The 113,233-nt window shown below is 53.1% G+C and carries 113 protein-coding genes, 1 tRNA gene, 1 pseudogene and 3 riboswitches; of the genes and pseudogenes, 44 read left to right on the top strand and 71 right to left on the bottom strand.

The features are described 5' to 3' along the window. A partial coding sequence (locus tag Q8W32_RS14765) for a YifB family Mg chelatase-like AAA ATPase (protein ID WP_305415492.1) occupies nucleotides 1–750 on the top strand: 750 nt, incomplete at its 5' end. 70 nt (nucleotides 751–820) lie between these two features. On the opposite strand, the gene Q8W32_RS14760 is transcribed toward Q8W32_RS14765, so the two are convergent. Next, complete coding sequence (locus Q8W32_RS14760; protein WP_305415491.1) at nucleotides 821–970, bottom strand: hypothetical protein; 150 nt, start codon at nucleotides 968–970, stop codon at nucleotides 821–823. Between Q8W32_RS14760 and Q8W32_RS14755 the strand changes: the two genes are divergently transcribed. Further along, nucleotides 961–2,178, top strand: a complete 1,218-nt coding sequence (locus Q8W32_RS14755) for a YbfB/YjiJ family MFS transporter (protein ID WP_305415490.1) — start codon at nucleotides 961–963, stop codon at nucleotides 2,176–2,178. The genes Q8W32_RS14760 and Q8W32_RS14755 overlap by 10 nt on opposite strands. A 137-nt stretch (nucleotides 2,179–2,315) precedes the next feature. Then, nucleotides 2,316–4,343, top strand: coding sequence for a DNA helicase Rep (gene rep, locus Q8W32_RS14750; RefSeq protein WP_305415489.1), 2,028 nt, complete (start codon nucleotides 2,316–2,318; stop codon nucleotides 4,341–4,343). A 94-nt stretch (nucleotides 4,344–4,437) separates the two neighbouring features. Here the strand turns inward: rep and Q8W32_RS14745 are convergent, their stop codons facing one another. From Q8W32_RS14745 to Q8W32_RS14690, 12 genes are all read right to left on the bottom strand, one after another. Continuing rightward, nucleotides 4,438–5,778 (bottom strand): NAD(P)/FAD-dependent oxidoreductase, encoded by a 1,341-nt coding sequence (locus tag Q8W32_RS14745; RefSeq protein ID WP_305415488.1) that lies wholly within the window; start codon nucleotides 5,776–5,778, stop codon nucleotides 4,438–4,440. Between the two features lie 697 nt (nucleotides 5,779–6,475). Further along, a complete protein-coding gene (locus Q8W32_RS14740) occupies nucleotides 6,476–7,453 on the bottom strand; it encodes a formamidase (RefSeq protein ID WP_305415487.1) in 978 nt (325 codons plus the stop codon). A 213-nt stretch (nucleotides 7,454–7,666) separates the two neighbouring features. Then, entirely contained in the window at nucleotides 7,667–8,263 is a 597-nt protein-coding gene (locus tag Q8W32_RS14735) for a HupE/UreJ family protein (protein WP_305415486.1), read from the bottom strand. Next, nucleotides 8,260–8,988 (bottom strand): cysteine hydrolase family protein, encoded by a 729-nt coding sequence (locus Q8W32_RS14730; RefSeq protein WP_303431055.1) that lies wholly within the window; start codon nucleotides 8,986–8,988, stop codon nucleotides 8,260–8,262. The genes Q8W32_RS14735 and Q8W32_RS14730 overlap by 4 nt, the downstream gene beginning before the upstream one ends. Beyond that, nucleotides 8,985–9,374, bottom strand: coding sequence for a nitrile hydratase accessory protein (locus Q8W32_RS14725; RefSeq protein ID WP_303431054.1), 390 nt, complete (start codon nucleotides 9,372–9,374; stop codon nucleotides 8,985–8,987). Before Q8W32_RS14725 ends, Q8W32_RS14730 begins: the two co-directional genes overlap by 4 nt. Nucleotide 9,375: 1 nt before the next feature. Beyond that, a complete protein-coding gene (gene nthA, locus Q8W32_RS14720; protein WP_303431053.1) occupies nucleotides 9,376–9,996 on the bottom strand; it encodes a nitrile hydratase subunit alpha in 621 nt (206 codons plus the stop codon). Next, on the bottom strand, nucleotides 9,993–10,691 hold the full coding sequence (gene nthB, locus Q8W32_RS14715) for a nitrile hydratase subunit beta (protein WP_303431052.1): 699 nt from the start codon (nucleotides 10,689–10,691) through the stop codon (nucleotides 9,993–9,995). Before nthB ends, nthA begins: the two co-directional genes overlap by 4 nt. Before the next feature lie 12 nt (nucleotides 10,692–10,703). Next, the gene (locus Q8W32_RS14710; RefSeq protein WP_305415484.1) at nucleotides 10,704–11,474 is read right to left on the bottom strand and encodes an ABC transporter ATP-binding protein; all 771 of its coding nucleotides are present in this window, start codon (nucleotides 11,472–11,474) and stop codon (nucleotides 10,704–10,706) included. Next, a complete protein-coding gene (locus Q8W32_RS14705) occupies nucleotides 11,474–12,262 on the bottom strand; it encodes an ABC transporter permease (protein ID WP_303431050.1) in 789 nt (262 codons plus the stop codon). The genes Q8W32_RS14710 and Q8W32_RS14705 overlap by 1 nt, the downstream gene beginning before the upstream one ends. Before the next feature lie 2 nt (nucleotides 12,263–12,264). After that, the gene (locus Q8W32_RS14700; protein ID WP_305415483.1) at nucleotides 12,265–13,254 is read right to left on the bottom strand and encodes an ABC transporter substrate-binding protein; all 990 of its coding nucleotides are present in this window, start codon (nucleotides 13,252–13,254) and stop codon (nucleotides 12,265–12,267) included. Nucleotides 13,255–13,390: 136 nt separating this feature from the next. Beyond that, nucleotides 13,391–14,329, bottom strand: coding sequence for a LysR family transcriptional regulator (locus tag Q8W32_RS14695; RefSeq protein ID WP_303431048.1), 939 nt, complete (start codon nucleotides 14,327–14,329; stop codon nucleotides 13,391–13,393). 230 nt (nucleotides 14,330–14,559) lie between these two features. Then, nucleotides 14,560–15,045, bottom strand: coding sequence for a nucleoside deaminase (locus Q8W32_RS14690; RefSeq protein ID WP_303431046.1), 486 nt, complete (start codon nucleotides 15,043–15,045; stop codon nucleotides 14,560–14,562). A 387-nt stretch (nucleotides 15,046–15,432) separates the two neighbouring features. On the opposite strand from Q8W32_RS14690, the gene Q8W32_RS14685 reads away from it, so the two are divergent. Next, the gene (locus Q8W32_RS14685) at nucleotides 15,433–17,214 is read left to right on the top strand and encodes a DEAD/DEAH box helicase (protein ID WP_305415482.1); all 1,782 of its coding nucleotides are present in this window, start codon (nucleotides 15,433–15,435) and stop codon (nucleotides 17,212–17,214) included. Nucleotides 17,215–17,352: 138 nt separating this feature from the next. Here the strand turns inward: Q8W32_RS14685 and Q8W32_RS14680 are convergent, their stop codons facing one another. Then, nucleotides 17,353–17,811, bottom strand: coding sequence for a MarR family winged helix-turn-helix transcriptional regulator (locus tag Q8W32_RS14680; protein WP_305415481.1), 459 nt, complete (start codon nucleotides 17,809–17,811; stop codon nucleotides 17,353–17,355). A 388-nt stretch (nucleotides 17,812–18,199) separates the two neighbouring features. Between Q8W32_RS14680 and Q8W32_RS14675 the strand changes: the two genes are divergently transcribed. After that, nucleotides 18,200–19,264 carry an efflux RND transporter periplasmic adaptor subunit gene (locus Q8W32_RS14675; protein ID WP_303431042.1) on the top strand — a complete coding sequence of 355 codons (1,065 nt, stop codon included), beginning with the start codon at nucleotides 18,200–18,202 and terminating at the stop codon, nucleotides 19,262–19,264. Beyond that, nucleotides 19,264–22,317, top strand: a complete 3,054-nt coding sequence (locus tag Q8W32_RS14670) for an efflux RND transporter permease subunit (protein WP_305415480.1) — start codon at nucleotides 19,264–19,266, stop codon at nucleotides 22,315–22,317. Before Q8W32_RS14675 ends, Q8W32_RS14670 begins: the two co-directional genes overlap by 1 nt. A gap of 763 nt (nucleotides 22,318–23,080) precedes the next feature. Here Q8W32_RS14670 and Q8W32_RS14665 read toward each other — a convergent pair. Both Q8W32_RS14665 and Q8W32_RS14660 read right to left on the bottom strand, forming a co-directional pair. Further along, on the bottom strand, nucleotides 23,081–24,004 hold the full coding sequence (locus tag Q8W32_RS14665) for a restriction endonuclease (protein ID WP_305415479.1): 924 nt from the start codon (nucleotides 24,002–24,004) through the stop codon (nucleotides 23,081–23,083). A 115-nt stretch (nucleotides 24,005–24,119) separates the two neighbouring features. Next, a complete protein-coding gene (locus Q8W32_RS14660; protein ID WP_305415478.1) occupies nucleotides 24,120–24,524 on the bottom strand; it encodes a hypothetical protein in 405 nt (134 codons plus the stop codon). A 242-nt stretch (nucleotides 24,525–24,766) separates the two neighbouring features. Here Q8W32_RS14660 and Q8W32_RS14655 point away from each other — a divergent pair, with 242 nt between their 5' ends. The 4 genes from Q8W32_RS14655 to Q8W32_RS14640 all read left to right on the top strand — a co-directional run bounded on the left by Q8W32_RS14655 (nucleotide 24,767) and on the right by Q8W32_RS14640 (nucleotide 31,520). Then, nucleotides 24,767–24,877: a phage integrase N-terminal SAM-like domain-containing protein gene (locus Q8W32_RS14655; RefSeq protein WP_305415477.1), complete on the top strand. Its 111-nt coding sequence runs from the start codon at nucleotides 24,767–24,769 to the stop codon at nucleotides 24,875–24,877. A gap of 140 nt (nucleotides 24,878–25,017) precedes the next feature. Continuing rightward, a riboswitch (glycine riboswitch) is annotated at nucleotides 25,018–25,110 on the top strand. Further along, a riboswitch (glycine riboswitch) is annotated at nucleotides 25,111–25,216 on the top strand. 22 nt (nucleotides 25,217–25,238) lie between these two features. Beyond that, complete coding sequence (locus Q8W32_RS14650; RefSeq protein WP_305415476.1) at nucleotides 25,239–25,853, top strand: trimeric intracellular cation channel family protein; 615 nt, start codon at nucleotides 25,239–25,241, stop codon at nucleotides 25,851–25,853. Nucleotides 25,854–26,285: 432 nt separating this feature from the next. Further along, nucleotides 26,286–29,057, top strand: coding sequence for an archaeal ATPase (locus Q8W32_RS14645; RefSeq protein WP_305415475.1), 2,772 nt, complete (start codon nucleotides 26,286–26,288; stop codon nucleotides 29,055–29,057). A gap of 48 nt (nucleotides 29,058–29,105) precedes the next feature. Beyond that, nucleotides 29,106–31,520, top strand: coding sequence for an adenosine deaminase (locus tag Q8W32_RS14640; protein ID WP_305415474.1), 2,415 nt, complete (start codon nucleotides 29,106–29,108; stop codon nucleotides 31,518–31,520). 217 nt (nucleotides 31,521–31,737) lie between these two features. Here the strand turns inward: Q8W32_RS14640 and Q8W32_RS14635 are convergent, their stop codons facing one another. The 10 genes from Q8W32_RS14635 to rutR all read right to left on the bottom strand — a co-directional run bounded on the left by Q8W32_RS14635 (nucleotide 31,738) and on the right by rutR (nucleotide 43,808). Next, the gene (locus tag Q8W32_RS14635; protein WP_305415473.1) at nucleotides 31,738–33,282 is read right to left on the bottom strand and encodes an esterase-like activity of phytase family protein; all 1,545 of its coding nucleotides are present in this window, start codon (nucleotides 33,280–33,282) and stop codon (nucleotides 31,738–31,740) included. 443 nt (nucleotides 33,283–33,725) lie between these two features. After that, nucleotides 33,726–34,658: a helix-turn-helix domain-containing protein gene (locus tag Q8W32_RS14630; protein WP_305415472.1), complete on the bottom strand. Its 933-nt coding sequence runs from the start codon at nucleotides 34,656–34,658 to the stop codon at nucleotides 33,726–33,728. Between the two features lie 955 nt (nucleotides 34,659–35,613). Beyond that, the gene (locus tag Q8W32_RS14625) at nucleotides 35,614–36,381 is read right to left on the bottom strand and encodes an SDR family NAD(P)-dependent oxidoreductase (RefSeq protein ID WP_303434709.1); all 768 of its coding nucleotides are present in this window, start codon (nucleotides 36,379–36,381) and stop codon (nucleotides 35,614–35,616) included. 51 nt (nucleotides 36,382–36,432) lie between these two features. Next, the gene (locus tag Q8W32_RS14620; protein ID WP_303434708.1) at nucleotides 36,433–37,362 is read right to left on the bottom strand and encodes an ABC transporter permease; all 930 of its coding nucleotides are present in this window, start codon (nucleotides 37,360–37,362) and stop codon (nucleotides 36,433–36,435) included. Then, entirely contained in the window at nucleotides 37,362–38,456 is a 1,095-nt protein-coding gene (locus Q8W32_RS14615) for an ABC transporter permease (protein ID WP_303434707.1), read from the bottom strand. The genes Q8W32_RS14620 and Q8W32_RS14615 overlap by 1 nt, the downstream gene beginning before the upstream one ends. Next, nucleotides 38,449–39,969, bottom strand: a complete 1,521-nt coding sequence (locus Q8W32_RS14610) for an ABC transporter ATP-binding protein (protein WP_303434706.1) — start codon at nucleotides 39,967–39,969, stop codon at nucleotides 38,449–38,451. Before Q8W32_RS14610 ends, Q8W32_RS14615 begins: the two co-directional genes overlap by 8 nt. Then, a complete protein-coding gene (locus tag Q8W32_RS14605) occupies nucleotides 39,966–41,060 on the bottom strand; it encodes a BMP family ABC transporter substrate-binding protein (protein ID WP_303434705.1) in 1,095 nt (364 codons plus the stop codon). The genes Q8W32_RS14610 and Q8W32_RS14605 overlap by 4 nt, the downstream gene beginning before the upstream one ends. Nucleotides 41,061–41,117: 57 nt before the next feature. Further along, a complete protein-coding gene (locus tag Q8W32_RS14600; protein WP_303434704.1) occupies nucleotides 41,118–41,504 on the bottom strand; it encodes a VOC family protein in 387 nt (128 codons plus the stop codon). A gap of 1 nt (nucleotide 41,505) precedes the next feature. Beyond that, the gene (locus Q8W32_RS14595; protein WP_303434703.1) at nucleotides 41,506–42,513 is read right to left on the bottom strand and encodes an isopenicillin N synthase family oxygenase; all 1,008 of its coding nucleotides are present in this window, start codon (nucleotides 42,511–42,513) and stop codon (nucleotides 41,506–41,508) included. 599 nt (nucleotides 42,514–43,112) lie between these two features. Then, on the bottom strand, nucleotides 43,113–43,808 hold the full coding sequence (gene rutR, locus Q8W32_RS14590; RefSeq protein ID WP_303434702.1) for an HTH-type transcriptional regulator RutR: 696 nt from the start codon (nucleotides 43,806–43,808) through the stop codon (nucleotides 43,113–43,115). Between the two features lie 281 nt (nucleotides 43,809–44,089). Here rutR and rutA point away from each other — a divergent pair, with 281 nt between their 5' ends. The 6 genes from rutA to Q8W32_RS14560 are packed head-to-tail and all read left to right on the top strand — an operon-like array spanning nucleotide 44,090 to nucleotide 48,261. Beyond that, nucleotides 44,090–45,181 (top strand): pyrimidine utilization protein A, encoded by a 1,092-nt coding sequence (gene rutA / locus Q8W32_RS14585; protein WP_303434701.1) that lies wholly within the window; start codon nucleotides 44,090–44,092, stop codon nucleotides 45,179–45,181. Further along, nucleotides 45,178–45,933 carry a pyrimidine utilization protein B gene (gene rutB / locus Q8W32_RS14580; protein WP_305415471.1) on the top strand — a complete coding sequence of 252 codons (756 nt, stop codon included), beginning with the start codon at nucleotides 45,178–45,180 and terminating at the stop codon, nucleotides 45,931–45,933. The genes rutA and rutB overlap by 4 nt, the downstream gene beginning before the upstream one ends. Beyond that, nucleotides 45,930–46,313 (top strand): pyrimidine utilization protein C, encoded by a 384-nt coding sequence (gene rutC / locus Q8W32_RS14575; RefSeq protein ID WP_303434699.1) that lies wholly within the window; start codon nucleotides 45,930–45,932, stop codon nucleotides 46,311–46,313. Before rutB ends, rutC begins: the two co-directional genes overlap by 4 nt. 15 nt (nucleotides 46,314–46,328) lie before the next feature. Next, a complete protein-coding gene (gene rutD, locus Q8W32_RS14570; protein ID WP_305415470.1) occupies nucleotides 46,329–47,126 on the top strand; it encodes a pyrimidine utilization protein D in 798 nt (265 codons plus the stop codon). An 11-nt stretch (nucleotides 47,127–47,137) separates the two neighbouring features. Continuing rightward, nucleotides 47,138–47,728, top strand: a complete 591-nt coding sequence (locus Q8W32_RS14565; protein ID WP_303434697.1) for a malonic semialdehyde reductase — start codon at nucleotides 47,138–47,140, stop codon at nucleotides 47,726–47,728. 11 nt (nucleotides 47,729–47,739) lie between these two features. Further along, a complete protein-coding gene (locus Q8W32_RS14560; protein ID WP_303434696.1) occupies nucleotides 47,740–48,261 on the top strand; it encodes a flavin reductase in 522 nt (173 codons plus the stop codon). Nucleotides 48,262–48,345: 84 nt separating this feature from the next. On the opposite strand, the gene hemW is transcribed toward Q8W32_RS14560, so the two are convergent. From hemW to Q8W32_RS14470, 18 genes are all read right to left on the bottom strand, one after another. Then, nucleotides 48,346–49,491 (bottom strand): radical SAM family heme chaperone HemW, encoded by a 1,146-nt coding sequence (gene hemW / locus Q8W32_RS14555; protein WP_305415469.1) that lies wholly within the window; start codon nucleotides 49,489–49,491, stop codon nucleotides 48,346–48,348. Between the two features lie 2 nt (nucleotides 49,492–49,493). Continuing rightward, a complete protein-coding gene (locus tag Q8W32_RS14550; RefSeq protein ID WP_305415468.1) occupies nucleotides 49,494–49,976 on the bottom strand; it encodes a hypothetical protein in 483 nt (160 codons plus the stop codon). A gap of 96 nt (nucleotides 49,977–50,072) precedes the next feature. Continuing rightward, nucleotides 50,073–50,681 carry an RdgB/HAM1 family non-canonical purine NTP pyrophosphatase gene (gene rdgB / locus Q8W32_RS14545; protein WP_303434693.1) on the bottom strand — a complete coding sequence of 203 codons (609 nt, stop codon included), beginning with the start codon at nucleotides 50,679–50,681 and terminating at the stop codon, nucleotides 50,073–50,075. A gap of 87 nt (nucleotides 50,682–50,768) precedes the next feature. Further along, a complete protein-coding gene (locus Q8W32_RS14540; protein WP_303434692.1) occupies nucleotides 50,769–51,215 on the bottom strand; it encodes a DUF4426 domain-containing protein in 447 nt (148 codons plus the stop codon). Beyond that, entirely contained in the window at nucleotides 51,215–51,811 is a 597-nt protein-coding gene (gene metW / locus Q8W32_RS14535) for a methionine biosynthesis protein MetW (protein WP_305415494.1), read from the bottom strand. The genes Q8W32_RS14540 and metW overlap by 1 nt, the downstream gene beginning before the upstream one ends. Before the next feature lie 20 nt (nucleotides 51,812–51,831). Beyond that, complete coding sequence (locus Q8W32_RS14530) at nucleotides 51,832–52,986, bottom strand: homoserine O-acetyltransferase (RefSeq protein WP_303434691.1); 1,155 nt, start codon at nucleotides 52,984–52,986, stop codon at nucleotides 51,832–51,834. A 64-nt stretch (nucleotides 52,987–53,050) separates the two neighbouring features. Next, on the bottom strand, nucleotides 53,051–53,812 hold the full coding sequence (gene tatC, locus Q8W32_RS14525) for a twin-arginine translocase subunit TatC (RefSeq protein ID WP_305415467.1): 762 nt from the start codon (nucleotides 53,810–53,812) through the stop codon (nucleotides 53,051–53,053). Then, a complete protein-coding gene (tatB, locus tag Q8W32_RS14520) occupies nucleotides 53,809–54,264 on the bottom strand; it encodes a Sec-independent protein translocase protein TatB (protein ID WP_305415466.1) in 456 nt (151 codons plus the stop codon). Before tatB ends, tatC begins: the two co-directional genes overlap by 4 nt. Beyond that, a complete protein-coding gene (gene tatA / locus Q8W32_RS14515; RefSeq protein WP_305415465.1) occupies nucleotides 54,264–54,518 on the bottom strand; it encodes a Sec-independent protein translocase subunit TatA in 255 nt (84 codons plus the stop codon). The genes tatB and tatA overlap by 1 nt, the downstream gene beginning before the upstream one ends. Before the next feature lie 21 nt (nucleotides 54,519–54,539). Beyond that, nucleotides 54,540–54,872 (bottom strand): histidine triad nucleotide-binding protein, encoded by a 333-nt coding sequence (locus tag Q8W32_RS14510; protein WP_303434687.1) that lies wholly within the window; start codon nucleotides 54,870–54,872, stop codon nucleotides 54,540–54,542. Nucleotides 54,873–54,908: 36 nt separating this feature from the next. After that, nucleotides 54,909–55,241, bottom strand: coding sequence for a phosphoribosyl-ATP diphosphatase (locus Q8W32_RS14505; RefSeq protein ID WP_303434686.1), 333 nt, complete (start codon nucleotides 55,239–55,241; stop codon nucleotides 54,909–54,911). Between the two features lie 41 nt (nucleotides 55,242–55,282). Then, nucleotides 55,283–55,666 (bottom strand): phosphoribosyl-AMP cyclohydrolase, encoded by a 384-nt coding sequence (hisI, locus tag Q8W32_RS14500; protein WP_303434685.1) that lies wholly within the window; start codon nucleotides 55,664–55,666, stop codon nucleotides 55,283–55,285. Nucleotides 55,667–55,793: 127 nt separating this feature from the next. Continuing rightward, nucleotides 55,794–57,431 (bottom strand): ubiquinone biosynthesis regulatory protein kinase UbiB, encoded by a 1,638-nt coding sequence (ubiB, locus tag Q8W32_RS14495; protein WP_303434684.1) that lies wholly within the window; start codon nucleotides 57,429–57,431, stop codon nucleotides 55,794–55,796. Between the two features lie 3 nt (nucleotides 57,432–57,434). Continuing rightward, on the bottom strand, nucleotides 57,435–58,097 hold the full coding sequence (locus Q8W32_RS14490) for an SCP2 domain-containing protein (protein WP_303434683.1): 663 nt from the start codon (nucleotides 58,095–58,097) through the stop codon (nucleotides 57,435–57,437). Continuing rightward, nucleotides 58,097–58,858 carry a bifunctional demethylmenaquinone methyltransferase/2-methoxy-6-polyprenyl-1,4-benzoquinol methylase UbiE gene (gene ubiE / locus Q8W32_RS14485; protein WP_303434682.1) on the bottom strand — a complete coding sequence of 254 codons (762 nt, stop codon included), beginning with the start codon at nucleotides 58,856–58,858 and terminating at the stop codon, nucleotides 58,097–58,099. The genes Q8W32_RS14490 and ubiE overlap by 1 nt, the downstream gene beginning before the upstream one ends. Nucleotides 58,859–59,050: 192 nt before the next feature. Continuing rightward, nucleotides 59,051–59,641 (bottom strand): YggT family protein, encoded by a 591-nt coding sequence (locus tag Q8W32_RS14480; RefSeq protein ID WP_303434681.1) that lies wholly within the window; start codon nucleotides 59,639–59,641, stop codon nucleotides 59,051–59,053. Nucleotides 59,642–59,729: 88 nt separating this feature from the next. Beyond that, on the bottom strand, nucleotides 59,730–60,548 hold the full coding sequence (proC, locus tag Q8W32_RS14475; protein WP_305415464.1) for a pyrroline-5-carboxylate reductase: 819 nt from the start codon (nucleotides 60,546–60,548) through the stop codon (nucleotides 59,730–59,732). Next, nucleotides 60,545–61,288: a YggS family pyridoxal phosphate-dependent enzyme gene (locus Q8W32_RS14470; RefSeq protein WP_305415463.1), complete on the bottom strand. Its 744-nt coding sequence runs from the start codon at nucleotides 61,286–61,288 to the stop codon at nucleotides 60,545–60,547. The genes proC and Q8W32_RS14470 overlap by 4 nt, the downstream gene beginning before the upstream one ends. A gap of 149 nt (nucleotides 61,289–61,437) precedes the next feature. Here Q8W32_RS14470 and Q8W32_RS14465 point away from each other — a divergent pair, with 149 nt between their 5' ends. Continuing rightward, nucleotides 61,438–62,472: a type IV pilus twitching motility protein PilT gene (locus Q8W32_RS14465; protein ID WP_303434678.1), complete on the top strand. Its 1,035-nt coding sequence runs from the start codon at nucleotides 61,438–61,440 to the stop codon at nucleotides 62,470–62,472. Nucleotides 62,473–62,506: 34 nt separating this feature from the next. After that, the gene (locus tag Q8W32_RS14460) at nucleotides 62,507–63,622 is read left to right on the top strand and encodes a PilT/PilU family type 4a pilus ATPase (protein ID WP_303434677.1); all 1,116 of its coding nucleotides are present in this window, start codon (nucleotides 62,507–62,509) and stop codon (nucleotides 63,620–63,622) included. A gap of 6 nt (nucleotides 63,623–63,628) precedes the next feature. On the opposite strand, the gene Q8W32_RS14455 is transcribed toward Q8W32_RS14460, so the two are convergent. The 9 genes from Q8W32_RS14455 to pyk form a co-directional block, all read right to left on the bottom strand. Continuing rightward, nucleotides 63,629–64,447 carry a class III extradiol ring-cleavage dioxygenase gene (locus Q8W32_RS14455; protein ID WP_303434676.1) on the bottom strand — a complete coding sequence of 273 codons (819 nt, stop codon included), beginning with the start codon at nucleotides 64,445–64,447 and terminating at the stop codon, nucleotides 63,629–63,631. Nucleotides 64,448–64,522: 75 nt separating this feature from the next. After that, nucleotides 64,523–64,984, bottom strand: a complete 462-nt coding sequence (locus Q8W32_RS14450) for an isoprenylcysteine carboxylmethyltransferase family protein (RefSeq protein WP_303434675.1) — start codon at nucleotides 64,982–64,984, stop codon at nucleotides 64,523–64,525. 75 nt (nucleotides 64,985–65,059) lie between these two features. After that, nucleotides 65,060–65,557 (bottom strand): molybdopterin synthase catalytic subunit MoaE, encoded by a 498-nt coding sequence (gene moaE / locus Q8W32_RS14445; protein ID WP_303434674.1) that lies wholly within the window; start codon nucleotides 65,555–65,557, stop codon nucleotides 65,060–65,062. Between the two features lies 1 nt (nucleotide 65,558). Continuing rightward, entirely contained in the window at nucleotides 65,559–65,810 is a 252-nt protein-coding gene (locus Q8W32_RS14440) for a MoaD/ThiS family protein (protein ID WP_303434673.1), read from the bottom strand. Then, the gene (gene moaC / locus Q8W32_RS14435; protein WP_370693692.1) at nucleotides 65,807–66,322 is read right to left on the bottom strand and encodes a cyclic pyranopterin monophosphate synthase MoaC; all 516 of its coding nucleotides are present in this window, start codon (nucleotides 66,320–66,322) and stop codon (nucleotides 65,807–65,809) included. The genes Q8W32_RS14440 and moaC overlap by 4 nt, the downstream gene beginning before the upstream one ends. A 21-nt stretch (nucleotides 66,323–66,343) precedes the next feature. After that, nucleotides 66,344–66,889, bottom strand: coding sequence for a molybdenum cofactor biosynthesis protein B (gene moaB / locus Q8W32_RS14430; RefSeq protein ID WP_303434671.1), 546 nt, complete (start codon nucleotides 66,887–66,889; stop codon nucleotides 66,344–66,346). 5 nt (nucleotides 66,890–66,894) lie between these two features. Next, nucleotides 66,895–67,521, bottom strand: coding sequence for a molybdenum cofactor guanylyltransferase (locus Q8W32_RS14425; protein ID WP_303434670.1), 627 nt, complete (start codon nucleotides 67,519–67,521; stop codon nucleotides 66,895–66,897). Between the two features lie 30 nt (nucleotides 67,522–67,551). Beyond that, the gene (moaA, locus tag Q8W32_RS14420; RefSeq protein ID WP_305415462.1) at nucleotides 67,552–68,541 is read right to left on the bottom strand and encodes a GTP 3',8-cyclase MoaA; all 990 of its coding nucleotides are present in this window, start codon (nucleotides 68,539–68,541) and stop codon (nucleotides 67,552–67,554) included. Further along, a riboswitch (molybdenum cofactor riboswitch) is annotated at nucleotides 68,529–68,702 on the bottom strand. (Overlaps the previous gene by 13 nt.) A 206-nt stretch (nucleotides 68,703–68,908) precedes the next feature. After that, a complete protein-coding gene (gene pyk, locus Q8W32_RS14415; RefSeq protein WP_303434520.1) occupies nucleotides 68,909–70,345 on the bottom strand; it encodes a pyruvate kinase in 1,437 nt (478 codons plus the stop codon). A 519-nt stretch (nucleotides 70,346–70,864) separates the two neighbouring features. On the opposite strand from pyk, the gene Q8W32_RS14410 reads away from it, so the two are divergent. The 5 genes from Q8W32_RS14410 (at nucleotide 70,865) to Q8W32_RS14390 (ending at nucleotide 75,116) form a co-directional block, all read left to right on the top strand. Further along, nucleotides 70,865–72,223 carry an ammonium transporter gene (locus Q8W32_RS14410; RefSeq protein ID WP_303434519.1) on the top strand — a complete coding sequence of 453 codons (1,359 nt, stop codon included), beginning with the start codon at nucleotides 70,865–70,867 and terminating at the stop codon, nucleotides 72,221–72,223. Between the two features lie 79 nt (nucleotides 72,224–72,302). Then, nucleotides 72,303–72,473: a hypothetical protein gene (locus Q8W32_RS14405; RefSeq protein WP_303434518.1), complete on the top strand. Its 171-nt coding sequence runs from the start codon at nucleotides 72,303–72,305 to the stop codon at nucleotides 72,471–72,473. Nucleotides 72,474–72,644: 171 nt separating this feature from the next. Beyond that, complete coding sequence (locus tag Q8W32_RS14400; protein WP_305415461.1) at nucleotides 72,645–74,036, top strand: ethanolamine ammonia-lyase subunit EutB; 1,392 nt, start codon at nucleotides 72,645–72,647, stop codon at nucleotides 74,034–74,036. Nucleotide 74,037: 1 nt separating this feature from the next. After that, nucleotides 74,038–74,880, top strand: coding sequence for an ethanolamine ammonia-lyase subunit EutC (eutC, locus tag Q8W32_RS14395; RefSeq protein ID WP_305415460.1), 843 nt, complete (start codon nucleotides 74,038–74,040; stop codon nucleotides 74,878–74,880). A 35-nt stretch (nucleotides 74,881–74,915) separates the two neighbouring features. Next, complete coding sequence (locus tag Q8W32_RS14390) at nucleotides 74,916–75,116, top strand: hypothetical protein (RefSeq protein ID WP_303434515.1); 201 nt, start codon at nucleotides 74,916–74,918, stop codon at nucleotides 75,114–75,116. On the opposite strand, the gene Q8W32_RS14385 is transcribed toward Q8W32_RS14390, so the two are convergent. After that, nucleotides 75,089–75,340 (bottom strand): accessory factor UbiK family protein, encoded by a 252-nt coding sequence (locus tag Q8W32_RS14385; RefSeq protein WP_303434514.1) that lies wholly within the window; start codon nucleotides 75,338–75,340, stop codon nucleotides 75,089–75,091. The genes Q8W32_RS14390 and Q8W32_RS14385 overlap by 28 nt on opposite strands. Nucleotides 75,341–75,666: 326 nt before the next feature. On the opposite strand from Q8W32_RS14385, the gene Q8W32_RS14380 reads away from it, so the two are divergent. The 3 genes from Q8W32_RS14380 to Q8W32_RS14370 all read left to right on the top strand — a co-directional run bounded on the left by Q8W32_RS14380 (nucleotide 75,667) and on the right by Q8W32_RS14370 (nucleotide 78,059). Further along, a complete protein-coding gene (locus tag Q8W32_RS14380; RefSeq protein ID WP_305415459.1) occupies nucleotides 75,667–76,329 on the top strand; it encodes a TorF family putative porin in 663 nt (220 codons plus the stop codon). A gap of 68 nt (nucleotides 76,330–76,397) precedes the next feature. Continuing rightward, complete coding sequence (gene glnK, locus Q8W32_RS14375) at nucleotides 76,398–76,736, top strand: P-II family nitrogen regulator (RefSeq protein ID WP_303434512.1); 339 nt, start codon at nucleotides 76,398–76,400, stop codon at nucleotides 76,734–76,736. 54 nt (nucleotides 76,737–76,790) lie between these two features. Further along, the gene (locus tag Q8W32_RS14370; protein WP_305415458.1) at nucleotides 76,791–78,059 is read left to right on the top strand and encodes an ammonium transporter; all 1,269 of its coding nucleotides are present in this window, start codon (nucleotides 76,791–76,793) and stop codon (nucleotides 78,057–78,059) included. A gap of 146 nt (nucleotides 78,060–78,205) precedes the next feature. On the opposite strand, the gene Q8W32_RS14365 is transcribed toward Q8W32_RS14370, so the two are convergent. Together Q8W32_RS14365 and Q8W32_RS14360 are read right to left on the bottom strand one after the other, a co-directional pair. Beyond that, nucleotides 78,206–78,397: a PA3496 family putative envelope integrity protein gene (locus Q8W32_RS14365; RefSeq protein WP_303434510.1), complete on the bottom strand. Its 192-nt coding sequence runs from the start codon at nucleotides 78,395–78,397 to the stop codon at nucleotides 78,206–78,208. Between the two features lie 123 nt (nucleotides 78,398–78,520). After that, nucleotides 78,521–79,408, bottom strand: coding sequence for a MurR/RpiR family transcriptional regulator (locus tag Q8W32_RS14360; protein ID WP_303434509.1), 888 nt, complete (start codon nucleotides 79,406–79,408; stop codon nucleotides 78,521–78,523). 147 nt (nucleotides 79,409–79,555) lie between these two features. Here Q8W32_RS14360 and uvrD point away from each other — a divergent pair, with 147 nt between their 5' ends. After that, nucleotides 79,556–81,733, top strand: a complete 2,178-nt coding sequence (gene uvrD, locus Q8W32_RS14355; protein ID WP_305415457.1) for a DNA helicase II — start codon at nucleotides 79,556–79,558, stop codon at nucleotides 81,731–81,733. A gap of 85 nt (nucleotides 81,734–81,818) precedes the next feature. Here the strand turns inward: uvrD and Q8W32_RS14350 are convergent, their stop codons facing one another. Then, complete coding sequence (locus Q8W32_RS14350; protein WP_303434507.1) at nucleotides 81,819–82,220, bottom strand: acyl-CoA thioesterase; 402 nt, start codon at nucleotides 82,218–82,220, stop codon at nucleotides 81,819–81,821. Between the two features lie 300 nt (nucleotides 82,221–82,520). Between Q8W32_RS14350 and Q8W32_RS14345 the strand changes: the two genes are divergently transcribed. The 7 genes from Q8W32_RS14345 to Q8W32_RS14315 all read left to right on the top strand — a co-directional run bounded on the left by Q8W32_RS14345 (nucleotide 82,521) and on the right by Q8W32_RS14315 (nucleotide 88,333). Further along, complete coding sequence (locus Q8W32_RS14345; protein ID WP_303434506.1) at nucleotides 82,521–83,561, top strand: substrate-binding domain-containing protein; 1,041 nt, start codon at nucleotides 82,521–82,523, stop codon at nucleotides 83,559–83,561. A gap of 100 nt (nucleotides 83,562–83,661) precedes the next feature. Further along, nucleotides 83,662–85,035 carry a phosphate ABC transporter permease subunit PstC gene (pstC, locus tag Q8W32_RS14340; protein ID WP_303434505.1) on the top strand — a complete coding sequence of 458 codons (1,374 nt, stop codon included), beginning with the start codon at nucleotides 83,662–83,664 and terminating at the stop codon, nucleotides 85,033–85,035. Continuing rightward, complete coding sequence (gene pstA, locus Q8W32_RS14335; protein WP_305415456.1) at nucleotides 85,028–86,305, top strand: phosphate ABC transporter permease PstA; 1,278 nt, start codon at nucleotides 85,028–85,030, stop codon at nucleotides 86,303–86,305. Before pstC ends, pstA begins: the two co-directional genes overlap by 8 nt. 26 nt (nucleotides 86,306–86,331) lie before the next feature. Further along, nucleotides 86,332–87,135 carry a phosphate ABC transporter ATP-binding protein PstB gene (gene pstB, locus Q8W32_RS14330; RefSeq protein WP_303434503.1) on the top strand — a complete coding sequence of 268 codons (804 nt, stop codon included), beginning with the start codon at nucleotides 86,332–86,334 and terminating at the stop codon, nucleotides 87,133–87,135. A gap of 13 nt (nucleotides 87,136–87,148) precedes the next feature. Beyond that, nucleotides 87,149–87,910: a phosphate signaling complex protein PhoU gene (gene phoU / locus Q8W32_RS14325; RefSeq protein WP_368501403.1), complete on the top strand. Its 762-nt coding sequence runs from the start codon at nucleotides 87,149–87,151 to the stop codon at nucleotides 87,908–87,910. Between the two features lie 105 nt (nucleotides 87,911–88,015). After that, nucleotides 88,016–88,091: transfer RNA gene (locus Q8W32_RS14320), tRNA-Thr, on the top strand. A 5-nt stretch (nucleotides 88,092–88,096) separates the two neighbouring features. Next, nucleotides 88,097–88,333, top strand: coding sequence for a hypothetical protein (locus Q8W32_RS14315; protein ID WP_305415455.1), 237 nt, complete (start codon nucleotides 88,097–88,099; stop codon nucleotides 88,331–88,333). Between the two features lie 615 nt (nucleotides 88,334–88,948). Here Q8W32_RS14315 and Q8W32_RS14310 read toward each other — a convergent pair. Then, nucleotides 88,949–89,599 (bottom strand): annotated as a pseudogene (locus Q8W32_RS14310) (helix-turn-helix domain-containing protein); the annotation flags it as partial. Nucleotides 89,600–89,726: 127 nt separating this feature from the next. After that, the gene (locus Q8W32_RS14305) at nucleotides 89,727–90,683 is read right to left on the bottom strand and encodes a hypothetical protein (RefSeq protein WP_305415454.1); all 957 of its coding nucleotides are present in this window, start codon (nucleotides 90,681–90,683) and stop codon (nucleotides 89,727–89,729) included. A 245-nt stretch (nucleotides 90,684–90,928) separates the two neighbouring features. On the opposite strand from Q8W32_RS14305, the gene Q8W32_RS14300 reads away from it, so the two are divergent. Continuing rightward, nucleotides 90,929–91,249 (top strand): DUF3392 family protein, encoded by a 321-nt coding sequence (locus tag Q8W32_RS14300; protein WP_303434502.1) that lies wholly within the window; start codon nucleotides 90,929–90,931, stop codon nucleotides 91,247–91,249. A gap of 738 nt (nucleotides 91,250–91,987) precedes the next feature. Here Q8W32_RS14300 and trmH read toward each other — a convergent pair. Then, on the bottom strand, nucleotides 91,988–92,695 hold the full coding sequence (gene trmH, locus Q8W32_RS14295; RefSeq protein WP_303434501.1) for a tRNA (guanosine(18)-2'-O)-methyltransferase TrmH: 708 nt from the start codon (nucleotides 92,693–92,695) through the stop codon (nucleotides 91,988–91,990). Nucleotides 92,696–92,769: 74 nt separating this feature from the next. Here trmH and cysZ point away from each other — a divergent pair, with 74 nt between their 5' ends. Continuing rightward, the gene (gene cysZ / locus Q8W32_RS14290; protein WP_305415452.1) at nucleotides 92,770–93,489 is read left to right on the top strand and encodes a sulfate transporter CysZ; all 720 of its coding nucleotides are present in this window, start codon (nucleotides 92,770–92,772) and stop codon (nucleotides 93,487–93,489) included. A gap of 1 nt (nucleotide 93,490) precedes the next feature. On the opposite strand, the gene phoR is transcribed toward cysZ, so the two are convergent. From phoR to Q8W32_RS14270, 4 genes are all read right to left on the bottom strand, one after another. After that, nucleotides 93,491–94,801, bottom strand: coding sequence for a phosphate regulon sensor histidine kinase PhoR (phoR, locus tag Q8W32_RS14285; protein WP_305415451.1), 1,311 nt, complete (start codon nucleotides 94,799–94,801; stop codon nucleotides 93,491–93,493). 6 nt (nucleotides 94,802–94,807) lie between these two features. Continuing rightward, nucleotides 94,808–95,506 carry a phosphate regulon transcriptional regulator PhoB gene (phoB, locus tag Q8W32_RS14280; RefSeq protein WP_303434498.1) on the bottom strand — a complete coding sequence of 233 codons (699 nt, stop codon included), beginning with the start codon at nucleotides 95,504–95,506 and terminating at the stop codon, nucleotides 94,808–94,810. Between the two features lie 107 nt (nucleotides 95,507–95,613). After that, entirely contained in the window at nucleotides 95,614–96,510 is an 897-nt protein-coding gene (gene ubiA, locus Q8W32_RS14275) for a 4-hydroxybenzoate octaprenyltransferase (protein ID WP_303434497.1), read from the bottom strand. A gap of 2 nt (nucleotides 96,511–96,512) precedes the next feature. Further along, complete coding sequence (locus Q8W32_RS14270) at nucleotides 96,513–97,097, bottom strand: chorismate lyase (protein WP_305415450.1); 585 nt, start codon at nucleotides 97,095–97,097, stop codon at nucleotides 96,513–96,515. A 149-nt stretch (nucleotides 97,098–97,246) separates the two neighbouring features. Here Q8W32_RS14270 and Q8W32_RS14265 point away from each other — a divergent pair, with 149 nt between their 5' ends. The 4 genes from Q8W32_RS14265 to Q8W32_RS14250 all read left to right on the top strand — a co-directional run bounded on the left by Q8W32_RS14265 (nucleotide 97,247) and on the right by Q8W32_RS14250 (nucleotide 98,813). Continuing rightward, on the top strand, nucleotides 97,247–97,411 hold the full coding sequence (locus Q8W32_RS14265) for a rubredoxin (protein WP_303434495.1): 165 nt from the start codon (nucleotides 97,247–97,249) through the stop codon (nucleotides 97,409–97,411). A 3-nt stretch (nucleotides 97,412–97,414) separates the two neighbouring features. After that, on the top strand, nucleotides 97,415–97,789 hold the full coding sequence (locus Q8W32_RS14260; RefSeq protein WP_305415449.1) for an FAD/NAD(P)-binding oxidoreductase: 375 nt from the start codon (nucleotides 97,415–97,417) through the stop codon (nucleotides 97,787–97,789). Between the two features lie 160 nt (nucleotides 97,790–97,949). Beyond that, nucleotides 97,950–98,222 (top strand): HU family DNA-binding protein, encoded by a 273-nt coding sequence (locus Q8W32_RS14255; RefSeq protein WP_303434493.1) that lies wholly within the window; start codon nucleotides 97,950–97,952, stop codon nucleotides 98,220–98,222. A gap of 6 nt (nucleotides 98,223–98,228) precedes the next feature. After that, on the top strand, nucleotides 98,229–98,813 hold the full coding sequence (locus Q8W32_RS14250) for a DUF1415 domain-containing protein (RefSeq protein WP_305415448.1): 585 nt from the start codon (nucleotides 98,229–98,231) through the stop codon (nucleotides 98,811–98,813). 37 nt (nucleotides 98,814–98,850) lie between these two features. On the opposite strand, the gene Q8W32_RS14245 is transcribed toward Q8W32_RS14250, so the two are convergent. From Q8W32_RS14245 to Q8W32_RS14235, 3 genes are all read right to left on the bottom strand, one after another. Continuing rightward, nucleotides 98,851–100,146 carry an aminoacyl-tRNA deacylase and HDOD domain-containing protein gene (locus Q8W32_RS14245; protein ID WP_305415447.1) on the bottom strand — a complete coding sequence of 432 codons (1,296 nt, stop codon included), beginning with the start codon at nucleotides 100,144–100,146 and terminating at the stop codon, nucleotides 98,851–98,853. A 427-nt stretch (nucleotides 100,147–100,573) separates the two neighbouring features. Further along, the gene (gene recG / locus Q8W32_RS14240) at nucleotides 100,574–102,652 is read right to left on the bottom strand and encodes an ATP-dependent DNA helicase RecG (protein ID WP_305415446.1); all 2,079 of its coding nucleotides are present in this window, start codon (nucleotides 102,650–102,652) and stop codon (nucleotides 100,574–100,576) included. Nucleotides 102,653–102,664: 12 nt separating this feature from the next. Continuing rightward, nucleotides 102,665–103,561: a hydrogen peroxide-inducible genes activator gene (locus Q8W32_RS14235; protein ID WP_303434489.1), complete on the bottom strand. Its 897-nt coding sequence runs from the start codon at nucleotides 103,559–103,561 to the stop codon at nucleotides 102,665–102,667. A 309-nt stretch (nucleotides 103,562–103,870) separates the two neighbouring features. Between Q8W32_RS14235 and Q8W32_RS14230 the strand changes: the two genes are divergently transcribed. Continuing rightward, nucleotides 103,871–104,719 (top strand): NAD(P)H-binding protein, encoded by an 849-nt coding sequence (locus Q8W32_RS14230; RefSeq protein ID WP_305415445.1) that lies wholly within the window; start codon nucleotides 103,871–103,873, stop codon nucleotides 104,717–104,719. An 82-nt stretch (nucleotides 104,720–104,801) separates the two neighbouring features. Here Q8W32_RS14230 and spoT read toward each other — a convergent pair whose 3' ends face one another. The 4 genes from spoT to Q8W32_RS14210 form a co-directional block, all read right to left on the bottom strand. After that, nucleotides 104,802–106,919, bottom strand: a complete 2,118-nt coding sequence (gene spoT, locus Q8W32_RS14225; RefSeq protein ID WP_303434487.1) for a bifunctional GTP diphosphokinase/guanosine-3',5'-bis pyrophosphate 3'-pyrophosphohydrolase — start codon at nucleotides 106,917–106,919, stop codon at nucleotides 104,802–104,804. A 35-nt stretch (nucleotides 106,920–106,954) separates the two neighbouring features. Further along, nucleotides 106,955–107,185, bottom strand: a complete 231-nt coding sequence (gene rpoZ / locus Q8W32_RS14220; RefSeq protein WP_303434486.1) for a DNA-directed RNA polymerase subunit omega — start codon at nucleotides 107,183–107,185, stop codon at nucleotides 106,955–106,957. Between the two features lie 75 nt (nucleotides 107,186–107,260). Then, nucleotides 107,261–107,887 carry a guanylate kinase gene (gene gmk, locus Q8W32_RS14215; RefSeq protein ID WP_303434485.1) on the bottom strand — a complete coding sequence of 209 codons (627 nt, stop codon included), beginning with the start codon at nucleotides 107,885–107,887 and terminating at the stop codon, nucleotides 107,261–107,263. 127 nt (nucleotides 107,888–108,014) lie between these two features. Continuing rightward, nucleotides 108,015–108,590 carry a glutathione S-transferase family protein gene (locus tag Q8W32_RS14210; RefSeq protein WP_303434484.1) on the bottom strand — a complete coding sequence of 192 codons (576 nt, stop codon included), beginning with the start codon at nucleotides 108,588–108,590 and terminating at the stop codon, nucleotides 108,015–108,017. 281 nt (nucleotides 108,591–108,871) lie between these two features. Between Q8W32_RS14210 and Q8W32_RS14205 the strand changes: the two genes are divergently transcribed. The 3 genes from Q8W32_RS14205 to Q8W32_RS14195 all read left to right on the top strand — a co-directional run bounded on the left by Q8W32_RS14205 (nucleotide 108,872) and on the right by Q8W32_RS14195 (nucleotide 113,085). Beyond that, on the top strand, nucleotides 108,872–109,396 hold the full coding sequence (locus tag Q8W32_RS14205; protein ID WP_303434483.1) for a sigma-70 family RNA polymerase sigma factor: 525 nt from the start codon (nucleotides 108,872–108,874) through the stop codon (nucleotides 109,394–109,396). Then, nucleotides 109,393–110,346 carry a FecR domain-containing protein gene (locus Q8W32_RS14200; protein ID WP_305415444.1) on the top strand — a complete coding sequence of 318 codons (954 nt, stop codon included), beginning with the start codon at nucleotides 109,393–109,395 and terminating at the stop codon, nucleotides 110,344–110,346. The genes Q8W32_RS14205 and Q8W32_RS14200 overlap by 4 nt, the downstream gene beginning before the upstream one ends. A gap of 117 nt (nucleotides 110,347–110,463) precedes the next feature. Further along, nucleotides 110,464–113,085 carry a TonB-dependent receptor gene (locus Q8W32_RS14195; protein ID WP_305415443.1) on the top strand — a complete coding sequence of 874 codons (2,622 nt, stop codon included), beginning with the start codon at nucleotides 110,464–110,466 and terminating at the stop codon, nucleotides 113,083–113,085. Nucleotides 113,086–113,233: the final 148 nt, after the last annotated feature.

Raw genomic sequence — 113,233 nt, 5'->3', positions numbered from 1 at the left:
CTGGAACGCTGGCGTCAACGGCCGTTCCGGGCACCGCACCATACGGCGTCCGGGGTGGCGCTGGTCGGCGGTGGCGGCAACCCGCGACCGGGTGAAATCTCACTGGCCCACGGCGGCGTTTTGTTCCTCGACGAGTTGCCTGAATACAGCCGCAAGGTGCTGGATGTATTACGCGAGCCGCTGGAAAGTGGCCGAATTGTGATCAGCCGTGCCCAGCGCAGCGTTACCTTTCCGGCCCGGTTTCAGCTGGTGGCGGCAATGAATCCCTGTCCGTGTGGCTATTTTGGTGATCCGTCTGGCCGCTGCCGCTGCAACGAAGAACAGGTACGGCGTTATCAGGGCCAGGCATCCGGCCCCTTGCTCGACCGTATTGATCTGCATGTCGAGGTGCCCGCGATTCCGGCAGCGCTGCTGCACCAGTCGGCACCGGGGGAAAGCAGCGCCGAGGTACAACAACGGGTACTGGCAGCCCGGCAACGACAGTTACAACGGCAGGGTTGCTGCAATGGAGAATTGAGTGGCAACGAGCGTGACCGGGTTTGCCAACTGACGGAGACCGACAGCGCCTGGTTTCTGGCGGCGGTGGAAAAACTCAATCTCAGCGCCCGTGGTTATCACCGAATGCTCAAGCTGGCGCGCACCATTGCCGACCTGGATGGGGCCGAATTGATAGGGCGGCGGCATTTGCTGGAAGCGGTCGGTTATCGCAGTCTGGATCGGTTTATCCGGGCCTCGGATTCGTCGGGATAATTCGTCGGGACACCTGATTCGTCGGGACACCCACCAAGCGCTATCAAACGGCCACGGACGGGTGAATGGCTCATAATGCAACTTTTACCCTCTCGCCCATGACGGCTTCCATCGCCATACTGGCCAGTCCGTTGCGCTGGCTGTCGCTGCGGGCGGTTTCCACCATCGGGGTGATGCCGTTATCTTGCTGGTCATCAGGGCGGAGGCTCCGTGCAATCATCGGATCATGAAACACCACTTACCACCGACGCAGAACGATACCGGGTTGTTTTTGCGGGGGTGTGTGCATTGATTCTCAGTGTCGGCCTGGCGCGTTTCGCCTATACCCCGATGTTGCCTGTGATGCAGCAAGAAGCGGGTATGTCGCCCTTGATCGGCGGCTGGCTGGCGACCTTTATTTATATCGGCTACACCACGGGCACGCTGATGGCGATGCTGATCAAAGACCCGTTGCGCCGCTATCGCCTCTACCGGCTGTGCCTGATACTGGCGCTGGCCAGTACTCTGGCCATGGGGTTTGTCACCAACGCCATCGTCTGGATGCTGTTGCGGTTTATTGGCGGGCTGTCGGGTATTGCCGGGATGTTGCTGGCCTCCGGGCTGGTGCTGAACTGGCTGATTCGGCATCGTCACCGGCCACGACTGGGGTTGCATTTTACCGGTGCCGGGCTGGGTATTATCGTCTCCGGGATCAGCGTCAGTCTGATGGGCAACTGGTTAAGCTGGGAGCAACAATGGATCGGTCTGGGGCTGTTGGGGCTGCTGTTTTTTATACCGGCCTGGTGCTGGATGCCACGTCCGGAAGTATTGCCGATTGGCCAGACCGCCAGTCATGCCCCTGTAGCTGCCAGCTCCCGGCGTTGGCTGGTATTGATGGCGGCGGCTTATTTTTGTGCCGGTTGTGGTTATGTGGTCGGCGCGACCTTTATTGTCGATATTCTGGAAGCCTTGCCCTTGCTGTCGGGTAACGGTGCCTGGGTCTGGGTGATTGTGGGATTGGCGGCGACGCCTTCAACGTTTTTGTGGGACAACGTCGCCCACCGGATCGGGCAAATTCCCGCGCTGTTACTGGCGTATGGTTTACAAATGCTGTCGATGTTGCTGCCAGCCATCAGCGACAACCTGGTGGTTAATCTGATCAGCGCCGCCCTCTGGGGAGGCACCTTTGTCGGGATCGTTAACCTGACACTGACCTTGATTGGTCGCCGTTTTCCGCACAACCCGTCCGGTGCTATGGCTGGGCTGACCTTGAGCTACAGCGTCTCGCAAATGGTGGCCCCGGCCATGACCGGTTACGTGATGATGCTTACCGGCCAATATCAGTCCGCGTTGCTGACGACCACCGCCGTTATGGCGATGGGCATCGCGCTGTTATTGCTGACGCACTGGCTGGAGCCAGAACAGCAGGCGGTGCCTGCCCAGGCATAAAAAAGTTTGCCCGGCGGTCATCGCCGGTAGCGGTGGGCGCAACCCCGCCTCCTGCGACCGGTACGCAAAGCCGACAGCGAAGCCTGATTTTGTCGTGTCTCTGAGCTAGAATGCAGGCCTGATTCAGAGGACATGTCGTGGTCGATTTAACCCAACTCAATCCCCGCCAACGCGAAGCCGCCAAATACATCGACGGCCCGCTACTGGTACTCGCAGGCGCCGGTTCCGGCAAAACCAGTGTGATCACCCGCAAGATCGCCTACCTGATCGATGCCTGTGGCATCAAGTCTCACCATATTGCCGCCGTGACCTTTACCAACAAGGCCGCCCGCGAAATGAAAGAGCGGGTCACCGCCCTGACCGGCAAAGGTGGCGCGCGCGGATTAACGGTCTCGACCTTCCACAACCTGGGCCTCAATATTATCCGCCAGGAGCTGGCCGCTTCGGGCTACAAGGCTGGCTTTTCCATCCTCGATCAGGACGACTGCAAGGGTATTATCCGTGACGTGATGCAACGCGAACACGGTGATGACGGCGATATGGTCGAGCTGGTGCAAAGCACCATTTCCAACCTCAAGAACGACCTGATCGCTCCGGCCGACGCCATCCAGCAGGCACAAAGCCAGCAAGAAATGCTGATTGCCCAGACCTACTCGATTTACCAGCGCATGCTGAAAGCCTACAACGCGGTGGATTTTGACGACCTGATCATGGTGCCAACGCTGCTGTTCCGCGATTTTCCTGATGTACTAACGCGCTGGCAGAAAAAAATCCGCTACCTGCTGGTGGACGAATACCAGGACACCAACACCTCCCAGTACGAAATGGTCAAGTCGCTGGTGGGGCATCGCACCGGGCTGACCGTGGTTGGCGACGACGACCAATCGATTTATGCCTGGCGTGGTGCACGGCCGGAAAACCTGTCGTTGCTGAAACAGGATTTTCCGACCCTGAAGGTCGTCAAGCTGGAGCAAAACTACCGCTCCACCGGCCTGATTCTGAACGCCGCCAACCGCGTGATCGACAATAACCCCCACGAGTTCCAGAAGCGGCTCTGGTCCGATATGGGCTACGGCGACCCGATCCGTATTCTCAAATGCCGCAACGACGAAATCGAAGCCGAGCGTATTGCTTCCGAAATTGTCGAACGGCGGCTGCGGTACGGCGCAGGCTACAAAGACTTCGCCATTCTCTATCGCGGCAACCACCAAAGCCGGATGATGGAAATGAAACTGCAAGGGTTTCAGGTGCCGTACAAGATCAGTGGTGGCCAGTCGTTTTTTGGTCGCAACGAAATCAAAGACATCATGGGCTACCTGCGGCTGCTGATTAACCCCAGCGATGACGCCGCCTTCCTGCGCATCATCAACACCCCGCGTCGGGAAATCGGCCCGACCACTATCGAAAAGCTCAGCGAATACGCCATGAAGCGTGGCACCAGCATGCTGTCGGCCACCACTGAAATGGGCCTTGAGCAACTGCTGACTCCCAAAGCCGTGGATCGGTTGCGCCGTTTTGGTCATTGGCTGGCAGGCATCACCCGTAATGCCTACAGTGACGACGCCATTGCTGCCATCAAGGAAATGATCGAAGACATCGATTACGAAGGCCATCTGGCGCAAAGCTCCGCAACGCCAAACCAGGCAGAACGGCGGATGAAAAACGTCTGGTTTCTGGTGGACTCCATCCAGAAAATGATCGACAAAGCCGAAGAAGTCGGTGACGAAGTCACCATCGAAGACGCCGTTGGCAAACTGATCTTGCGTGACATGCTGGAACAGCAGGAAAACGACGACGACTCCGACCAGGTGCAGCTGATGACCCTGCACGCTTCCAAAGGTCTGGAGTACCCCCACGTTTACATCGTCGGCATGGAAGAAGAACTGATGCCGCACCGCAACGCCATCGAAGCCGACACCATCGAAGAAGAACGCCGCCTGATGTACGTAGGCATCACCCGCGCCAAACGTTCGTTAACCCTCACCTACGCCGGTAAGCGCCGCCAGTATGGCGATGTCTCCGATACCACCCACTCCCGTTTCCTCGACGAACTGCCGCCGGACGATATTGAATGGGAAGGCAAAACCGAAACCACCCCGGAACAGCAAAAACAGCGCGGCCAAGAAACCCTGGCCGGGCTGAAAAACCTGTTTGGAGATTTGTAGGCGGGGATTTGTAGGAGCTAACGCGGACACCCACCATACGGCCGGAACCGGGCCCTACGCAATTATCCGCAATAAAACCCGGTATCCATGGCGGCTAATGCAATTTCATCTTCGGCTTGATCACCCGGGTCAGCCAGTCCAGAACCACAATAATGGCTCCCCGGAATTTGCCGTGAATCGCCAGCTGGTGCATGCGATATAACGACACATAAAACAGGCGGGCGAGGTTACCCTCAACAAACATGGACTTGCTGCTGAGGTTGCCCATCAAATTACCGACGGCGCTGTAACGGCTGAGGCTCACCAAGGAACCATGGTCGTGGTATTTGAACCCCTTCAGCGGCTTGTTCTCGCGTTCGTTAAGAATATTTTTATAGACGCAGCTGGCCATCTGATGGGCAGACTGGGCGCGGGGTGGCACCTGACTGCCGTCTTCCATGGTGAACGCACAGCAGTCGCCGATCACCCAAACATCCTTGAGTGGTTCGCCATCCGGATTATTGGCCTGCAAAAAATCGTTCACAATAATCTGATTGGCGCGGTTCAGCCCAAGTCCTTCAATCTGACGGATAAAATCCGGTGCCTTCACGCCCGCGGCCCAGACCATCAGGTCGGCATCGATACGGCTGCCGTCCTTGGTTTGCAGCCCTTGTTCATCGGCGGCACTGACCATCACCGCAGTCTGGATAGACACCCCCAGCTCGCGTAACTCCCGGGTGACGGCGGTGGATATACGCTCCGGCAGAGCAGGCAGTACCCGTGGCCCGGCCTCGACCAGCGTTACCTCCAGCTGATGCCGCGACATGCCCGCCATTCCGTAAGAGCGCAATAACTCAGTTACCCGATGCAACTCGGCAGACAACTCAACACCCGTTGCTCCGGCACCGACGATGGCAATGCGCAAACTGTCTCCCGGACGGTTCTGGTGAATATCGGTGAACTGATCGATCAGCGCGGTATGAAAGCGTCCCGCCTGCTTGTGGGAATCGAGCATATAACAGTGGGTCTGAATGCCCGGTGTACCGAAATCGTTGCTGATACTGCCAACCGCCAACACCAGCGTATCGTACTCAAGGCTGCGCGGTGGCATCAGGGTTTCTCCCTCCGCGTTACGACGAGGCGCCAGCGTCAGCGTTTTGCTGGCCAGATTCACATTGGTCAACTCGCCCAGTTCAAACTGATAGCCGTGACGCGCGCCATGGGCGTGGTACGACACGCTCTCGGTGCCGGTATCCAGCGTGCCTGTGGCCACCTCGTGTAACAGCGGTTTCCAGATATGGATGCGATTGCGGTCGAGCAAGGTAATACGGGCCTTGCCCTTGCGCCCGAGGGTGTGGCCCAGTTGCGTGGCCAGTTCCAGCCCTCCGGCACCCCCGCCAACGATGACGATATGCTGCAAGCTGTTGCTGGGGGGCTGGGTGTTGTTTGTGTTCATGTCCGCTCCTGTGAAAAGGTAAAAAGGTGAAAAACGGGTCGGGAAAAGGTGGAGCCTAACGGACGTACCATAGTCTGTTGTTGTTCATGTGGGCAATGATCCCGATGTCTCAGAATAGGACCGCAGGCCTTGTACCAGAGGTGGTCGCCTTGTCTACGAATAAAACGCTACGATGAATGTACGACGATATGTGTACGACAGATGATGGATACAGGCGGAGGCGACGAGGCATCTGACTATAATGAGAGGCGAAAATTCATCGTGCCTGGCTGGTGTGGTGGGGTCGGCTTCAAATAACACCGTTGCAGGGAGATTATCTTTGGCGTGATATTGACCGTTACTCTATTTATTCCGTGGATAAAGTCTCTGCTGTTCGGGAGCGAAAAAATGGCGTGTTTTTCCGTCGGCGATCAGGGACTCTTTGGCCCTTTCAAAATCAGCGAGCAGTATTTGGCTTCTCAACAGGAACAGAAAGGCTGACCATGATCCTGATGATCATTTGTAATGGATCAGGATCAAGGCGTCTATCCGCAGCGGCAGCGGGTACGAGGCGTTGAAAAACCAAACGGAATGGGCTTTATAGAGGATCGGCGGCTAGCCTGGATTCGGTACGAGCCGCCTGACGAGCGTTCAGTCATGTGAGACCTGTACTGACAACACTCGCGTCACGATTTGCCAAGGCTTATGGCTGGTACGTTCATTCTGGGATCGGGAAGCCGAAATCCCGGCCGTCAGTCACCCGTACATCGTTTTCCCAAGGCAGTTGGTAACGGTGGTTAACCATGTCTTGCATAAAGGTATAAGGGCAATCCTGTGCGCCCCCCTTGACCGCGACGTAACCCCGGTGGCCAAACTGGTAGATGTTATTTTCGACACCCCAGTGAATGCGGGCTTCGTCGATCAGATCAGGACGTACTTCTGCGCTGATAATCTCGTCCGTCAGGCCGTTGCCTTCCACTATGGGAACTCCATCAAAATTCACGAACATACCTTCGCCCATGGAGTTGAAGGTGCCTTCACTGCCAGCCAGACAAACACTTGCCGTTACCATCAGGTTACAGAAGGCGTTGGCCTGGTTGGTGATTTTCCAGGAATGGCGAATCGGTGCCGTATAGCCTGCTGTCCGTAGCATGATGTTGGCACCTTTGTAGGCACATTCTCGGGCCACCTCAGGGAACATGCCGTCGTGGCAGATCGCCAGTGACAGTGTACTGCCGTTGGGTCCTGCACACACAGGGATACCCAGATTGCCCGGTTCCCAAGGTTCGACCGGCACCCAGGGATGCAGCTTGCGATAGAAGAGTTTGATTTCACCTTCGTTGTCAATAATCACGCCGGTATTGTACGGATTACCTTCGGGGTTGAATTCCATAATGGAGAAGCAGCCCCAGATATCATGCTCCCGGCAGGCTGTCCGGAAGGCGGCCATTTCTGGCCCGTCCCGATTGCACATGATCTCGGGGTTGGTATCCATCGACAGTCCGTGCAGACAGTATTCCGGGAACACGACCAGGTCCATTACGGCCGACTGGCGCCGAGCCTTGCCGACCAGTTCACACACTCGCTGGGTCTGTTTTGCCAGTTGCGCTGGCGTCGATACGTCTGGCAACTGCAGTTGCACCAAACCAATAACCACTCCTGACGGTGATTTGTTCAAGCCACCAAGTCCACTCATGTTTTTCTCCGAGTCATATCGCCCGTGGCACTATCATTACGACGGGCGTAAAAAACAGGGCACGTGTTGAGACACGGCCACTCAATATTGTCAGATTGCTGGCGCGAGCAACCGCTGTGCATGCCAATCTTCATGGGCCCAGTCGCGTCGCGCAGATGGTTGTGGCGCTGATTCAGCGCCTTTGTTGGATCGTTGATCCAGGCCAAGTACGACCTAGACGATCAGTGCTAGTCCGATTAAAAGAGAGCCAGCGGCGGTGCGATAGTTTGCGGCGATGGTGGCAAGGCGATCGCCTGCCAGATGCTTCAGGCCGAAGACAATACCCAGTATCAGAGCTGCCTGAATCAGGCAGTAACCCACCAAATAAGAGAGCACCGGCGTGGCTTCGGCACCGACAATCGCTTCACCGTAGGCGTAGCCATGCAACAGCCCGGCAACGGTCGCCAAAGCCCATAGCAATTGGGTGCGGTCCAGTTTCTGCACGATCATAAACAGTCCGACCAGTGCACTGGTGGCAACAATGCCAATTTCAAAAAAGTGGATTTCAGGCACTGCCATCCGGCTCAGGGTGCCGATAATCGCCAACCCCAGGAACAGACTCACCTGAGAAAATACATGGCGGCTACAAAACGCCAGCAGCGCGGCAAAGCCGACCACAAACAGGAAATGATCCAGCTCGATGATTGGGTGCCCGATCCCGGATAACAGCCCCTGTACGGCCGTTTCCGGGGTCTGTCCTCCCATGGGGTGGTGAGCTTGCGCAGATAATGGCAATACCAGCAACATCAGTTTGAACGGTAGATATTTCATTTTGGCATCTCCGAAAGTAGAGTGTTCTGAGTGTTCACTTGGGTAGCTATTGACGTGATAGTTGTCAGAAATTGCGCAGCATCAGAGATCGTCGACAGATAACCACCCTCGATCTTCAGCAGCTCAATGGCAATGTCATGAGTGTGCTTGTCCGGCTCGGCGCAACAATCTTCCAGTACCAGTACGTTATAGCCCCGATCGGCAGCTTCTCGTACGGTGGAGCTAACGCAAACGCCCGTGGTTACGCCGGTGATGACCAGGTTCTCAATTTTTTTGTGGCGAAGAATGTCGTGCAGGTCGGTGCCATGAAATGCGCCGGTTCCTGCTTTGTCTATGATGACTTCGTCGGCACCGGGTTGCAGTTCGTCGATAAAATCCCAACCGTGCTCGCCGCGTACCAATAGCCGTCCCAGCGGGCCGTCACTGCCTATTTCGGCACCCGCCAGGGCGGTTTTCATTCGCTTGCAACGGGGTAAGTCAGACAGGTTGGGGCGGTGCCCTTCGCGGGTGTAAACCACTTCGATGCCGATCTGTTGGCAAGCTTTACGGACTGCCTGGATGTGAGGAATAACCGCCCGAGCAGGTCGCAGGTCGCCGCCGCGAGTATCCATGTAGCCGGAAGGGGCGCAGAAATCCCGCTGCATATCGATAATTATCAAGGCGGTTTTGCCTGGCAGTAACGGCCCTTCAATCGGGAAATCGTATGGATCACCTGGAATCATCATTGCACCACCTCCGGCCGAACGGATGTGTGGGAGTGGGTATGGGAGTGGGCCTGACGTTGCAGTTCCTGTCGATGTTCACCGGCTTCGAAGACTTCAACTTCTCGCGCACTGAGCTGCTCTGGCTGCCATAAATTGCGCGCTTCCAGCAGGCTTTGCAGAGCTTCCAGCCAGCAGCTGTAGTAGTCGTCATCGGTGGTTATGCAACCGCCTTTCTCTTGCCGTTGGATACGTTCGATTAATGACTGCTGGAATTGTGGAAGGGTGAACAGTTGTTTTTTGCTGGCCGCCAGCGTCATGCCAAACAGACGTGCGGACCAAGGGGTGTTAAAGGTCAGGTTTTCAAAACCAGACTGGCGCAGGGCCGTTACCAGAGAGTCTGATTGCATCTTAATTGTCCTGGCTGTTGGGTGAAATGGCGATGGTGCGGGAAACCCCGATCATATGATCACGGCTGATCAGCTCGATCAGTTCCTCTTCACTCAGGTGTTCTGTCTCGGCCGGGCGTTCGGGCATGACCAGATAACGAATTTCAGACACGCTATCCCAAACCCGGACTTCGATATCGTCGGTCAGCGTGACCCCCATTTCGGTCAGCACCTTGCGTGGCTCGCGCACCAAGCGGGAACGGTAAGCGCTTGATTTGTACCACACCGGCGGTAATCCCAGAATCGGCCAGGGGTAGCAGGAGCAGAGCGTACATACCACCACGTTATGTACTGTGGGTGTGTTTTCCACCACATGCAGCATCTCGGTCTCCGGGCCACCGATGCCCAGTTCATTACAGGCATCCAGACCATTGGCCAGCAGTCGCTGTTTGAAGGCGGGATCGACCCAGGCGCGAGCAATGACGCTGGCCCCGGTTTTGGGGCCAACATTTTCTTCGTAGTGCTTGACCACCTGGTCCACGTCGTCTGACGACAGCACGTTGATTTCATTCAACAGGCTCTCGATCGCTTCAGTCCGAATGGCCTGCCAGGCTTTTTTCGGATGTTCGTGGTTATGGCTCATTGTTGCTTCTCCTGCTCTGGTTCCAGATGGTCTTCACTGAGGTCGATATAAACGTATGAATTGGGTTCGGCATGGGCTTCTCCCCAGAGCACTTGTGCTTCAAACCGCACCGTATAGACCGCCTGCAGGTTCTCACCCTGATGATGCGCGCGGGTATCTGGTAACACCCAGGCCTGATCATTTACTCGGAACACCTGCCCTGACTTGCCTCGGGTGTACCCCGTCACCCGGGTATGGCCGGGTGGATGGATATTGCGCACCCGTACCCATTGCCCTTCCGCAAAAATCGGTTCAACGGTGACTTCTTTGCGCCAGGCGCCCCAGGGGATTTTGTCGGCTTCCGCCAGCGGCCAGTTGCGGCCTTCGGAATGGAGTGGTGCAAACTCGCGCTTGTCGGCAGCGATTTCGGCGACTCGCTGTTCCACTTCGTTCAAACTCAGAATATTACGCCGATAGAGAATCCGCTCCATGGCAAACATCCAGCGCCCATAGTAGGTGTGGCTGATGTAGTCTTCCGGTTGCATCAGCTCGATTTCGTGCCGATGCTCATCCAGATTCCAGACGCCTAGCCCGTCAATCACCTGTACCATGCAGAAAATACGACTGCCCCATTCGGTGGTGAATACCGGTTCGTTAGGGTCAACGTTCACCAGACCAAAGCCATGTAAACCGCCCATATCATGAATGCCGTTCATCAAGTGCTCCTGTTAGTAAATGACGCGCTCGACCTTTTTTTGCAGTTCGAGGTAGTCGTATGAATAACGGTCGAGCATGGCCGACGCTGTTGTGTTTGCATCAATCAGAAAATCGGCCGGATTGCCGCCCAGAACCAGTACCCGGTCTCCCACGGTAATGGCTTCTTCCACATCGTGAGTCACCATCACCATAGAGGTGCCAGTGTCTGCTTGCAGTTCTCGGATCAGGGTGTGCATATGGCGTTTGAGGCTGATATCCAGAGCACTGAAGGGCTCATCAAGCAGCAGCACTTTGGGCCGAGTAATCAGCGCCCGAGCGATGGCTGTGCGTTGCTTCATGCCGCCAGAAAGCTCGTGTGGATACTGTTTTGCAGCGTCAGTCAGTCCGACGCTGGCTAGAATTTCCTTCACGGCTGTTACCTGGTCGCGGGTGTCATCCTTGCGAAACCGCAGGCCAAACTTGACGTTGCCTTCAACCGTCAGCCAGGGGAACAGGTTGTTCTCCTGAAAGATCATGACGATCTCTGGCGTCGGGCCATTCATAAAGCGCTGCTTGTACAACACACCGCCGGTATCCTCGGGTTGGATAAACCCGCCCAGCGTTCTCAGTAATGTACTTTTGCCACAACCGGAACGACCCAGAATCGTGGTAATACGCCCGGCATCGATCTCCAGGTTCATGTTTTGCAGGGGGCTGGGGACAGAACCCTTTCGGGTTGGAAAATTCACCGTCAAATTGTCCAGCGAAAACACCTGACGAGGCTCAGTATTGAAGCTGTTCATTACACTCTCCACCACAAGATACGCTTGCCAATAAAGGCTAGAATGCGGTCAACCAGAAATCCGGATACGCCGATAATCAACATGCCGAACATGATCAGTTCGTTGTTGAACAGGTTACGTCCCATCATGATGATTGCCCCGAGGCCATCTCGCATGCCAACCATCTCGGCAACCAGGACTGCCATCCAGGCGGCAATAAAGTTGGTGCGCAGTAAGGTAAATACCCCCGGTAGAATGGCGGGAAAAACAACCCAGACCCAGCGCTGCCACTTGCTGGCTCCAAGGTTGCCAGACACGGTGATGTATTCTTCCGGCACCCGGCGAATCTCTGCCAGCGTGCCAATGGTGAGGATGAAATAGACCCCCATAAAGACGATGAATACCGCGGTGCCGTTGTTGATCCCAAAGACGACAATAGCCAAAGGGATCCAGGCGATCGGTGCAATCGGTGCCAGCACATACAGCAGCGGTGAGATGCACCAGGTAACGAAGCGAGACAGGCCAATCAGCATGCCGGTAATCAGTGCCGCGACAAACGCCAGCGCCATACCCGCAAACACACGCCCGAAGGTAGCCAGAATCGCTTCATCCAGAGAGGCAGCCTGGGAACCCAGGCCAATCCGGAAACCACTTTCCACAACCATTGAGAGAAACTCGCTGGGGGGCGGCATAACGGTGGTGAACGTGAGTTCGTTATGGCCAGCCACTTCCCAGAGCACAATGATCAGGCAGAAAAACAGAGTGCCAACCCCCCAAGGGGCCACTCGTTCCCAGGCAATGGACTTCATGCTCACTGCTCCAGAGATTCAATCATGCCTGTGCGGAAAATATCGGTTGCGGCAATCTTGCCGTCGATATAACCCAGCTTGGACATTTCATCGACAACGTACTGTATGGACTCAACATCCGGCGAGAACGAAATAGGTGACGGCGCGCTGTTAAAGGCTGTTTTCAGTACTGCATCTGGCACGCGATAGTAATTGCCGCCCTGCAGTAGAGACATGGCTTTGTCGACGTCGGTGTTGATGATATCGGCTGCGCAGATCATTCCTTTGAGCAAGGCTTCCACGACTTCAGGTTTTTCATCCAGGGTCGATTGCAGCACGCTGACTACAGTATTCGGAGCTCTCTCAGCCCAGGCGGTGGCGTTGTCAGTCAGGCGGGTCGCAGTGCCCTTTTCGATCATCTCGGAGGTGTATGGTTTGATGTGACTGAGAATATCGACGCCGCTGCGGAAGGCTTGCACCATGGCTAGCAGGTCATCGAAGTAAATGAACTCGACATCGTCGGCCGACAAGCCGACACGTTGTAGCTCGGTAATCATGATCAGCTCCAGGGTATCGCCCTGCAGCACGGCAATTTTCAGTTTCTTGCCGCCGGAATCCACATGTTTTTTCAGATCTTCCATTGAGTTCAGATCAAGCCCGCTCTGGGCGATGACTTCCATCACACCCCAACCGCCAGCGGCAGCCACCACTCGGATCGGTACACCACTGCTGGCGGCAAAGAATGGCAACGTGAAAGGGTTGATATTGAAATCCAGAGAGCCACCAGCCAGCGCGGCATTGTTATCGCCAGGGTTGGCAAAAAAACGGGTATCGACCGCCAGACCTTGCTGCTCAAAACAACCGCTCTCAACACCGACAAACAACGGAGCCATATCCAGAGCCACCAAATGTCCGACCGTTACGGGAGTCAGGTCCGACTCTGCGTTGGCTGGTAACGCGGTGCTTAATGCAATGGCAGTGGCCAGCGCGGTAATAGTGCTTCGAATAACCATAATATTTCTCCGGTTTACTAAGTATGAATCGGGTTGAAGTTACCAATTAAGACTAGTCCACCGGATAGGGTCTAAAAATAGTCGTGAATCCATGTTTACTTTCACGAACTGGAGGGTATAGGCGGGATTTAAATACTTACGCCTCAATCGAGAGCGAGTCTGTAATCAAGCGCTCTTTATTAGTGCGGTCGGCCAGCATTCTAGCCGCCGATTTTTGTTCGAGGTTATCTTTTCGGTAGGCCATGAACACCTGAGAATAATGCACAAAATGCTCTGGCATCAGCGCAACCAGTCGTCCTTCCTCCAGCCAGGGGCGGGCATAGTGCTCGGGAAGGAAGCCAATAAACGGCCCGTGCAGGATCATCATCGCGGATTCTTCCACATTGCAGACCGTCGCAATCACACTCTCATGATCTTGGGCAATAAAGGCGAATTCGCGCTTCTGCATAAAATGGCGCACCACTTTTTTCTCATTAACAATCGTGTTGGCAAGTTCCCGACGATCTTTCACTCCTGCCAGTCGGTGATCTGGCCGACATACCAGCACATCCCGCTCGAAATACAGCGGTTCATAAGTGAGATCACTGTGGTGTTGATCAAAGATACCAATGCCAATATCCAGACTATTGTTGATCAAGCCTTTTTCGATGGCTTCGGGCGAAAGCACTTCGATTGTCAAATTGGTGGGCTTGTCTGGCTGGTAGGTACTGTAAAACCAGGATAATGCCCGGTGTAATGGGCAGGTGTCATCCGTTGCCAGGTTATCGATAATGCCAAGATGAATGGCATCCTTCTGGCTGTTGCGCAGCTGCTGCGTTTTGGCTTGAAAACTTTTTACGGCGGCGAAAAACTCCACCATGGTCTGATGAAAAACTTCACCTTTTTGCGTCAAGCGAAAGCCACTACGGCCACGCTGGCAGAGGCGGAATCCAACCCGTGCTTCCAATTGGTTCATATGGTTGCTAATGGTGGATGTACTGATGTTCAGCTCTTCCTGAGCGCTGTGAAATCCTTTGGTTTCTACAACGGCTTGAAATACTCGTAGTAGTCGAAGGTCAATATCAGAAAGGTTCATGCTCAGCTCTCGGTAAACAGAATCGCAAGAGGACGAAGCAATATCGCGACCACAAGCCTGGAAAAGACTGGGAAATGAAAGTGACTATAAGAAAAATACTGTCTTAGTGGGCATGAGTGTAGATGGTCATTCCGTTTGTGCCAGCTTCCCTGGCGGGTCATCGCGCAACCCGCCAAGGGAGATACCTCGGAGCTTCTGGCTTCCGATCTCTGGTCAGACGATCAAGGACATTACAGGCCGCGTGATGTATACAACGTTTGCAGCAAACCCCGAACCCGCTCAGCCAGCTCGGGCACTGGGCCTTCGACCGGAATGAATGGAGAGATAGCGTTGATTGGCATTGGATTTACCGTAGGAGTAGGAACCCCCATTTCGATCAGCCATTTGCCGTATTGCTCTGCAGAGCTGGCGTAGACAATCCGTCCCAGACCAACCAGGCCATGAGCGGCAGCACACATCGGGCAATGTTCGCCAGAGGTATACACGGTTGCTGTTGCACGCTCGCTTTCTGTCATGTTGCTGGCCGCCCAGCGGGCAACTGCAAACTCAGGGTGCAGAGTATCGTCACCGGTGCCGATGTGGTTGTGATCTTCAAACAGCACTTCACCTGTTTCCGATACTAATACAGAGCCGAAAGGCTCATTGCCTTTGCTCAAGGCCGTTTCTGCCAGTACGACAGTGCGCTCAAGATGAGTCTTGTCGATATCAGTAATCATGGGGGCATCCTGTATAAATTGATTGGGTTAACGTGACCCGGCAAAGACTAGCCTGTCGAATTGATGCCAAAAATAGTCGCGACTCCATGTTTACTTTCACCAACAGCGAGGTATCGGTGCCGCCCTCGGAGAATATAGAGAGGGTTGTTGGTATATCAGCGCTGATGTGATCTGGTGTGCGGAAGGGTGAAAGGCACTTCATCCGTGCGCGTGTGATGTCAGAGACGACCGGGCTGGCAATACGACTTCCCCCCTGTTCAGGGCATATTCCCCAATCCAAGTGCCCAGCCCACTGATTGTGCTGTTTTCCAACTACCGGCTATCCATTAAGCTGTTTATCAAACCGAAGTTTGAGAGACATCCACTGACAGCGATCAAGCTCTATATATGAAAACCCCTTTTCAGCTCCGCCCCTACCAGCAGGAAGCCGTTGATGCCACGCTGAGGCACTTCCGCCAATTCGACGATTCGGCGGTTATTGTGTTGCCCACTGGTGCCGGGAAGAGTCTGGTCATTGCCGAGCTGGCCCGTCTGGCTCGGCGCAAGATTCTGGTGCTGGCCCACGTCAAAGAGCTGGTTGAGCAGAACCACGCCAAATACCAGAGCTACGGGGTGACGGCTGGCATTTTCTCCGCCGGGTTAAAACGCAAGGAGAATCGGCACCAGGTCACTTTCGCCAGCGTGCAGTCCGTCTCCGCCAACCTTGATCAGTTCGGGGATGAATATTCCCTGCTGATCATCGACGAATGTCACCGGGTCAGTGGTGAGGAAACCAGTCAGTATCAAAAAATCATCGATCAGCTACGGCAACGGAACCGCGCTCTCAAGGTACTTGGGCTGACCGCCACGCCCTACCGTTTAGGCATGGGCTGGATCTACCGTTATCACTACCGGGGTTTTGTTCGCAGTGAACAGGACAAGCCCTTTGTGCGCTGTATTTATGAACTGCCGTTAAGGTACATGATTAACAACGGCTACCTCACCCGCCCGGAACTGGTGGACGCCGCTGTGGCGCAATACGATTTCTCCGCCTTGACGCAAAACCGCTTTGGTGAATACGCCGAAAAAGACGTAAACCAGCTGTTAGGCAAGCACCAACGGGTGACCCGGGCCATTATCGAACAGGTGATGGAACTGGCTGCTGAGCGCCAGGCGGTGATGATCTTTGCCGCCACGGTGGAGCACGCCAAAGAGATCACCGGCTATCTGCCGGAACAGCAAACTGCCTTGATTACCGGCGCTACCGAGCAGAATGAGCGGGACTCCTTGATCCTGCGCTTCAAGCAGCGGCAGCTGAAGTATCTGGTGAATGTATCCGTACTCACCACTGGCTTTGACGCACCTCATGTGGACGTTATTGCCATTCTGCGCCCAACCCAGTCGGTGAGCCTGTATCAGCAGATTGTGGGCCGGGGTCTGCGGCTGGATGAAGGCAAGCAGGATTGCCTGGTGATTGATTACGCTGGCAACCGGGTCAATCTGTACCACCCGGAAGTGGGGGAGAAGAAACCCAATCCGGATAGTGAGCCGGTGCAGGTGTTCTGCCCGGCCTGTGGGTTTGCCAATATTTTCTGGGGCAAAACCGATGGTCACGGCCATGTGATTGAACACTACGGGCGTCGTTGTCAGGGGTTGCTGGAACCTGAGGAAGAGGATGGGCCGGGAGCGCAGTACGAGCGTCCGCAGCAGTGTGATTACCGCTTCCGCTTCAAGGAGTGCCCCCACTGCGGTAGCGAGAATGACATCGCCGCCCGTAACTGCCATCAGTGCCAACAAGCCATTATCGACCCGGATGATCAGCTCAGGGACGCCCTGAAACTGAAAAATGCCATGGTGATCCGCTGTGCCGGGATCACCCTGAGCAGCCACAGAGACAAACCCGATAGCAAGCTGAAGATCACCTACCACGGTGAAGACGGGGAGGAGTTGGGCGAGTCCTTCGATTTCAGCAAGTCAGCACAACGCCACGTCTTTAACCGATTGTTTGGTCGGCGTTGCGGCAATAGTCAGACCCCGAAAGAGTTCAGTCGGATCGAAGAAGTGCTTGAGGTGCAGGCCCAGCTACCGGCACCGGACTTTGTTATAGCCCGCAAACAAAAACACTACTGGCAGGTGCAGGAGCGGATCTTTGATTATCAGGGGAATTACCGCAAGGCAAACGAAGTGTAGGGACGCCCTCTGTGGCGGTTTGTAACGCAGGGATACGGACAGCGCCGTGGCAATATCCTGGAACAGATAAAAGCGCAAGGATGCCGGTGTCTGGCTATATAACTCAAGACGCTCCTGCAGATTGAAGATGGTGGTTGGTTATTTGCTCAGGTCTTTGCGGCAGCGTTGATCTAACTGTCGAATCAAATCAAGCGCTTGTTGCAGCTCTTGTGCCGTCAGGTTGTCGGATAAGACCTCAACCCAGTGGTGTTGCCGTACATCCGCCAGTCGGTATTTTTCGCTACCTGCCTCTGTCATGACAATCAGTTTTGCTCTTTTGTGATCCGGGTTGTCTTTGCATATTAAAAGACCCTCTTTGACCAGATCGTTCACGACCCGTTGTACGGACTGTCTTGCCAGACCCATTCGGCGAGCAATGCTGGCAACAGTGGGGTTGTGTTCTTCCATTGTGATTGCGCCAAGCACTTGCCACCGAGCGCTTGTTAATCCCAAACCGCGCACCAGGTTGTCACCTGTTTCGCGCAATGTGCCATTAAATCGGAAGATTTCAAGAATAAGATCGGTAAGTACTTCACTACGCTTCACGCGCTGGGTCATTGGTTGATTTCCTTTACGATTTTGTAATGCCACTGTATTCGGAGCGCCGCGGATAGTACTGACGCCAAGTTCTCTGTACCAGTACACCGCTCTTATTCTACTTGAGGATGGGCACTGATACTGATCGGTTGGTGAATTGCGATGGTTTCGTGGGAGATCCCTTGGTCTAGCATGATAAAAAACTTCTGCCTTAAGCCTCGATTTTTTGGGGAGGCATACAATTTGACGTTGTTCTTGAGACTAATAATAGTCACAATGACAGCATGCTGTCATCTTTCTGCTGTAGATTAACTTACTCTGCAAAAGGGAATTCGAGTGAGTTGTAATTCAGGCTGGACAGCCCTGGTTGCTGTGACGCCTGCCCAAACTGCTTGCTGAGGAAATATTAATGAATCGTTTTTTTACTATTCTGATAACCACTTATGTTTTGTCTGGGTGCTCACAGTCTACCGAGAGCACGGTCGAGGCAGCCTCTGATGCTGCTCGCTGGGTAAAAATAGAAAACCTGGTCGAGGCTACAAAACCCGGCCATGAGTTGACCGGGACAGTCAAAGCGCGCCACGAGGTCGAGTTGGCTTTTCAGGTTGGAGGCAAGGTTGATCAGCGGCTGGTCGATGCTGGGCAGTCTGTTAAAAAAGGGGAGGTGCTGTTCACTCTCGATCTGCGAGACCTGCGCGAGTCTGTTGTGACTGCACGTGCCAACCTGAGGGCAGCAGAAGCAACGCTGAAACTTGCTGAAAAAGATCTGGAGCGTGACTATCAATTGGTAGATCAGGGCTATACCAGTCGGCAGGAATACGAGAGGGCGTTACTGACCCAGGAAGAGACGCAAGCGCGTCGTGATGTTGCTGAGGCCCAGCTGTCCCAGGCCTTGAATATGTTGGAATATGGGGTACTCAGAGCAGAGAGCGACGGCATTATACTGGATGTGTTTATCGAACCGGGAGAGGTGGTCAGTGTGGGGCGGCCAGTTGCAAAACTGGCTAAATCGGGAGAGCGGGAAGTTGAGGTGGATTACCCTTCTGGCGCATATCCTCCAGAGCAAGGAGGGTTACTGCATGACGGAGAGGCCATCGCACTGACGCGGAGAGAGATGGCCGGGGCGGCCGACCCGGAAAGTCGTACCTGGAAAACACGCTACACGATAGATCAACCACTGTCAGACCTAAGGTATGGCCAGCTTGTCAGAACACGGTTCCTGGTCAGCAACGATTCAATACCACTTTATAAAATGGCCATTTCTGCTCTGGATGAACGTGGTGAGACCCCCTTTATCTGGACAATAGTGGATGGCGAAGCAGTGCCGCTCAACGTTGATATCCAGCGTATCGACAAAGATCATGCCTGGGTCACTGGTTCAACTCTGGAAGAGGGACTGATTGTTATTTCTAGCGGTACACACCTGCTCAAGCCCGGCATGGCAGTGCAATCACTTGATGCCAGGGGGGCGTGATGGCTTTTCCCAATCTCTCCAGAATCGCTGTGCGAGAAAGCTCGGTTACGCTCTTTTTTATTACGCTTTCCTTGGTTGCAGGCCTTTACGCTTTTACGTCTTTGGGTCGGGCCGAAGATCCTGATTTCACGGTAAGAGTCATGATGGTGACTGTTCTGTGGCCGGGTGCTGCCGCTGATGAATTACAAGATAGTGTGGTTGATCGGTTGGAAAAACGCATTCAGGAAGTGGAGGATTTGTACAAAATTGAGACAACGGTGCGGGCGGGGCGGGCCGACTTGCAGGTTGAGTTCCAGGATTACACCGACGCCAAGCATGTCCCCGATCGCTTTTATCAGGTCCGGCGTCGCATGCAGGATGAAGCATCCCAGTTACCGGACGGGGTTATCGGGCCTATCGTAAATGAGGACTTCGGTGATGTGTATTTCACCCTGGTTGCGCTGACGGCATCAGGTGTCGCGCAGCGAGAATTGATCCAGGATGCCGAGGCGATTCGGGACAGGGTACAGCGCGTTCAGGGAGTTGAAAAAGCCGAGATTTTAGGTGAGCGATCAGAACAGGTATTTGTTGATTTCGACATGACGAAGTTACAAGGGTTAGGAGTGTCTCTTACCGATATTATCGAGGCTATTCAAGCCAATAACCGACTCTTGCCTGCGGGCCATATTTCCACGGCAGGCCCTAAAGTCTACCTCCGCCTGGACGACGATTTATCGAACCTGGAGGCTTTGCAAGAGGTACCTGTCCGAATTGATGAACATCTGATCAGACTGGGTGATATTGCCACTATATCCAGAGGGTACGAAGATCCTCCCAGCTATCTCATTCGCTCATCCGGAGAGGACGCTCTACTGATAGGTGTGGTCATGCGGCGTGGAGAGAATGGCCTGGCGTTTGGTAAACGGTTGAGAGCATTCTGGGAAAATGAAAGGGTAATGCTTCCTCTGGGAATGGAGCTTGACCTGCTGACAAATCAGGAAGAAGCCATTATCGGTGCGGTCAACCTTTTCCAGGTTAAGTTTCTGGTTGCCGTGCTCGTGGTGATGGCCGTTACAATGCTGGCGGTTGGCCTGCGGGCCGGGATCGTGGTGGGAATTGCTATTCCAGTCACTCTTGGACTCTCATTTATTGTGATGCTCGCAATGGGCATTAACCTTGATCGTATTACACTCGGGGCGCTCATTATTGCATTGGGGCTGTTGGTTGATGATGCCATCATTGCCATCGAGATGATGATTGTGAAGCTGGAAGAAGGATGGGACAAGCTACTGGCGGCGTCTCATGCCTGGAATGTGACCGCCGCTCCAATGCTCTACGGGACTCTGGTAACGGTTGCCGGTTTTGTACCTATAGGATTTGCCCGCTCCAGTGTCGGTGAGTACGCAGGCAACATTTTCTGGGTATTGGCCATTGCGTTGTTACTTTCCTGGGTGGTTGCCGTTGTGTTTACTCCTTATCTGGGGGTGAAAATCTTGCCAGATAACCTGTATCACAGCTCTCATAGCAACAAGGAAGCCTATTCCTCACGTCCCTACCGTATGCTCAGGAAGCTTATTATCGGCACCCTGGCGCATCGAAAAATCGTTGTTCTGAGTACGTTTGCATTATTGTTTATATCTATAGTGGGCATGATTGGTCCAGTCCAGAAGCAGTTTTTCCCCGTCTCTGATCGTCTTGAGGTGCTGGTCAGTATTTATCATCCACAAGGCACTTCGATTGAAGCCACCGACGCTACCGTCCAAAAAATAGAACGACTGATGGAGGGCACCAGCGGCATCAAGTCCATGTCGGCTTATATTGGAGCAGGGGCTCCCCGGTTTTTTATCTCTGCCAGCCCGGAGCAGCCGAACAGTGCTTTCGCCAAGCTGGTTATCGTGGCAGAAGACATCGCAGCCCGAGACGGCTTGATCCGATTGATTCGTAACCGGGTAGCGGCCGGTGATTTTCCGGAGTCACGAGTCAGAGCTGAAACACTCCTTTACGGCCCACCGGTTGACTGGCCAGTCAGTATTCGAGTGATGGGGCCAGAGGCCAATCAGCTGCGTACTATTGGTAAAAAGGTGAGAGATATTATCGCGAGCCATGCCAACACTGAAAACAGTCATCTGGAATGGGATGAACGCACACCTGGTATCGATATTCGCTTCGACAAAGACCGGCTCCGGTTGTTTGGCTTGACGCCAGAAGAAGTTGCTTATCAGCTGCAATTTCAACTATCCGGGTTGGCCATTACAACGTTAAGGGATGGTATTCGATTGACCCCGGTGGTTGGTCGGGCCAAGGCAGAAGATATTACACAGATTCAGAATCTTGAAATTGTCAGTGAAGAGGGGCGACGCATTTCATTTAACCAGGTTGGCAAAGCGGAGGTCGTCTACGAAGAACCTGTCATCCGGCGTTATAACCGGGAACCGTTTGTGGCGGTTAATGCTGATGTTCGAGGAGCACAGGCCAAAGATGTTACGGCCGACGTATGGGCAGCGCTAGCGGAGTTGCGCGCACAAATGCCAGTTGGCTATTCTTTGCAAATCGGTGGTTCAGTTGAGCAATCCTCGAAAGGCGAGCACTCCATTCAAGTGCTACAACCCCTTATGATCGTGTTGATGCTTGTTTTTGTGATGCTGCAGATGCGCTCCTTCAAAGGTACGCTGGTGGTGATATTGACGGCCCCACTGGGTTTGATTGGTGCTGTGGCCGCGCTGCTGATCTTTAACCAGCCATTTGGCTTTGTGGCAACGTTGGGGATTATTGGTCTCGCCGGTATTCTGATGCGTAACACCCTAATCCTGACCCAGCAAATTTCAGATAATATGAAAGAGGGCATGCTGATTCGAAGTGCCGTCATTGAAGCGGGTGTGCAGAGATCCCGGCCCGTTATTCTGACCGCTCTGGCTGCGGTGCTGGCGTTTGTACCACTGACCATCGATAGCTTCTGGGGCCCGCTGGCTTACGTTCTTATTGGTGGCGTTTCACTGGGCACCTTGGCCACGCTGGTATTTGTACCGGCGCTTTATGCCATATTCTACCGAATACCTGATAGCGATTATTCGTAGGGCTGGCCTTGGCCAGCTATCCCATTGCCACAAGGTTGATCGGCACCGGCCCTTGTTATAGCCCGCAAACAAAAACACTGCTGGCAGGTGCAGATCTTTGATTATCAGGGGAATTACCGCAAGGCAACCGAAGTATAGAAGTGTAGTAGGGATGCCCTCTGTGGCGGTTCGTAACGCAGGGATACGGACAGCGCCGTTCCCTGTGAACGATACGGCAAACATGACGTTCTTTTTCTCGAAACCCAGCAGAAAGCGGAAGCTTCCTCTGTCTGCTGCATCCGTTCCGTTGGGTTATTCTAATAACTCGCCTGCAGTCGTTACTGCCGCTGTCGCGCAGTTGCCAGCCATAACTGATCTGGGCGTTGAGGTTGGGAAATAACGGGTAGCGCAGGCCGGTTCCCATGCTGTGCAGCACAAAGTGCTTTTCTCCTGCCAATGGGTTGGTATGTAATCCCCCCAGAATATATCTCACAGTCGCTGATAGACTGGGCCAACAGAAACCGGATTACTCTGATCTACATTCAGCCGGGCAAGCCCACTCAGAATGCGTACACCTCCAGCCAGGCTACGAAAGGCAGCTTAACCCTCTACTCAAACGAGCGATTAAAAATGAGGGGATTACATCACCTCATCATCGCTCGGTGCTGGAAGTTTCCCGAGAAGAAGGCATCTCTGATGCCGACGTTATCCGTAGGTGCGTACTTTAACGCCTACCATAACCGGAGCGCAGCGTAGCTTTTTGGCGTCCGTGTTTATGGCATTGTTATAAGTCAGTTTTTTCATTTTCCATTGAATCCCAAAACTCACTATCGAGCTTTTTGATTTCGATGGTTTGCTCGATTTGAAGGCCAACACCATATTCATAGAGGTACGCAGCCAATTGCGAACCATCAATAAGGATTAGAGTTGTAGACCCATTTAAGCTACTGGCATATGTTGCCGCACCTGAAGAAAATGAAGATGTTGTTATAAAGACACCTTTGTTGGACTGTGCAACAGCTAATGCGCCAACAAATTTTTGGATTTCTTCTCTGCCAACACTATTGTTTTGAGCATAGCGTTTAGCTTGAATGTGAATTCGGCCTAGACCGAGAACATCTTCTTTTATAATGCCGTCTATACCTCCATCATTTGTGTATGACGTTACGGAACCAGACTGCTTAATTTCACCACCATAGCCCATTTTTTGTAGAAGCATTACAACCAATTTTTCAAATTCGCGCGGCGTTTTACTTAGAATGGTGTCAATAATTTCCTGGTATTTTGATTCGCGGATTTTCTGTGCCGAAGAATATAGCTCTTCCTGTGGGGTTAGGCTTTCATTGCTTACTGCTACGTCAGACTCTTTAGTGGGTTTGTTTTTTTGTTGTTTTACAATTTTTGCTGCAATGAAATTGTTAATTAATTTCGGCGTTTTCAGTTTCTCTTTGCCTAATTCGCTAATTTCATAGACACCACGTTTGGGTTTATTGAGAAGCCCAGCCATATTCATATAGCTGAGCGCCCAACTGATACGATCATAGAAAATTTTCCCGTTTCCAGACTCGTATTCCTCTTGTAGTTCTTCGTTAGTTAGCTCGAAGTGCTGTGCTAAAGGTCCTTCAAATTCCTTTAACTTTAACTGCCCTCGCTCGGACAATAGAGAAAGGGCAGGAACTCGAATTTCATCATGCTTTGGAATTGTCACTGTGCTTCCTCTGACTTATAACGCCGCACTAAGCGGACTAAAATTGTGGATTAAAATGTGTAGCGAAGCGAAACCTACTGTTTTAGTTCCGTTTAAGTGCCTTGTTAAGTTTATTTTAAATAAAGCTAATAAAACCAAGTGCCACTGAAATTATACCTAACCAAGTAGCTAATCTAATTATAATTTGCGGGTGCCCAATTGTAGCTCTGAATTTCCCAAATAAGTGATTTGCTGGTTTTATAGTTAAATTACAATACTCATTTGTAGCTGTTATACCTAGCTTATTACGGTACCAAGAGTTTAGAGTAATAACTGCTTCATTTTCAGTAAGTGGATAAGTCCGGCCAGTTTTGTATTCTTTACGGTAGTTGTGATCTATTTGCAAAGCCTCACAGAACACTTTTTGTTTATTATTATTAGTAATCTCGATGATTGAACGACTAGGTACCTCTGGATGCGTAATCCAAACCCATCCCTCATTCATATCTGACTTTAATGAAACATACACTTTATATGGCATAGAACTCCCAGAGAAACTTAACAGTTTATTTATGCGCCTGTGCGTTTTTCTGTTTTAACGTACGCATTAATTCTACGCCAAAAGCGCAAAACTATTGAACTTCATAGGGTTACGCTAACAGCAACCGAAAAAATGCGCAACTTCTCTTGGAGATACGAGCATGGATTTTATCTTTGACATTATTATACTGTTTATACATACAGCTATTTCGAAGGGAGTAGAACCATGGGTAAAGTCCGTTTTTGAACCAGATCTCTCGTTTCATGCGGCTGAATGGATACAGCCTTCGAACAGAAAAAACTTACCTCTATTGGATCAAAGCCTACATACGCTTTCAGCAATGCCAACTGTAGTGGTCTACTAATCCCGGACGCGGCACATAGGGCGAGAATAGGCCTTCCTTCCTTGAATTATTCCTGTCACTAAATATTTTTTCTTGCCTAATAGCGACATTATTTGGTCGGTTTCATTCTCTGTGGTAATTGTCTACAATGCGCACTCCGCAGGAGAGAGTCAGCCGTTAAATGCTGGCCGCCGAAGGCGCAAACTCCCATAAACGCTCAGGCCAAAGTACTGCGGGCCAAGCAGATTGCCATCTGGAGAGAGGTTACTTTTGTAGCCCACCGAAGGAGCAAGCCAGCGGTCAGGTCCGTCTGGTCAAACTCTCAGGAACAAAGGACAGGGGGAGGGGCACGGATAACACAGGAGTTCTGTGTGCTCACTATTATCTATCTTGTTGCTATTACAGCTGAAGCAATGTCTGGCGCGTTGGTTGCCGGGCGTCGTAATATGGACATGTTCGGGGTGGCTTTTATTGCGTTTATTACTGCTCTGGGGGGCGGCACCGTACGCGATATTCTTCTTGGCAATTTTCCAGTCAACTGGACCCAACACCCTTCTTATATCTATCTGACCATTACTGCTGGTCTTTCTACCATGGTGCTTGCGCGCTTTATGCATCGCTTGCAGAAGCTGTTCCTTGTGCTGGATGCCATGGGCCTGATCGCCTTTACGATCATTGGTTGTAACGTTGCCCAGCAATTGGATTACGGTCTGCCGGTGGTCATTATGGCTGGCATTATTACTGGTGTATTTGGCGGCATTTTACGAGATATCTTCTGTGATCAGACACCGCAAGTGCTGCAGCATGAGCTGTATGCCAGTGTGTCTCTGTTGGTCGCTGTCCTGTATCTGGTGTTGCAACATTATGATGTGAATGAGGATATGACTCTGCTTGTGTCATTCAGCAGTGGCCTGGTTATGCGTCTGGCGGCTATCTATTGGCATTGGTCGTTGCCGGTGTTCCGCTATGCGCCAGAACGCTGGTAGCAGGCCGTCGAATCAGGCCGAGTCACGTGCCCCCCACTCTTGGAGTCAGTGAACCCAGGGCTTTTGGATAAACAGTGAGCCAGCAGAATTTTGCTTGTTGGCTTTCTGCGGCTATTCAGAAGGGTGGGTGTCCAAGTTGTCTCTTTCCAGATTGTCTCTGGCGAAGCCGTTTAGCGACTGCAGACAGGGTGGCCGTTAAGCAATAGTGGCCATTGAGGTGAGGATATTGAATCTCGGTGAGTACGAGCCAATGCAACTCCAAGCACTCACCAGCGCCACGTTACCGCCAACCCAAAGCAGGCTGACGCCGAATATCGATGATTTGGAGAAGTCTTTCAGAGTATCCTTAGCTGAACCTAATAGAAGGAGCTGCCCTGTTTAAGGTGTGGTTCGAGAACAGCTGCAGCCGCTTACGAATGGACTGAGACGAATATGTGCGCCACCGAAACCAGAATTGATTCCAAAGAAAAAATCATCATCGACTTGTTTGCACCTAATGTACCGGGGAGTACGGAAGATAAAGATTTTATTCAGCGAACCTTACGTGACCAATTAGTAAACAGCATACGAGAATCTTTGAAGGCTGCAGCCGAAGACAAGCCTTCGGAACTGGAGCGGTTTGTTGATGAGTCCGGGCGCAATGTTTATTTTGTGGATGGTACGCGTGGTGCTGGTAAAACTACATTTATCAACAGGGTGGTTGAGCACTTACAGAAGAAAGAGCAGGGAGAAGACAGCATTGAATGTCTGCCTCCAATTGATCCAACTAAGTTGCCAAGATCAGAACCGATTTTGGTTACAGTAACCGCTCGTTTGAATTATGTGGTTTCAAAAAAATTCAAAGGCTGTTGGTCATCAGATAAAAACAAACCGAACAAAGAAAAGTGGCAACAGCAACTTCAGCAACTGGAGCGTGGATTACGTTTATTGAATGATAAAGAATACAAACCAGAATATTTTAGTGAAGCTCTACAGTTGAATGCTCAACTTGAATACTCCATGGGTGGGCAGGATCTATCGGCCATCTTTGGGACGTTAGTGGAGTTGGCATGTGATATTTTGGAATGTAAAGCAATTCTTATTTCATTTGATGATATTGACACTCAGTTTGATACAGGCTGGACTGTGTTGGAGTCGATTCGAAAATTCTTTAATAGTAATAGATTGATAGTTATAGCAACAGGAGATCTTCGGCTTTATTCACAACTGATTCGGGGTAAACAATATGAAAATTATAGTCAGGTTTTATTGGAGCAGGAAAGTGAGACAAAAAGAACTGCAGAACGTGGATATATGGTCGAGCACCTTGAACAACAGTATTTGTTGAAGATATTTCCAGTTCAAAAACGAATTCAATTGAAAAACATGCTCCAATTGGTTGGTGAAAAAGGACAAGAATTAAGTGAGCATGAGGAAATACTAATAATAACAGATTCGGGTGACTCTGTAGGTATCCGTAAGGCGTTGGAAGATTCTGTTCGTGATGGTTTGAATATTAGATCTTATTCGGATTTGAATATTTATGTTGATGAGATGCTTAAACAACCTGTGCGTCTGTTAATGCAAGTTTTGCAAGACTATTACACGAAAATAAGTACTGGTGTGGATAAGCCTTTGCTTTTTCGCAATGCTTTATATGGCGCGATGTTGAGTAGTATTTATAGGGCTGGTTTAAATTATGAACAACATCGTTTTGGAATGGATTCTATTTGTAAGGATGTATTTATATATACTCGACAGGATCAAGATCTTAATACTGGATTTTATCTGAGGCCACAATCAGACTCTGAAGCCCTGAGGAATTGTTCGATATATCTTTCTGCTCAGGTTGGAGCTATTTGTCAAAGGGATTTGTCCAAAGTTCTTCAAATGCTTTTGGTTGGGTGTGGATCTATTAGCATATTTAATCAATTTGTTATGAATTTGGGGGTCTCTAAAATTCAAGGTCAGACTGATGATCAAATAGCTAATAGCTATGTCTCATATATGTCGGTAGGACGTAGAGAGAGCGCTACTCATTGGGCAAATCGATGCTGCGCTGTTATATCTGGTTATGGTAGTATTGGTGTCTTTTTAGGAATGGTTCAGTTAAATCGCAAAGGTGGCAAGAAAGCAGATACATATTCGGCATTTAAGTTGAATCAGGAAAGTGGTTTGGCGAAGGCTTCCATGGCAGCATCTTTGAGTTCTGTATCTGGAAGTAATTTGACAGACTATACAAGTGTTTTTAACTTGATTGGTGCGATTTCTGATTTGTCTTCTTCATATGTAGGAGAAGGCAGGAAATCCAAGTTCGCTTCATTTGTGAAGTCATTTAATAAAATAATATCTCAACCTACTTGTATTGTTCCGCCTTGGAAAAATGAAGCAGAGTTAGCAAAAATGAAAAGCAAAAGCAGCACTAATGATAGAGCCCGAAAAGATGATTCGATAGATGAAGAAATGTTTGATGATTATGATGATGATGAATACAAAATTTCTTTAAGTGTAGATGGTGAGTTCAAAGAAGCTATTGAGTCTCTTGAAGAATGGGTGAAATATGTTCATGAACATCAGAAAAATATAAAACCATCTTCTATACTTATTGGTAAAATATGGACACGGTTGTATTTTAATCTTAATAATATTGCTGACAAACATAGAGTAAGACTCCACCGTGATGCTGATGGCGGTGCCATGGCAAGTCAGTCTAACGCTGCCAAAATCATGCGATTTAATGTATTGGCTTTTCTTCATGCCGTCTTGGTTGAGGAAGATTTATATCATGCTGCAAGTGAAAAAGAATATCTTGGAAGTGGCCTTCGATTGAATCCTGTGACCTCTGTGGATGTATTTACTGAAAAGCTTGAAGAAATCAATAAAAATTTTTGCGATGGAGATTCATGGGTTGGTTCTCATCCAATTTTTTATTTTCTGATAAGATGCCCACTATTACACCCATTTTTATTTCCTGCAGGGGGAATGAGTGTCGATACGATGCGTTCTAGCGAGCAGAAGTTTTATGACATCGTATTAAAAGTTCTTGGTGAGACTGATTTTCATGGATTAAAATTTGATGATTTAAATAATAGTACCAATAAATTAGAATCATCGTTTTCGATAAAAACATTGAACTGTGCAAGTATAGCTGGCGCCAAGTATGATACAAGCACTCCAAGAGGCAATTCAAAAAGTACAGGGGGTTCGAGTGATGATGCTCAATAAAATATTTATTTGTCGTGGCTTTTTAAATGTATTTATAAGTGGGCAGGCATGGAAAGATATATAATCAGTTCTACCCACTTGCTACACGAATTATTGAAAACCTGTTTTTCTGAAAAGATTACTGATGAGCAGGTAGAGACTTCGATATTTCTGACTCAGTATGAACTGGATAGAAATTTTCCTGATCATATTGCTAAGGCAGAGTGGTTGTCCTTACAGCAGAGCCTGAAAAGGCAACATCTATCACTAGGACCTATAGCGGCGCTACGCAATATCGCCAAAATATTCGTGAAAAACGAAAAAGATGGGCCTAAGGCAGATTTAGGTTTGTATTCAACTTGGCAGACATTGATGAGCCGGATTTCTTGCTTGCCAGTCATGGCTTGTCATCAGGTTTTTAATCCTGGGGCTGCCAATCAGCAATACAATTTCCATTGGCCTCTGTATCCGTATCACCCAGGAGTGGAAGATTATATCCGCTGTGAGCAGTTGCATGAATCTCATCAGCATCTGAATGGCAGTACTAGTGCTGAGGAATGCTGGCTGGATACTTTGGCGTCTCCGGATCTCTCTGTTAAGGAGTTTGAAAAAGCATTTCATAAATTCTCGATGTTGCGTCAACTTTGTCGCCAGGTAGATTTCTCGCTGACTCCTAAGACATTGAGTATGCGTTTGAAAATAGCAGACAATATTCGGGAGATATTATGCCGAGTTGCACAAGGGATGATACTACCAGATTGGTTATCGGCTTTGGAGCACCCTGACCAGTTAAAAGAAAACAGCTTATGGCACAAACAAGAAAATGGAACAATGGAGGAATACTTTTTTACAACTTCATGGCCATCTGATAATAAATATAGCCAGATATCTGAATACTGCCTGTTGGTTAAATTGTTCGAACGCTGGAAATATGGTGCTCCGAAAGAATTGGAACGATTGTTGTGGATCTATTTACTGATTCAAAATCAGTATTTGACGTTATTAGTACAGCGTGATGACTTCTTTGGGTTTGACCAGTTTCAGAAATACACGACTACTGAATTGCGGGAGGAAACAGAAAAGACATATTTGTCGCGTTTTAAAAATGCTCATGGTAGTGGTGAACACTCTCAAACCTTTTATCTGGAGGGGCGTTTTGCACCAAAAGATACATCAGTGAAAATGCAGAAACTGTTGTTTAGTATTCTCCGTGGATATTGGGAGTATTTGTGTTTGTATAATAATAATGACTGGCCTCACACTAACCCTCTTAGTCTCTATCAGGTTTTGGATAATCTGGAAAATATAGGTGTTGATAACCGAGTTGCTCAGTTGGCTTTAGTCCCTCATTTTATCAAACAACAACAGAAAAATAATGAGGTTTACCCATACGCGATACTATTTAAAGATTTAAAAACCAAGGCAGCTATTTTGATGGAGCTGCTACAACATGACCCTCGCTTGACTCGCTGGGTACGAGGTATTGATGCTGCCGCGAATGAAATGCACGCACCACCAGAAGTCTTTGCACCTTTGTTCCGTGTATTGTCGCGAGCTGGAATCAGTCATATTACGTATCACGTCGGTGAAGACTTTCCTCATCTTATCAGTGGGGTTCGTTCAATTGATGACGCCATTCGATTTTTGCCACTTAGAAATGGTGATCGGCTGGGGCATTGCACGGCAATCGGCATCACTCCCGCTATCTGGAAGCGGTCGCTACCACCCAAGTTGGCAATCACGAAAGAAACTCGCTTGCTGGATTTGGTATTTATCTGGAGGGAATTGAAAAATCATCCTGAATTATTACGTTATGCTCATGATGCTGCAATGCAGGCAGTGCAACTGGCTCAGGAAGTTTTTGGGTTGGAAGAAGAAATATCAATCACTACACTGGATCAGCTCTTTAATTTGCGTGATTTACTACCTGAAGCTGAAGGGTTACTTGGTGAGATTGATGGACCTTTGCAGCCTGCGTCCTTGTGGACAGAAGAACATGAACGTGTGCATGAATGTTTGCGCTTAACTTATATGAAACGGCCATTAAGGTTGTATAAGGAATGGCTTAGGTCTACAGAAATTCGTGAACAGCGGCAAGAATATATTGATGTTGATATGACAGCTCTACCTGATAATGCTTTAATTGTATTGCAACAGGCAGTCATGGCAAAACTTGCCCAAAAGAATATTGCCATTGAATGCCCACCGACCAGTAATACTAGAATAAGCCAATACCGTGACGTAAGTGAGCACCATATATTTCGATGGATGGGGTTGCCTGGAGAGGCGATTGACGGGGATATATCCATGTCTATTTGTCTAGGGTCAGATGATCCTGGAGTGTTTGCTGCTGATTTGAAATCCGAATTTTATCATCTGTTTGTTGTATTGACGGGAAAATTTGGTTTATCCGCTACAGAAGCATTAAGGAAAGTAGCGGAAGTAAATGAAAACGGCCGGATTTACCGATTTCATTTGAATTAGGATGACTTCATTATTTGGGTGTTAGCACAGTGTCAAGTAATGGTGTATATGTTATCAAATATAGAATTCGATATTAAATCCAATATTCTTGTCAATAAGCTATTTGCTGATTGTATTTATATTTTCGGAAAAATTCCTATATAAAACTTTCTGTATGAATAAAAAACCCATATCTGCAGCGCAAATATGGGTTTTTTAAAACACTCAACCGATTATATTAAAGATCCAAGTCTTCAATAATATAGACGGTGTTGGCATCAATCTCGGTTTGCCCTGCGTCCAGATATTTTTGTTCCAGCACGCCGCTGGTTGACCAGGTTGCAAAGTCATCATCATTGATAACAGCAATGGTTGAATCGTTAATCAGCCACATGCCTTCAAGCTTGTCGTGTGGGTATTGAACTTCTGCCACCAAATCAACCAGGAAGGTTTTGGTAACCGGTGTAATGGTATTTAAACCTGTCCAGCCTTCATTCAGTACAACTTCTTCCAGAGTTTGTCCGTCTTTGGTTAACCCAAGCTCGGCATCCTGAACCCATGATCCTGAATCGGTAATGCTTTCCAGGTCGGTAGCGTTACTGATATCAATTTTATACAGGTATTTCATGGCGCTGGCATCGGAGGCGAAGAAAGCACCATCACGTTCGATCACAACAAATTCAGTGGCGCTGAGAGCAACAATACCCGACTGGGAGTTTTGTGTTTTCTCCTGGCGGTAGAGGTACTGCGCCACGCTGCCTGTTTCTGTATTGACTGTAACAATACGCACGATATCCAGGTCTTTTACTGCGCTGCTTGGGTTATACATGGTGGATTGCATGATGCCGACCAGTGTTTTTTCATCTGGTGTTACGGCTAAACCTTCCATGCCGCGATTGGCTCGGCGATTGGAAAATTCTGCAGGCAGATTGATCGATACGCGGTCATCATCGGCAAAGGCATTAATACGATCGATTTCATTACCGTCAGCGTCGAAGTGAACCATGTGTGGGCCATATTCGTCGCTTACCCAGAAGGTACCATCAGAAAGCGCGACCATGCCTTCGCCATCCAGTCCATAATCATCCAGCAGGATAGGATTGGTTGTTTCATCGTAAGGCTGGCTCATATCTTCACGAAGTACTTCGACAGTGCCATCGTCCAATACGGCGTAAGGTGTTTCACCGGTACCGCCTAGCGCGGAGTTATTGGGCAAGCCGGTGATTAAGGTGCCGTCTGGACGTTTTAATAGAGTTTCCTGGATCAGTTTTACATCGCCATTGTCCTGAATTTCAAATAAGCCGATGCGTGGAGTGTAATCTTCTACCGGGAATATTTTACCGGTACCCTGGTCGCCAGTGTAAACAGCGTTTGGTCCACGGTCGGTCAGGGCATAAAACTGGCTGGCATTGGTTGGGTGCTTAACCATGTCGGAGCCGTAGCCGCCATTACGAATCTCGAACAGAGCGCCCGGTTTTGCACCGTCTTCAATGTCGCTACGTAATACGGTGTAGGGTAATGTCGAGCCATTGACACCAACGGTATTTGCGTCGCAATCATACGTTGTCTGAGCCACTTCGCTCTCTGACAGGGTGCCATCGGCATCGGCATCCAAACCGGATTCGATTTTTACACCGCCAAATACACATTCATTATCGCCAAATGCAACCAGCTCATGGTTTACCAGACTGTTGAAACCTTCGTTTCCATTGTCGCCGTCATCTCCGGCACATGCAGTCAGCAAACCGAATACAGTTAATGAAATTATCCTTTTCTTGAACATGTTCTGATTCCTAGGGTGTGAGAAATCGACGCATGGTAGTGACGGGTTCTTACAAATAAACGACATATTTATTACAAATATAATTATAAATATATCTATTTGACATCAAGATTTAATATAGCTCTGAAGTTGAATTTTCTGTGCAGTTTGTTTTTTATAAATCGCCATAAATGCAAACAAATGGTCAGATTTGTCATATTGGCTTTATTGGTCTGAGATATTTGAAGCGGTATTAAGGAATATGGTAGCCATTTTGTCTTTTATTTGTGCTGGTCAGGGTTCTGTCCGGTTGTGAATATTTTCGGCGTTATCTGCGAGATATCTGCTGGCATGTCTGCGTTTGACAGCAGGCATCTCGCTTTTGGGTTTGGGGTCCGGTCTGGATTGGGTCTGGATTGGGTCTGCTGCCATCGGTGGCCGGAGTGGTTACAGCCAGAGCAGAGTCAGGCAATGGCCCGGCGCAGGGTGCTGGAAGGTGATTCACCAAACAGGGCGGTGTAGTCACGGGCAAAGCGGCCAAGGTGCAAAAAATGCCAGCGCATGGCTGCTTCCGTGACGGTGATGGTGTGATACGGAGGGTGAAGCAAGAGTGCGCGTACCCGGTTAAGACGAAACAGGCGCAGGTAGGTATTGGGAGACATTCCCAGCTGAGTCTTGAAGCTGTATTGCAGGGTACGTTCACTGACACTGGTTTCGCGACACAGATCGACAATACCTGGGCTGGCGTCGGCATTGGGTACCGCTTCCAGATAAGTACAAACATGATGCACCAGCCGGACAGCCCGACGGCGGCTACTGATGCTGGAGTGCATGATATCCGGCTGCGGCCGTGACGACTGCAACATCATCATCAGGTTGTCGGTGAGGTAGCGTTCTATACCCGCAGGGGTCAGGCACGGCTGACCGAGGCTTATGTGGTGCAGCAACTGGTTGATATGCTGATCCAGCTGAGCCTGTCCCGGGGTTTCAAGGCACGTCAGCTCAGGGGTGTCGGGGCTTTCCCGGCGCTCAGGGTCAATAATCATCATCTGTTGCTGAAAATGCTCCTGATCGAAGCGAAAATACACCGTTTCGGCTTCACCACCGACATGCACATCCGCCTCGGTTCCGGCAGGGATCAGAAACAGCGCCTTATGGTTGGCCTGATATTCAGAGACCCGGGCGGTATCGAGGGTGCCGCGGACATAGGAAAGAGTGCAATATTTCTTATCCATGGTGAAACGTTTGTGCACGGTGCAGTTCTGGCGCTCGATCACCATCTTGATGCCCGGCAGATTGAGTTCCTGATAGCGCCCGGCATAGCGACCGCTGCTGACCTGATCAATTGAAATCGGTAGCCAGTCTTGTACCAGCGCCTGCTCCGACGCATCTTGCACTGCAAGATTCTGGAAGTGTATATCAGCGGCTGTGTTCAAGCCGTGGCGAGTCGCAGCGAAGGGCTCTGTTGATGTAATGAGTGCCGGGGTGAGAGCGGAATCATGACAGTCCATAAGCATTGGGGTCGGGTGATGAATGGGTGTTTTCAGAGTAATGGATAAGTCATCTTGCCCGTAAAATCGGACGGATTTTGGACTTTATGGAAAGGCTGTGAAGCAGCCGGAGAATATTGCGTAACCATTCTTTTGGCTGATGTGGTGGGTGTTTTTTTTCCTTATATTCGACAGGTTTTGCCAGTCTTTAGTCTCAGATATATCAGGCCCGGTTATGGCGCTGCCCAATCCGGTTTTATATCGAATACCCTGGTTTTTATTGTTTATATTGTGCGTCGGTAGTGAGTGCAGCCCATGGCCAAAGTGGCCTGGGCGGGAATATTCGTGGCGAGAGAAAGGCAGATGACCGATCGCGGTCCGCGGAGCGTATGGCGCGATGACCTGAAGCTGGAACCAATGCAGTTCCAGTGGCTTGCCACAACCGCGTGATGTTCATGCCAATCGCCTGACATCGTGACGCAGTTGTGTTGAATAGGGGGCCGAAATCCGTTTCAACCAGCTCTAAAACCTGTTTGTTGCCAGCGCTCGGGCGATTGATTGCCTTGCTGGACTTGTTCGGGTGTTCTGGCGACGGGTTATCGCATTACCCTTGCCAATATTACAAGCATGAAACAGGCCAATGCTTTATTTTTTGCCACGGTGCCCATAATAACGGCAGGATCGCTTTCTGAGCGATATTGCATGTGTTATTGGCCGCGGATGACACACCAAAAAAGGGCAATGCAGTTAGTGCAGTGCCCTTCAGGGAGGCAGGTGATTTGCGGAATCTATCGGTTTGCGCCCCGTATGGCGATCACCGCAGGGATGATCACCGGGGCCGCAAGTTCCTGTTCGCAAATATCTATTCGGCGGGGTCGCGGTGAATGGCGTAAGGCCCCCAGGCCTGGCGGACGGGGACGATTTCCATGCGGTTGATGTTCATATGTACCGGCAGGGCGGCGATATAGGCGACCTGTTCGGCAACATCATTGGCGGTTAATGGCACGGTGTCTTGATATACGGCATCGGCGGCATCGGCATCTCCGGCGTTACGTACCAGGCTGAATTCGGTTTCGGCGATACCGGGTGACAGGTCGGTAACGCGTACTCCGGTGCCTTGCAGGTCGCAGCGCAGGTTAAAAGAAAACTGTTGCACAAAGGCCTTGCTGGCACCGTAGACGTGGCTGCCCGGATAAGGATTGCCCGCTGCGGTGGAGCCGATATTGATAACACTGGCTCCAACACCCCATTCGATCAGTCGTGGCAGTACCGCGTGGGTGACGTTGACCAGGCCGGTGATATTGGTGTCGATCATGGTGTGCCAGTCGGCCAGGTCGGATTGCTGCGCCGGGCCGGGGGCCAAGGCCAGACCGGCGTTGTTGACCAGTAATTGAATACCGGCAAAAGCGTCGGGTAGTTCATCAATAGCGTGCTTGACGGCGTCGGCATCCCGTACGTCCATTTTCAAAGCCAATACGGGCGTAGTCGAAGACAGTTCGTCGGCGAGGGCGTCGAGGCGTTCCTGACGACGACCACAAATAATCAGTGGCCAACCTTGTGCGGCCAAATGGCGGGCACTGGCGGCACCGAAACCGGAAGTGGCTCCAGTAATCAAAGCTACACCTTTCATGCAAATATCCTGTTGTCTGTAGTGTGTCTGTAATAGGGTGAGCACGCCGCTTCAGCGGCGCTCTTCACGAATAAAGGGTTCGCCCAGCGCACCGGGCTGGCTGCTGTTATCACGGCTGGCAACGGCCACCCAGATCATTACGCCAAGGGTGACAGCATAGGGCGTCATAAAGACAAAATACTGTGGCAGGCGAATGCCGGAGGCGGCCATCTGTGGAATCAGCGCTTCGATACAGCCAAACAGCACCGCACCGGCGAGGGCTTTCCAGGGAGACCAACGGGCAAAAATCACCAGTGCGACGGCAATCCAGCCGCGTCCACCGACCATATCCGCCAGCCACATCTTGGTGCTTAATACCGAAATATAGGCACCGGCCAGACCAATCAGGGCTGATCCGGCGGCAATTGCAGCACAGCGGTAAGCCAATACCGGAATCCCGGCGGCGTCGGCGGCCTGGGGGTTTTCACCCACGGCACGCAAGCGTAAACCGAGTACGGTGCGGTTCAGTACCAGCACCACCAACAGGAAGATAATAGGCGTCAGATAGACCACCGGGTCTTGAATAAACAGTTTGCCGATAACAGGCAGTTCCGACAGCGGCCATAACGACAGATCTGAGAGGCCGGACACAGGTCGGCTGGTCCAGTTCATCAAGGTGCCACACAGCCCGGTCAGACCCTGGCAGAAGAACACCAGCGCCAGCCCGGCAATCACCTGGTTAATACGCATGATCAGCACCATCAGGGCGAATAGCTGCGATACCACGGCGGCGGAGATCATCGCCATGATCAAGGCGGCAACGGTGGAGCCGTCAGTCATCAGGGAAGCACCGATACCGGACATGGCACCGACCAGCATCAAACCTTCAGCCCCCAGGGCCAGAACCCCGGAGCGTTCAATAATGATCAGCCCCAAGGCTGCCAATGCAAAAGGCACGGCAAAGTCGGGGATATTACCGATCCAGCTTGCGATCAGGCTCATCAGCTCTGCCCTCCTTGAATACGGCGAATACGGTGACGAATAAAGAACTCGGAAGAGGCAACACAAATCACCAGAATGGCCTGGATCAGCTGCACCATGGAGAAAGGAATCTGGTAGAACACCTGCAAACTGCGACCTGCGACAAACAGTGTCGCGACCAACAGCGCCACTACGGTGGCGGCGATCGGTTGGTTACGGGCCAGAAAGGCAATCAGGATTCCCGAGAAGCCATAGCCGACGTAGAACGAATGGGTCAGGCGGCCTTCCTGTCCGGCAGTAATCATAAAACCGGCCAGCCCGGCCAGCGCTCCGGACAACAGTACGGTACCAAGGATTACCCGATTAACCGGCACCCCCACGGCACGGGCCACACCAGGACTGTTGTCGACAAAACGCAGGTACAGCCCAGCCCGGGAGACGTTGGTAAACCAGAGCACCAGAAAGGCAACCAGGGTGGCCAGCACAATCGCCAGGCTGAGTCCATCAAAGACATCGGGCAGGCGTTCGAATACCCGGTACTGAGGGGAGTAGGGGAAATTGTCACGGGGGTCTTTCCAGTCGCCGTATACCAGATGCAGCAAGAAATTCAGCGCGATGTAGTTGAGCATCAGGGTCGAAATGATTTCGTTCACCTTGAGGTGCAGCTTCAGTAATACCGGCGCCAGCGCCCAGATCAGGCCACAGACCACGGCACTGAGCAGCATCAAGGGCAAGCGCATCGACGGTGGCCCGATCTCGAACAGCGAAATCGCAGTCGCGCCGATAGCTCCCCAGATCATCTGCCCTTCCAGGCCGAGGTTCCAGAACCGCGCCCGGAACGCAACGCAGCCAGCCAGGCCGACCATAATCAGCGGCGCGGCCTGAAACAGCACGGCCCGCAGGCTTTGTGCATCAAACAGCGTCAGAATAACAAACTCATTGAGCAGTTCGCCCGCAGGCACTCCGGCCACCACCAGAATCGCTGCTGAAATCAGCAGGCCGACCAGCAAGGCCAGGGCAATCACTAGCGCCTGCCAGTACCAGGCCATCTGCTGACGTACTTCCAGCGTATAACGCCGTGCCAGCAAGGGTTGAAAATTCGTTGCATCAAACATGGTTCACCATGGCTTGCCCAATTGCCTGACGGTCTGCCGGTTGGGCAAACTCGCCGATAATACGTCCTGCTGACATCACGCCAATGCGATCTGCCAGCGCCATTACTTCATCCAGGTCTTCGCTGATCAGCAACACGGCTGCTCCGGCATCCCGGGCGCTGCGCAAGCGCTGGTGTACGGCCAGAGTGGCGCGCACATCCAGCCCCCGGCTGGGGCTGTGAACAATCACCAGTTGTGGCTGGCGGCTGAACTCGCGAGCGATCACCAGCTTCTGGGCGTTGCCACCCGACAGCAGCGCGGCTTTCTGTTGCAGTGAGCGCACCCCCTGGACATCAAATTCGCTGACGGCGGCGGCGGTATCGGCTTCGATCCGGCGGCGGCGCAGAAACCAGAACGGCCCGTACCGGCCGCTGTGAATCTCGCCCATGGCGAAGTTGTCACTGATCGACAGCGGTGCAGCCAGGGCGGCGGAATAACGGTCAGCGGGAATACAGGCAATACCCAGTTCGCGCCGTCGGCTGGCGCTGAGGTCGCGCAAATCGCCTTCACCAACCAGCTGCATCGAGCCGCTGACCGGTTCTGGCAGGCCCATCAAGGCTCCGGCCAGTTCGCTTTGACCGTTACCGCCCACCCCGGCAATGCCGTAGATTTCTCCGGCGTGCAGGCTCAGGTTAACGCCGCGCAGTATCGGCGCATTGGGATTGGTTGAGCACAGCTCGCTGACTTCCAGCTTGACCTCACCGGCTGCCCGGCTGGCGGGAACCTGGGGTGGGGTCGGGGCGTCACCAACGGTCAGCTTGACCAACTCGCCAACCGTTACCGATTGCGGCTTGAGGCTGGCGACGGTGCGACCGGTACGCATGACCGTCACTTCGTCGGCGTAGCGCATAACGTCGTTCATCTTGTGCGTCACCAGAATGACCGCAGCGCCTTCCTGGTGAGCAAAATTCTGTACCGTGGTCAGCAGGTTTTCTGCTTCCGCATCGGTGAGTACGGCGGTTGGTTCATCCAGAATCAGGATGCGGGCACCGGCCAGCAGCACTTTGAGAATCTCAACGCGCTGCTGCTCGGCGACCGACAGCTGATCGACCCGTGCAAACGGGTCAATGGTAAACCCCAGCCTGGCCGCCGTGGTCTTGATCTCCTCGGCGGTTTGCTGCAGACGTTGGCGGAAACTGAGGGCCTGGTCATTACGCAGGCCCAACAGAATGTTTTCCGCCACGCTGAAGGGTTTAACCAGCTTGAAATGCTGATGCACCATGCCGATACCCTGGGTGGATGCATCCAGTGGCCCCTTGAGGCGCACCAGGTTGTCATCAATGAACAGCGATCCGGTTTCTGGTGCGTACAGTCCGGCAGCAATGTTCATCAGTGATGACTTGCCAGCGCCATTCTCGCCCAGCAAGGCATGGACCTCGCCCCATCGAGCTGTAAAGGAAGCCTCGGAAAGAGCCTTGAAGCCGTCAAAGGATTTGCTGACGGCATCGAGTTGGATCGCGTTCTTGTTGCTCATTGCTGGGTAACCACGCCCTTGACGAACCAGTCCATGGACCACAGTTCCCCATCAGACAGACTTTCGCCTTTGGCTGCCTTGATGTTGCCATCACGATCCGAGATTGGCCCGGCGTAGATCAGCTTGTCACCTTTCAGCAGTTCGTCACGAGCGGCCATGATTTTGGCTTCATCTTCTTTGCTGATAATGTCGCTGCCACAGCAGGAGACGTCGGTACCGCCTTCTTCCATCGACAGCAGCGCGCCATGTTCGGCTGGCTGCCAGCCACCGGCCATGATTTTTTTCAGTTCAGGGGCAAGGAAACGATCCCAGACCCAAACCGAAGAACACACGGTCGCTTTCGGGGCAAACTCGCTCATATCACGGTGGTGACCGGTGCCATAGACGCCACGTTCTTGTGCGACGATCTGTGGGGTCGGGCTGTCCACGTGCTGGCCAATTACATCGGCACCCTGGTCAATCAGCGCTGTTGCCGCTGCGCGTTCCTTGACCGGGTCGTTCCAGGCTCCGGTGTAGATAACGGTGACGGTGGCGTCCGGGTTGATTTGCTGGGCACCCATGGCGAAGGCGTTAACGGTCCAGTTAACCTGGCCAAACGGGTTGGCGGCAACAAATCCGAGCTTGCCGGTCGGTGAAGCGGCACCGGCTGCCATGCCACACAGGTACTGGCTTTCGTAGGTACGGCCGTAGAAGGATTCAAGGTTGTCTGAATTGGTGGTACCGGAACCGTTCAGGAATGCGACATCCGGGTACTTGTCGGCCAGTTCCTTGAAGGTATCGGAGTAACCAAAGGCGGTACCGATAATGATGTTGGAGCCGCGCTGGATCAGACGCTCAACGGTGGGTTTGATCGCGGAGGCTGTTTCCGGGACGCTTTCCACGTACTGGATTTTCTGGTCGATATCGTCTTCCAGACGCTGGCGTGCTTCGTCGAAGGCCTGAGTCCAGCCGCCATCGTTACGCGGGCTGATATACAGCATGGCGATTTTCGCCGGGCCTTTCAGGGTAAAACCAGCATCTTCCGCTGACACGGAGGTCGTCATGGCGCATGCGGCCAGGGCACATAATGTGCCCGTGAGCAGTTTCTTCATTGTCACAATCCTTCTTGCGGTGAGTCGTTGGAGGTCGTGCGGTAGGTAGAGCCCTGCTTAAAGCATGTGGTTGATACGGAAGACATTGCCTTCCGGGTCAAGCAAAACGGCCTGATACCAGTTGTAGTACGTGGTATAGGGAGCCTTGATCATGGTCGCGCCTGCAGCACAGGCGATCGGTACCATACGGTCGACCTCTTCGGGACTGTCGACGTCGATGTTCAGTAAAAACTTGCAGCCGGAGGTGTCGGCGTACTCGCTCAGGTGCAGCAGTTCGTAAGCATCCAGCGCATTGAAGCCGATGCAGCAGCTGCCGGCATCGATGCCGCGAAATATCGGCGAGCGGATGGCTTCCACTTCCGGGAAGTCGAAGACGCGCTGATAAAAGCCACTCAGGGCGACGATGTCTTTGGCGAATACGTTGACGTAAGAAAGTGTGCTCATATCAGGCTACCTTGTTGCCGCCAAAGGTGGTTTGGCGGACGAATTTGGATTGCAGATGGTCGCCGGAGCTAACCGGGGCGTAGCGAGGTTCTTCGCCTTCTGGCACACAGCTGGGCAAGCATTCCACCATGACGTCGTAGTTCGGCTGGTGGAAGAACACCAGTGACTGGCGTTGCTGGTCGCCGTCGACGTCTTCCGGAGGATTCACCACCCGGTGCAGGGTTGAGATCCATTGGTCGTTGGTCCACTGCATCATCAGGTCGCCAATGTTGACGACAAAACCGTCTTCCACATAAGGCACATCGACCCATTCGCCTTCGCGGTTGCAAACTTGCAGACCACCCTGGGCGCTGTCGGGTTTGACGATGGTGAGGCTGCCATAATCGGAGTGAGCACCGGCCCGTAACTGACCTTCTTCGATGCCTTCTTTCAGATGCGGATAACGCAGGCTGCGGAACATACTGATGTGCTTGTCGATCTTGTCGTCGAAAAAGGTCTCTGGCATTTCCAGCGACAGGGCAAAAATACGCATCACGCTGCGGGCCAGGTCGCCCATGGCAGCAAAATATTCCGCGTACGCTTCCTCAAATCCAGGCAGCGTTGTCGGCCAGACATTGGGGGCAAAATGCGGCCCGGCCATGGCTTCGGAGTAATAAGGTTCATCCGGCACATTCAATGGCCCGATGGAGAAGGATTCTTTCAGGTCGCCCGGAGCGGCTTCTTCCATGGAGTACGACAGGCTCTCTTCTGCTACCGCGCTGTAGCCGCGCACCATGTCGGGACGGGGACGGTTGGCTTTGCGTTTTTCTTCCATGGGCAGGTCGAAGAAGCGGCTGGTCAGTTTGCTGACCCGCTCGATCAGCTCTGCAGGGATCTGGTGTTGGGTAATGACCAGGAAACCAATATCCCGGCAAGCCTGATTCACGGCCTTGGCCACGCTGGCCTTGCCTTCGGCCGTGCCATCAAAATAAGGGCCAAGATCGATGATAGGAACATATTGAAGCGTCATACGATTGCATCCTCCGACTGAAATTCAGGTACTGATTTGATCAGTTACCTGATCTGAAGAATCCGCAGGCGATACCAATCGCCCACCGTTTCCGAACAAAGAAACAAAAGCAGCAACTATGCCAATAAGAAATTTATGTTAGATAACAATGATTTATGTCTTTTTTGATACTTAGTTTTTATCAAATGGTCTGAATTAGAGCACTCGGTTTGTGCGGGAGGCCCGAAAACAGGGCGAGATAATCGTGACTTTGGCAGGAGTTCAGAAGATCGGGATAAATAACCCTTTAAAAATAAAGGTTAATGGGTAAAAAACAGCCAGTGGGAATAATAGAAAGGCATTGTGACACCGGTATTATGGGCATGGATGCCTTGGAATTGGCAGCACAAACGGCCATGAAAATAACCAGCAAGACACAGTTGCCACTTTGATCCATATCATTGATTTATAAAAAGTTATCTATTAGGCAACAAGGAAAAACAGCCAAGGCAGGAGCGCAGTGACAGCATGCTGTCTGACCCATACGGGTTTTGGGTCAGACTCTGCACCGTGATTGGACAGGGCAAGGATAAAAGGAGACAGCGGGATCTTGTCTGGTCTCAGGGGCGTGGACAGATCCCTTGCAGCACCAGCATTTTGAGATTGGCGAGGGTTTCCGCAAAAAAGTCGGGATCATCCAGGGTGTGACCCGCCACGGCTTCTACCTGTACGCGGAAGTCGGCGTAATGCTGTGTGGTTGCCCACAGGGAAAAAATCAGATGATGCGGTTCTATCGGGGCCAGTTTGCCCGCTTCTATCCAGGCATTAATCACCGCGACCCGGGATTCGACGGTGTCCCTCAGGGAAGAACTCAGCTCATTCAGCAATAGAGGGGCACCTTGAATCATTTCCAGACAAAACAGGCGGGACTCTGCCGGATGATCCCGTGACAGCTCCAGCTTGACCTGAAGATAGGCGCCAATGGCTTCTACCGGGTCCTGTTCGATGTGGAACTCCTGCAAGGGCCGCAACCAGATATCCATCAACTGACGTAATACATTCAGGTACAGGTCTTCTTTGGAGGCGAAGTAATACAGTAGGTTGGTTTTGGATACATCGGCCTGGCTGGCCACTTTATCGAGGCTGGTACCGTGCAGGCCATAGCGTGAAAACACATCCAGGGCAGCGTCCATAATAGCGGCTCGTTTGGTTTCCATCAGGCGTTTGCGCCTGCTCAAGGTTGCTTCACTCGGGACCCGGCTACGGGCTTTCGGCTTCTTTGCGGGCGTTGCCGTCCGCTGTATCTGCTTGTTCACTCTGCTTACCGTTTGTTCCTTGGTTGCCGCATTCTACCCCATTGTGCTGCCTGCAGCTCAAGCGCTTGATTTGTGCCCCAATTCGGACCGGAGCGCACAAACCAAGTGCTCTAAATCAGACTATTTGGTCTGAACTAAAACACAAAAAATAACTAAGTAATTGATATATATCAACAATATCAAAATGGCACACTTGATGCTTTGGTCTTATTACAGCCAAGCCGCAAAGCAACATAACAGGCGCCAAGGCAAATCTATTACCAAACCCTGAGGGCAGAGCAATGAATGTAGGCATCTTCATACCTATCGGCAACAACGGTTGGCTGATCTCCAAGAACGCTCCGCAGTACATGCCAACGTTTGACCTGAATAAGACCATCGTCCAGCGCGCCGAGCATTATGGCTTTGAATTTGCTCTGTCGATGATCAAGTTGCGCGGCTTCGGTGGCGAGACCGAATTCTGGGAACACAACATGGAATCGTTCACGCTGATGGCCGGTCTGGCTGCCGTCACCGACAAGATCCAGCTGTTTGCTACCGCCGCAACCCTGACCATTCCGCCAGCCATTGTGGCACGTATGGCATCAACGATTGATTCCATTTCCCACGGCCGCTTTGGCGTTAACCTGGTTACTGGCTGGCAGAAGCCGGAGTACTCGCAAATGGGGTTGTGGCCTGGTGATGAGTTCTTCGCCAATCGTTACGACTACCTCAGTGAATACGCCACGGTATTGCGCGACCTGTGGACAACCGGCACGTGCGATATGAAAGGCGAGTACTTCCAGATGGACGACTGCCGCGTCAGCCCCAAACCCCAGGCCGACATGAAAATTATCTGCGCTGGCCAGAGTGAAGCGGGAATGGCCTTTACCGCCAAATACGCCGACTACAACTTCTGTTTTGGTAAAGGGGTCAACACGCCAAAAGCCTTTGCTCCAACGGTTGAGCGACTGGAAAAAGCCACCGCCGACAGTGGCCGGGATGTGACCTCCGTAGCGCTGTTTATGGTGATTGCTGCGGATACCGACGACGAAGCCCGCGCCCGTTGGGAATCCTATAAAGACGGTGTCGACGAAGAAGCCGTTGCCTGGCTTGGTCAGCAAGGGGCCGCCGATACCAAATCCAAAGGCGATACCAATATTCGCCAGATGGCCGACCCGACGTCTGCGGTCAATATCAATATGGGCACGCTGGTGGGTTCGTTTGCAACCGTCGCCGGCATGCTCGATGAAATTGCTGAAATCCCCGCCACCAGTGGTGTGATGCTGACGTTTGATGATTTTGTTCAGGGCATCGAAGATTTTGGCCAGAAGATTCAGCCATTAATGAAAAGCCGCAAACACGTTGTGGATATGTTGGAGAATGCGTCATGAGCAGTATTGATAATCCGGTTGTGGGTTATACCCCCGACCAGCAAGGTGATGTCAGCATGGTGCTGCCCGCCAGCCCGGAATCGTTGGCATTCAATGTCAAAGAAACGGCGCTGATTGTGGTCGATATGCAGAACGCCTATTCCACCAAGGGCGGTTATCTCGACCTGGCCGGTTTTGATGTGTCGACCACCGGGCCGGTGATTGAATCCATCACCAAAGCCATCAAGGCCGCTCGTGCGGCGGGTGTGCAAGTGGTGTTCTTCCAGAACGGCTGGGATGCGGAATACACCGAAGCCGGCGGCCCTGGCTCGCCTAACTGGCACAAGTCCAACGCTCTGAAAGCGATCCGCAAGAACCCGGAACTGATGGGCACGTTGCTGGCCAAGGGCACCTGGGATTACGATCTGGTGGATGAACTCAAGCCTCTGCCCGGCGATCTGGTGATCCCCAAACCACGTTACAGCGGCTTCTTTAATACCGCTCTCGACAGCATGTTGCGCAGCCGCGGCATCCGTAATCTGGTGTTTACCGGGATCGCCACCAATGTCTGCGTGGAATCAACCCTGCGCGACGGCTTTTTCCTCGAATACTTTGGCGTTGTACTGGCCGATGCCACCCATCAGGCCGGGCCGGACTACGTCCAGCAAGCCGCCCTGTACAACATTGAAACCTTTTTTGGCTGGGTCAGCACTGTCGATGACTTCTGCACCACCCTGGCCGCCTCTACCCCAACCCAAGGAGCAACCGCATGAGCAAGCAAACAGTCCTTCCTGCCGGTACCGGCAAACCGTTAGCACCGTACGTTCCTGGCTCCATGGCCGATGGCGTGTTGTACGTATCCGGCACCTTGCCGTTTGATAAAGACAACAACGTGGTACACGTCGGGGATGCCACTGCGCAAACCCGTCACGTGCTGGAAACCATCAAGGGTGTGGTGGAAGAAGCGGGGGGCACCATGGATGACGTCACCTTCAATATGATCATGATCCGTGACTGGAGTGACTACCCGGCGGTTAACGAAGTCTACGCATCGTACTTTCCGGGTGAAAAACCGGCGCGTTACTGCATCCAGTGTGGTCTGGTAAAACCGGATGCCCTGATCGAAATCGCCAGCATCGCGCATGTTGGCTAACCGATGAGCAATGTCATGCATATTGAAATTCATGGCCGGCAAGACGCCGATGCCCCGACGCTGGTTTTCAGCTCGGGGCTAGGTGGCGCTGCCCATTTTTGGGCACCGCAGCTGAGCAGCCTGGGCAAAGACTTCCGCATTGTCCTCTATGATCAACTCGGCACCGGGCATAGCCCGGCCGAATTGCCTGAAGGTTACGCAATTGGCGATATGGCCAATGAGCTGCAACGCCTGTTAGCCGAGTATCACATTGGCGACTACCATCTGGTGGGGCATGCGCTGGGCGGTTTGGTTGGTCTGGAACTGGCACTGCAAAAAGCCCCCGGACTCAAAAGCCTGACGCTGATGAACGCCTGGGCCAAGGCCAGTCCTCACACCGCTCGCTGCTTCTCGGTACGCAAGCAGCTGTTGGCGGGTGCCGGTGCTGCTGCCTATATCGAAGCCCAGGCGCTGTTTCTTTATCCGCCGACCTGGATTGCCGAACATATCGAGCATCTGGAAGTGGAAGAATGCAAACAGCTGGCAGGGTTTCCTCCGGTCGAGAATCTGCTACGACGCATTCAGGCGCTGCTGACGTTTAACCCGGGAGAAGCCTTGTCCAAGGTTGAACAGCCCACTTTACTGCTCGCCAACAGTGATGATTCGCTGGTGCCCTGGACCTGCTCCCAGGAGCTGCAACGGGTACTGCCCAACGCCACTCTGAAAGTCTTTGATTACGGCGGCCATGCTTCCAGCATCACCTGCGCCGAGACCATTAATACAACGCTGGCCGATTTTATTCACAGTGTTGCACCTACTACTCCAGCGGCCTGAGCGAGGGCTTTATGAACGAACCACTTGATTCCGGCGCTCTGGCGCAATTGTTTACTGAAGCCCGCAGCCACAACGGCTGGCAAGACCAGCCTGTGCCAGACAGCCTGCTGGAGCAGCTGTACGACCTGGTCAAAATGGGCCCGACCTCTGCCAACTGCAGCCCGGCACGTTTTGTGTTTGTCCGTACCGCAGCAGGCAAGGAGCGTCTGAAACCTTGCCTGTCATCCGGCAACCTCGACAAAACCATGACCGCGCCCGTTACCGTCATTGTTGCTTACGACAGCGAATTCTACGACGAGCTGCCAGCACTCTTTCCCCATGGTGACGCCCGCAGCTGGTTTACCGGCACGCCAGAACTGATTTACGAAACCGCTTTCCGTAACAGCTCGATGCAAGCGGCCTACCTGGTGTTTGCCGCCCGCAGCCTGGGTCTGGATACCGGGCCGATGTCCGGCTTTGATAACGCCGCCCTGGATCAGGAGTTTTTCAGTGACGGTCAGTGGAAGTCGAACCTGTTGATCAACCTGGGCTACGGCGACAGCAGCAAGGTCTACGACCGTCTGCCGCGTCTGGACCTTTCCAAAGCCTGTCTGTTTTCCTGAAGGAGCCTGCTATGTTGGCCGTCAAAACCCCAGAAACCGCGCCGCAGACTGTTAGCCGCGACGTATTCCGTAGCGCCATGTCGATATTGGCTGCCGCCGTTAACGTCGTGACCACCGAAGGCCCGGATGGCCGTGCGGGTTTTACCGCAACCGCGGTGTGCAGTGTTTCGGATGAACCCGCCAGCTTGCTGGTATGCCTGAACCGCAATGCCTCGGTCTACCCGGCATTTCGCGACAGCGATTACTTGTGTGTGAATACCCTGAGCGCCGATCAACAGGCGTTGTCGAATACCTTTGGTGGCAAATCCCCCATGGCCGAACGTTTTGCGGCAGCGCAGTGGAGCACCGACGTTACCGGCTCACCAATGCTGGACGGTGCGCTGGTCAACTTTGACTGCCGCATCAGCAACCGTGTTGCCGCTGGCAGTCACGATATCCTGATCTGTGAGATTGTCGGTATTCGCCAGCAGGAAAGTGGCGATGGCCTGATTTATTTCCAGCGTGGTTATTGCAACGCCACACCGTTGGGTTAAAGCGCGGATACGCAATACGGCCATAACCGTGGGGATGTTCTCTGCGGTTGTCCGTATGAACAGGACACGCGCCACGGACGAGTCCTAGAGAAATAACCCCAGTAATTCATTCAGGTACTGTTGGCCGCGTTCGGTGGCCCGGATGTCTTGTCCTACTTCCAGCAGCCCCATGGCTTTGGCTTTGGCGATGGGGTCGGCAACGCTGGCCAGTGTTTGGCCGGTACGTTGCTCAAAGCATGCGACGCTGATGCCCTGGCGCAGGCGCAGGGCATTCATCAGGCATTCCAGCCCCATGTCGTGGGCGGCAATTGGCTGGCTACCGGCAAGGAATGGCTTGTCGGGGTTGAGGTAATCACTGGGCTGGCGGGTTTTCCAGCGCCGGGCGCTGTGGATCTGGCCCCGGCTGTCGAGCCAGCTGACTTTGCCGTGCGCACCGGCACCAATGCCGAGGTAGTCGCCAAACTGCCAGTAGTTGAGGTTATGCCGCGCCTGTTTGCCGGGTTGGGCAAAGGCGGAAATTTCATAGTGGGCAAATCCGGCGTCGGCCAGGCGTTGTTGGCCGGCGTCCTGAATATCCCAGAGGGTATCGTCTTCGGGCAGCACTGGCGGGCGTTTGTAAAATTCGGTGTTGGGTTCGATGGTGAGCTGATACCAGGAGAGATGTGGCGGGTCAAAGCTCAGGGCGGTGTTGAGGTCGTCCATGGCGTCGGCTAACGACTGTCCGGGAAGGCCATGCATCAGGTCGAGGTTGAGGTTGTCGAACCCGGCAGTCCGGGCAGCCGTGATGGCGGCTTTGGCCTGGTCGCTGTCGTGGATGCGGCCGAGTTTCTGCAAGTGCAGGTCGTTAAAGCTCTGGATGCCCATCGACAGGCGGTTGATGCCGAGTGCACGGTAGGCGGCAAAACGGTCGGCTTCGAAGGTGCCAGGGTTGGCTTCCAGCGTGATTTCGATATCGTCGGCAAACGTTAGCCGTTGGCGCAAGCCGTTGAACAAGCTGGCGTAAGCCTGCGCCGATAACAGGCTGGGGGTGCCTCCACCAATAAAAATGGTCTGGATGACACGCCCATGGCGGTGTTCCAGCTCGCTGTCGAGGTCATTTAACAGCGCTGCCACATAGTCTGTTTCCGGTAATTCGGTGCTGGCTGTGTGCGAGTTGAAGTCGCAGTACGGACATTTGCGAATGCACCAGGGCACATGGATGTACAGACTGAGTGGCGGCAGCTGGCGCATGCTCAGTTCCAGTTGTTGTCGTGGTGCTCGCCGTGGTGTTCACCTTCATGATGCTCGTGGTGCTCACCGTGATGTTCACCTTCATGGTGCTCGTGGTGCTCACCGTCATGACCCTGTTCATGGCCACCTTCGTGTTCACCTTCACCTTCACCTGCGTGTTCGCCATCGGAGTGTTCACTGGCGTTTTCGTCGTCTACTGCCTCGTCTTCTTTGGCGGGCAGCAGTTCTGCAACCGCGACATCAAGAGTCTGCAGCAAGGCCTGAACCTGGGCTTCCATTTGGTGTTGCTGGTGGGAAAGGCGGGTTTGCTCCTTGTCCAGTTCATCGTTCTGTTGCATCAATTCGGTATTTTTTTGCTCGGCAGCGGCCAGAGCTTGCTGGGTTTGTTCCAGGTCTTCCTGCAGTTGCAGGTTTTCCAGTTGCAGGTTTTCCAGGGTTTGAATGGTCTGGGTGATCTTTTGCTGTAACTGCTCAAGTATTTCCACGATGTGCTCCTTTTCTCGATTAACAATGCACCACATGGTGTGCAGAAAACCCCTCACCGCATAACAACAGAGTGTGACGGGGTAAAACAATAATAGTCAGGGTTGCCAGCGTTGCAGCAGTTGCTGCATGGCCTGGCCCCGGTGTGACAGGGCATTCTTACGGGCCTTGTCGAGATCCGCCGCGGCACATTGCTCCGCCGCGACATAAAACAGGGGATCGTAACCAAAGCCGTTGCTGCCGGATGGCGAGGTTAATATGGTGCCTTCCCAGTGGCCTTGAAAGACTTGGGGGGTCGGATCTTCTCCATGGCGCATGTAGACCAGTACACATTGGAATCGTGCCGTGCGCTGTGCTGCCGGAACGTCGGCCAGGCGTTGTAATAGCAGGTGATTGTTGTCGTGATCGCCGCTACCTGCCTGATTCATGCTGGCAAACCGGGCGGAATAGATACCTGGCTGCCCTTGCAGGGCGTCTACTTCGAGACCGGAGTCGTCGGCCAAGGCGGGCAAGCCGGTGATGGTGGCGGCGTGGCGGGCTTTGAGAATGGCGTTTTCGACAAAGCTGAGGCCGGTTTCGTCCGCGTCGCTGACACCAAGGTCACTCTGGGGGATAAGAGTGATGTGGCGGTCGGCAAAGTGGCTGTCGAACAGCTGGGAAAATTCCCGTAATTTGCCAGCGTTGCCGCTGGCGAGAACGATTTTCATAGCAGAGCCTTATGGCGCATCGCAAGGTGTCCGGGCATACCGGGCCGCGTTGGCGTTACCCGGTGTGCTGCTGGCGACACGGGTGGATTATTCTTCTTCGTAAAAACGTTGGCTGAAACGGACATCGAAGTGCTTGTTGATGCCATCGGGGGCAACGTCGAGCCGGATTCGATAGGTTTCTTCTTCATCAAAGCGGAACGTCGCAATGTAATAGACGGCGTTGGTTTCCTTGATTTCCTTGAACTGCAGTTCGTTTTCCTGGCCGATCAGGTTTTTTAACGTGCCTTGAATCTGTGCTGTCACTGGCTTGGGCAGGACGTCATCGCCGGGATTGTTCAGTACCGAAATACTGAGGAATCCCAAGCTGCGCGAGCGTTCTATGCCATAGGCGCTGGCCACGTCTTCACTGAGGAAGCTGCTGGTCAGGCCGATGTAGTGGACTTCATAGTCGCCAAATACCTTTTTTTGTTCACCGCGATCGGCCAGGGCCGTCAGGCTCAATAGCATCAGACAGGTGGTTAGTAGTGCTTTCATCAGCGTCTCCGGGTCAGGTGATAGATGGCAATTTCTCCTAACAGTGCAGGCCAGAAGTTGATCGACCAGTGTTCCTGGTGGTGATCATCCAGCACGGTTTTACGGAGAATCCGAATGTGTTTTTCCGCACACAGTGCTTCAAAGTCGGCCACGGTACACAGGTGAATATTGGGGGTGTTGTACCAGGCATGGGGCAAGGTTTCCGACATTGGCATCCGGCCCTTGAGCGCCAGGTATAGCCGGGTGCGCCAGTGGCCAAAATTGGGGAAGGTGACAATGGCTTCATCACCGATGCGCAGCATTTCGTCGAGCAGGGCATCGGGCCGTTCAACCGCTTGTAACGCCTGGGTCATGATGACGGTATCGATGCTGTTGTTTTTGTAATTACTCAAGCCTTCGTTCAGGTCCTGCTCGATCACGTTGATGCCATTGGCAATGCAGGCGGAGATATTGTCCGGGTTGATCTCCAGCCCATAACCTCGCACGTTTTTGTGCTCTTGCAGGTAGTGTAACAGTTGGCCTTCGCCACAACCGAGATCCAGTACCTGACTGTTGGGTTGCACCCACTGCTGGATAATGGACAGATCGGCTCGCAGGTTGGCCAAAGATGTCTGACTCATGAGTGTTTCTCCACGTCGTTGGCAATGCGGCCCATATAGGCGCGGAGGACCTGGTGGTAGCGGGCGCTGGGCAGCAGGAAGGCATCGTGGCCACCGTCGGAATCAATGCAGGCGTAGCTGACGTTCTTGTCGGCTTCGATCAGGGCGTTGACGATTTCTTCGGAGCGCTCCGGGGCAAAACGCCAGTCGCTGGTAAAGGAGACGACCAGGAAGTGGCAGTGCGCCTGACTCAGGCATTTGACCAGGTCGTTATCGTAATCGCCGGCGGGGTCGAAGTAGTCGAGGGCCTTGGTCATCAACATATAGGTGTTGGCATCAAAGCGGGTGCTGAATTTCTCGCCCTGGTAATGCAGGTAACTTTCGACCTGAAACTCTGGGCTGAAGCTGTAGTTCAGCTTGCCTTCCCGTAGCTCGCGACCAAATTTCTGCCGCATGGCGTCATCCGACAGATAGGTCAGATGGCCCAGCATCCGCGCCTGGGTGAGGCCGACCTTGGGAATGGTGTTGTGTTCCAGATAGTTGCCGTCGTGGAAGTCCGGGTCTTTGGCAATGGCCTGACGGGCGACTTCGTTAAAGGCAATGTTCTGTGCCGACAGTTTGGAGGCTGAGGCAATCACTACGGCGTGACGTAACCGTTCCGGGAATTGAATCGACCAGCGGATAACCTGCATGCCGCCGAGGCTGCCACCGACAACGGCAGCCCATTGCTGGATTCCCAGATGGTCGGCCAGTTGCGCCTGACTGGCAACCCAGTCACGCACGGCAACAATCGGGAAGTCGGGGCCATAGGGCTTGCCGGTTTCCGGGTTTGGGCTGACAGGGCCGGTGGAACCGGAGCAGCCACCCAGATTGTTCAGTGAAACAATAAAAAACTGGCTGGTATCGATCGGTTTGCCCGGCCCGATGGCGTTGTCCCACCAGCCGGGTTTGGCATCATCCATATGATGATAACCGGCAGCATGATGGTCGCCGCTGAGGGCATGACACAGCAGTATGGCGTTGGAACGTTCGGCGTTGAGTTCGCCGTAGGTTTCATAAACGAGGTCGTATTCTGGCAGCACGCGACCACTACGAAGTGTCAGTGGTACATCGGAATGAAATTGCTGGGGAGTAACCAGACCGACGGAATCGTCAGGGATAACTTCCGGCATGGTGGGCGTATTCCTGGAGTATAGAAGCTGGGTAAAAGGCGAGTGTAGCAGTAATCGCGGGGAATCACAGGGTGTCTGTGGCGTCCTGCGGCTCGTCTTCATCGACGGGTTGGCGGATCAGGCGAGCGGCCAGTATTCCCCCTTCAAACAGGGCGTACATGGGCAGCGCCAGAATGGTTTGAGAGATAATGTCGGGAGGTGTCACCAGCATGCCGACAACAAAACAGCCAAGGAAAATATACGGCCGTTTTTCACTCAGGGAGGCAACGGTGGTGATGCCGCTCAAGACCATCAGAAAGGTGGCCACGGGTATCTCGAAGGCGAAACCAAAGGCAAAAAAGATCTTCAGAATAAAATCGAGTACGTTGGCGATGTCGGGCATAAACGAAATGCCATCCGGCCCGGCCATGGTGAAAAAACCAAACGCCAGCGGCAGGACCACGTAGTAGGCAAACAGAATGCCGGTGTAAAACAGGATGGTGCTGGACAGCAACAGCGGTACGGCAAAGCGCTTTTCATTTTGATACAGGCCCGGTGAGATAAACCCCCAGAGCTGGTGCAGCATAAAGGGCATGGCGATCAGTACCGCCAGTACCAGTGTCAGCTTGAACGGCACCAGAAAGGGTGAGGCAACGCCGATGGCGATCATTTGTCCCTGGGTTTCAGGGAGCAGGACCGAGAGCGGCTGAACCAGTATCAGATACAGGTCGTTGGCAAAATAGAACATGCCAAGAAACAGTGCCAATACCACCAGCACCGACTTCAGCAAGCGGTTGCGCAGTTCGACCAGATGGGCAATAAGGGGTTGTTCCTGATCCTGGCTCATGATTCGGGCTTGATGTCCTTGGCAGGTGGTGTCGGTATATCGGGCAATATACGGGGTTGGTCGCCGGTACCAGACGGGTATTCCGGGTCGATGTCTGCCGGTGAAACGGCTTCCCGGCTGTCGATGGCTGGTCTGGCTGTGGTTGCTGCTGCGGTCGCCGGTTCTGCCGCAGGGGGCTGGCCGTGGTCTGTACCCTTTGCGTTGTCCCGCACGGCGGCTGGCCGACGGTCGTCGTCATCGAGAAACGTGGCGTAGGGGTCCTTGAGTTTTTCCCGCAGTTCATCGGCCCGTACCTGGCGCTCCAGTTCATCCTGGAAGCCACTCATGGTACGGCGCACACGGCCAATCATCAGGCCAACGGTACGGGCTGCCTTGGGCAGACGCTCCGGGCCAAGCACCAACAAACCAAGGACGCCGACAACCACAAGCTCCAGAAAGCCGATATCAAACATCAGTGCTTGTCTTTCTGCTCGCTGAAGTCAGCATCTTTTTCCACGCTGCCAGACTGGTCAGACATCAGCGGTTTGGGTTTGGTCGGGGCGGCAGCGTCGTCGTCCTTGTCGGCGCCTTCGTTCATTGCACTTTTGAAGTTTTTGATGGCTCCGCCAAGATCACCGCCCATATTGCGCAGTTTCTTGGTGCCAAAAATCACGATCACGATGACCAGGATGATAACCAATTGCCAGATGCTGATACCGCCAAGCATAAGTGTGTCCTCGTTGAGTGCTCAGAATCCGGGCAGCGCAGAGCCGCCCAGAATATGAAAATGCATATGAAATACTTCTTGTCCGCCTTCGACACCGGTATTGGTGATGGTGCGATAGCCGGTCAGGTTCTGGGTGGCGGCAATACGCGGAATAGTCAGCATCAATTTGCCCATCAAGGCGCTGTCTGTGTCGTTGAGGTCGTTGAGATTGACGATATGGCGTTTGGGAATCACCAGCAAGTGAGTCTCTGCCTTGGGGGCAATATCGTGGAACGCCAGAAAATCATCGTCTTCGTAGACCTTGTTGGCCGGAATCTCGCCTGCCACTATTTTGCAAAAAATACAGTCAGTCATCTTGATGTCCTTACGGATAAACGTATGGCAGCGGGGTTACTGGTCGCCGCGTGACGCTTTTTCTTCCAGCCCGGACATATTGAAGCGACGGGCCAGTTCGTTAATCACGGCTTCCGGGCGTTCACCCAGATGCGCCAGCGCTACCAGGCTGTGAAACCAGAGGTCGGCGGTTTCGTAGATAACGTCCTGGTTATCACCACTGCGTTCGGCGTCCTTGGCGGCGATAATGGTTTCGGTGGCTTCTTCGCCCACTTTTTCCAGAATCTTGTTCAGGCCCTTGGTGTACAGACTGGCCACGTAAGAGGAATCTGCCGACGCGCCTTTGCGTTCGTCGAGGATGTCACCCAGGGAGGAGAGAATATCACTCATTTTTATAACAGCTCTGTGAATTATGGAAGATCAGACCCGATCTAGTAGATTTCTTGCGGATCTTTTAATACCGGGTCAACCGCGACCCATTCGCCGTCCTGCCACACTTGATAAAAGCAGCTTTCGCGGCCGGTGTGACAGGCAATGCCGCCTAATTGTTCGACCTGTAACACAATGACATCGGCATCGCAGTCGAGGCGGACTTCATGCAAGGGCTGGATATGGCCCGATTCTTCGCCTTTGCGCCACAGCTTCTGGCGTGAGCGAGAGTAATAAATGGCGCGATTTTCCTCAATGGTCAGAGCGAGGGCTTCGCGATTCATCCAGGCCATCATCAGGATGCGACCGGTTTTGTAATCCTGGGCGATGGCGGGTACCAGACCCTTGTCATCCCATTTTACGGCATCTAGCCAGTTGCTGTTCATGTTGCGTATTACCTGCTGGTCGACACGCTGAAGCCGTGTCGAAAATTCAAACGGTGCCGCCAATGGTGTGGTGACTGGCGCGGTGGTGTTATCCGGGCTGTGAGCATACCGCAAGCGGTTACGGTCGTCAGGCCTTGAGTAATATCCATAACAACCCTAGCAAGCTGATGCTGATACCAAGGGCGTCGGTGATGCCCAGTGCAAAGGCTTGCCACCACAGAAACAGGCCGCCGACGGTCATCAGACTGGCCAGAATATGATGGCGTTTTTGCTGGTTCTGATATTCCAGTGCCTGACGCAGGGCGGTGATTTCGCGTTGCAACTGCTGCTGGTTTTCGTCCATATGGTTGATGCGAGTGAGCGCACCATGCAGCAGCCCTGGCATTTTCGGGGCTTTTTCGATCCAGGTCGGCAGTTGCCGCTTGAGTTCCTGAAACGCCGCCTTGGGGCCAAAACGGTCACGCACCCAGCGCTCCAGGTAGGGCTTGGCGGTGCTCCACAAATCCAGCTCGGGATACAGTTGACGACCCAGCCCTTCGATATTGAGCAGGGTTTTTTGTAGCAGTACCAGTTGGGGCTGTACTTCCATATTGAAGCGGCGAGCGGTGCTGAACAGCTGGATCAGTACCTGGCCAAAGGAAATCTCCGCCAGTGGTTTTTCAAAGATGGGTTCGCAGACACTGCGAATGGCCGCGGCCAGGTCATGCACCTTGGTGGTCGCGGGTACCCAGCCAGAATCGACGTGTAACTGGGCAACCTGATAATAGTCCTGATTAAAAAAGGCCAGCAGGTTCATGGCCAGATAATGCTGGTCTTCGTCGGTCAGGCTACCGACGATGCCGCAGTCGATACCGATGTATTGTGGCGATTCGGGGTGCTCGCGGGAGACAAAAATATTACCGGGGTGCATATCGGCATGGAAAAAGCTGTCGCGGAATACCTGGGTAAAGAAGATCTCAACGCCGCGTTCGGCGAGCAACTTCATATTGGTGCCCTGGGCCCGCAGCTCATCGATATTGGCCACCGGAATACCGTAAATACGTTCACTGACCATCACGCTGGTGCGGGTGTAATCCCAGTACACTTCCGGAATATAGAGATCGTCGGAGTCGGCAAAGTTGCGGCGCAACTGCGTGGCGTTGGAGGCTTCAATCTGCAGGTTCAGCTCGCCGTAAATGGTGTGGCGGTAATCTTCCACCACTTCCATCGGCTTCAGGCGGCGGGCGTCGGCAGAATAGGTTACGGCCAGTTTTGCCATGGTTTCGAGCAGCTGTAAATCCCGTTCTATCGTATGTTCGATGTTGGGACGAACCACCTTGACTACCACGTCCTTGCCATCAAACAGGCGGGCGGTGTGTACCTGGGCAATGGAAGCCGAGGCCAATGGCGTCGGAGAGAATTCGGCAAACAGCTGCTCGACGGACTGGCCCAGCTGGGCTTCGATCAAGGCGATGGCCTGATCTTCCGGAAAGGGCGGCACCTTGTCTTGCAGGCGTTTCAGTTCCTGCACCATATCGTCGGGCACAAGATCGGGCCGGGTCGAGAGGATCTGGCCAAACTTGATGAAAATCGGTCCCAGTGCTTCCAGCGCCAGTCGCAAGCGGGCACCACGACTGAGGTTGGGCGGTACCGGACTCAGACGCCAGGGTGCTATCCACAGCAGAATCCTCAAACTGAACGGCAGATGCTGCAGCGGAATCAGGCCATCGAGGCGGTACTTGCTGAAAACAAACAGGATTTTCCATAAACGCCAGAGTCGGGACACGATTTATTTCTCTCCCTTACCTGGTTGCGTCGAACGGCTCGCTTCCAATAACTGGATGCGAGCGGCCAGGCGGTCGGTTGCTAGCTTGAGTTGGTCGATCTGGTCGGCAACCTGATCCATTTCAGTCTGGGAGACCAGTAATCCGGCTTCTTCCACTGCGTAGTCCCGGGCGGCGGTGGACATGGTTTTGGCGGTGGCTTGCCCCCAACTCATCAGGCCCCGCAGGCCTGCGCCGATCTGGTGGGCTATCAGGCCTCCGGTGGCCGGGCTGATCATGGCTTCCCAGTCGATATCGAGTTGATCCATCAGGCGGCTGAGTGCCATGGCCAGTTCGGTGTCACCTTCGATGGCGACAGCGCCTGACATCAGTACACTGGCCTTGTTGTTGGCACGGGCAAGGCTGATAAAGTCGGGCAAGGTACCTGTGAGGGTGACATCCGCCATGGCCAGCTCGTCAGGGTCCTGTTGGGACAGCCCCAGTTCGATGCCCTGGTCGAGAATACGCAGCGACAGGGTTCCGGTCGCCACCAGACGAATATGCACCAGTCGGCCGTTATAGCGGCCCAACTGTTGCAGAGTGGCAGGATCGTAGCGCAAGGCGTGATTGATTGCCGCTTCCCATGGCAAACACAGGGCATGGGTCAGTTCTGCTGGCAGAGAAAACATCAGGGTTTGATTCCCCGGTGCAAGGCGACCACGCCGCTGGTGAGGTTATGGTAGGAACAACGTACCAGTCCGGCGTTTTCCATCATGCCTTTGAGGGTTTCCTGATCCGGGTGCATGCGGATGGATTCGGCCAGGTAACGATAGCTGTCGGCATCGTTGGTCACCAGTTTGCCCATAAACGGCAGTGCCGAGAATGAGTAGAGGTCGTAGGCCTTGCTCATCAAGGGGTTGGTGGGCTTGGAAAACTCCAGCACCAGCAGGCGACCGCCAGGCTTGAGTACCCGGGTGATGGACGCCAGTGCGCCATCCTTGTCGGTGACATTCCGCAAGCCAAAGGCAATCGTCACCACATCAAAACTGTTGTCTTCGAATGGCAGGCATTCGGCATTGGCCTGGACGTACTCGATATTGCCAACGTAACCCTGATCGGTCAGACGGTCGCGGCCGACATTCAGCATGGAGGAATTGATGTCGGCCAGTACTACCTTGCCTTGAGGGCCAACAATACGGGCGAATTTCTTGGTCAGGTCGCCAGTGCCCCCGGCCAGGTCGAGTACCTGATTGCCTGGGCGAACACCGCTCATTTCGATGGTGATGCGTTTCCACAAACGATGCACTCCGAACGACATCAGGTCGTTCATCAGATCGTACTTGGCGGCGACCGAGTGAAAGACATCGGCAACCATTGCCTGTTTCTCGTCAGTAGCGACGGTTTTGTAGCCAAAATGAGTGGTTTTTTGATCCGGCGGTTGTTGCGACATTAGGCACCTCCAAATGTGGTCGGTCATTTTAGCCATGCGCGCGGCGAATGTCTTGCGCTGTGCCTGTTTGTCGTATGCCGACGGGTAAATCAAGGCGGGAGCAGGTTCTGGATTTGCAGGCCGGAGGAAAGCCGGTGGCGATTGTGCGGGAGGATGGCATGGGCAATCGTTGCCCATGCCACATGGTTGGCATTATATGCCGATGGCGATGCCTGTTGGCATACTGGAGAGTGTGGCCAGTTGGCCAATAACCATGATTTCGAGTACCTGGATCAACAGGAAAGCGATAATCGGCGACAGGTCCAGGCCACCCAGGTCGGGCATGGCATTACGGATTGGACGAATGGCGGGTTCCAGAATCTGGTTGATCAGAATCAACGCCGGGTTGTAGCTGTTGGGAGCTACCCAGGAGGCGATGACGGTAATCAGCAAGCCCCAGAAGTAGATATTGAGCCAGAGTGACAGCACACCAATCAGCGCCCATACCAGCAGATAACCCCATGGCAGCATAAATTGACCGGCAATCATCAGAATGGCGACCATTAACAGCAGCTGGGCAAGATAGGTCAGCACCAGTGAGGCAATGTCCAAGCCACCAAAACCGGGAATGACCCGACGCAGCGGCACCAGTAGCGGATTGGAAAAACGCAGAATGAATTGGGAAATCGGATTATAAAAATCCGCCCGTACCAGCTGCAGCAAGAAGCGCAGCAAGAAAATCAGCAATACCATGCTGCCGATGGTGTTCACCAACAGCATTCCAACTTGTGACAGGGGAGACATGATTACTCCGTTTATAGCTTAAAAAAACGCTGTGTGTTCTGGATCAGAAAGTCAGCTGGCTGGCGACATCCCACAGGGTATGCCGATGCTATTCGCTGAGTTCCCGGTTCATTGCTGCCGCACGGTTCTGGGCTGCGGACATGGCTGCCTGAACAATGTCACGAATCCCGGCTTCTTCAAAGGTCAAAACCGCTTGTTCCGTGGTGCCTTTGGGAGATGTAACCCGGCGACGTAATTCATCTGGGCCAACATCGGATTGTGAGGCCATCATGCCAGCGCCGAGTGCCGTTTGGACGGTCAGGGCGCGAGCGGTGTCTTCACTCAGACCGAGTCGGGTTCCGGCCGCGATCATGGCTTCCATCAACAGGAAGTAATAGGCCGGGCCACTGCCTGAGAGTGCCGTTACGATGTCGAGTTCCTGCTCGTCTTTCAGCCAGACGGTGGTGCCGGTGGCCTGCAGCAGCCGGTCGGCACCATTACGCTGGTCGATACTGACGCCGGGGCTGGCCATCAGGCCGGTCGCGCCGGCACTGAGTAATGCCGGGGTATTGGGCATGCAGCGGACAATGGCAGAGCAACCGCTCCACTGTGCCAGGTTCTCCAGGGTGATACCGGCAGCGATGGATACGACCAGTGGCTGGCGTGCCTTGAGGGTTTCCCGCAATGGCTCCAGCACGCTTTTCATCATTTGCGGCTTGACCGCCAGAATCACGGTATTGGTGTTGCGAATGGCTTCCAGGTTGTCGGCAAAAGTCTGGATGCCAAATTGGCTGGCCAGTGCCTGGCGCTTGTCTTCACCGGGGTCGCTGACCTGAATCATCTGGGCTGACAGGTCGCCCTGGCGTAACAAGCCGCCGATAATGGCGGTGGCCATATTACCGCCACCAATAAATGCGATATGCGTCATAGGGAATCCTCGTGTTTGTCGTGGCCGTCCGTATCAGAGTGGCTCTGCTGTCCGGGACGTGCGCCAAAAATATCTGTGCCGATTCGTACCTGGGTAGCGCCATGGCGTATGGCCAGCTCCAGGTCGTTCGACATGCCCATCGACAGTGTGTCGACGCCGGGGTACTGCTGTTGCAAGGCTTCAAACAGATGTCGCATTTGCTGGAACTGTGCGACCACAACAGCCTCATCTTCACTGGCTTGCGGAATGCACATCAGCCCGCGCAGTTGTAACCGGGGTAATGAGTTTATCATAGCCGCCAGACGGGTGATGTCTGCGGGGGGCAGGCCGGCCTTTTGTGGTTCGGCGCTGATATTCACCTGAATCAGAACATTCAGGGGTGGCAAATGGGGTGGCCGCTGTTCGTTCAGACGCTGGGCGATCTTGTCGCGATCCAGGGTTTCCATCCACTGGAAGTGTTCGGCTACTGCGCGGGTCTTGTTGGATTGTAATGGTCCGATAAAATGCCACTCGATATCGCTCAGACCAGCCAGTGCGGTGATCTTCTCGACCGCATCCTGCAGATAGTTTTCGCCAAAGCGACGCTGACCCAGCTGGTAACAGCTTTCGACCATACTGGCGGGTTTGGTTTTACTGACGGCCAGTAAGCTGACCTCTTCGGGTATCCGGCCGCTGTTCTGGCAGGCCTGCCGGATGCGGTCGCAGACGCTCTGGTAGTGTTCGGCAAGTGTTGTAGACATTAGTTACGCTTTGGTTAGGATTGAGTGGTCGTGCAGAGCATTACACGCTCTGGTATATGATGATCGTATAAAAGGTTGATCCATGCCATCACCTGGCTCAGATATCAGCTGTACGAATAAAATGTTGTGCCTACAGAGGAAAACAGGCGATGGATATTACCGAATTGCTGGCTTTTAGTGCCAAGCAAGGTGCTTCGGATTTGCATTTGTCGGCAGGCTTGCCGCCGATGATTCGTGTTGATGGTGATGTACGCCGGATCAATGTACCGGCACTGGAACATAAAGAAGTGCACTCGCTGGTGTACGACATCATGAATGACAAGCAACGTAAAGATTTCGAGGAATTTCTCGAAACCGACTTTTCGTTTGAAGTGCCAGGGGTCGCCCGCTTCCGGGTCAACGCTTTTAACCAGAACCGGGGTGCCGGTGCGGTATTCCGGACGATTCCGTCCAAGGTTCTGAACATGGACCAGCTTGGTATGGGCGAAGTGTTCAAGGATCTGGCCAGAATCCCCCGTGGCATTGTACTGGTGACTGGCCCGACCGGTTCCGGTAAGTCGACGACCCTGGCAGCCATGATTGATTACATCAATGAAACCAAGCACGACCATATTCTGACCATTGAAGACCCGATTGAATTTGTTCACGAATCGAAAAAAAGCCTGATCAACCAGCGTGAAGTTCACCGCGATACCCTGGGCTTTAACGAATCCCTGCGTTCGGCGTTGCGGGAAGACCCGGACGTGATTCTGGTGGGTGAGATGCGAGATCTGGAAACCATCCGGCTGGCATTGACCGCTGCCGAAACCGGCCACGTGGTGTTTGGTACGCTGCACACCACCTCGGCTGCCAAAACCATTGACCGGATCGTCGACGTGTTTCCCGCGGAAGAAAAATCCATGGTGCGGTCGATGTTGTCGGAATCCCTGCAAGGGGTTATTTCCCAGGCGCTGTTAAAACGCACCGGCGGCGGCCGGGTTGCGTCCCATGAAATCATGATTGGTACACCGGCGATTCGTAACCTGATCCGGGAAGATAAAGTCGCACAAATGTACTCGGCCATTCAGACCGGGGCGTCCTACGGCATGGTGACCATGGACCAGTCGCTCAAAACCTTGCTGTCACGTGGCCTGATTTCTCGTGAAGCTGCGCAGGAAAAAGCCAAAAACCCGGATGCTTTCTAGTCCGGAGTATTGTGACGACATGGAGTAAGCTGTTATGTCGATGGACAAGTTTTTACGTTTGATGGTCGATAAAGGCGCGTCGGATCTGTTTATTACAGCCGGTGTTGCCCCATCGATGAAGGTCAACGGACAGATTTTGCCACTGAGCAAATCGCCGTTAGCCGCTGAACAGACCCGGGATATTGTTCTGGGTTTGATGAACAGCAAGCAACAGGATGAGTTTGAAAGTACCAAGGAACTCAACTTTGCGATCAACGCTCGAGGAATCGGGCGGTTCCGGGCCAGTGCATTTTATCAGCGTAACGTCGCCGGTATGGTGTTGCGGCGTATCGAGACCCGGATTCCCAGTGTTGATCAGCTCGGTTTGCCCGAGATTATCAAAGAGCTGGCGATGACCAAACGGGGTCTGATTCTGTTTGTGGGGGCGACCGGTACGGGCAAGTCCACCTCGTTGGCGTCGATGATTGGTTTTCGCAACCATAACAGCAAGGGTCATATTCTCAGTATTGAAGACCCGATTGAATATATTCATCAGCATGACGGCTGCATCATCACCCAGCGTGAAGTGGGTCTGGATACCGAAAGCTTTGAAGTGGCATTGCGGAACTGCCTGAGGCAGGCCCCGGACGTGATTATGATTGGTGAGGTACGCTCGCCGGAAATTATGGAAAATGCGGTGACCTTTGCCGAGACCGGGCACTTGTGTCTGGCCACGCTACACGCCAACAACGCCAACCAGGCACTGGAACGGGTGATTCACTTTTTCCCACCGGAGCGGCACGGGCAGGTGTGGATGGATTTGTCACTTAATCTGAAGGCGATTATTGCCCAGCAACTGATTCCAACGCCGGATGGTCGTTCACGTCGGGCGGTCATTGAGGTGCTGATCAATACACCGTTGGCATCGGACCTGATTCGCAAGGGCGAAGTTCATGCCCTTAAGCCTTTGATGAGAAAATCCACCGAAGCGGGGATGCAAACCTTCGATCAGGCCTTGTACCACTTGTATGAACAAGGCGAGATTACTTACGAAGATGCGCTGGCCCATGCGGACTCTGCCAACGATCTGCGCTTGATGATCAAGCTGGCATCCGAAAGTGATGCCGAGCATCTGACCGGTATGAGCAAAAGCTTCAAACTCGAAAACTAACGCATGTCATGCCCGGCTGTATTCGATAGCGGATATCCAGGCACCACCAAAACAGCCGTTATAAACAATGTGGCCAGGGTCCTGGCCAGCGGCTCCGGCAATCACCATCATCGGCAGCAGATGCTCTTCCCGTGGATGCACCAGCCGGGCGTTGGGAGCCGATACCCAGTCGGCCAGTTTGCGTTCCCGTTCGGTGGGCGCTTGCAGGGCAATTTCCTGCAACCATTCATCAAATGGCCGGGACAGTTGCTGGCTGGTTGGGGTGCACAGCTGGCGCAGGTTGTGAAACGACATGCCACTGCCAATAATCAGTACACCTTCATCCCGCAATGGCTGTAATGCCTTGCCAATCTGGATGTGATGGGCCGGATTCAGGCTGCCCAGCATCGACATCTGCAGTACCGGAATATCTGCTTCCGGGAACATCACTTTCAGTGGCACAAAGGTGCCGTGGTCGTAACCGCGCTGATCATCGCTATCGGTGGCAAAGCCAGCCTGATGAAGCAGTTCGGCGACCCGTGGTGCCAGTTGTGGGGCGCCGGGAGCGGGCCATTGGATATGATAGGACGCGGGTGGAAAATTGTAATAGTCATACAGCATGGGCGGATGGGGTGCGGTTGCCAGGGTGATAACCGGTGCTTCCCAGTGCGCTGAAATGACCAGCAAGGCCTTGGGTCGTTGTGGCAGGGTGGCAGGGTAGTGTCGCAGGAACTGGCGCAGTGCCTGCATTTCGTTGTCACCAAATTGCCCGCCCAGATCCACAAAAGGCCACGGGCCTCCGCCATGAGGAATAAAAACCGTGGGCATGGTTAGTGGCGACGACATAGTGAGCTCCAGCGAGTAATTCTGAGGAAAAGCGGGTAGTGCGAAAGCAGTTGCCCGAAAGACTTGTCAGTTTACTCACAGCCAGCGTGGGACAGTATCCCGATAGCTGGTGAACTCTGTTCCAAAATGTTCGGCCAAGCGTTGCTCTTCCGGCTCGATCTGGAAGCGGTTGAGGTAATAGACAAACACCGGTAACAGCAACAGGGGCAGTACATGAGTCAGGTAAATAGCCCAGCCCGCAAGGTTCAGTAACAGGCCAACGTACATGGGGTTACGGGTATGGCGATAGATACCGGAGGTTACCAGGAACGCGGTGTTTTCCGGTTTCATCGGGTTGATGGTGGTGCGTCGACGGATAAAACTGATCAGTGCGATCAGGTCCAGTCCCAGCCCGGCCCCCACACAGCAACCCACCAGAATCTTGTCCATCAGTCCAAGCTGGCTCAGTGTTGGCAGGTTAGGGGATATCAGCCACATGGCGGCGGCAAAAATAATGGCTACCAGTGGCGGGGGTATCATGAGTTCCAGTCGTTTCAAACGTATTGTCCTTTTGGTCGGATCAAGGGTGCGTCAGACTGACCGCAGTGTGTTGTCACGGCTGTACGTGTCTGGCTATGGTAACGAATCCGGCGTGGCAGGGTTATCCCACTTCTGTCGGGCTTGCGTGTCGCTGCTGCGAGTGTCGACCCAACGCTCCGACAGCGTCTCGCCTGTTGGCCCGATCAAGGTCTCCTTTTTCCAGAACGGGGCTTGGCTTTTGAGAAAGTCCATGATATACGCCGCCGCATCAAAGGCGTTTTGGCGATGGCCACTGGAGACTCCGATAAAGATAATCTGGTCTTCAATATCGAGCGCACCGATACGATGAATCAGCCGCACCCGGCCCAGTGACCAGCGTTTCCTGGCGGCGGCAACGATGTCGGCCAGAGCGCGCTCAGTCATGCCGGGATAATGTTCCAGAAACAGACGTGAGATGGTGTCACCCTGATTCTGTTCTCTGACCCGGCCGACAAAAAAGACCACGGCACCATCATCGCGATTGTCCTGACAGAGCTGCTGATATTCGTCGGCAACGGAAAAATCATCACGCTGTACCCGGATATCATCCATATCAACCTCCCGTCATGGGCGGAAACAAGGCGACCTCATCGCCGCTGTTGATCACCATGGTTTCATCATTACAAAGCGACTGGTTGATGGCGACCAGAGCCTGTCCGGCTGCGAGGGAGTCCGCGTGCTCGGTAAACTGCTGTTGCAGCGCCAGGCGCATGGCCTGCACGGTGGTTGGTGCTGCCAGTGTCAGATTGATCGCTCCGGTACCAAGCTGGTCTCGCAAGCGGGCAAACAGTAATACCTGAATCATGGTGATACCTCCTGGGGGGCATCAACCTGCCAGTGACCGGTTTTGCCTCCGAGTTTTTCCAGCACCCGGATGCCACCGAGCGTCATACCGGGGTCGACGGCCTTGCACATATCAAACAGGGTCAGGGCGGCGACACTGACGGCGGTAAGGGCTTCCATCTCGACGCCGGTTTGACCCGTGAGTTTGCAGTAGCTGGTAATGCGAATGCGGTTTTGTTCTGGCTGGGGGGCGAAATCAACGGCTACCTTGCTCAGCATCAGCGGATGACAAAGCGGAATCAGCTGGCTGGTCTGTTTGGCCGCCTGAATCCCGGCGATACGGGCAACAGCAAAGACGTCGCCCTTGTGGTGATCCCCGGCCAGAATTTGTTCCAGGGTAGCCGCCTGCATGGTGACAAAACCTTCGGCCCGGGCTTCCCGGACGGTTGGCTGTTTGTTGCTGACGTCGACCATATTGGCTTCGCCACGGGCGTTGACGTGGGAAAACCCGGTTATTTCGTTGGGTTCAGACATGGATAAATAGCCTCGTATGTATCAGCCGCGGCTGTCACACAGCTGGTTGGCGGTGTTTTTCAGGCGCAAGACAAAGTTGCAGGGCTTGAAACGGCTGTCCAGCTGGCTGGCAATAATCTCGTCCCAGGCGGTACGACAGGCATTGGTGGAACCCGGCATACAGAAAATCAGGGTGCTGTTGGCCAATCCGGCAACGGCCCGGCTCTGAATGGTGGAGGTGCCGATTTGCTGATAGGAAATATGGCGGAACAGTTCACCAAAGCCATCGATGGTCTGGTCAAACAGCGGAATCATGGCATCTGGTGTGGTGTCGCGTTCGGTGAAGCCGGTGCCACCGGTAATCAGTACCACCTGGGTGGTGGCGTCGGCTATCCAGTTAGAGACAGTGGCCCGCAGCAGGTATTTGTCATCAACGACAATGCGTTTGTCGGCCAGCTGGTGGCCGGCATCGGTCAGTTTGTCGATTAACAGTTTGCCGCTGGTGTCGTTTTCCTCGGTACGACTGTCGGAAACCGTTAGTACGGCAATGTTCAGCGGCATGAATTGATCGGTAAAAGTCTTGGACATCAGAGTTACTCGCGTTCGATAACGTTGGGATAAGCACCGACTTGCTGGCTGGCAAGCCATTCGTCATGGGTGTTGGTATTGGTCAGTGCGGTAGGATTGGCGGGTTGCAGAGACAAGGCCTGGCAAAAGCTCAGCAGCCCGCGGATCGATTTGTCGGCGGTCGCCAGCGTCAGCTGGTCTTCCAGATATTGTCGTACGTTGGCAGATAGCGGCAGGTACAGCGGTAGATATTCCTGCAGAAAATAAACGGCTCGATGATCACTATGGCCGGTAGTGAGCAGGTAACGCAGCGTGGGCAAGTCCATCAACGGCAGATCGACGGGCATCACCAGCAAGGCGGTTGCCTTGGGGCAGGCATTGGCAATGCTGAACAGTCCGGCCAGTGGGCCATCGTGGTGTTCGTCATTGACATCACAGACCACCAGGTGTTGCAGGTCGTCCGGGGTGGACAGGGAGGCATGGCGGCTGATAAACAGTTGTTGCAGCCCAAGCTGCTGCATCAGATCGACTTGGTGGTGCAGCAAGCTGGCATGTTCTCTGGCGGGAAGCATGGCCTTGTCTTGCCCCATGCGACGGGACGCCCCGCCTGCCAGAATCACCCCGATGGTTGTTGCCTTTGCGTGTGTATCCATATCGCCTCCGCTGTCGGGTTTATCCCGGTGTTAGCCACCCAGCATGGCAAAATGACGGGTAGCGCCCGTATTGCCGCTTTGCAGGTAATGGGTTTCGTCTTTCAGGCCCAGGCGCTGCTCCAGCTCTGCTACCAGCAGTTCGGGGTCTACGCCGGGCTGTAGTAGCGATCGTATGTCATAACCCTGTTCGCCAAACAGACAGAGATGCAATTTCCCCAGCGACGAAATACGCAGACGATTGCAGCTGGAACAAAAGTCTTTGCTATAGGGCATGATCAATCCCAGTTTGCCACGATAATCCGGATGGGAAAATTCTTCTGCCGGGCCATCATGCTGGTGGCGCATGGCGACCTGCCAGCCGGTGTCTCGCAGCTGTTGCCGGATGGATTCGCCACTGACGTGATGCTCGGCAAAAAAGACCGGGTGATCACCGGTTTCCATCAGTTCGATAAAACGCAAGGTCACCGGGGTGTGTTTGATCCAGTCGAGAAACTGTTGCAAACGCTCGCTGTTAAAGCCACGCAACAACACGGCGTTGATTTTGACATCCAGCCCGAGGCTTAACGCCCGTTCCAGCCCCGCCATGATACGGTCGAGATGTGAGTAGCCCGTGATGGCGGCAAATTGCTGTGGGTCGAGGCTGTCGATGCTGAGATTCAGGCGTTGCAGGCCGGCTTGCTGCCAGTCGTCAACCTGGTCTGCCAGGCGGTAACCATTGGTGGTTAACGCCACTTGCTCGATGCCAGGTGTCTGGGCCGCCAGACTGATGATGTCGGTGAGGTCCTTGCGGACACTGGGTTCACCGCCGGTAATACGTATTTTGCGGGTACCAAGATGGGCAAAGGTTTGCAGCAGTGGTGCCATTTCTGCCAGCGTCAGTGGTTCTGGCTGATCGGTTTTCTGATAGCCATCGGGTAAACAGTAGTGGCAGCGAAAATTGCACACGTCGGTAATCGACAGGCGCAAATAGCTGAAGCGGCGACCATAACGGTCGCTCAGCTCGGGCTTGAAGCGGGTCATATACACCTTTCCAAATAAGGGAGGCCCAATGGTTTCCCATCGAACCCTGGTGGCTGGGGCGTTATGCCTTCAGGCGTCAGCCTGTGCCACGGCAGAGGCTTCATCACAGGATGGCTTGCCACCCTTGTCTTAGAAGCAACTGCTCGGCGTTTGTCAGCGCCCAGTGTAGGCGGTTTGAGTGCAAAAATGTAGCGACGCCCAATCAGGTTCAAAAAATATTGAATGACTGTTCAGAGTGGCGAGAATAGTGTGAGTCAAAGCAGTGCCATGACAGTGTTACAGGGTTGGGGTCAGGAGTGGGATCAGGAGTGGGATCAGGAGGGATGGAAAACACCCGGCCGGAGAGAGTACCCGGCCGGTGTCTGGGTCAGTCTACACGCACAATTTTCATGGTGTTGGTGCCGCCCTGGGCGTTGAGATAATCACCCCGGGTAATCACAACGTAATCGCCGCTGCTGATTTCACCCGATTCTTTCAGGATGGCGATGGCAGAGGGGTTGATGGCATCCGGTTCCAGCTGGTCGGCGTAGAATGGCACGGTTTGCACACCACGATACAGTGCCACCCGGGATTGGGTATCTTCCCGGCGACAGAAGGCAAAGATCGGCAGGGCTGAACGCAGTCGCGACATCAGGCGTGGTGTTGCACCGGTTTCGGTCAGCGAGATAATTGCGGTCACACCAACCAGGTGATTGGCGGCATACATGGCCGACAGTGCGATGGTCTCTTCGATGCTGTGCATGTCTTCATACAGACGATGCTTGGAACGTTTGGCCAATGGGTGACGCTCGGCTCCCATAATAATGCGGGTCATGGCGGCAACGGCTTCAACCGGGTAGTCACCGGCAGCGGTTTCAGCTGACAGCATAACGGCATCGGTGTAGTCGAGAACGGCGTTGGCAACGTCGGAGACTTCAGCGCGGGTTGGCATTGGGCTGTCGATCATGGATTCCATCATCTGGGTCGCCGTGATCACCGGCTTGTTCAGCTGACGGGAGCGGGAGATGATTTTTTTCTGTACGCCGACCAGTTCGGCATCACCGATTTCTACGGCCAGGTCGCCACGAGCCACCATAACGGCATCGGAAGCGCGAATAATGCCATCCAGTACGGCATCGTCGGCAACACATTCTGCCCGTTCAATCTTGGAGACCAGCCCGGCATGACCACCTGCGGCCGTCAGTAGCTCGCGGGCTTCGATCATGTCGTGTTCGTCACGGGGGAAAGAAACGGCGAGGTAATCGACCAGCAGTTCTGAAGCCAGCTTGATGTCAACCTTGTCCTTGTCGGTCAGGGCTTTGGCGGACAGGCCACCACCCAGTCGGTTGATGCCCTTGTTGTTCGACAACCAGCCACCAATACGAACACGGGTGTTCAGCTTTGAAGGAAAGGTTTCGGTGACTTCCAGTTCAACGCGGCCATCATCCAGCAGCAGGATATCGCCCACGTGGGCATCTTCGATCAGTGCTTTATAGTCGATGCCGACCTGTTCTTTATTACCGGCGTCACGGTCGAGAGTGGCGTCCAGTACAAAGGATTGGCCAACATCCAGATGGACTTTTTGTTCAGCAAAGCGGGATATGCGGATTTTCGGGCCTTGCAGATCACCCAGGATGGCGACGTGACGTCCCAGTTTTTTGGCTGCTCGTCGCACCATGGCGGCACGGTCGCGGTGATCGTCAGCGTCACCATGGGAGAAATTGAGACGGAATACATCAGCGCCCGCTTCGATCAGTTGTTCGATTTTTTCATCGGTGTTGGTAGCGGGCCCAAGGGTGGCCACAATTTTGGTGCGTCTTAACATGAAGAATCTCCTGGCGGACGGTGGAGTGCAGGGTGTGATACGAAAGTATTATCTACCAAGCATGAGACGGAGTCTTTACACATGGGTAACAACGGCTGGAATTTCTGTTGTTTCCCTGATTTGGCGTGACCTTATCCTGAGTACTCGTGACTGCTGGGCAGAAAAATAGGCGTTGCTCTGTCGCAGGGCGTTTTCGGGAGGTTTTTGCCTGTTTTTGGTGCGCGCAACACCATACGCCGATTGTGTTGGCAAACAAAATCGGTCTCGATCTCAATGCCAGGCCAAACAGGTGTTGGCAATGTGGACATTGATTGCAAGCTTATACCTCTATCTACCCATTCTAAAGCGGACAAATCTGTCATTGTCTGAATATTTGAACTTGCGACAGGCTTGGCACCGGCCATGCAATATTCCCTCTGAGAATATTTTTGTCTGGTCAGTATTCCCGTACCCAGTACGACCCTGACCAGTCTGAATTGGTTTAGCTAAAAACTTACTCAATCAGAGAGGGGAAATCCCATGACTCCAGAAGAATTGGAAGCCTTTAAAGCGGCTTTCGAAATGCATCAGGCGATGAATGTCGAGGTGTTCTATTGGTGGTGTACTGCCATCATGTTCATGATCCACGCCGGTTTCCTTGCGTATGAAATTGGTGCGTCGCGCGTCAAAAACGCGTTGGCATCCGGTATGAAAAATATTCTGACTTTGGCCGTTGTTGTGCCTACTTTCTACTTCTTCGGCTGGTGGATCTATAACGCATTCCCTGGTGGTCTGATTCCTATTGATGCTTCTGGTGCCCTGCCATGGGCTGCCAGTATGGGTCCTGATGTCTCTGATATGGGCACGGGTATCTTCTGGGCTGCTTTCGCCATGTTTGGTGCCACAACCGGTTCGATTCTGTCGGGTGCGGTGATCGAGCGTATTCGCATGAGTGCGTACCTGATCCTGACCATTGTGGTGGGTTCTGGTGTCTGGATTCTGGCCGGTGCCTGGGGATGGCATCCTGATGGCTGGTTGCTGCTGGATCTGGGCTACCACGATGTGGGCGCATCAGGTGTGGTTCACGCCATCGCCGGTTTCTTTGCGCTGGGTGTGCTGATCAATCTGGGGCCTCGTTTGGGCAAATTCGTCGACGGCAAGGCGATGGCCATTGTGCCTCACAACCTGCCAATGGCGTTGATTGGTCTGATGATGATTATTGTCGGCTTCTTTGGCTTCCTGGGTGGCTGCATCATCTTTAACGGTGGTGAAACTGGCTGGACAACTATTTACGGTAACCCAACCAACTTGTCTGCTTTTGCATTCAACACACTGATGGGTTTTGCCGGTGGCGTGATTGGTGCTTACCTGTCTTCTCGTGAGCCGTTCATGACCATGTCCGGTGGCCTGGCTGGCATCATTACTGTTGCGGCCGGTCTGGATCTTTACTATCCGGGACTGACCTTCTTCCTGGCGGTTGTTGGTGGTATTTCCATGCCAATCGTTGGCAAGTTCGTTGAGAAGTGCGGTATCGATGACGCAGTTGGCGCGGTAGCGGTACACGGCTGGTGTGGCTTCCTGGGTGTGGTTCTGGTTGGTGTCTTCGCCTCCGGTTACCCAAGTGTTCCAGAAGGTGCTCCAGACATTACTTTCTTCGGTCAGCTGTTGGGCGCCGTGGTTATGTGTGTCACTGGTTTTGTACCTGGCTATGGCATCTCCTTGCTGTTGAAGAAAATGAACATGCTGCGTGTTCCTGCCAAGGCAGAAGCTGCAGGCCTGGATCTGGTTGAAATTCCAGCCATTCCTTACCCAGAGCGTGTGCCTTCCCGCGACATCATTGAAGGTACTGTTCCTGCGGATGCCGCCGGTCTGCCTGCGAATGGTGTGCTGGGTAGCTGATCGACCGCTTGATTCTCAAACGGGCGGGGCGCTGCTGCCCCGCTTGTCTTAACTTGCTGTTAGTAAAGAGGAATACATTATGGATACTTCACCGATTGATAGCTGGGAAGGCGTAGGCGCTTACTTTACCTTCGCAGACCAACCTGGCGTTGTGGCTTTTCTGTGTGGTTTGGCTGTCGTAACCTTTGTTGGTTTTATGTACGCCCTGATCAAGCACGAGAACGACGCGTTTGATAAGCACGAAGGCTGATTCGTCAGTCTGCATGACGGAAGCGTCCGTTACATCCGACTTGTACGCCCGGCTTGTTCCGGGCGCTTTCTGTTTATCCCTTTGGGAATGTACAACGGATTCCGGTGGTACTGACAAGAGCGACAGCAACCCGACGCTGGAATCCATTATCTTTGGCAAAGGCCCGTCGATATGAGTTATCAGATTTCACTTGGCCAGAAAAGCTGGCAATTTAATGACCTGAAAAGCTTGCTGGCAAAAGCATCACCGTTGCGTTCTGGGGATTGCCTGGCGGGTGTGGCTGCTCTGGATGAGCAGGAACGGGTCGCTGCACAATTGGCGTTGGCTGATGTGCCGCTCAAAACTTTCCTGAATGAACTGGTGATTCCTTACGAAGCCGATGAGATATCCCGACTGATTATTGACCGGCATGATGCCTTGGCCTTTGCGCCGATCGCGCATTTGACGGTAGGGGATTTCCGTAACTGGTTGTTGAGTGAACAAGCCTCAACCGCGATGCTGGCACGTATTGCACCGGGTGTGACGCCGGAAATGGCTGCCGCGGTGAGCAAGATCATGCGACTGCAGGATCTGGTGCTGGTGGCTTCCAAATGTCAGGTGGTCACCCGGTTTCGTAATACCATTGGCTTGCCAGGCCGCATGTCGACACGGTTACAGCCCAATCATCCAACCGATGATCCGGCCGGTGTTGCCGCCTCTGTTCTGGATGGCTTGCTGTATGGCAGTGGTGATGCGGTCATTGGCATCAACCCGGCCAGCGACAATACCGAAGCGGTGATCACCCTGATGAAAATGCTGGATGATGTGATTCAGCATTACGATATTCCTACCCAGAGCTGTGTCCTGACACACGTGACCACCCATATTGAAGCGATAAACCGGGGTGCTCCGGTCGATCTGATTTTCCAGTCCATTGCCGGTACCGAGAAAGCCAACGACAGTTTTGGCATCAATCTGGCTTTACTCAAAGAAGCTTACGCTGCCGGACAAACCCTGGGGCGTGGCAGTGTTGGCCAGAATTGCATGTATTTTGAAACCGGACAGGGCAGTGCCCTGTCCGCCGATGCCAATTTTGGTCTGGACCAACAAACCTGTGAAACCCGTGCCTATGCCGTTGCCCGGGAATTCAAACCGCTGTTGGTGAATACCGTGGTTGGGTTTATTGGCCCTGAATACTTATACAACGGTAAACAGATTATTCGGGCGGGTCTGGAAGATCATTTTTGCGGCAAGCTGATGGGCGTTCCGATGGGTTGCGACATTTGTTACACCAATCACGCGGAAGCTGATCAGGATGATATGGATGCGTTGCTCACCCTGTTCGCCGCCGCTGGCGGTAGCTTTATTATGGGTATTCCTGGTTCGGACGACATCATGCTGAATTATCAGACGACGTCGTTCCATGATGCCTTGTATGCCCGTGAATTATTGGGTCTGAAACCGGCACCGGAGTTTGAAGCCTGGCTGCAGACCATTGGTGTTTTTGATCAACAGAATCATCTGGCGTATGGCAACCAGTCTCTGCCGGCACCGTTTGAACATGTGATCCGGGGAGGTCACTGATATGGCTGATAAACCCGATACCATTCTGGTAGAAAACCCATGGCAGACCTTGCGTGAATACACCGATGCCCGCATTGGTCTCGGCCGGGCCGGAATCAGTTTACCGACCCGGGCACATCTGGAGTTTCAGCTGGCCCATGCCAGAGCCAGGGATGCCGTGCATCTGCCGCTGGGTTTTGTGCAGTTGCAACAGGATCTGGAACAGGTGCTGGCGCAAGCCGGATTGCCGGGGCCGGTCTTGAAGCTGGCCAGTCAGGCCGATGGACGGCCGCAGTATTTACAACGACCCGATTACGGTCGCCAGCTTTCATCAAGTAGCCAGGAAGCACTGACACAGTGGATGGCAGACAGTCCTCCGGCCGCTTTTGATATTGCTGTGGTGGTGGCTGATGGCTTGTCATCATTGGCGGTGCAGCGGCATGCCGCCCCGATGTTGGACTGCTTGCTGACATCACTGGCTGATACTTCATTGAAGGTGGGGCCGGTTGTCATGGTGGAACAAGGGCGAGTAGCCATTGGCGACCCGATTGGTGAAACCCTCAAGGCCAGGATGCTGGTGATGTTGATTGGTGAGCGGCCAGGATTAAGCTCGCCAGACTCGCTGGGCATTTATTTCACGTGGGAGCCTGCCAGCGGCAAGCACGATGCAAATCGTAACTGTATCTCCAATGTGCGCCACGAAGGACTGCGTTATGAAGAGGCGACTCATAAATTGATGTATCTGCTGCTGGAGGCTGACCGCCGGGCGTTGTCCGGGGTGGCCCTGAAAGATGAATCAGACAATGGTCAGCCGTCGCTGGCCAGCAAGTCGGGCAATTTGCTCTTGAAAACCCCCAACACCTAATGACGTTATTTGCTGCTATTTGATGGAGAAACACTATGAATAAACTGCAACTTGTTCTTAAGCGGACACTTTTTTATCCCAGTTTCCTGATGCTTTCTAGTGGCTTTTTCTTGCTGGAATTTCGTGGCCTCACCGCCATTGCTACCGCTGCCGGGTTGGCTCTGGGTTTACACCTGGCGGTGAATGGCTATGACGTCTGGAAAGAGCGTCAGGCGTCCTTATCATCAGAAGGCTGAGCTTCCAGTTTGGCAAGCCGGTTTTCCAGAGTGGCCAGTAGTGCGCGGTATTCTTCCAGAACGCGCTGCTGGGCATCAAATTCTTTTCGTGTGACCAAATCGGCACTACTGAACAGCAACTGCAGCTGGGATGCCATATTCTTGTGCGCTTCTTGTGAGAGGGATGCAAAGGGTGACTGTGCCAGTAACTGTTCGATTTTAAAGCGTATTTCATCTGCATTCATTTTTTGGCTCTCATTGCGTGGGTTGTTGTTGCGCCATTGAGGGGCTTTAAGGGCTTGTTGGCACCAATCTGGAGCCAAGTGTTTTTTAGGGGTGGTAAAAATTGATGCATTTTGTTTATTCGCGCACAAAATTGGAGCAATCAGGATCTCTGGATCCTGAAGATTATATCAGGAAAGCCGCTAATATCGGGGGTTTTCAAAGTTGGCACGGTCACTGCTAACTCTCTCTCACAGAATTACAACGATGCTCAAGGTGCAGTTCCTGGCCCCAAAGCATCGAACATGTTTAATGACTAGCTTCGCTAACCGATGAAGGAAAAAAAACGATGAAAAAACTGTCTCAAGCAATCGTTCTCGCTGGTGCCATGACGGCAGGACTGACTGCTGTTCAAACTGCTCAAGCAGAAATCTCTGCATCTGTTGATCTGGCCAGCATGTACTTGTGGCACGGTCAGGATCTGGGCGGCGGCGCTCCTGTTGTTTCCGGTTCTTTGGATTACAGCCACGAGTCTGGCTTGTACGCTGGTGTTTGGACTTCTTCAGGTGATACCAGCCTGGGTACAGAAACTGACCTGTACATTGGTTATGCTGGTGCCGTTGGTGATCTGGGTTACGACATTGGTTATGCAACTTACCTGTACCCAGAAACAGATGAATACGATCAATTCGACGATTCTGCCAACTTCTCTCTGGGCTTCTCTTACAGCATGGCCAGCATTCGCTTCGATAAAAGCAGCGATTCCGATGCTGATGGTTTCTACTTCGTAGTAGGTGCTGATATTCCTGACACGTCTTTCTCCGCTTCTCTGGGTGGCGAAGTCGATAAAGGCAATGACTTCATGCACCTTGACGTAACTTACGCTTACAACGATACCGTTGCTTTCACTATCTCGAAAATCCTGGATCAGGACATCGAGATGAATGAAGCCGGTCACATCGATGAGTCTGCAAAATACGTTGTGTCTTACAGCCTGCCTATCGAGATGTAAAAAGCATACAATGGCCTGTGCCCTCGCATAGGCCATTCCCATCCCTTTAGCTCAAAAAGGAGTTTTCTATGAAGCTCATTACTGCTGTTGTGAAGCCATTCAAGCTGGACGATGTGCGTGAAGCATTGTCCGAGATCGGCGTACAAGGCATCACTGTTACCGAAGTCAAAGGTTTTGGTCGTCAGAAAGGACACACCGAGTTGTATCGTGGTGCCGAGTATGTGGTTGATTTCCTGCCTAAAGTAAAAATAGAAGTAGCGGTTGATGATGACCTGACTGACAAGGTTATTGAAGCGATCACCAAGGCTGCCAACACTGGCAAAATTGGCGATGGCAAGATTTTTGTTACAACTCTGGAGCAGGTTGTTCGCATTCGTACTGGTGAAACCGGTGCTGACGCGCTCTGATCCTTTTCAGTTCTAACTAATAGATAAAATCTGGCCTGATGCGGGGGGCTTAGAATGGAAAATAATATTTACGAATTGCAGTACGCCATGGATACCTTTTATTTCCTGGTATGTGGCGCGTTGGTTATGTGGATGGCTGCTGGCTTTTCCATGCTGGAAGCAGGTCTGGTTCGTGCCAAAAACACAACTGAAATCCTGACCAAAAACATCGCGTTGTTTGCAATCGCTTGTACCATGTATCTGGTTTGCGGTTATGAATTGATGTACGGCGGTGGTTACTTCCTGGCTGGTATTGCAGATGTCGATACAGCCGCTGTACTGGGTGATTTTGCAGCACGTGAAGACGGTTTCCAGGGTGGTTCAATCTACTCCGGTGCGTCTGACTTCTTTTTCCAGGTTGTGTTCGTAGCTACCGCCATGTCGATTGTATCTGGTGCGGTTGCTGAGCGTATGAAGCTGGGTGCTTTCTTGGTTTTCGCTGTCATTATGACTGGCTTCATCTATCCGATGGAAGGCAGCTGGACTTGGGGCGGTGCGTCCGTCTTCGGTATGTTCAGCCTGGGCGATGACTTCGGTTTCTCTGACTTTGCCGGTTCCGGTATTGTTCACATGGCAGGTGCTGCTGCAGCTCTGGCTGGTGTGATACTGCTGGGTGCACGTAAAGGCAAGTACGGTGCAAACGGTGAAATCCGTGCAATCCCTGGCGCTAACCTGCCACTGGCTACACTGGGTTGTTTCATCCTGTGGATGGGCTGGTTCGGTTTCAACGGTGGTTCTGTTCTGAAACTGGGCGATATCGCCAATGCCAATGCGGTTGCTGTTGTGTTCACTAACACAAATGCTGCGGCTGCTGGTGGTCTGATTGGTGCCTTGTTGCTGGCTTATGTGTTGTTCCGCAAAGCGGATCTGACCATGTGTCTGAACGGTGCACTGGCTGGCCTGGTAGCAATTACTGCTGAGCCTTCTACGCCGACGCCTTTCGCTGCAACCATCATCGGCTTTATCGGTGGTCTGATTGTTGTTGTCTCCATCCTGACTCTCGACAAAATGAAGATTGATGATCCGGTTGGCGCGATCTCTGTTCACGGTGTTGTTGGTCTGTTTGGTCTGATCGTTGTTCCGTTCACTAATGACGGCGCTTCTATCGGTGGCCAGCTGATGGGTGCAATCACTATCTTCGTCTGGGTCTTTATCACATCACTGATCGCTTGGGGCGCTATCAAAGCCGTCATGGGTCTGCGTGTGAGCGAAGAAGCTGAATACGAAGGTGTTGATATTTCAGAATGTGGTATGGAAGCGTACCCTGAATTTACTGGCAAGTAAGTTCGTCTGAGACAGTAATCTGCGGTAACGGATTCCCGCTAAAAACCCGGCAATGATTTGCCGGGTTTTTTTTATGTCTGTTATTTGGGTTACTGATCAATGTAGCGACAGAGTGTTACTGGTCGGGCTGGCAAAATAACAAGAGTTTAGAGGTCGAGCAGGTTGTCGTAGTAGCGGTCAAAGTCCTGTTCCAGATGCTTGCGTTCGCTATGGGCTTCAATTGCCCGCCGGGCAATGACTTTGGAAGACACCTTGCTGGTTTTGTTAACAACGACCTTGCCCTGACTATCAAACGTCACAACCTGTTCATGAGATTCAAGTTTGGTTATTGCTGACATCGTCACTCTCCTTGGATTGATTTGGCTATGACGATGTTTGATGCTCGAAGTTGCATTCCAATGACAGTGACAAGACAGATTGATGTTTCCATGACCTGGTTGCTGCTGCGGGCAGGTGAGAGGCTAGCGGGTGATGTTTTTGGGATCAAACGGCTCGTTGCCCTGCTCCAATCGTAGCGATTTGATGCTGCGCTTGATGTTGGTGAGGTGGCGGGCAAATTCAGGGCCGCGACGCTGGGTAACAGCAACCGCCAGCATGTCGATCACCATCAGGTGAGCAATGCGGGATGTCATTGGCGTAAACTGATCGGTATCTTCTTCAATATTGATATGAATCGGATAGTCGGCCTGTTTGCTGACCGCAGTATTGGCGGGTGCCAGGCTCACTACCTTGGCGCCATGATGCTGGGCCAGGGCAATCGAGTTAAGCAAATCCTTGGTGCGACCACTTTGGGAAATGGCCACTGCGACATCTTCAGGCCCGAGGGTGACCGCAGACATGGCTTGCATATGCGGGTCACTGTAGGCCGCGGTGGCCACCTGAAGACGGAAAAACTTGTGCTGGGCATCGATCGCTACCGCACCGGAGGCACCATAGCCGTAGAATTCGACTCGGGTTGCCATGCTGATGGCATTGGCGGCGACGCCAACCTGTTCCGGTTTCAGTTGTGATTTGACCTGATGCAGCCGCTGAATGGTGGTATCGGCAATCTTGCTGCAAATATTGTCGATGCTGTCGTCTGTGGCGATAGCAAATTGACCAATATTGTTGGTGATGGCCATTTCCTGGGCCACTCGCACCTTGAATTCCTGAAAACTGTTGCAGCCGATGCCCCGGCAAAAGCGCACAATCGTTGGCTCGCTGACCTGGGCTTCTTGAGCCAGGTCGACGATGCGCATATGCATCACTTGCTGTGGCGACCGCAGTACGTATTCAGCCACCTTGACTTCAGATTTACGTAAGTTGGGGATAGCTGCGGATATTTCGGCCAGAATCGGGCTATTTCTCACTCTAATGAGTCCGAATAATTAAAATTTGGTCACGGATTATAGAGTGCCTCACTGTCATCGTCCTGTTAAATCTCCCGCTGTACGGATAAACAGGGTGATTGTCGATCAGAATCTGCCGTGACGGTTGCAATCTGGTAAACTCGCGACATGGATACTTCACTGATAATTGATCAATTAAATGACGGACAGCGCAACGCGGTGGCTGCCCAATCTCCTCACCAGCTGGTATTGGCCGGTGCCGGCTCGGGTAAAACACGGGTATTGGTGCACCGGATTGCCTGGTTGCTCAAGGTGGAAAACGTCTCACCCTTTGCTGTGCTGGCGGTAACCTTTACCAACAAGGCGGCCAGGGAAATGCGTGGCCGGCTGGAGCAACTGCTGGATGTACCTGCCAGTGGCATGTGGGTCGGTACCTTTCACGGCCTGGCGCATCGATTGCTGAAGCATCACTGGCGTGAAGCCTGCTTGCCCCAGTACTTCCAGATTCTGGATAGCGATGACCAGTTGCGCCTGATCAAGCGACTGATGAAAGCCAACAACATCGACGACAGTCGTTACCCGCCAAGACAATTGCAGTGGTTTATCAATGAACAGAAAGACGAAGGGCGTCGTGCGGCGCATGTTATCCCGTCGGCTGATAACTTTACTCGCACCCTGCAGCAGTTTTATCAAATCTATGAAGACAACTGTCAGCAAAATGGCATGGTCGATTTTGGTGAAATCCTGCTGCGTGCCCACGAGCTCTGGCTGCATAACCCCGATTTGCTGCAACATTACCAGCAACGCTTCAGCCATATTCTGGTGGACGAATTCCAGGATACCAACAATATCCAATATGCCTGGATTCGTTTGCTGGCCGGTAACACCGTATCAGTTATGGCAGTAGGGGATGACGATCAGTCGATTTACGGCTGGCGTGGCGCGAATGTAGGCAATATCCGCAACTTCCAACAGGACTTTGCGGGTGCAGAAATGATCAAGCTGGAGCAAAACTACCGCTCCACGGCGACGATTCTGGATGCCGCCAATGCCGTCATCAAGAACAACAGTGGCCGCCTGGGCAAGGAGTTACATACCACCGGTGCCAAGGGTGATCCGATTCGTCTGTACCGTGCGTTTAATGAGCAGGACGAAGCACGTTATATCGCCGATCTGGTGGATGTCTGGGCCAAGCAGGGACGTGCCCGGGTCGATATGGCCATTCTTTATCGCTCCAATGCGCAATCCAGAACGCTGGAAGAAGCCATGCTGCGGGCAGGGATTCCGTATCGCATCTATGGTGGCCAGCGTTTTTACGAGCGTCTGGAAATCAAGAACACCATGGCCTATCTGCGCTTGCTGCTCAACCGCCAGGATGATGCAGCCATTGAGCGGGTGATTAATATTCCAGCCCGGGCCATCGGCGAAAAAACCCTCGATACCTTGCGCTCAGTGGCGCGGGATCAGGGTTGTTCGCTGTGGGATGCCTGTGCTTCGGTGGTAGCGGCCGGCGGCCTGTCAAAACGGGCTGGTACGGCTGTCGCTGGTTTTATGACGCTGGTTGATGAAATGAGTGTCGGCATTGACGACCTTGAATTGCATGAGCTGGTGGAGCAGGTACTTGCCCAAACCAACCTGATTGAGCATCACCGCAAGGAAAAAGGTGAGAAAGGCCAGGCCCGAGTCGAAAACCTGGAAGAGCTGGTAAATGCCGCCAAGGTGTTCGAAGGTGGTGATGATGAGGATATCAGCCTGTTGGCGCAGTTCCTCGATAGCGCCGCGCTGGATGCCGGAGAGGGGCAGGCGGATGAACATGAAGATGCGGTGCAGATGATGACGCTGCACTCTGCCAAAGGACTGGAGTTTCCCCAGGTGGTATTAACCGGCCTGGAAGATGGCTTGTTTCCTCACAAGATGTCGATGGATGATGCCGATGGACTGGAAGAAGAACGGCGTCTGGCTTACGTCGGTATCACCCGGGCGATGGATCAGTTGGTGATCACATACGCCGAGAGCCGACGTTTGCATGGGCAAGAAAATTTTAGTACTCCTTCGCGATTTATTCGTGAAATCCCGACAGAACTGATGGATGAAGTGCGTTTGAAAAATACAGTATCACGACCTCTGAGTGCCCGACGATCAAGAACGGGGAATCACAGACTGCAAGCAGATATATCGGCGGACTGGCCTTTTGGCCTGAGCAGTCGGGTCTACCATGAGATGTTTGGGGAAGGCACGGTAATGCAGTTCGAAGGCCAGGGGCCGGGGTTGCGGGTACAGGTGAACTTTGAAGATGTCGGCAGCAAATGGCTGGTGCTCAGTTTTGCCAAGTTACAGGCGCTGTAGACACTGATACAACTGGCGGCTGACCGACGAGGCCGGTCAGGCTGCTGCATACGTTGCTCTGGAATCGGGGAGCGACGAATCCTGGTCAGCGAGGGACCCGGCGAATACGCCCGGTGTCATCAATGGCCACATAAACAAAGACGGCATCCACGACCTTTCTGCGCTCGTTTTCATTCGGGTTCTGGGTCCATACTTCGATGCCAATCCGGATCGACGATGAGCCGATCTCCAGTACGCGGGTATAAAAACACACCGCCGCTCCGATACGTATCGGAGACATAAAGACAACGGATTCCAGCGCCACATTGGCAATGCGCCCCTGGGCCAGACGATTGGCAACGGTTTCGGCCGCGTGATCCATTTGTGCGACGACCCAACCACCACTGATATCCCCATGAGTATTGGTGTCACCTCTTGACGGGATCAGCCGTAACGTCAGTTCTCCATCCGGTTTCGGCTCACAATCGTCTTTTGGTCTGGCTTTCATAGGGATTCCTGATTTTGAAATTATTTTTAGGAAGTTTACTTCTTTTTTAGCGCGGGCAATACAGACGCACTCGAGATCAATGATGTCAAAAAATATTTAAGACAATACGACAAAAGTAATGCCTCGACCGGGGTATGACTGTTCTGTTGTCTGGTAAAAAAAGGCCCCTGTAACCAAAATGCAACATATTTGTAATAAACAAGGGGTCGTCACGTAGATGTAACACAGCTCCGGGACAATTCCTCCTTTCGACAACGATTTGCCTGCTGGACATCATCAGGTCACATTGAAGGATATCGCATGAAACATTCTCTCGCTGCCGGTGTGGTTTTATTGGCATCAGTTTTCAGCCAAAGTGCTTTTGCTGAGCGTAATTACATCAGCATAGTCGGTTCATCGACGGTTTATCCATTTTCTACAGTTGTTGCTGAACGTTTTGGCAAATCGAGCAAGTTTCGTACTCCTAAAGTTGAATCCACGGGTTCTGGTGGTGGTTTGAAGTTGTTTTGTAGCGGTGTTGGCGACACAACCCCTGACATTACGAACTCATCGCGCCGTATCAAGGCATCCGAGGTTGCGCTGTGCGCAAAAAATGGCGTTAAAGAGATCGTTGAAGTGACCATCGGCTTTGACGGTATTGTGTTTGCCAATGCCGCCGAACACGCCCAGGCTTCCTTTTCTACCAAGGAAATCTTCCTGGCACTGGCCAAAATGGTACCGGCTGCGAATGGCTCGGAAAAACTGATCGCCAACCCTTATAAAACCTGGCAGCAAATAAATCCTGCTCTGGATAACACGCCAATCAAGGTACTGGGGCCGCCACCGACATCCGGTACCCGTGATGCGTTTGTGGAGCTGGCGATGGAAGGGGGTTGTTCTGCCTTCCCGTTTATCAAGGCGCTGAAAAAATCCGATCCAGACAAATACAAGGCCATTTGCCACGGTCTGCGTGAAGATGGTGGCTACGTTGAAGCCGGTGAAAACGATAACCTGATTGTTCAGAAACTGGCGGCCAGCCCGGATTCCTACGGTATTTTTGGCTACAGCTTCCTGGAACAGAATGAAGACAAGGTTCAGGGCTCCCTGATTGATGGGATTGAACCAACCTTCGACAATATTTCCAGTAGTGAGTATCCGGTCAGTCGGTCACTGCACTTTTATGTTAAAAAAGCCCACGTAGGGGTGATTCCGGGGATTGAAGAATTTCTGGCTGAGTTCACCTCCTCGCGTGCCATTGGTGAAGATGGCTATCTCGCCGACAAAGGCATGATTCCGATGGATGAATCCCGTCGCCGGGCCATGGCTGCGGATGTCAAGGCACTGACCCTGCTGGGTCAGTAAGCCTGAATGCAGGGTGCTGCCCTGCTGCGCGTGTCACATGGATGTATTCTCCGGCCGGTAAACTCACCGGCTGTTTCTTGTTCTGTTCAGGCTAGTCATTATGACCTTCAGCATTTTGCTACTTGTCATCGCGGTATTATTTGTTATCGCATACGTGAGTGGTGCCCGCCGCGCGCGTTCTCTGGTCACTCCTGGTGTGACCCTGAATTCACTGCCTGGCCATTATGGTTCGCTGGTCGCCCTCTGGACCTGCTTGCCTCCGCTGTTGTTAATGCTGTGTTGGGGGGTGCTCGAAACCCCGGTGATCGATCGCTTGTTGGCGGCGCAGTTACCCGCAGAAGTACAGGCAGAAGGGGGCAATCGTATCAGTCTGGCACTGAGCAAGGTGCGTAACCTGGCCGGTGGTGCCAATGTACAAGCCGACCCGGAACTGGCCCCTGTGGTGCTGCATCTGAAAGACCTGCAGTCGCGGAACAGCATGCTGAGTACGACGCTGGTGCTGGCTCTGGCCCTGGCTGGTTTTGGCTTCGGCTTGCGGCGTCTCGCACCTGCGTTACGGGCTCGTAATGAAGTGGAAAGCATTGTCAAAGTGCTGCTGTTCTGCAGCTCGGGTGTCGCGGTACTGACAACTGTCGGTATTCTGAGCAGTGTGTTGTATGAAGCCTGGATGTTTTTTGGCCGGGTGCCCGTGTTTGACTTCCTGTTTGGTACTACCTGGTCGCCACAGGTCGCCTTGCGCGCTGACCAGTCTGGCTCCTCTGGCAGTTTTGGGGCGGTACCGCTGTTTGCCGGTACCCTGATGATTTCCATGATTGCCATGTTTATCGCGGTTCCGATCGGCCTGATGTCGGCCATTTATTTGTCGGAATATGCCACCCCTCGGGTGCGTAGCTATGCCAAGCCTGCACTCGAAGTGCTGGCGGGCATTCCAACCGTTGTGTACGGCTTTTTTGCGGCCCTGACTGTTGCCCCGATACTGAAAAGCCTGGGGGCTGATATTGGCCTCGAGGTATCGTCTGAAAGTGCGTTGGCTGCTGGTCTGGTCATGGGGGTGATGATCATCCCGTTTGTCTCATCCCTGTCGGATGACGTAATCAATGCTGTACCACAAGCCTTGCGTGATGGCAGTTACGGGCTGGGAGCGACCCAGAGCGAGACCATTCGGCAAGTGGTTATCCCGGCTGCATTACCCGGTATTGTGGGGGCCGTTATGCTGGCGGTTTCCCGGGCGATTGGTGAAACCATGATTGTCGCCATGGCGGCGGGTCTGGCAGCCAACCTGACAGCCAACCCGCTCGACAGTGTGACCACCGTGACTGTGCAGATTGTGACCTTGCTGGTGGGAGACCAGGAGTTTGATTCCTCCAAAACACTGGCTGCCTTTGCACTGGGACTGGTGTTGTTCCTGGTGACTCTGATTCTTAACTACGTGGCGCTGAAAGTGGTACAGAAGTACCGGGAGCAATATGACTGATCAACTCACAACGACTCGCTCCAAAGTAGAACAGGGCATGGCGCGTCGTCGCCGTGCCGAAGGGCGATTCCGCTTGTATGGCGTGTTATCCGTCGGATTTGGCCTGTTATGCCTGGTGGTGCTGTTTGGCAATATTCTGTCTCAGGGCAGTTCGGCTTTCCGGCAAACCGTGTTGCAAGCAGAGATCCTGCTCGATCAGGAGTATCTGGGACTGAATAACCAGTCGCCGGTTAATGAGCTGCGTAATGGCAATTACGAGGGCCTGATCAAACAGTATCTGAGAAACACGGCTGAGGTTTCCAGTCGCAGCGAGCGCCGGGCGTTGTACGGCCTCGTCAGCGTCGGTGCCCATTGGCAGTTGCAGGATGCGGTATTGGCCAACCCGGATTTGTTGGGTAGTACATTAAGCATTGAACTGATCATGGACGATAACGTGGATCAGTGGTTCAAGCATGAGCGGGACGAGGGCGGTGCCGGACGGTTGAATGAATTGCAGCTGGGCTGGCTCGAACAATGGGTGGCGGAAGGGCGCTTGAAGAGCCGTTTCAGTACTACCTTCTTTACCAATGGTGATTCAAGGGAGCCTGAGCTAGCGGGTGTTCATGGTGCCATTATGGGTACGTTGCTGACCCTGATGGTGACCTTCCTGTTGTCGTTCCCGATCGGGGTTGCGGCAGCGATCTATCTGGAAGAGTTTGCACCTAAAAATCGCATCACAGAAATTGTTGAAATCAACATCAACAACCTGGCGGCAGTGCCCAGTATTACGTTTGGTTTGCTGGGACTGGCGATCTTTATCAATATTTTCGGGGTCTCCCGTTCCACCCCTTTGATTGGTGGCCTGGTGCTGACCCTGATGACCTTGCCGACCATTATTATTTCCGGTCGCGCGGCGATCAAGTCGGTACCGCCTTCCATACGGGAAGCTGCTTTTGGTCTCGGTGCCTCAAAAATGCAGGTGGTTTTTCACCACGTCTTGCCTCTGGCAATGCCGGGTATGCTGACGGGAACCATTATTGGTATGGCACAGGCTCTGGGTGAAACCGCACCGCTCCTGATGATCGGGATGATCGCCTTTGTGGTGGATGTGCCCGGATTTATTACTGATCCATCGACGGTTTTGCCGGTTCAAATCTTTCTCTGGTCTGACAGCCCGGAGCAGGCTTTCACCGAGCGTACATCAGGAGCCATTATTGTATTGCTGACCTTCCTGATTATGATGAACACTGTCGCTGTCTGGCTGCGTCGTCGTCTTGAGCGACGCTGGTAAACGCTAAACTATTCGGATTCCTTGTTATGAGTATTATCGAAAACCACCAAACCGACGGCGAACCGTTTTGCGACTCACCCAAGCTGAAGGCGCGTGGTGTTGGCGTTTTTTATGGGGACAAACAGGCGATTTTTGACGTCAGCCTGGATATTGGTGCCAATGAAGTCATTGCCCTGATTGGCCCATCCGGCTGCGGTAAGTCGACCTTTCTGCGTTGCTTGAATCGCATGAATGATACGATTGATATCTGTCGCATTACTGGCGAGATCCTGCTGGATGATGAAGACATTTATGCCCCCAAGATCGATGTTGTGCCGCTGCGGGCGCGGGTCGGTATGGTGTTCCAGAAGCCCAACCCGTTTCCAAAAACCATCTTTGATAACGTTGCCTACGGGCCACGTATTCACGGGCTGGTGAACCACCGCCATGAACTGGAAGAAATCGTGGAGCAAAGTTTGCGTCGCGCTGGGTTGTGGTCTGAAGTAAAAGACCGGCTGGATGCACCGGGCACCGGCCTGTCGGGTGGCCAACAACAGCGATTGTGTATTGCCCGCACGATTGCTGTTGATCCGGAAGTAATCCTGATGGATGAACCTTGTTCTGCACTGGATCCGATTGCAACTGCTAGAATTGAAGAGTTGATTGACGAGTTGCGCGATAACTACACCATCGCTATCGTTACCCACTCGATGCAGCAGGCTGCTCGGGTATCCCAGCGTACGGCGTATTTTCACCTGGGTCAGCTGATAGAAGTAAACCCGACTGACCTCGTGTTTACCAAACCCCAACATGCGTTGACCGAGGCTTATATTACAGGCCGTTTCGGCTAAAAGGAGAGCTCCAGTGGCAAACAAGGGCATACCGGTTGAAATGAATTTCAGCCAACACATATCCGGACAGTTCAACTCAGACCTCGAAGCCATTCGCAGTCAAATGATGGAAATGGGTGGCTTGGTTGAACGTCAGGTGGCTAATGCCATTGAAGCAATCACGACCGGTGATACCACCCCGGCTGATGACATTATTCGTCGAGAAGATGATGTTGACCGCATGGAAGTGGCTATCGACCAGGAGTGCACCCAGATTCTTGTACGTCGGCAGCCGGCCGCTTCTGATTTGCGTATGGTGTTGGCGGTTTCCCGTGTTGTGCGTGACCTGGAGCGTATCGGAGATGAAGCGACCAAAATTGCGGTTCACGCTCTGGAAGTGAGTGGCTCCACCAACGGCGGTTACTGCCAGCAATCGATACGTTACATGGGCACTGAAGTTGGCAAAATGATTTCAGGAGCGTTGAACGCCTTTGCCCGTAACGATGTGGATGGCGCACTGGATGTGGTGCGTAATGACAAGCTGGTCGACCAGCAGTACTCCGCGGCGCTGCGGGAACTGATTACCTATATGATGGAAGACCCGCGATCTATCAGCCAGGCGATCAATATTCTCTGGATTCTGCGCGCCATTGAACGGATTGGCGACCATGCCCGTAATATCTCCGAACAGGTGATTTACGTGGTCAGTGGAGCCGATGTACGGCACAGCTCGATCTCCGAAATGGAAGAGCGAGCCCATAAAGACAAAGATGATTCGTCATCTACAGGAGCGTAACGCGTACTGGAGTGGAAATTTCACAGAAAGAGTGATTTTTCAGTATGTTAGGGGAAAAAGATATTGACGGATGCCAGCGGCATCTATAGTATTCCCGCCCACTTAGCCGGTATAGCTCAGTTGGTAGAGCAACTGACTTGTAATCAGTAGGTCCCGAGTTCGACTCTTGGTGCCGGCACCAGTAAAATGATCAAGGGCTTCCAGAGCAATCTGGAGGCCCTTTTTCTTTTCTGTTGGTACGGCTTAGCGCTGACTGAATCAGATCTCGAACAGGTTCTGCTGCTGGCCATGAAGAATATCAGGATGATATCGGCGCAAAAATCAAGGCTGGTTTGTCGTTGGGAGTGGCAGCGGTTGATTGCAAACAGCCTCTTCAAATATTTTGGAAGGCAGCTATCAGGGAATCATTCGATCAGCCAATGACCAAGGATGCTTGATTTGGATCGTAAATAACCCCCTCAATCTTTCCTGACTGAATCAGGCTTACTGCCTCATCAATCACATGAAGTGGAACCAAAAACCATTCTCTGGGCTTTACCGGATTATTGCCTGAGTGTGTATTTGTAACTGAGTAGTCAATAATTCCTTGATCGCTGCCCGTACTGATTTTTACGCATAAATCGTATTAATATTCATAGAAACTTGTTAATAAATGGCCTTGCTGTACCTGTATCAGAGTAAGACTAACGATGATTTGTCGGTTTCGTTTCTTATTCCATCATATGGGATATGGAGTTTGTCTCGAAGGACTCGTTACGGAGAACGACGAATGAGCTACTGGAAAATCAATTCATCATCCAAACCCGAGAAGGTCGGTTTATCAACCAGTGCAGTGTATGTAACTTATATGCACTGACGTGGCTACCTATTGATAAGCTCGTGGAAAATTGGAGGTTAATATTTTGTAGTAATACAGACTTGATCTGACAGCTACCTGTTTCGGCCAAGGCGTCTGTCAGGTCAGGTTTAGTCTATGAGCTTTTCCTTCCGATGCTTTCCTTATTTTCCAGTATGGCCATTGGTGTTCGACCATTACAAATATTCGGTGCCGTAATCGGTCAGGATACGTAGCACCGAAAGCTCATGCTCGGTATAGAATGGCAATACTCAATCATTCAACAGGTCAGCTGTGTGATCGGCGTTTTGATCGTATCGAGCTTGCAGTGCGCTACTTTGCAGTAGGTATCAACATAGGTTTGCTGGTAAACGCATCAGACACACTTGGAGATTCCGGTGCAAAAGGTGTCCTGCGAGCCCAGATATCCCGGGTGTTTTGTCTGGATATCGTCACAGGCTCTATCGTCCTGTTGTTTGCGTTCCAGTGCTTTGACTGGGATTCGATGAGTATGATGCCATCTTCGGCTACTCTGGCTTCAAGCGCTGCTTGAAGTTGGTCAGGTCGTGCCGAAGCCAGATGCTTCGCGCGCCACTGGCTGAGACAAACAAACCCCACTTACGCAGCCCATTGGAGACTCGGACTTACCCATCAGGCTCCTCGATGGTATAAGCTACGACAGCCAATTCGACTTCGGGGTACGGCAAGAGCGGTCAACCAGTGCCTCTACATCAGCGGTAAAACGTATCCCTGGATACGCCCATGGTTTTGCAAGCTTTGGAGGCATTGCCGAGTTCTTCGGCTAGGTTTAGCAAGCCGACTTTGTGTCGAATGATTCGTTCGTTACTATAGATCGTTCGAGTTACCTCGTTGGTGTTGATCAACGATTGGGTCGCCTTTAATCCCACGCGGCAACTAGCCCCTTTTCAATGAGTACTGGCAGATGGGTCTGAATTAATACAGGTAAGAACGTTTTTAAATTTACTCGTTTGGTTTTGTGTTGTCATTCAGCTGCTCTATAAGCGCAATATGTTGATCAATGAAGAGAGAAATATTTGAGGTTCGACTAGTATTGTTGAGGAAAACACATTGAATCGAGTCTTCGTCAACATGACTATTATCATGATTATGTTTTGCTATTTTTAGCATCTCTCCCAAACATTCAATCTTTCCTACTTTCAAAAAGGTGGCGTCCAAGCCGAGAGAGTAATAAGAAGATATTAATTCTTTTAATGCGGTATTTCTGTCGCACAGAGTTTGGTAGATCACCTCAAATAATTTTGTTAACACCTCAAGTGCAGTAGTCGATATAGCGATAGGGTGTTGTTCTTTCTGCCAGCGTGCGAGTAATTTCCCAAGCACTATAGCCGAAACTTTGCTGTATTTATTGTTCGTATAAATAAAAATGTCTCCCTTGATTTCCTTGTCAAAAATCCAGTTCACTTGTTCAGAAAAAGTCTTCTCGGCAGTCAGCAGTCGGTCAATACGGTTAACTGCAATGTTGAGCTTTAGATTATCAACATTTGTTCGTGCAAGTTGTTCTTGAGCCTCACGTGACCCCTCATGCTCTTTTCTAGTTAGTTCGAATTCAGCTCTTTGTACTTCCAGTGCATGCTGCGACTGATCGAGCGCGGTTTGCATTTTATGTAATGAGTCTTCAGCCTGTTCGATAACTCTTTGGTTCTGGCGGAGTGTGCTAACAAGCATATAAAGGCCAGCCAAACCAATCATCGGGTTTACAAGTCCTCCAACGAAGTCCCCAAAGGTTCCCCAGTCACCTGGCTCTGTAGAGGGAACATATTTGAGATACCCAAAGAAATATCCCAGATAACCAATAATTACTATGGCGGTGACAATCAACATTCCCCAGAATATTCGTTCTGGCGTCAGCTTCGATCTGGGAATGTCAGTTTCAGAATGTCTGGGTTTATTCGTCATGAGTCTTCCCTGTTCCAATCTTCGAAATAAGGAGTATACCGATGGTAGATCTAATAAGTGCGCGATTTTCGGGCAGGGCAATTCGTAAGAAAATTTTAATTTCGCGGGTGTGAAAATTTGACAGAGGCCGACGGATTCAGGCCATGAAGCCTCATAGTAACTCATAGTACATACCATCCGTGATTTATGTAGGTTGTCGGGTGTGAGATCCATCGGGGTGGCGAAAGAGTGGGAGTGAGTGGTTGATGACGTTATTGGTGTCGGTATCCGGTTGGCTGCGGCCTTACAATGATGAAATCGCGCTGGCGATTATTGCCACGCTGCTGGTGGTCTTTGGTGACCGGATCAATCGGCTGGTGCGCAAGCTGGTCAGGCCGTATTGGGTGGGATTTCGGGTGCTGGCCTTTGTTGCTCTGTGTACCTTTGGCTATGGCACGTTGACGGTCTGGTTGGTGCCTGTTCTGGCGGGAGTACTGATAAGTCTGGCTGCGCCGGTTTATGTGGCGTCGATTGTTGGCAGCTTTGTGGTGTTGGGAATTCTGGCAGAGGGCTACCACAAGAAGTAGTCGTCCTGGCGGCTGTCAGGCTGTGGGACGTCTATCTGGGGTGGAGAAGGGGGTTGGGTAAATTGGACGGCAGGTACATCCTGTACAAGCCGCCACAGCACCCTGGAACAATCCTGGTTCCGTATACATCATCCTTGCCACAATCCGTCGTGTTGGTCATCCCTGTGCTGTCCGTTGCTTACTGTCCATTTGCCTTCCTGGCAAGCCTCCTGGCCATCTTCCCTGGGCAATCCATTTGCCGTGCCGTCCTGGCAGGTCATCCACTGATGAATATCCTTGTACCTCATCCTGAGGCATGTCCTGACATTCCATTGTGTTGCTCGTCTGAGCCGTCCTGCTCCCTTATAACCCTTCCCTGGCGTGTTCCTGCGGTACGTCATGTACCGTGTCCCTTTCCTTTGCCGTCCTGGCTGCACTCCTGTGCCTTTCCTGTTACCGCTTCATCCTGAAGTGGTTGCCATCCTGGCAATCTTCCGTTGATCTCCTGTCCGTGTGGTCACACTTTACCAAAAAAGCTGGTGGTCAGGATGGAGGCAGGACGGCGGTATGCTTGCAACAGAAATGAAATGAAAAATAAACTTCATACAAAACAACAGGTTGTGTTTTATGTAGCATGAAAGTGAACAGAAACGGGTAGTCCAGACTACGTATTTCCCACAGGCTTGTGAGATATCTCGCACAAGCCTGTGGGCGAATGTCTCTGGCAGAGGCATTGGGTATCAAAAGCGCGGGAGAGTATTAGCGGGCAATACCCTGGCTACGAGCGTTCACTTGTCGGGAAAATGCTTGCGGGTCGGCGATTTCACCGTCTTCGCGCAGTGCCGGATAGGGCAGGTCATGTTTTTGGCAGAGCTTGGCTGCGGAGGGCTGGCACCACTCAAACAGCAAGGTATTGAAGCGGTCGTCATCCAGATGGCGCTGCTCGAACAGGCCTGCCTGCTGGCGTTGACGTGCGGCCTCGCAGAGAATAATCGCGGCAGCCACGGAGACGTTGAAAGAATGCACCATGCCGAGCATGGGGATGATCAGGTGTTCGTCCGCCAGTTCGGAGGCGATGTCGCTGACGCCTTCTTTTTCGGTGCCCATCAGGATGGCGGTGGGTTGAGTGAAGTCATATTCCCGAAAGTCGATCGCTCTGTCTGTCAGATGAGCTGCGCAGACCTTGATACCGCGTTGCTGGTGCGTGCGGATGGCGGTTTCGATGTCGGCATGGGTGCTAACGCTGACCCAGCTCTCTGAGCCAGCTGCAGCGGCGCTGGTGACGGTATTAAGGCGGAAAGTGTCGGTTGGCCATACGCAGTGGATGTCTTGCACGCCAAAGGCGTCACAGGAGCGGGCAATGGCGGCCAGATTGTGCGATTTGTAAACTTCATCGGTAATGACCGACAGGTCTGGCTGGCGTCGGTTGAGGGTGTTGATCACACAACTCAGGCGTTCTGGCGTCATGTTCGGTTACGTCTCTCTGGCTCAAAACGGAGCGGCATTGTATAAAACCTTCCGGTTTTATGCACGGAACAGGTATGAAAGACAATTTATTGATAGGAGCCGGCTATTTGTGGCGTGGCTTTACACTACTGAATGAACCGGGAATACGCCGTTATGTCTGGTTGCCCATTCTGATTAATCTGCTGGTGTTGTCGTTTGGAACCTATTGGCTGATTGATGCAGTCAGCCAGTGGGATGGCTTTGATTCCAGCTGGATCAGTTGGCTGGCCTGGCTGGTGGTGCCTCTGTTGCTGTTACTGTCGACCTTGATCTCGGGGTATTTTTTCAGTGCGGTGTTGTTGCTGTTGGCGAGTCCGTTTTATGGCTTGCTGGCGGGCAAGATCGAGCAGCGTCTGGGGCATGAGGTCGAGGACGAATCCATTGCCGCGTTGATCCCGCGTACGGTGATACGGGAGCTGGTCAAGATGGGTTATTACCTACCGCGTTATCTGTTGCTGCTGTTGTTGTCGTTTGTGCCGGGCGTCAACTTGCTGATGCCCTTCGTCTGGTTCTGGTTTGGCAGCTGGGTGATGGCGTTGCAATACAGTGATTATACTCTGGATAACCAGCAGCAGAATTTCCGCGCCAGCCGAGAGCAGGTGGCTACCCAGCGCTGGACGGCCTGGGGATTTGGTGGGGCGGTGTCGGTGCTGATGGCGGTACCATTACTGAACTGTCTGGTGCCCCCGGCGGCGGTGATCGGGGCTACGCTGTGGCAATTGCAACGGCAGGCCGATCAGTCACGGGCCGGTTGATCTATTGGTTGGCCTCATCACGGTTGTCAGATAAGCAGGCTGCGGGGAAAACACAGGTGAATGTGCTGCCCTTGCCTTCGATGCTGCTGATTTTCAGCTCGCCGTCATGGTGCAGCAAGACGTGTTTGACAATAGCCAGCCCCAGTCCGGTACCGCCAGTGGCGATGCTGCGGCTGGGGTCGGCGCGATAGAAGCGCTCGGTCAGGCGGGGGATGTGATGCTGGGCAATACCGATGCCGTTATCCGAGACGCTGAAATGCCCTTTGCCGCCTTCGGTATACCAGCGCAGTGTGACGTCACCCCCTTCCGGGGTGTATTTGACGGCGTTGAATACCAGGTTGGAAAATGCACTGCGCAGCTCATTATAAAAGCCCATCATTTTTTGATCCTGATCGATGGTCAGGGTAATGGTGTGCTTGCTGCTGCTGAGTGATGCGGCATCGCGACGGATGGCTTCCAGCAGCGGCTGCAGCTCGATAGGCTGAGGCTGTTCCGTCTTGCCGGTTTCCAGCCGTGACAGCATCAGCAAATCCTTGAGCAGGTTTTCCATACGATGACTTTGTTCGCTCATTTGCTGCAGCATGCGGCCCCAGCGTGGTGGCAGCATCTCGGAAGCGGCTTGCATGGTTTCGACGTAACCGGCAATCACGGTCAGCGGTGTACGTAATTCATGGCTGACGTTGGCAACAAAATCCTTGCGCATTTCTTCCAGTTGTTTCAAACGGGTGATGTCATGAATCAGGATCAGGCGATCCTTGCGGCCAAACAGGGTGATATTGAACTGCAGGTAAATGCGCGGATTGATGGGCGATCTAATCGTGAGCGGTTCCTGATAATCGGCCTTGTCGAAGTAGGCCTTGAATTCTGGCGTGCGGATCAGGTTGGTGATGGGTTGGCCAATGTCTACCGGGTTGCGTAACCCCAGGTAGTTTTGTGCGGCCTGGTTCCAGAATTCCAGCGCGCCGCTGGCATCCACCATCAAGACAGAATCTTGCAGGGCCGCGGTTGAGTCCTGGATACGATTGATAATGGCCTGCAGGCGCTGCTGGTGTTTGATATTGCTTTGCTGCAAGCGCTGGTTCTCGGTAAAAATCGCTCCCCAGATGCCCAGTGTTCGTGGTAATACGGTGGTTTGTCCCTGATCCAGCCAGCGGTGCAGGCGGTACAGTTGCAGCCATTGCCAGGTGATATAGGCCCCCATCATCAAACACAATGCTTCCAGCGGCCGGTCAAAAAAGACGTAACCACAACCAACGGCCAGAATCAGCAAGTAGACAAGGCGGCGCAATTCTCTGCGCCAGACGGGGGACATCAAAATTCAGGAGGCTTTGGTCGAAAAGCGGTAGCCGGTGCCACGCACGGTTTGGATCAGTTGTTCGTGAGACTCACCGAGTGCTTTGCGCAGACGACGAATATGCACGTCAACGGTGCGCTCTTCAACGTACACATTACCACCCCAGACTTGATCGAGCAGCTGGGCTCGGGAGTAGGCCCGTTCCTGGTGGGTCATGAAAAACTGCAACAAACGATACTCCGTAGGGCCGATGTCAATCGGGTCGCCATGAGCGGTAACGCGATGGCAGACCGGGTCCAGCATCAGGCCGCTGACTTCAATGGGCTCTTCGATGCCTTGTGGGGTGGAACGGCGCAAGACGGCTTTCAGTCGTGCGACCAGTTCTCGAGGGGAAAACGGTTTGGTGATGTAGTCATCTGCCCCCGCTTCCAGCCCTTGTACTTTGTTATCTTCTTCGCCCTTGGCCGTCAGCATGATGATTGGCAACTCAGCGGTGCGGTCTTCACGCTTGAGGCGCCGGGCAAATTCGACGCCACTGGTGCCTGGCAGCATCCAGTCGAGTAAAATCATATCAGGCTTTCGATCGATAATCTGCGCATGTGCTTCCTGTACATTGGCAGCCTCAAGGCATTCATACCCGGCCATTTCCAGGGCCACGGCGATCATTTCCCGGATAGGGGCTTCATCGTCCACAATAAGAACGGTCTTGCCAGCTTTGGTCATAAGGCTCGTCACGCAAATGTCACAATAGGAATAATGCGGAGGTATTACACTGACCTAGTGTTACAAGCATGTGACACTGTTGGCATTGGCGTCAAGCCTGACACCAATTACGCGCTGGACAGGGCGTAGTGTGACAGGAGTCCGGCCCAGATCAGCGTGCCATACCAATGGGCTGCCAGAAACACTTTCATGCAGGCTTCCCGGCGGCGACTGCGGATAGACCATAATTGCCAGACCAGATACCCTCCGGCGACGCACCAGGCCAGATAAAACGGCCAGCTTGCTTCCAGCTGATTGCCCGTCAGTAACAGACAAAAATGCGCCATTCCGTAGAGAATGGCGATCATGGTGACATCCAGGTCACCAAACAGGATCGCCGTGCTTTTGACACCAATCAGCAGATCATCGTCGCGGTCGACCATGGCGTAAATTGTGTCGTAACCGACCGTCCAGCAAACATTGGCAATAAACAATAACCAGCAGACAGCGGTCAGCTCATTGGCCTGTGCGGCAAAGGCCATTGGAATCGCCCAGGAAAATGCAGCGCCGAGAAACACCTGTGGCAAATGGGTATGGCGTTTCATAAAGGGATAAAGTGCTGCCAGAGCGACCCCGCCGAGGGATAACCAGATGGTCAGGGCATTGGTCAACAGCACCAGCGCCAGACTGATCAGGCACAGCACAATAAAGCCGGATAATGCTTCGCGGTCAGAGATACGTCCTTGAGTCAGGGGACGGTCCTGGGTGCGTTTGACATGGCGGTCGATATGACGGTCGGCGTAGTCGTTAATAACACAACCGGCCGACCGCATAAGAAATACGCCCAGAGTAAAGATCACCAGATTGGCAATGGAGGGAATGCCCTCGGCGGCAATCCACAGCGCCCACAAGGTCGGCCAGAGCAGCAGATAAGAGCCAATCGGCCGGTTCAGGCGTGTCAGCTGCACCCACTGATACCAGTTGGGCCAGAGTTTGTTGAGTGAGGCGGACAGAGGTGATTGCATAATCAACGCCTTGTGTCGTCTGACAAAGGAAAGGAGGCGGATACCAGCAAGGACGAGAAGGCTTCCGTTACCAGCAGTGGTGCACCATGAATTGTAAATACCGAACGCCTGGCCCAGCCAAACGGGTTGGGCTGGTTGACTGTTGACGCCCTTGTGCGGCTGAATTTCAGCGGTTGGCGGCGCAAACTGGGCTGGCGGAACAGATAGCTGCCAAGCGAGCGGTTACCAAGATGGCGAATCTGTTGTCCTACCCGTGCAAGGCTGGTCAATGGAATGGCAGTGCGGGCTCGCACCAGTTCCGTTTGTCCCAGGCACAAGGAAACCTCGCGTACCCAAACGGGTTGGCGTCCGTGCAGCTTCAGGTCTGCCTGTTCGGTTGGTAAAGCCGGGCCGCAATATTGTCGGATAACCTTGACCGAAAATGTGCTTGGGTCCAGTGCCTGCAAACGCTTGGTCAGTGACCCGGCGTCATTGAGCCAGTGACGCCACTCGCGGGGAATGCTCGCCAGTGTTACACAAAAGCGCCCGCTCCAGCGTGGTGTTGTGGCCAGAAGTTGCGCATGGTATCTGGGTATAGTGCTTTTCATGGCGGCGCAGCATGCGTCAAATCGCATTTAGTGGCAAGAGGATTGCTCTGTCCATTGATTTTATGCGGGTTGGACAGTAGCTTAGGCGGCCGAAGTATCGAGTCGGCTGATGCAACATCGGCTCCAGCCGTTATTATGACAGGTGTGACATGAAAAAATGGCAGTGCGTGGTGTGCGGCTGGATCTACGATGAAGCCGAAGGCGCACCAGAAGAAGGTATCCCGGCAGGAACCCCTTGGGAGGACGTGCCAGCAGACTTTACCTGCCCGGATTGCGGTGTCGGTAAAGATGATTTTGAAATGATAGAGATTTGACCATTGATTCCGACCTGCTGTCCCCCAACGGTAACCCCTGCTGATGCCCGCTGGGCATTGATTGTTGTTGCCGAAGCGAGCACCGCCGCTGGCTACCAACGGGTGCACGACTACTGTCAACGCCATGGACCCGCGTCGGTGCTCTTGATTTGTGCCAATGATGGCCAGCAAGAACAGTCCAGCGCAGCGGATATGGCGGAGCGTCTGGGAATTGTGGTGCTGAACAACACCCCGGTGACCAGGATCGACCATTCTGGCCGTTGCCTTGAGACGCCGCTGGGGCGATTTGACTTCGAAACACTGATTGTCGCGCCTGCTCATCTGGCGGATAACGTTGATACCGAGCAAGCCTTGTGTGACCACAAGCACCAGCCATAACGGTATTCGTTAGCAGCCGCTGCCGTATACAAAGTACTAATATGAATAGTGCTGTCGGTAGCCACTGCGCTGACGGTAACAGATAACCGATATTCCTGAGCCTGCGAAGCAGGCCGTACAACCAGGCGTTATGCCTAACTTATCGAGAGGATTCATCTCCATGCGTAAACCAGAACTGGCGGCCGCCATTGCTGAAAAAACAGACCTGAGCAAAGAAAAAGCAACAGAAATCATCACCGTTGTCACCGATCGTATTGCCCAGGCACTTTCCGAAGGCGAGAACGTCAGCCTGATTGGCTTTGGTACCTTTGAAGTGCGTCAGCGTGCTGAACGTCAGGGCAAAAACCCGCAAACAGGGGAAGCCATCACCATTGCGGCAGCCAAGGTACCCGCTTTCAAACCCGGTAAAGCCCTGAAAGATTCGGTGCAGTAAGCCGATATGATGGATGCCGCAACGCTGACCCGGCACTGGGTGGAAACATTGGTTGTCGGCGAGGGGTTATGCCCTTTTGCTGCGCCAGTGATGCCAGCACTGCGGATCGATATTTGTGAGCATCCTGACCTTGATCAGGCCACGGCCGAGTTTATGGATTTACTCACCGAAGTGGCCAGGGCAGACAGCGAGACATTGCCAACGGCATTGTTTGTTGTGCCTGGGCTGGTCAAGGAATTTGATGAGTACTGGAACTGGAGTCTGATTTGCGAACAGTTACTGGTACAAATGGGTTACGAAGGCTTGCTACAGTTAGCGACCTTTCACCCTAACTATTGTTTTGATGGTGAGCCGCTGGATGATCCGGGCAACTTCACCAACCGTTCTCCCTTCCCCATGCTGCACATTATCCGCGAGGCGCATATAGAGCAGGCGCTGGCCTCGGTTCCCTTTCCTGAACGTATTCCCGAACGCAACCAGAAGCACCTGCGACGCCTGGGTATTGCCGGTGTGCTGGCGTTGATGCCAGAGCTGGCAAACACGGAAGTATTGTCTGATCAGCCGTCAGCGCAGGGCTGGCGGCCGAAATAACCACCGGGATTTGCTTGGCAAATCCGATTGCCGCCGATCAGGCTGACAGTACGGAAGACTGGCCCATTGATTCCCTGGCTCGCTGGATCACCGTTTCCGTGGCGTCGCGTACCGTCTCTTTGTCAAGACCCAGAGCCTGGAGGATTTTGGTATCCAGTGCTTCTTTCGGGCCATCGCCGTAACCATGAGCGCGTAAACTACGAGTGGTGATATTCAGCAGTCGGGCGTAATGGGCGTGGGCGCCGTTGTAGCGTGAATTATGTTGCTGCCGCAGGGCTGTGACGACCTCATCCGGGAGATGCCACTGATCGATCAGGCAGGCGGCAATCTGTTCACGTGTCAGAGCCAGTACATGACGTTCGATGCAAGAACGGTTGATATGTGGATTGGCTTCAATATAGCGATTGATCAGCGCCAGTTGATGTGGAAAGACATGAGCCAGCAATAAAAAACCGAAGTTGTGCAGTAACCCGGCCAGATTGGCCAGGCTGCAGTCCAGCTGCTTGTCTTCTGGACAGCGCCGGGAAATTTCACTGGCCAGCTCGGCTCCCATGGCTGCTTGTTGCCAGAACGGGGTATAGCCTCTGGGGCCTTCGTGGGGCATATCAATATGACGTCCCAGTGCCAGATGCGAGACCAGTTCAACCCCGAGTACGTGCAGGATGGTCTCTTTGATGGTTGGCTCGGTATCTTTGGATTGATAACAGGGAGAGTGCTTCCAGTTAAGGATTATCTCGTTGATAGCGGGGTTTTGCTGAAGCGTGTGCGCCAGGCTCTCGAGGTTGGCATCCGGGTCGATTCGCAGCTCAATAATACGCCGTGCGGTCTCTGGTAACGGTGGCAGGTCGAGAGTGTCCTGCAAGCGTGGTTGAACGCGCAGCAAAGTAAACTGTTGTATTGCGGTGTTGATATCCTCCATGTCCTCGCTGGCTGTTGCGTGGAATGGGTCCTCTTTGGGTGGGGCCGAATAATGCCCCAGCTGCGAGTGGGCGATCAGTGCCCGTACCTGCTCGGCTGGTAGTTGCAATAACGTGTCGTTGGTATCAGAGGGAATATACAGGGAGTTGTTTTCGAGTAACGAGTGATCCACCAGGGTTTCGATCTGGGTCAGCTGTGGTGGAGCCGGAAAATTATCCAATCCCAGTGTGTACTTGAGGGATTGCATCTCATCGGGCAAGAGTGCGGTGCAGCATTGTCGCCCCAGTTGATGTGCCAGCTGTTTCAGGTCCAACAGGCGATTGGCCGGGATCAGCACCTGTATCTTGCTATAGCTATCTTTAAGGAAGATAACGCTGGCCAGATTGCCGGATGGCATGGCACTTTTACTGATCATGGTCGGTCACCTGTAATGTCGTCTCGGGTGGCTTGTACGGAGAGGCCTTGTGCCTTGTGAGCAAGCGGCAAAATTGCCGCGGCCAATCAGTGTGGGTACATACAATATAGATCAGATGAGCGTATTTACTTGGGCTGGATCAGTAACCGCTGATATGTGCCCGCTGGAGCATAAAAAAAGACAATGGCTTGGTACTTAGGGAATCATATTTGAATCAATAAGGGGTAGGTATGGCCCATGAGATGTATTTTTTCAATCTTTATTGATACGACCATTGGATAACTTTGGACAGTTTTGTTAATTGGGTCTCATTTTTGATATGTTTCTGAACAGAATTGATTGGTTGGTATGCTACAGGGTACATCTATTTAATCCTGCACGGTGGCAACCCGCGCCCAGAGTGAGCACCGGACTAAACAGATGTCCCCTACACGGCAGCATAACGCTCGGCATCGCCCAGCCATCGGAGAATCAGGGGCTCGACCCGTTGCGGGTGCTGGTGCCAAAGCTGAGTCGCCATCTCTCGTACCTGGGGTAATAATTCGGCATCACGTTGCAGGTCGGCGACGCGCAGCATTTGCAAGCCGGTCTGGCGCGTGCCAAGCACTTCCCCCGGGCCTCGCAGCATCAGGTCTTGTTCGGCAATATAAAAACCATCCTGGCTTTCTCGCATCACGTGCAGGCGTTGCTTGCTGGTGAACGAGAGCGGCGCCTTGTACAGCAAGACACAGTGACTGGCGACAGAGCCACGGCCAACCCGGCCTCGTAACTGGTGCAGTTGTGCCAGCCCCAGACGTTCCGGGTTTTCAATTACCATCAGACTGGCATTCGGTACATCGACACCGACCTCAATCACCGTTGTCGCGACCAGCAGATCCAGCTGGTGGGCTTTGAAAGCCGCCATAACGGCGGCTTTTTCGGCAGCTTTCATTCGGCCATGCACCAGCCCGATACGTAAATGCGGCAGTTGTGCCGCCAGGTCTTCGGCGGTGTTTTCAGCGGCCTGACATTGCAGCGCCTCACTTTCTTCAATCAGGGTACAGACCCAGTAGGCCTGGGCCTGCTCACGACAGGCATGATCGACTCGCTGAATCACTTCTTCGCGGCGCTGGTCGGATACCACGACGGTGGTAATCGGGCTGCGCCCTGGTGGCAGTTCGTCAATGATGGAAGTATCCAGATCGGCGTAGGCACTCATGGCCAGGGTACGGGGAATGGGAGTGGCAGTCATGATCAACTGGTGTGGTGACAAGCCATCGAGATTCCCCTTGTCTTTCAGTGCCAGGCGCTGGTGGACACCAAAGCGATGCTGCTCATCAACAATCACCAGTGCCAGACGATGAAAATGCACTTCTTCCTGAAACAGCGCGTGCGTACCAACAATCAGCTGGGCCTGGCCTGCGGCAATCGCTTCCAGAGCGGCAACACGTGCCTTGCCCTTGGTTTTTCCGGCCAGCCAGCCACACGGGATACCCAGTGGTTCGAACCAGTCACTCAGGTTCTGGAAATGCTGTTCGGCAAGAATTTCTGTCGGTGCCATCAGGGCGACCTGAAATCCGGCTTCCAGCACGTGGCAGGCTGCCAGCGCCGCTACCAGGGTCTTGCCGGAGCCAACGTCGCCTTGCACCAGCCGTAACATGGGTAATGGCCGGGCCAGATCGGTGATGATCTCGTTGGTTACCCGTTGCTGGGCCGCGGTTGGGGTAAAAGGCAGCTGTGCAAGCAATGCCTGATGGAGGGTCCGGGTTCCCTGAATGGCAGGTGCTCCAGGCTGCTGTGCACTGGCACGCAGGCGTTGCATCGACAGTTGGTGTGCCAACAGCTCTTCCAGAATCAGGCGCTGCTGCGCCGGGTGGTGTGCGTTTGCCATTTCTGCCAGTTCGACTTCCCGGGGAGGGCGGTGCAAAAACAGCAAGGCTTGCTTCAGGGAAGGCAGCCCCCATTGTTGCAGCCAGTCGAGTGGCAACAGGTCATCCAGAGGAATTTCGTTCGCGGCCAGTCGTTCCAGCGCCTGATCCATCAACAGCCGCAGGCGCTGCTGGCTGATGCCTTCGGTGGTTGGGTAAACGGGAGTCAGTTGCGGCTCGGGCAGGTCGTCCAGGCCGTTGTCGAGCAGTTGATACTCCGGGTGATAGAGCTCCAGACCACTGGCTCCACGCCGGGCTTCGCCGTAACAACGTACCAGCGCCCCACGACGAAACTGGTTTTTCTGGGCAGCACTGAAGTGATAAAAACGAATGCTGAGTACGCCGCTGTGGTCAGCAATCTTGACCAGCAAGCTGCGGCGTTTGCCAAACAAGACATCGGCTGAACGCACTTCCCCCTGTACCACGGCAGGTTGTTGATGCTGCAGGTTGCCAATCATCTGGATACGACTGCGATCTTCGTAGCGAAATGGCAAGTGGAACACCAGATCAGCCAGCGAGTGAATATTCAGCCGCTGCAGCTGCTCGCGCAGTTTTGGACCAACGCCTCTAAGCCGGGTCAGATCAAGCTGTTTGTCCATGACGAGACGGGCCTAGCCAATACGGCATTGACGGGCAGTATCCAGTAGCAAGTCGACAGCTTGCCCGCGGGGGAAGCTGGCGCGCCAGGCCAAGGCAACGGTACGGAATGGCTGTGGATTGGTAAACGGGCGAGTGATTACCAGAGTCAGGTCGAGATTGTTAACGGCACTTTCGGGCAATACGGTAATGCCCAGTCCGGAGGCGACCATATGTTTCAGGGTTTCCAGCGAGCTGCCTTCCAGTACGCTGCCCAGGCGGGTGTGGTGCTTGTGGCTCAACACCGGGCAATATTCGAACACCTGGTCGCGAAAGCAATGGCCTTCCCCCAGCATCAGCAGGTCTTCGTCCGCCAGTTGTTCCGGGGCGATGGTCTGTTGGGATTTCCACGGGTGATTCTTGGGTAACACGACCACAAAATTTTCATCATAGAGCGACCGGGTCAGTACATCCGGTTCGTTAAACGGCAGCGCCACAATAATGGCGTCGAGATCTCCGTCGCGGAGTTGGCGACGTAATACACCGGTGTAGTTTTCTTCCAGGTACAGCGGCATGGTCGGGGCACGCTGGTGAATCTGTGGTACCAGATGAGGAAACAAATATGGCCCAATGGTGAAAATAGCTCCCAGTTTCAGCGGCGAGCTGAGTTGGTCCTTGCCTGAACTGGCCAGTTCCCGAATGGTACGGGCTTCCTCTAACACCCGTTGTGCCTGGGCCACGATACGTTCACCTATCGGTGTGATCGAAACTGCACTTTTGCTACGCTCGAAAATGGCAATATCCAGTTCACCTTCCAGCTTTTTGATGGCGACACTGAGAGTGGGCTGGCTGACAAAACATTTCTCGGCAGCGCGGCCGAAGTGCTTCTCCTGGGCGAGCGTCACAATGTACTTGAGTTCGGTCAGGGTCATAATTGGCTGCCTTCATGGCTATTTTGAGTTTGATTTAGTCTACCTATGGAGTGGGCGGAGTAAAAGCCTGAACGACGGGTCATTTTTCCACCGCTAGCGAGCTGGCTATTGATCTCAGTACGGATAACACAAATAACCGGATTGAGCTGTGATCCGGGTCGCTGGCATTATGCGTGTGATTGAGAGAGCTGGCGCTCGAGAATTTTTTTTCAGATGCCTGCTAATGTGTAAGCAGTGCAGCAAATAAGTTGACCTGTGTCTTAGTACATGGGCGTCAGTAACCGTGGTTGGATCAAGCAGGAGAAGGTGATGGCACGTATTCTGATTGTGGGGGCAGGCGATGTGGGCGGTACCTTGGCCAGGCAATTGGCCCAGCAGCATCAGGTGTGGGGGCTGCGACGCAGCAGTGCAGAGAACAGCACTAACCTGCAATGGATTCAGGCCGATGTAACCAGGCCGGAAACACTGCAGGATTTGCCATCCGGGCTGGATCTGGTGATCTACAGCGTGGCATCGCCATTATTTACCCAGGAAGGCTATCACGACTATTACGTCAATGGTGTGCAGCATGTGCTGGAAGCGCTGGCTCCACAGTCGGTGCGACGGTTTATTTTTGTGTCCAGCTCCAGTGTGTATCACCAGTCCAGGGGTGAGTGGGTAGACGAGACATCGGCCACCGAGCCGCGCTCGTTTGCGGGCAAGGAGTTGTTGCAGGCAGAACAGTTACTGCTCAATAGCACAATCGCGACCACCGCGGTACGGTTTACCGGTATCTACGGCCCGGGTCGTAATCGCCTGATTGAGCAAGCCCGCCATGGTGGCCACTGCGACCCTGAGCCGCCAGTGTGGACCAATCGTATTCATCGCGATGATTGTGTGGGGGTATTGACGCTGCTGTGTGAAAAAGCACTGGCCGGAGAGCCGCTGGAGTCGGTGTATCTGGCCACCGATGATGAACCGGCGACGCTATTTGATGTGCTGGAATGGATGAAGGACCGGATTGCCGACGTTGAGCCGGATCACGATGTGCCGGAAGTTTCGCGTCGGGCCAATCGCCGTTGTCGTAACGACCGTATCAAGGCATTGGGCTATGAGTTTCGCTTCCGGAATTACCGCGCAGGTTATGACGTATTGTTGGACGAGCTGGGGTATCTCTGAACGGTCAGGCAAAGGGAGTGATAATCGATCGGGATAGCCTTGTCGGCAGACCAGCGGACTGACACCGGCTCAGGGTTCGGTGTCAGCTTTTCAGGCGCACGATCTTGTTGACACCGGATACGTTACGCAACTTGCGGATCACCCGTGCCAGGTGCTTGCGCCCCTGGATATTGACTTTCAGTTGGGTCACGCTGAGGCGGGCATCACGCTCCTCAACGCTGATTTTGTCGATACTGGCATCGGCGGTATGAATCGCACTGGCAAGATCCACAATCAAGCCGCGGCGGTTTTCCATATACACCTTGAGGTTGACGGTAAACTCGCTGTGGATGTCTTTTTCCCAGCGTAGCGTGACGCATTTTTCCGGGTTGTTACGCAAATCTTCAATATTGCGGCAGGTTTCCGTATGTACCACCAGTCCTTTGCCGGAGCTGACATGGCCGATAATCGGATCGCCGGGAATCGGGCTGCAGCATTTGGCAAAACTGACGACCAGGCCTTCAGTACCACTGATGGACAACGGCTGTTCGGCACTGGCTTGCAGGTCGATATCGGTATCCCGGTAAGCGGCAAGAAAACGTCGTGCCATTAATGGTGCCATACGATTGCCGGAACCAATTTCCTCGAGCAGATCGTCAAGATGTTCGAGGCCGGTTTCTTTCAGCACCAGATCGATCTGGTCATGGCTGATGTCGTCCAGCGACTTGTCGAGTCCGGCCAGGGCCTTGTTGAGCAAGCGTTCGCCCAGTGCGACGGATTCGGATTGCCGTTGGTTTTTCAGATAGCTGCGGATATTGGAACGGGCTTTGCCCGAGACCACAAAGTTGAGCCAGGCCGGGTTGGGCTGGGCATTGGCAGCTGTCACAATTTGTACCGTCTGGCCGCTTTGCAGTTTGGCACTCAAGGGCGACAGTTGTCGGTCGATACGGCAGGCGATGCACTGGTTGCCAACATCGGTATGCACCGCGTAGGCGAAGTCGATGGCGGTAGCGCCAGCGGTCAGTGTGAGAATCTTGCCCTTGGGAGTGAAGACGTAGATTTCATCCGGGAACAGATCCACTTTGACGTGCTCAACAAATTCCAGCGGACTGCCAGCATTTTTCTGTAATTCCAGCAGGTTCTGTACCCACTGATGGGCACGCTGGGAACCGCTGATCTGGTCGCTTTCAGATTTATACAGCCAGTGGGCAGCAATGCCATAGTTGGCCATGGCATCCATTTCTTCCGTACGAATCTGGATTTCAATCGGTACATCGCCAGCGTTGAACAGGGTGGTATGCAGCGATTGGTAACCATTGGCCTTGGGTATGGCGACGTAGTCCTTGAAGCGGCCGGAAATCGGTTTGTAAAGGCCGTGCATCAGGCCAAGAATCCGATAGCAGGTGTCTACTTCGCTGGTGATAATACGGAAGCCATAGACATCCATGATTTCGTCGATGTCTTTTTTCTTCGATCGCGCCATCTTGCTGTAGATGCTGTACAGATGTTTTTCGCGACCAACAACCCGAGCCGAAATATTGTATTCACTCAGACGGTTCCGGATGCTGTTTGATATCTGTGAAATGATTTCGGCATGGCGGCCGCGATGATTCTTGACGGCTTTGCGAATCAGATTCGAGCGCATCGGGTGCATGGCTTCAAAGCACAGGTCTTCCATTTCGACACGAATGCTGTTGAGACCCAGACGATGGGCAATCGGGGAATAGATATCGAGGGTTTCGCGGGCAATACGGCGGCGCTTGTCGGGGCGTAATGATCCGAGGGTGCGCATGTTGTGCAAGCGGTCGGCGAGCTTGACCAGAATGACGCGAATGTCTTTCGCCATGGCCATGGCCATTTTCTGGAAGTTTTCTGCCTGCTGCTGCTGTTTGTCTTCAAAATGAATATGGGTCAGTTTGGAGACACCATCCACCAGGTCCGTGACCACATCACCAAACTGGGTGGCAAGGGCGGGTTTGGGGATGCCGGTATCTTCAATCACATCGTGCAGCATGGCGGCCATCAGGCTCTGGTAATCCAGATGCATGTCGGCGAGGATGCTGGCGACGGCGAGGGGGTGAATAATATAGGGCTCGCCACTGCGCCGACGCTGGCCATCATGGGCCTGCTCGGCGTAGTAGTAAGCTCGGCGCACCTGCTGGACTTGCTGGCGGCTGAGATAATGCGACAGGCGTTCGGACAAGGCATCAATCGTGGGCATTAGGTTCTCCGAAAAATTGATGCATTGGCTTGGGCTCAGTATTGGTCGGCTTTAGCGGCCTCTTCCTGGGCAGCAATCGTCGCAGGGGTAACCAGCTCCGCTGAAATCTCGCGCAGGGCAATAACCGTTGGTTTATCGTTCTCTTCCGGTACTAATGGCTCAAAGCCTTCGACCGCAAGCTGGCGGGCGCGTTTGGTCGCCAGCATTACCAATTCAAAGCGGTTATCAACGTTGGTCAGACAATCTTCAACAGTTACGCGGGCCATAAACATTCCGTCAAGTAAGAAATCGTTAGAACAGAGTATATTAGCGGATTTTGAGCGATATGTAAGCAGTGTATTTCAGCTTTGCGTGTCGCCAAGCAGTAATGACGTCAGAGTATCGGCATGGCGGGCTTGTTGGGCCTCGATGCGATGGCGGCGGGCAATAATAATCGCACGCAGTTCTGCCAGGGTGTTGTCAAATTCGTCGTTGATAATCAGGTAGTCGTATTCGCCATAATGGCTCATTTCTGATCGGGCATCCTGCATGCGGCGATTAATTGTGGCTTCGTTATCCTGGCCACGGCCTTGCAGCCGCTCCCTTAATGCCGCGATTGATGGCGGCGCAATAAAGACCGAGACGGCGTCAGGCATCAAATGCCGCACTTGCTGTGCTCCTTGCCAGTCAATTTCCAGAATCACATCACGGCCAGCAGCCAGCTCGCTTTCCACCCAGCGCTGTGAGGTACCGTAGTAATTATCGAATACCTGGGCATGTTCAAGAAAGGCACCCGCGTCGACCATTTGCTGGAATTCTGCATGGCTGACAAAGTGATAGGCCGTGCCATTTTCTTCGCCTGGGCGGGGAGCACGGGTGGTGTGGGATACCGAGACACCGATATGGGATGTGGTGTTCAGCAGGGCGTTGACCAGGCTGGTTTTACCAGCGCCGGAGGGCGCAGAAAAAATAAACAGAGTACCAATCATGACAGGGAAGTCTTCTTGCGGGTTCGGGGATTCCGGCAGTATATCGAAAATGGAGCCAATTATCGGCCGCTTGCGGTGAATATAACGGACCGGGGCAGTGTGGGCCGCCCCGGCCGGGCCAGAGGTATTATTGCGGACGGGTGCTGGTACAAATGTCCCGATCATCAAAGCGGCGCGCAGCGGCCAGCAGATTCGGGTAGTCGGTCAAGCTGTGCAGCGCCCGAAACAGTGTCCAGTCGACCATGCAAATCAGGCAGATGGTCGGGTAATGCCAGTCATCAAACTGCCCTGCTGCAGCCTGCTGGTCGAGCCAGTGGAGGGAGTCTTCAATACGTTCCCGTTGCAGTTTGAAAATCAGCCGGTCTTCTTCTACGGGCAGCTCAGAACGCTGGCTCATCAGCAGGATGACCATGGAGTCGCTGACTGCATCAATAACACTGATCTGGTTGTACTGTGCAAGCGTCAGTTGCGGCTGTTGCAGGCGTTGCTGCAAGTGCTGGTAGATAACGTGGGAGTCAAAAATACGGCTGCCATCGTCTTCCAGTACCGGCATCTTGCGAATAGGCGTAATCGTGGCGAATGCAGCCCGGCCTTCGTCCGTCAGGATGTCGACTGGCTGGAATGTGTAATCAACCCCTTCCAGCTGCATTCTGATACGCCGGGCAAAGGGGGAAGTCTGATTGCCGTGCAAGATGATGGCCATGCCTGTCTCCTTGAAAAATAACGATTAACCAGCAAACACTGTCTTGGTGACATGATGCTACGGATTACGCTGGCAGGCCAGCGGTGGTGACGGTTGCCTGCTTGAACGGCCTGGGAAACCGGTGCCGGCCGTCTGACCAGGTGGTCAGAAGGTGTGATCAAAGCGTCAGAAAGAGTGAGCAAGGTAAATAGAACACGCGTTGCCTGCTATGTATCTTTTCACTACAATGCGAATCATTACTATTTTTAATCCCCCTCATTCTCTTAGCACTAGGGTTTGTCATGCCGGTTTCTTTGGTGGCGCAGAAGCAGTTCGGCGCCCTTTACAAGGATCACCACCCTTGGCTGCTGTTGTTATTACGGCGGCGACTGGGTTGTGACGACGATGCCGCCGATCTGGCCCAGGATGCTTTTATCCGGCTGATGAACCGGCCCCAGACGCTGGAAGGTAATGAAGCCCGAGCGTATCTGACCACGGTGGCAAAAGGGCTGTGTGTCGATTTATGGCGTCGCCGTCAGGTTGAGAACGCCTGGCAAGAGGCGGTGGCAGCCTGGCCGGAAAATGTGACGCCTTCGCTGGAAGAACAAGCATTGGTTATCGAAGCCTTGTGTGAAGTCGATACCATGCTGCGGCAGATGCCAGAAAAAGTGGCCAGGGCATTCCTGCTCTCACGCCTGGAAGGGCTGACCTATCGCGAGATCGGGCAACGCCTGGAGGTTTCTGAGCGCATGGTCAAAAAATATATGGCCAGTGCCATGTACGAATGTGCCTTGCTGGAAATGAACACCATGGAAGCGCAGCCATGACACTGGATCATGATCGCCAGCGCGCCCTGCGTGAGGCCTCGCAATGGTATGCCTGCCTGGAAGATGAGCAGCTGGACCCTGCTGAACAGCAGGCCTGGCAAGCCTGGCTGGATAGCAGTGACGCCAATCGCCAGGCCTGGCGTCATATCGAAAGTGTTGCTGAACGTTTTGATGGCCTGCGTGGTGCCAGTAATGCGCTGCCGGTCAGGGAAACACTGACCGGCTTGCAACAGCAGCGCCAGAGTCGCCGCGGCGCACTAAAGAGTCTGGCTGTGCTGGGAGCCGTGGCTGGAGGTTGCTGGGTTGCCATGCCTTACCAGCACTGGCAGGCAGATGAACGCAGCGCCGTGGGAGAAATCAGGCAGTTGCAATTGGCCGATAACTGCCGGGCCTGGCTGAATACCGACAGCAGTATGAATACGGACTTCCACAATGGCCGGCGACAAATCCTACTGCAACGAGGCGATCTTTTTGTCGAAACCAGTCATGGGTCTGCCGAGTTGCAGTCGGCGACGGCAAACGCCGATGTGCGCTGTCGTGGTGGGCGCTTCGCCTTGCGTCGTCGCAACACCGACGGCGATCTGTTGGCTGTGTTTGAGGGTGCCGTAACACTGCATGGCCGTGATGGCAAAAAACGACACCTGCGAGCAGGGCAGCAATGCCATGTGCACCGGGGGAGTATGTCCGCTCTGGGGCCGGCAGACCCTCGCCATGAATCCTGGATACATCATCTATTGTTGGCCCACGATGAGCCGTTGGCAGAGCTGACGGCAGAACTGGAACGCTATCGCCATGGTTTTATTCATGTTGACCCGGCCGCGGCACGCTTGCGGGTGACGGGTTCCTTCCCGACCCAGGATACCGATATGGCGCTGGATATGCTCAGTGCCAGCTTGCCGGTGCAGGTAGAGTACCCGTTACCCTGGTGGGTCAATATCACTCATAGTTGATAAGAAGATTAATTCTCATTTGTTTATGAGAATGGTTCCCCTTTTTGATGGCTGATTCGATATGTCTGTATAAGTTCCTCAAAAAACAGATCAACAGCCCTGAAAAAGGAGTAATGGATGTTATTTAGAAATTTCCGCCCGCGGGTAGGATGTCATGCACTGCTGCTATCTGCAGCGATGGGATTGGGTGTTGCCGCTCCGGCTGCGGTTGCTCAGGATGCCTCCACGAACCTTAGCCAGTTCTCTATTCCTGCGGGTGATCTTGGTACCGCCATTACGCGTTTTGCGGCGCAAAGCGGTGTATCACTGAGTGTTTCGTCATCCATGCTGGCCAACCGCCAGACCCAAGGCCTGGAAGGCAACTATAGTATCGGACAAGCTCTGAAGCTGTTGCTGGAAGGCACCGGTCTGACAGCCAGCAAGCAAGCCAATGGCAGCTACCTGTTGACTGATACCCCGGTTGCAGCGGCTGCATTGAACGCCGGTGACCCGCTGATGCTGCAAACCATGGTGGTTTCTGCAGCAGGTTTCGAGCAGAAACTCACCGATGCACCAGCCAGTATCTCGGTTGTTGATCAGAAAGAACTGAACAGCCGTCCTTACACAACGCTGCTGGATGTTGTGCGGGAGCTGGAAGGGGTCGACATTGGCGAAACCCGTGACAAAACCGGTCAGGGCACCATCAGCATGCGGGGCATGGGTTCCGATTACACACTGATTCTGGTGGATGGCCGTCGCCAGAATAACCACGGCGATATTTACCCCAACAGCTTTGGTGGTAACCAGTTCAACCACATTCCACCACTGACTGCGATTGAACGGGTCGAAGTGATTCGTGGACCGGCATCCACGCTTTATGGTGCTGATGCACTGGGTGGTGTGATTAACGTTATTACCAAAAAGGTCACTGACGAGTGGACCGGCGGTATCAACTTCAGCCGTACGCTGCAAGAAAACGATGACTTTGGTGATGATACCACCATTGATTTCAACGTTATGGGGCCACTGATCAAAGACAAACTCGGTGTTGCGGTACGTGGTAGCCTCTATGACCGTGAAGCGTCCAACCCGGAATATGATTCCGTTATCGATCCCTACGGTGATACACAAACCCGTTCCCTGGGTTTTGGCGGCGGTGGTAAAACCGTCGATAACACCAACAAATCCCTGGGTTTCCGTTTGAGCTGGACGCCGGATGCCCGTCAAACCGTCGTCTTCGATATCGACACCTCGGAACAGGTGTATGACAACTCAATGAACTCTGACGGCAGCTATCCGCTAGGTACGGTGGACAGTATTGATCGTTTGTGGTCAAGCAGCCCTCGGGCCGGCTACAAAGAAGAGCAGAGCTTTACTCGTGACCAGTGGTCACTGGCTCACGAAGGCGACTGGGACTTCGGTCACAGCAACGTTTCTCTGGCGTATATCGAGACAGCCAACAAAGGCCGTACCTTACCGCTGACAGCCACCGAGCGCGCCCTGCAAACAGAAATCTACGAAGGAACGGGCGATTACGCAGGCTTGAGTGAAGAAGAGCGTATGGAAATCATGGAAGATGAATTCCTGCCTCGTCCTGACCGGGTCATGACCAGTAGCCAGTACACTCTGGATGCCAAACTGGATCTGCCGATTGAAGACCTGGCCGGCGAGCACTTGCTGGTGGTTGGCCTCCAATATATTGACGGCGAACTGGAAGACGGCGTTTTTGGCATGGAAGACGGTGATGAAGGCAGTGGTGCTGTTTCCGATCACGAAATGTACTCACTGTTTGTCGAAGACAACTGGACTCCCATTACCCCTCTGACCATTACCGCGGGTATCCGTTACGACGACCACTCTCAGTTTGGCAGCAATACCAGCCCGCGCCTTTATGGTGTGTACGATGTACAGCCAGGCTGGACTGTTAAAGGTGGTGTCAGCACCGGTTACAAGACACCTAAAACCACTGACCTGTACGATGGTATTACCGGCTTTGGTGGTCAGGGTACCAGCCCGTTTGTCGGTAACCCGGATCTGGAACCGGAAACCAGCGTCAATACCGAAGTGGCCTTGTACTGGGAATCATTGGTCAAGCGCGATAATGCCAATATCACCGTGTTCCACAACAAGTTTGAAAATAAAATTGTCAGTGGTGACACCGTTTATAGCTGTGCCCAGACAGGTGGCGTGAAACCTTGTGCTAACTTGGGTGCGTATGAAGATATTGGCTACGACAGCTATAGCCAAAAGATCAACATCGACGAAGCTGAAATCAAGGGTGCTGAGCTGGCGGGTCGTTACCAGATTCTGGATGACCTGGCGTTCCGTATGAACTACACCTACACCGACAGCGAGCAAACCAGTGGTTCTGAAAAAGGCCAGCCGTTAACCGATACCGCCAAACACATGGCCAATGCCACGCTGGAATGGCAGGTTGATGAACGCACCAACCTGTTCCTGACCATGGAAAAACGCTCGGATCGCTTCCGTGGGGTGGATGAATACGATCGTCACCTCTACTACAAAAGCTATCAGGTCTTACACCTGGGTGGCTCTATCGTACTCAACGAGTCGGTGACCATTCATGGCCGTATCAACAACCTGCTGAATGAAGACTTTACCAGCTACACCACCGCGTTTGAGGACAACAATAACGACGGTGTATACGACAGTGATGATGATGAAGTTATCTACACGGATGACTACAACAACAAAGACAAGGCCCGTAACTTCTGGGCTGGTGTCAGCATTACTTTCTAAATAGCCTGATTGCACTGCGCGTCCTTCCGGACGCGCAGTTCATAATCCCAACCGGTATTCCTCTTCTCCAGCTTCTCCAGCTTCTCCAGCTTCTCCAGCTTCTCCAGCTTCTCCAGCTTCTCCAGCTTCTCCAGCTTCTCCAGCTTCT

It is taken from the genome of Oceanobacter sp. 3_MG-2023 (assembly GCF_030688925.1).
Lineage (GTDB): Bacteria > Pseudomonadota > Gammaproteobacteria > Pseudomonadales > Oceanobacteraceae > Oceanobacter.
This window is presented reverse-complemented; position numbering and strand designations above follow the sequence as displayed.

Bases quoted from the DNA above. Each gene is read 5' to 3' on its own strand.
- Q8W32_RS14760 (WP_305415491.1), bottom strand. From the start codon at position 970: ATGATTGCACGGAGCCTCCGCCCTGATGACCAGCAAGATAACGGCATC.
- Q8W32_RS14745 (WP_305415488.1), bottom strand. From the start codon at position 5,778: ATGAACACAAACAACACCCAGCCCCCCAGCAACAGCTTGCAGCATATC.
- Q8W32_RS14740 (WP_305415487.1), bottom strand. From the start codon at position 7,453: ATGAGTGGACTTGGTGGCTTGAACAAATCACCGTCAGGAGTGGTTATT.
- Q8W32_RS14735 (WP_305415486.1), bottom strand. From the start codon at position 8,263: ATGAAATATCTACCGTTCAAACTGATGTTGCTGGTATTGCCATTATCT.
- Q8W32_RS14730 (WP_303431055.1), bottom strand. From the start codon at position 8,988: ATGATGATTCCAGGTGATCCATACGATTTCCCGATTGAAGGGCCGTTA.
- Q8W32_RS14725 (WP_303431054.1), bottom strand. From the start codon at position 9,374: ATGCAATCAGACTCTCTGGTAACGGCCCTGCGCCAGTCTGGTTTTGAA.
- nthA (WP_303431053.1), bottom strand. From the start codon at position 9,996: ATGAGCCATAACCACGAACATCCGAAAAAAGCCTGGCAGGCCATTCGG.
- nthB (WP_303431052.1), bottom strand. From the start codon at position 10,691: ATGAACGGCATTCATGATATGGGCGGTTTACATGGCTTTGGTCTGGTG.
- Q8W32_RS14710 (WP_305415484.1), bottom strand. From the start codon at position 11,474: ATGAACAGCTTCAATACTGAGCCTCGTCAGGTGTTTTCGCTGGACAAT.
- Q8W32_RS14705 (WP_303431050.1), bottom strand. From the start codon at position 12,262: ATGAAGTCCATTGCCTGGGAACGAGTGGCCCCTTGGGGGGTTGGCACT.
- Q8W32_RS14700 (WP_305415483.1), bottom strand. From the start codon at position 13,254: ATGGTTATTCGAAGCACTATTACCGCGCTGGCCACTGCCATTGCATTA.
- Q8W32_RS14695 (WP_303431048.1), bottom strand. From the start codon at position 14,329: ATGAACCTTTCTGATATTGACCTTCGACTACTACGAGTATTTCAAGCC.
- Q8W32_RS14690 (WP_303431046.1), bottom strand. From the start codon at position 15,045: ATGATTACTGATATCGACAAGACTCATCTTGAGCGCACTGTCGTACTG.
- Q8W32_RS14685 (WP_305415482.1), top strand. From the start codon at position 15,433: ATGAAAACCCCTTTTCAGCTCCGCCCCTACCAGCAGGAAGCCGTTGAT.
- Q8W32_RS14680 (WP_305415481.1), bottom strand. From the start codon at position 17,811: ATGACCCAGCGCGTGAAGCGTAGTGAAGTACTTACCGATCTTATTCTT.
- Q8W32_RS14675 (WP_303431042.1), top strand. From the start codon at position 18,200: ATGAATCGTTTTTTTACTATTCTGATAACCACTTATGTTTTGTCTGGG.
- Q8W32_RS14670 (WP_305415480.1), top strand. From the start codon at position 19,264: ATGGCTTTTCCCAATCTCTCCAGAATCGCTGTGCGAGAAAGCTCGGTT.
- Q8W32_RS14660 (WP_305415478.1), bottom strand. From the start codon at position 24,524: ATGCCATATAAAGTGTATGTTTCATTAAAGTCAGATATGAATGAGGGA.
- Q8W32_RS14645 (WP_305415475.1), top strand. From the start codon at position 26,286: ATGTGCGCCACCGAAACCAGAATTGATTCCAAAGAAAAAATCATCATC.
- Q8W32_RS14640 (WP_305415474.1), top strand. From the start codon at position 29,106: ATGGAAAGATATATAATCAGTTCTACCCACTTGCTACACGAATTATTG.
- Q8W32_RS14635 (WP_305415473.1), bottom strand. From the start codon at position 33,282: ATGTTCAAGAAAAGGATAATTTCATTAACTGTATTCGGTTTGCTGACT.
- Q8W32_RS14625 (WP_303434709.1), bottom strand. From the start codon at position 36,381: ATGAAAGGTGTAGCTTTGATTACTGGAGCCACTTCCGGTTTCGGTGCC.
- Q8W32_RS14620 (WP_303434708.1), bottom strand. From the start codon at position 37,362: ATGAGCCTGATCGCAAGCTGGATCGGTAATATCCCCGACTTTGCCGTG.
- Q8W32_RS14615 (WP_303434707.1), bottom strand. From the start codon at position 38,456: ATGTTTGATGCAACGAATTTTCAACCCTTGCTGGCACGGCGTTATACG.
- Q8W32_RS14610 (WP_303434706.1), bottom strand. From the start codon at position 39,969: ATGAGCAACAAGAACGCGATCCAACTCGATGCCGTCAGCAAATCCTTT.
- Q8W32_RS14605 (WP_303434705.1), bottom strand. From the start codon at position 41,060: ATGAAGAAACTGCTCACGGGCACATTATGTGCCCTGGCCGCATGCGCC.
- Q8W32_RS14600 (WP_303434704.1), bottom strand. From the start codon at position 41,504: ATGAGCACACTTTCTTACGTCAACGTATTCGCCAAAGACATCGTCGCC.
- Q8W32_RS14595 (WP_303434703.1), bottom strand. From the start codon at position 42,513: ATGACGCTTCAATATGTTCCTATCATCGATCTTGGCCCTTATTTTGAT.
- rutA (WP_303434701.1), top strand. From the start codon at position 44,090: ATGAATGTAGGCATCTTCATACCTATCGGCAACAACGGTTGGCTGATC.
- rutB (WP_305415471.1), top strand. From the start codon at position 45,178: ATGAGCAGTATTGATAATCCGGTTGTGGGTTATACCCCCGACCAGCAA.
- rutC (WP_303434699.1), top strand. From the start codon at position 45,930: ATGAGCAAGCAAACAGTCCTTCCTGCCGGTACCGGCAAACCGTTAGCA.
- rutD (WP_305415470.1), top strand. From the start codon at position 46,329: ATGCATATTGAAATTCATGGCCGGCAAGACGCCGATGCCCCGACGCTG.
- Q8W32_RS14565 (WP_303434697.1), top strand. From the start codon at position 47,138: ATGAACGAACCACTTGATTCCGGCGCTCTGGCGCAATTGTTTACTGAA.
- Q8W32_RS14560 (WP_303434696.1), top strand. From the start codon at position 47,740: ATGTTGGCCGTCAAAACCCCAGAAACCGCGCCGCAGACTGTTAGCCGC.
- hemW (WP_305415469.1), bottom strand. From the start codon at position 49,491: ATGCGCCAGCTGCCGCCACTCAGTCTGTACATCCATGTGCCCTGGTGC.
- rdgB (WP_303434693.1), bottom strand. From the start codon at position 50,681: ATGAAAATCGTTCTCGCCAGCGGCAACGCTGGCAAATTACGGGAATTT.
- Q8W32_RS14540 (WP_303434692.1), bottom strand. From the start codon at position 51,215: ATGAAAGCACTACTAACCACCTGTCTGATGCTATTGAGCCTGACGGCC.
- Q8W32_RS14530 (WP_303434691.1), bottom strand. From the start codon at position 52,986: ATGCCGGAAGTTATCCCTGACGATTCCGTCGGTCTGGTTACTCCCCAG.
- tatC (WP_305415467.1), bottom strand. From the start codon at position 53,812: ATGAGCCAGGATCAGGAACAACCCCTTATTGCCCATCTGGTCGAACTG.
- tatB (WP_305415466.1), bottom strand. From the start codon at position 54,264: ATGTTTGATATCGGCTTTCTGGAGCTTGTGGTTGTCGGCGTCCTTGGT.
- tatA (WP_305415465.1), bottom strand. From the start codon at position 54,518: ATGCTTGGCGGTATCAGCATCTGGCAATTGGTTATCATCCTGGTCATC.
- Q8W32_RS14510 (WP_303434687.1), bottom strand. From the start codon at position 54,872: ATGACTGACTGTATTTTTTGCAAAATAGTGGCAGGCGAGATTCCGGCC.
- Q8W32_RS14505 (WP_303434686.1), bottom strand. From the start codon at position 55,241: ATGAGTGATATTCTCTCCTCCCTGGGTGACATCCTCGACGAACGCAAA.
- hisI (WP_303434685.1), bottom strand. From the start codon at position 55,666: ATGAACAGCAACTGGCTAGATGCCGTAAAATGGGATGACAAGGGTCTG.
- Q8W32_RS14490 (WP_303434683.1), bottom strand. From the start codon at position 58,097: ATGTTTTCTCTGCCAGCAGAACTGACCCATGCCCTGTGTTTGCCATGG.
- ubiE (WP_303434682.1), bottom strand. From the start codon at position 58,858: ATGTCGCAACAACCGCCGGATCAAAAAACCACTCATTTTGGCTACAAA.
- Q8W32_RS14480 (WP_303434681.1), bottom strand. From the start codon at position 59,641: ATGTCTCCCCTGTCACAAGTTGGAATGCTGTTGGTGAACACCATCGGC.
- proC (WP_305415464.1), bottom strand. From the start codon at position 60,548: ATGACGCATATCGCATTTATTGGTGGCGGTAATATGGCCACCGCCATT.
- Q8W32_RS14470 (WP_305415463.1), bottom strand. From the start codon at position 61,288: ATGTCTACAACACTTGCCGAACACTACCAGAGCGTCTGCGACCGCATC.
- Q8W32_RS14465 (WP_303434678.1), top strand. From the start codon at position 61,438: ATGGATATTACCGAATTGCTGGCTTTTAGTGCCAAGCAAGGTGCTTCG.
- Q8W32_RS14460 (WP_303434677.1), top strand. From the start codon at position 62,507: ATGTCGATGGACAAGTTTTTACGTTTGATGGTCGATAAAGGCGCGTCG.
- Q8W32_RS14455 (WP_303434676.1), bottom strand. From the start codon at position 64,447: ATGTCGTCGCCACTAACCATGCCCACGGTTTTTATTCCTCATGGCGGA.
- moaE (WP_303434674.1), bottom strand. From the start codon at position 65,557: ATGGATGATATCCGGGTACAGCGTGATGATTTTTCCGTTGCCGACGAA.
- Q8W32_RS14440 (WP_303434673.1), bottom strand. From the start codon at position 65,810: ATGATTCAGGTATTACTGTTTGCCCGCTTGCGAGACCAGCTTGGTACC.
- moaC (WP_370693692.1), bottom strand. From the start codon at position 66,322: ATGTCTGAACCCAACGAAATAACCGGGTTTTCCCACGTCAACGCCCGT.
- moaB (WP_303434671.1), bottom strand. From the start codon at position 66,889: ATGTCCAAGACTTTTACCGATCAATTCATGCCGCTGAACATTGCCGTA.
- Q8W32_RS14425 (WP_303434670.1), bottom strand. From the start codon at position 67,521: ATGGATACACACGCAAAGGCAACAACCATCGGGGTGATTCTGGCAGGC.
- moaA (WP_305415462.1), bottom strand. From the start codon at position 68,541: ATGACCCGCTTCAAGCCCGAGCTGAGCGACCGTTATGGTCGCCGCTTC.
- pyk (WP_303434520.1), bottom strand. From the start codon at position 70,345: ATGTTAAGACGCACCAAAATTGTGGCCACCCTTGGGCCCGCTACCAAC.
- Q8W32_RS14410 (WP_303434519.1), top strand. From the start codon at position 70,865: ATGACTCCAGAAGAATTGGAAGCCTTTAAAGCGGCTTTCGAAATGCAT.
- Q8W32_RS14405 (WP_303434518.1), top strand. From the start codon at position 72,303: ATGGATACTTCACCGATTGATAGCTGGGAAGGCGTAGGCGCTTACTTT.
- Q8W32_RS14400 (WP_305415461.1), top strand. From the start codon at position 72,645: ATGAGTTATCAGATTTCACTTGGCCAGAAAAGCTGGCAATTTAATGAC.
- eutC (WP_305415460.1), top strand. From the start codon at position 74,038: ATGGCTGATAAACCCGATACCATTCTGGTAGAAAACCCATGGCAGACC.
- Q8W32_RS14390 (WP_303434515.1), top strand. From the start codon at position 74,916: ATGAATAAACTGCAACTTGTTCTTAAGCGGACACTTTTTTATCCCAGT.
- Q8W32_RS14385 (WP_303434514.1), bottom strand. From the start codon at position 75,340: ATGAATGCAGATGAAATACGCTTTAAAATCGAACAGTTACTGGCACAG.
- Q8W32_RS14380 (WP_305415459.1), top strand. From the start codon at position 75,667: ATGAAAAAACTGTCTCAAGCAATCGTTCTCGCTGGTGCCATGACGGCA.
- glnK (WP_303434512.1), top strand. From the start codon at position 76,398: ATGAAGCTCATTACTGCTGTTGTGAAGCCATTCAAGCTGGACGATGTG.
- Q8W32_RS14370 (WP_305415458.1), top strand. From the start codon at position 76,791: ATGGAAAATAATATTTACGAATTGCAGTACGCCATGGATACCTTTTAT.
- Q8W32_RS14365 (WP_303434510.1), bottom strand. From the start codon at position 78,397: ATGTCAGCAATAACCAAACTTGAATCTCATGAACAGGTTGTGACGTTT.
- uvrD (WP_305415457.1), top strand. From the start codon at position 79,556: ATGGATACTTCACTGATAATTGATCAATTAAATGACGGACAGCGCAAC.
- Q8W32_RS14350 (WP_303434507.1), bottom strand. From the start codon at position 82,220: ATGAAAGCCAGACCAAAAGACGATTGTGAGCCGAAACCGGATGGAGAA.
- Q8W32_RS14345 (WP_303434506.1), top strand. From the start codon at position 82,521: ATGAAACATTCTCTCGCTGCCGGTGTGGTTTTATTGGCATCAGTTTTC.
- pstC (WP_303434505.1), top strand. From the start codon at position 83,662: ATGACCTTCAGCATTTTGCTACTTGTCATCGCGGTATTATTTGTTATC.
- pstA (WP_305415456.1), top strand. From the start codon at position 85,028: ATGACTGATCAACTCACAACGACTCGCTCCAAAGTAGAACAGGGCATG.
- pstB (WP_303434503.1), top strand. From the start codon at position 86,332: ATGAGTATTATCGAAAACCACCAAACCGACGGCGAACCGTTTTGCGAC.
- Q8W32_RS14315 (WP_305415455.1), top strand. From the start codon at position 88,097: ATGATCAAGGGCTTCCAGAGCAATCTGGAGGCCCTTTTTCTTTTCTGT.
- Q8W32_RS14305 (WP_305415454.1), bottom strand. From the start codon at position 90,683: ATGACGAATAAACCCAGACATTCTGAAACTGACATTCCCAGATCGAAG.
- Q8W32_RS14300 (WP_303434502.1), top strand. From the start codon at position 90,929: ATGACGTTATTGGTGTCGGTATCCGGTTGGCTGCGGCCTTACAATGAT.
- trmH (WP_303434501.1), bottom strand. From the start codon at position 92,695: ATGACGCCAGAACGCCTGAGTTGTGTGATCAACACCCTCAACCGACGC.
- cysZ (WP_305415452.1), top strand. From the start codon at position 92,770: ATGAAAGACAATTTATTGATAGGAGCCGGCTATTTGTGGCGTGGCTTT.
- phoR (WP_305415451.1), bottom strand. From the start codon at position 94,801: ATGTCCCCCGTCTGGCGCAGAGAATTGCGCCGCCTTGTCTACTTGCTG.
- phoB (WP_303434498.1), bottom strand. From the start codon at position 95,506: ATGACCAAAGCTGGCAAGACCGTTCTTATTGTGGACGATGAAGCCCCT.
- ubiA (WP_303434497.1), bottom strand. From the start codon at position 96,510: ATGCAATCACCTCTGTCCGCCTCACTCAACAAACTCTGGCCCAACTGG.
- Q8W32_RS14270 (WP_305415450.1), bottom strand. From the start codon at position 97,097: ATGAAAAGCACTATACCCAGATACCATGCGCAACTTCTGGCCACAACA.
- Q8W32_RS14265 (WP_303434495.1), top strand. From the start codon at position 97,247: ATGAAAAAATGGCAGTGCGTGGTGTGCGGCTGGATCTACGATGAAGCC.
- Q8W32_RS14255 (WP_303434493.1), top strand. From the start codon at position 97,950: ATGCGTAAACCAGAACTGGCGGCCGCCATTGCTGAAAAAACAGACCTG.
- Q8W32_RS14250 (WP_305415448.1), top strand. From the start codon at position 98,229: ATGATGGATGCCGCAACGCTGACCCGGCACTGGGTGGAAACATTGGTT.
- Q8W32_RS14245 (WP_305415447.1), bottom strand. From the start codon at position 100,146: ATGATCAGTAAAAGTGCCATGCCATCCGGCAATCTGGCCAGCGTTATC.
- recG (WP_305415446.1), bottom strand. From the start codon at position 102,652: ATGGACAAACAGCTTGATCTGACCCGGCTTAGAGGCGTTGGTCCAAAA.
- Q8W32_RS14235 (WP_303434489.1), bottom strand. From the start codon at position 103,561: ATGACCCTGACCGAACTCAAGTACATTGTGACGCTCGCCCAGGAGAAG.
- Q8W32_RS14230 (WP_305415445.1), top strand. From the start codon at position 103,871: ATGGCACGTATTCTGATTGTGGGGGCAGGCGATGTGGGCGGTACCTTG.
- spoT (WP_303434487.1), bottom strand. From the start codon at position 106,919: ATGCCCACGATTGATGCCTTGTCCGAACGCCTGTCGCATTATCTCAGC.
- rpoZ (WP_303434486.1), bottom strand. From the start codon at position 107,185: ATGGCCCGCGTAACTGTTGAAGATTGTCTGACCAACGTTGATAACCGC.
- gmk (WP_303434485.1), bottom strand. From the start codon at position 107,887: ATGATTGGTACTCTGTTTATTTTTTCTGCGCCCTCCGGCGCTGGTAAA.
- Q8W32_RS14210 (WP_303434484.1), bottom strand. From the start codon at position 108,590: ATGGCCATCATCTTGCACGGCAATCAGACTTCCCCCTTTGCCCGGCGT.
- Q8W32_RS14205 (WP_303434483.1), top strand. From the start codon at position 108,872: ATGCCGGTTTCTTTGGTGGCGCAGAAGCAGTTCGGCGCCCTTTACAAG.
- Q8W32_RS14200 (WP_305415444.1), top strand. From the start codon at position 109,393: ATGACACTGGATCATGATCGCCAGCGCGCCCTGCGTGAGGCCTCGCAA.
- Q8W32_RS14195 (WP_305415443.1), top strand. From the start codon at position 110,464: ATGTTATTTAGAAATTTCCGCCCGCGGGTAGGATGTCATGCACTGCTG.